Below are 111,988 nucleotides of genomic sequence, written 5' to 3'. Positions count from 1 at the left end.
GCAAGGCGAGATGCGCATCGAGGTCGAGATGATCATGGAAGCGGACGCCGCCATTGCCGTTGCGCCCGACGCCGCGGCGGTGCCGGTCGAAGACCTGCCTTCCGACGCGCTGCAGTACCTGCTGCAAAGCCGCTACTGCCCGTCCGACAAGATGGGCGAGCGGGCCCGGCGCATCGCCGGCGATACCAGGCCCGGCTATGCGCAGGTCGAGGCCATCCGGCAATGGATCCACACCAACCTTCAATACAGGTACGGCGTGAGCGACGGTTCGACCGACGCGCTGGACACGCTGAACGACGGCGCGGGCGTATGCCGGGACTTCTCGCACGTGGCCATCGGCATGTGCCGGGCGCTGCGCATTCCGGCGCGCCTGGTGGTGGGCTACCTCCACCAACTCGACCCGATGGACATGCACGCATGGTTCGAAGCCTTCGTGGGCGGGCGCTGGTACACCTTCGACGCCACGCAGGACCAACCGCGCGGCGGGCGCATCGTGCTGGCCTACGGGCGCGACGCGGCGGACGTGGCTTTTCTCTCCAACTACGGGCCGCTGGAAATGGGCGATATGGCCGTGACCGTGGAAGAGATTTCCGCGGATGCGACGGACGCCGCGCAGCGCTGCTGAGCAACAGGCCGGCGGGTCAGGACGGTGCCCGGCGCAGGTACGCGCTGGGCGGCACGCCCAGCGTGCGGCGGAACATCGCGGTGAAAGCGCTCGGGCTCTCGTAGCCGTGCGACAGCGCCACCTCGAGGATCGACGCGCCCGCCGCCAGTTTCGGCAGGCTCAGCAGCAGCCGCGCCTGCCGGCACCAGGCGCCGAAGTTCATGCCGGTCTCGCGCTGGAACAGGCGCGCGAGCGTGCGGCTGTTCATGTGCAGGCGCCGCGCCCACGCGTCGAGCGACGCGGGCCGCGACGGGTCGCGCACCAGTTCCTCGCACAACGCGGCCAGCCTCGCGTGGCGCGGCATGGGCACGTGCAGCGACAGGGCCGGCGCGGCCTCGATCTCGTCGAGCAGCAGTTCCATCACGCGCTCGTCGCGCCCGCCCGGCGCGCAATCGCGCGGCAGCGCCACGGCGGTGACGATCAGCGCGCGCAGCAGCTCGCCGACGTGGATCACGCGGCATTCGCCGCCCAGGTCGGCGCGCGTGCCGGGCTCCACGAAAACGGTGCGCATCTTCACCACGCCGGCCATGCGGATCTCGTGCGCCATGCCGGCCGGCACCCACACGCCGCGCCCCGGCGGCACCACCCAGCTGCCGGCCGCCGCGCCCACGAGCATCACGCCCGAAATGGCATGGATCAGCTGCCCGCGCCGGTGCACATGCGACGGAATGAAGGCGTCGCCCGCCGGGTCGGTCGCCAGCGCCGCGACGGCGCGCGGGGTCGACTCGCCCTCTTCGGGCCGCAGGTTGATGTCTTTGTCCATTTCTCGACGATGTTTGCCAATTCGTAGCGAGAAGATCTTCGCACGGCTTCCTACGATCGCTTTTTCACAAGAAAACGAAAGAAACGATAGCCATGAACAAGCGCCGCCTCGGGCTGCTCACCGGCACCCATGCCGTCAACGATCTCTACCAGGGCCTGGTGCCCGCGCTGCTGCCCTTCATGGTGCTGGAGCGCGGCTACAGCTACACGGCCGCGGCCGGCCTGATGCTGGCGGCCACCGGGCTGTCGAGCGTGGTGCAGCCGCTGTTCGGCCTGTACGCCGACCGCCATCCGCGCAGCTGGCTGGTGCCCACGGGCTTCCTGGTGGCCGCGCTGGGCGTGGTGCTGGCGGGGCTGAGCCAGAGCTACCTGCTGACCTGGATCGCCATTGCGCTGTGCGGCCTGGGCATCGCGGCCTACCACCCGCCGGCCACGGTGGCGGCGCGCGCGGCGGGCGGTGCGTCGCAGAAGGCGATGAGCGTGTTCTCGGTGGGCGGCACCATCGGCGCGTCATTCGCGCCGGTGCTGGCGGCCACGGCGGTGGGCGGCGGCAGCCTGTCGCGCAGCTACCTGCTGGGCGTGCCGGCGGTGGTGATGGGGGTGGTCTGGCTGCTGGCCAGCACGGGGCGCGCGGGCAGCGCCGCGGCGGCCGCTTCGGCCGCCGCGCGCAAGGCCGGCGCCGCAGTGGCGAAGCCGCCCAACGACTGGCGCGCCTTCGGCTGGCTGGTGGCGACCATCGTGGGCTGGTCGATCCCGTACGTCACGGTGCTGTCGATGCTCTCGTTGCGCATCACGCGCGACCTGCACGGCACGGCTTTCCAGGGCGCCGCGGCGCTCACGGCCTTCACCGCCGCGGGCGCGGTGGGCACGCTGCTCGGCGGCTGGCTGGGCGACCGCATCGGGCGCATGGGCACCATTCGCGCGGGCTACCTGCTCGCCTTGCCGGCGCTGGCCGGCCTGGTGCTCGCGCCCTCGGCCGGCTGGGCGCTGGCCTGCACCGCGCTGCTCGGCATGAGCATGTTCCTGCCCTTCGCCGCGCAGGTGACGCTGGCGCAGGACTACCTGCCGCGCAACCCGGCCACGGCCAGCGGCATCACGCTCGGGCTGGCGCTGTCGGTGGGCGGGCTGGTGTCGCCGCTGTTCGGCATGCTGTCGGACGCGCGCGGCCTGGGCGTCACGCTGACCGCCGTGTTGTGCGTGCTGTGCGTGGCCACGGTGCTCGCGCTGCGGCTGCGCAACCGGTCGATGCAGCCGATGGGCGCGGGCGTGGAGGGTGCCGCGGCCTGAACGGGTTGAACGGGTTGAACGGGTTGAACGGGTTGAACGGGTTGAACGGGTTGAATGGGTTGAATGGGTTGAACGCGCGCGCAACCATTGGCTCATCCGCAAGGAAAGCGCAGGCGGCTGAGCTTGTGGCCCTGTAAGTCGAATGGTTCATGAAGGTGTCACCACTTGCAACGATGCTGCAGTCCTCGATTCCCCAAGGCTGTGGCTGCATGCTTCCCACCAAGACCGACAAGGCGCGCGACGAACTGCAGGGCGGCCAGCGCACGCTCACCCAGCGTGAGCGCGCGCTGCTGCTGATGGCCGACGGCCGGCGCTCGCTGACCGACTTCAGTCCGCTGTTCACCACCCGGGACGAGGCCGAGCAGGCGCTGCTGGCGCTGGTGCAGCGCGGCTACCTGCAGGACCCCCAGGCGGCCGCCGCCGCGGCAGCAGCCGCCGCGCAGGCGGCGCAGGCCCAGGCCCAGGCTGCGGCTGCGGCCGCCCCGGTCGCGGAACCGATCCAGGTCAGCACCTCGGCCGACAGCTTCGACGGCAAGCGCTCGCTGGCCACCACGCGCATGTTCCTGTTCGACATGTGCGAGCGCATGTTCGTGCGCCGCGACCCCAGGTTCGCGCTGCAGATGCGCGACGCCCTGCGCGAGGCGCGCGACCGCGACGCGATGCTGACCATCGCCGCGCTGATGCTCAGCGAGGTCGAGAAGACCGCCGGTCCGGAGCGCGCCGAATCGCTGCGCGAGCGCATCGACCGGCTGCTGCCGCCGGCCGAGATCGTTCACTGAAACAAAAACCTGGGCCCCGCGCGATCCACTACACTCGCCCGGGTCAGGAGAGAGCCCCGCACGACGGGGCCGCCGAAGGCGCAGGGGATTCCCGAACGCTCAGGCAAAAGGACTGACAAGGCGCCGGTGAACACCGGCGTTTCCTTGCTGGAGAGAGGCCGCGGCACCCGAAACGGTGCACCGGCCCACCGAAGGAGCAAACCCCGATCGTGGGGTGAATCTCTCAGGTAAAGCGGACAGCAGGGGTGGCCCATGGCTTGCGTCATGGATTTCGTCTGCCCCTTTTGCCCTCTGGAGAGCCCCGTGGCTGCTTCTTCCGCCTCCGACACCCTTCTCAAGACGCCGCTGTACGACCTCCACGTGGCGCTCGGCGCCCGCATGGTGCCCTTCGCGGGCTACTCGATGCCGGTGCAGTACCCCGCCGGCCTGATGGCCGAGCACAAGCACACGCGCGACGCGGCCGGCCTGTTCGACATTTCCCACATGGGCCAGCTGCGCCTGGTGGGCCCCGACGCCGCCGCCGCCTTCGAAACCCTGATGCCCGTCGACGTGGTCGACCTGCCCGCCGGCAAGCAGCGCTACGGCCTGCTGCTGAACGACGAAGGCGGCATCCTCGACGACCTGATGTTCTTCAACGAAGGCAACGGCTCGCTCTTCGTGATCGTCAACGGCGCCTGCAAGGTGGCCGACATCGCCCACATCCAGCAGAAGATCGGCGGCCGCTGCGACGTGCAGCCCCTACCCGACCACGCCCTGCTGGCGCTGCAGGGCCCGCAGGCCGCGGCCACGCTGGCGCGGCTGTCGCCCGGCATCGAGCGCTTCGTGTTCATGACCGGCGGCGCGGTGCAGATCGGCGATGACAAAGTCAAGGTCGACGCCTTCGTCACCCGCAGCGGCTACACCGGCGAAGACGGCTTCGAGATCTCGGTGGCCGCCAAGGACGCCGACGCGCTGGCCCGCCTGCTGCTGGCCCAGCCCGAGGTGAAGCCCGTGGGCCTCGGCGCGCGCAATTCGCTGCGCCTGGAAGCCGGCCTGTGCCTGTACGGCAACGACATCGACACCACCACCACGCCGGTCGAGGCCTCGCTCAACTGGGCGATGCAGAAGGTGCGCCGCGCGGGCGGCGCGCGCGAAGGCGGCTTCCCCGGCGCCGCGAAGATCCTGGCGCAGCTGGCCGCGGCCACCGCGGGCGCGGCCGGCCACACCGACCACGACACGCTCAAGCGCAAACGCGTGGGACTGGTGGCGCTGGAGCGCATTCCGGTGCGCGACGGGACCGTGCTGCAGTCCTTCGAAGGCCATGACATCGGCATCGTCACCAGCGGCCTGCTCGGCCCGACGGCCGACCGCTGCGTGGCCATGGGCTACGTGGCCACCGCGTTCTCGCAGCCCGGCACGCGCGTGCAGGCCATCGTGCGCGGCAAGCCGGTGCCGATGGAAGTGTCCACCATGCCTTTCGTGCCCACCCGCTACTACCGTGGTTGACGCGGCTGACGCGGTTGATGCACACCGAGCCCCGTTAGGCTCTGCACCCCGAAACATTTTTTCCACGAGGAGTTTTCCATGAGCATCAAGTACACCAAGGACCACGAATGGGTGTCGGCCGAAGGCGACGCGGCCACCGTCGGCATCACCGTGCATGCGCAGGATGCGCTGGGCGACGTGGTGTTCGTCGACCTGCCTGAAGTCGGCAAGAGCTTCGCGCAAGGCGAAGTCGCCGGCGTCGTCGAATCGGTCAAGGCCGCCGCCGATGTGTTCATGCCCGTGTCGGGCGAAGTCACCGAAGTGAACGAAGCGCTGCGCGCCGACCCCTCGCTCGCCAACAGCGACCCGCTGGCCAGCGGCTGGTTCTTCAAGGTCAAGCTGAGCGAACCCGCGCAGCTCGACGCCCTGCTCGACGCCGCGTCGTACGACAAGTTCGCCGCCGAATCCTGAAATGATGTTTGCCCCTCGGCTTGCCACTTCGTGTGCTTCTCCATCCCCCATGGGGAAGGCGCGGTCCGCCTTGGGGCGGCCCGGCGGCGACCGCTGAGTTCTTTTATTAACGCCGATAGACAGTCACCGCCATGCCGACGCCCGCCCTTCCCTCTTTGCAAGAACTAGAGAACGCCGAAGAATTCCTTGCCCGCCACATCGGCATCGATGCGGCGGACGAGGCGCGCATGCTGCCGGTGATCGGCTCGACGACGCGCGCGGAGCTCATCGACGGCATCGTGCCCGCGGCCATCCGCAGGAGCAAGCCGATGCGCCTGCCCGCGCCGGTGACCGAAGCCGACGCGCTGGCCGAGCTGAAGGCGATGGCGTCGAAGAACAAGGTGTTCAGGAACTTCATCGGCCAGGGCTACTACGGCACGCACACGCCGGGCGTGATCCTGCGCAACATCCTGGAGAACCCCGCCTGGTACACGGCCTACACGCCCTACCAGGCCGAGATCTCGCAGGGCCGCATGGAAGCCCTGCTGAACTTCCAGACGATGGTGTGCGACCTCACGGGCATGGCCATCGCCAACGCGTCGATGCTCGACGAAGCCACCGCCGCGGCCGAGGCCATGACGCTGGCCAAGCGCAGCGTGAAGAGCAAGAGCAACGTGTTCCTGGTCTCGGGCGACTGCCATCCGCAGACCATCGAAGTCATCAAGACGCGCGCCGCGCCGCTGGGCATCGAGGTGAAGGTCAGCACCGTGTCGGAAACGCTGCCGCTGCTGATGGTGAGCGGCGAGTTCTTCGGCGTGCTCGCGCAGTACCCCGCCACCACCGGCCATGTGCACGACCTGCGCCCGCTCGCGGGCCACGCGCACCAGTGCGACGCCGCCTTCATCGTCGCGGCCGACCTGCTGGCGCTCACGCTGCTGGTGGCGCCAGGCGAGTTCGATGCCGACATCGTCTGCGGCACCACGCAGCGCTTCGGCATGCCGCTGTGCAACGGCGGCCCGCACGCCGCCTACCTGGCCTGCCGCGATTCGTTCAAGCGCTCGCTGCCGGGCCGCCTGGTGGGCGTGAGCGTGGACACGCACGGCCAGCCCGCCTACCGCCTCGCGCTGCAGACGCGCGAGCAGCACATCCGCCGCGAGAAGGCCACGTCGAACATCTGCACCGCGCAGGTGCTGCCGGCCGTGGTGGCCAGCATGTACGCCGTGTACCACGGTCCCGACGGCCTCACGCGCATCGCGCAGCGCGTGGCCGTGCTCACCGCCATCCTGTCGAAGGGCCTGTCGCAGATGGGCCGCGAGCCGGTCAACACCACCGCCTTCGACTCGCTGACCATTCGCACCGGCGACGACACCGCCGCCATCATCGAACGCGCGCAGGCCGGCGGCGTCAACCTGCGCCAGCGCCTGCAGCAGCACCTGGGCATCTCGCTGGACGAGACCACCACGCGCGCCGACATCGAAACACTGTGGGCCCTGTTCGTGCCGGCCGGCACCGCGATGCCGCGCTTCGACGACCTGGCCGCGAACACCACGCCGCTGATTCCCGACGACCTGCGCCGCGCCAGCGGCTTTCTCTCGCACCCGGTGTTCAACACCCACAAGAGCGAAACCGCGATGCTGCGCTACATCCGCAGCCTGTCGGACAAGGACCTGGCGCTCGACCGCAGCATGATCCCGCTGGGCAGCTGCACCATGAAGCTCAACGCGACCAGCGAGATGATCCCCATCACCTGGCCGGAGTTCGCCAACATCCACCCCTTCGCACCCGCCGACCAGCAGCAGGGCTATGCCCAGCTCGACGCGCAACTGCGCGCCTGGCTGTGCGAGGCCACCGGCTACGCCGGCATCAGCCTGCAGCCCAACGCCGGTTCGCAGGGCGAGTACGCGGGCCTGCTGGCCATCAAGTCCTTCCATGAAGCCAAGGGCCAGGGCCACCGCAACATCTGCCTGATTCCGTCTTCCGCGCACGGCACCAACCCGGCCAGCGCGCAGATGGTCGGCATGCAGGTGGTGGTGACGGCCTGCGACACGCAGGGCAACGTCGACATGGACGACCTGAAGCGCGCCTGCGAGAAGCACAGCGACAAGCTGGCCGCGGTGATGATCACCTACCCCAGCACGCACGGCGTGTTCGAAACCCGCGTGAAGGAACTCTGCGAGCTGGTGCACGCACACGGCGGGCGCGTGTACGTGGACGGCGCCAACATGAACGCGCTGGTCGGCGTGGCCGCGCCGGGCGAGTTCGGCGGCGACGTGAGCCACCTGAACCTGCACAAGACCTTCTGCATTCCGCACGGCGGCGGCGGCCCCGGCGTGGGCCCGGTCTGCGTGGTCGAAGACCTCGTGCCGTACCTGCCGGGCCATGTGACCGCCGGCGTGCCGTCGCACGGCGTCGGTGCCGTGTCCGCGGCGCCGCTGGGCAATGCGGCCGTGCTGCCGATCAGCTGGATGTACTGCCGCATGATGGGCGCCAAGGGCCTGCAGGCCGCGACCGAAACGGCCATCCTGAGCGCCAACTACATCAGCGCGCGCCTGAAGGACCACTACCCCACGCTGTACGCGAGCCCCAACGGACATGTGGCGCACGAGTGCATCCTGGACCTGCGCCCGCTGAAGGACACCAGCGGCGTCACCGCCGAGGACGTGGCCAAGCGCCTGATCGACTACGGCTTCCACGCGCCCACGCTGAGCTTCCCCGTGCCGGGCACGCTGATGGTCGAGCCGACCGAGAGCGAGCCGCTGGCCGAGCTCGACCGCTTCATCGACGCGATGATCGCCATCCGCGGTGAGATCCGCCGCATCGAGGAAGGCGTCTGGCCGAAGGAAGACAACCCGCTCAAGCACGCGCCGCACACCGCGGCCAGCCTGCTGGGCAGCGAGTGGGAGCACCCGTATTCGCGCGAACTCGGCGCCTACCCGCTGGCCGCGCTGAAGAACGCGAAGTACTGGCCGCCCATCGGCCGCGTCGACAACGTGTACGGCGACCGCAACCTGTTCTGCAGCTGCGTGCCCGTGGGCGACTACAAGGAAGCCGAAGAGGCCTGAGCAGGCGGGCGCGAGGCGGCCGGCGGTTCGGCCGCGCGCGCAGTTGCAGTTGCCGCTGCGGCAGCGGCAGCAGCGCCCGCTGTCGACCCGCTACGCGGCTACGCGGCTACGACTTCTTCTTCGCCACGTCCCCCGTGGCGATCTGCTGGCGCAGCCCGCGCAGGCTGGCCTTCATCTTGCGCTCGTTCTCCGGGCCCATGCGCACCATGATCTTCTGGCCGGACGACAACGCCTGCAGCTGCGGGTCGACGTACTCGTAGCGCACCCAGGGGCGCTGCGAAGGCACCTCGCCCTTCACCTCGACCAGCCGCACCTGCACCGGCCCGCCGGGCTCGGGTGCCTGCAACAGATGGTCGATCACGGCGATCAGCCGGTCGTTGAAATAGCGCCCCGGATAGCCCAGCTCCTCATAGGCCTGCTGGAACAGCGGGTAGAGCCTGGCGTACACCGCCGCGGCCTTCGCCGGATCGATCGACCCGGCCAGCAGCACGGCGGCGTTGTAGCGCGCCGCGTTGTTCGGCGAGATGGTCTGCGCCTCGCCCTGCCCTTCGGTGATGAAGCGCTGGCCCGTGGGCTGCACCGGCCATGTGTTGGCCGGCGCCTGTTCGCGCGCGAGGTTGTCGACCGTGGCCACGAAGCGATGCACGATGCCGTCGGAGCGCAGGAACGCGTCGGCGTTCTTCGCGCCGAGCAGCTCGGCCAGCGCCTTCATCACGCGCGAATCGGATTCGGCCAGCTTGGGCAGCGCAGCGTCCGGCGGCGCGAGCGCGTCGACCGGGTTCTGCGGGCCCGTGGGCTGCGCCGCGACGGGCGGCGGCGGTGCGGGTGCGTCGTTGGGCGCCGCGGCCACGGGCGTGGGCTCGGCGGGCTTTTGCTGTTGCTGCTGGTACCAGCGCCAGCCGAAGAACGCAGCCGCCAGCAGCACCAGCACGGCGATCACGATGGCGCCGGTGGGCGTTTCGCGGCGGGGCCGGAAATCGGCGGTGTCTCGGGTGTCGGGGGCGTGGCTGGTGTCGCGGGTGTCGCTGTCGGACATGAGGTCGGGTTCCTTGTGAGAGGAATGTCGGAAGGATCTCAGGGAGGCGAGCGGCTATGGTGCACCAATTCGGACCACACCCGAGCCAGATCCTCGTAACGCCCTGTGACGCCTGTGATGCCCTCTGACGCGCCCGTCGCGCGGAAGTTCACTCGGCCCGGCTCTTCGCCGGGCCGGTCACGGCCGTCCGGCGGGTTCGATCGCCAGCCTGCGGTCAGTCGACCAGCACGCCGCCGAGCACCGTGCCCACGATGCTTTCGAGCGCCTGGTCGTAGTGCGCCGCGGTGAGTTTCTTCACCTGCAGCACCGCGTTCACGATGGGCTCGTAGTCGGCATAGAACTGGGTGGCGGCCCAGAGCATGAAGAGAAAGTGCCGGGGGTCGATCTTGCGGATCTTCTTGGCGGCCATCCAGGCCTCGAACACCTCGATGCTGGCGGCCGTGCTGTTCGCGATGTGCGCCCGGTCGGCGGCCGACAGGAAGGTGCCGCCGCGCACCACCTCGTTGGCGAACAGGCGCGCCTCCAGCGGGTTCTTGCGCCCCAGCTTGAGCTTGGCTTCCACATAGGCGCGCAGCGCCACGGCGGGCTCGGTCTCGGCCTTGAGGATGCGCAGCGCGCTGTCCCACTCTTCCAGCAGCGGCGCGAAGGTGGCGCTGTACAGCTCTTCCTTGGTCGCGTAGTAGTAGTAGACGTTGGCCTTGGGCAGCTCCGCGACGGTGGCGATCTCCGCGATGCGCGCGCCGTCGAAGCCCTTGGCCGCGAACACCTCGCTCGCGGCCTTCAGGATCTTGCGTTTGTTGGCCGCCCGGATCTCTCGGTCCGCAGGGGTTTCCGGTTTGGGGGATCGGGGAGTGGAGGTGTCGCGCATGGGCATGGTGTCACTGGTGACCGGGCTCAAATTCTAGAGGCGCCCCGAAACGGAGCACGGGTAAGCACCAAAAAAATTCTGACCAACTCGTCAATTTATTCCTTAGAATTTCCTGACGAACTGGTCAGCTTTTTTGAAGTTTGAATGTAACCCATGCCCCAAGCCCTGCGCACCGCACTGCAAGAAACACTGGCGAACTGGCCCGACGACCTGCCCGATGCTTGGCGGGCCGCGCTGGGCGATGTGAAGCTCGACTTCGAGGGCGTCGATGCGGCGCTCGAACTGCAGGCATGGGAGCCGATCTTTCCGGCGCGCAAGGGCCGTCGACTGGCCGGCATGCCGCACGGCGCGCACATGCTCAAGGCCTTCGACAGCGTGATGCCCGCGCGGGTGCGCTGCGTGGTGCTGGGGCAAGACCCCTACCCGTCCATCGACATCGCCACCGGCCGCGCCTTCGAGGTAGGCAACGTGGCGCAGTGGCGCGAGCTCGACAAGATGTTCACCAAGAGCATCCGTGCGTGGGTGCAGATGCTGGCTGAAGCACGCACGGGTGATGCAACCTATGGCGGCAGCTTTGCCAACTGGCCGCGCACGCTGCAGGCCATCGAATCCGGCGCGCTGCCCTTCGAGACACCCGCCGCGCTGAGCGACCGCTGGGTCGACGACGGCGTGCTGCTGCTCAACACCTCCTTCACGCTCAGCCGCTTCCAGGTGGCGATCGACCCGCACCAGTCGCAGGGCCACCTCGTGCTGTGGAAGCCGCTGATCCAGGCGGTGCTGTCGCACCTGCTCAAGCGCGGCGAGCCGGTGGTGTTCATGAGCTTCGGCGCCTCCGCGGCCGAGGCCTTCGAGGCGGCCGGCATCGCGCAAGGCTTGCACGGCAAGGTCGCCTGCATCCTGCGCGAGCACCCCGCCCATGCCGATGCGGTGCTGGGCCTGCCCAACCCCTTCGCGCTGTGCAACGCCCATCTCGCCGAGATGGCCCGCGACCCCATTTCCTGGTGAGACCCGGCGACCCCATGAACCACAACAACCCCAACAACGACCAGAACGCCTACGACTACATCGTCGTGGGCGCCGGCTCCGCGGGCTGCGCGCTCGCCGCCCGGCTCAGCGCCCGCCCCGCCACGCGCGTGCTCCTGCTGGAGGCCGGCGGCAAGGACTCGAACCCGCTGTTCCGCCTGCCGATGCTCATGGGCAAGCTGTTCCAGTCGGGCATCTACAACTGGCACTTTCACTCCGAGCCCGAGCCCAACCTCAACGGCCGCAAGATCTACTGGCCGCGCGGCAAGGTGCTCGGCGGCACCTCGACCATCAACGGGATGATCTACGTGCGCGGCGGCAAGCAGGACTACGACGGCTGGGCCGCCATGGGCAACCTCGGCTGGTCGTACAAGGACGTGCTGCCCGCCTTCAAGCGCTCCGAAGGCCACATCCAGCGCGACGGCGTGTTCCACAACGCCAAGGGCGAACTCACCGTGTGCCGCGCGCGCGGCTGGAACGCACTGCTCGACGTGTTCTGCCTCGCGGGGCAGCAGGCCGGCTACCCGCTGAACGACGACTTCAACGGTGCCAGCCAGCTCGGCTTCGGCCGCTACGACTTCACCATCAAGAAGGGCAAGCGCTGGTCTGCCTCCTTCGCGTTCCTGCGCCCGGCAATGAAGCGCAGCAACCTCCAGGTGGTCACGCGCGCGCTCACGCACAAGGTGCTGATCGAAAAGGGCCGCGCCGTGGGCGTGGCCTACGAGGTGCTCGGCCGCATGAACACCGTGCGCGCCCGCAAGGAAGTGATTCTTTGCGCCGGCGTGGTGGGTTCCCCGCACCTGCTGATGCTCTCGGGCGTCGGCCCGCAGGAAGAACTGGCGAAGCACGACATTCCCGTGCTCAAGGCCTTGCCCGGCGTGGGCGGCAACCTGCAGGACCATGTGGACTGCGTGATGTCGTACGAGTGCAAGCAGCCCGTCACGCTCTACAAGGACCTGCGCGCCGACAAGATCGCGTTCTCGGTGGTGCGCGGCATGCTGTTCGGCGAAGGCATCACCACCACCTTTCCGTACGAGGCCGGCGCGTTCATCAAGACCCGGCCCGAGCTCGAACACCCCGACGTGCAGCTGCACTTCATGCCCGCGCTCGAGAAGACGGCCAACCTGTACTTTCCCAACCCGTTCAAGAAATCCACCGTCGAGGCCAAGCACGGCTTCACGCTGCGCGTGGGCCCGGTCAACCCGAGCAGCCTGGGCCGCATCCGCCTGCGCTCCGGCCGCCCCGGCGACGCGCCGCTGATCCAGCCCAACTACCTGGACACCGAGTTCGACCGCAAGACCATGGTCGATGCCATTCGCGCCACGCGCGAGGTCATCGCGCAACCCGCCTTCGACGCCTACCGCGGCAAGGAACTTGCACCCGGCCCCGAGAAGCAGAGCGACGAAGACCTGGTGGCCTGGCTGCGCGCCACCGCCATGACCACCTTCCACCCCGTGGGCACCTGCAAGATGGGCCACGACGACATGGCCGTGGTCGACCACCGCCTGAAGGTGCACGGCATCGCCAACCTGCGCGTGGCCGACGCTTCCATCATGCCGGTCATCTCGAGCGGCAACACCAATGCCCCGGCCATCATGATCGGCGAGAAGTGCGCCGAATTCATCCTGGCCGGCCAGTGAACCCCAGCCCCATCCGCAGCATGACAAGGAGCACTTCATGATCGTCGAACACCGCCTCTACACCTTCCGCCCCGGCACCATCGACCAGTGGCGCGAGAAGTACGAACGCGAAGGCCTGCCCGTGCAGCAGCGCCACCTGAACAGGTTCGTGGGCCTGTACATCTCAGAGATCGGCCGGCTGCACACCTCGGTGCTGATGTGGGCCTACGACAGCCTGGCCGACCGCGAGGCGCGCCGCGCCGCGATGTACGCCGACCCCGAGTGGCAGTCGTTCATCAAGAGCGTGTGGGCGCTGGACGCGATCCAGAGCCAGGACGTGATGATCATGAATCCCGCGCCCAGCTCGCCCACGCCCTGAACTCTTCCTCGAGTTCCTTCCGAGTTCTTTCCGAGTCCTTCAGCCGTCCGTTCCTCCTTCCTCAACCCCAGAGATATCCGCATGACACACCACGCATCCTCCAGCGCCAAGACGCCCCGCCGGCAGTTCCTCAAGGCCACGGCCGGCCTGGGCGGCGTCGCCATGGCGAGCGCCCTGTACCCGCTGATCGCCAATGCCAAGGGCGGCCTCATCGCGCTGGTGCACACGCAGGCCGCGGGCGACGCCAGCGCGGTCGACGCGATGATTGCGCGCCTGAAGCTGCTGGGCAAGGAAACGGGCATGCAGACGCGCGCCATCTACGCGAAGGACCCGTCGACCTACGAGACCATCTTCCGCACGCTGGCCGACGCCGGCGCGGCCGTGATCGTGTCGACCTTCAACGAGGTGAGCGAGCCCTTCAAGGCGCTGGCGCCCAAGTACCCGAAGACGCAGTGGCTGCAGCTGTTCGGCGACGAGATGAAACCGGCCATGCCCAACGTGACCACCGTGTCCTACGACTACTACCTGGGCACCTACCTGGCCGGCATCTTCGCGGGGCGCATGTCGACCACGGGCAAGATCGGCTTCATCGGCGGCATGTCGATTCCGCCGCTCAACGCCGACTACAACGCGTTCAAGGCGGGCGTGCTGTCGGTGCGCAAGAACGCCACCGTCACCGTCGCCTTCGCGGGCTCGTTCCAGGACCCGGTGAAGGGCCGCGAAATTGCCACGCAGATGTTCAACGGCGGCATCGACTTCATCCAGACCGACGCCGCCGCCACCGACGCGGGCATCATCGCCGCGGCCAACGACAAGCCCGGCCGGCTGGTGAGCTGCCTCGACCCGGCGCAGTACCCGCAGGGCCCGAAGTCGCTCATTTCCATCGTCAGCCTGCACTTCGGCAAGTCGCTGTACGACGAGGCGTCGAAGATCCTCAAGACCGGCAAGGGCGGCGCGCACCTGAACACCGGGCTGGGCACCGGCGTGGTGGGCCTGGAGCTGTCGCCCGTGTTCCAGAAGGAAGGCGACAAGGCGGTGGCCGCCAAGGCCGAGCAGACCATGGCCGAGATCCGCACCACGCAGGCCGCCATCCTGAACGGCTCCGTCAAGGTGGCGTTCAACACCGTTCTCTGACCTTGCCGATTCCTCCGACGTTTCGACTCTCCTTGCAGCCATGAACCCCAGCCCCCCGAACAGCGAGACCTCACCGGCGCGCCCCGCGCTGGTGCTGGACGGTGTCACCGTGCAATACGACAGCGTGAAAGCGCTGTCCGACGTGTCCATCGCTTTCGCGCAGGGGCAGATTCATGCGGTCGTCGGCCAGAACGGCGCGGGCAAGACCACCTTTGCCCGCGTGTGCTCCGGCCTGGTGAAGCCCACGCACGGGCGCGTGCACATCGGCGCGCACGAGATCCGCACCGGCCACGTGAACGCCGCGCGCGCGGCCGGCGTGGAGCTGGTGCACCAGAGCTTCGCGCTGCCGGCCTCGTTCACCGTGGCGCAGGCCATGGAGTTCGGCTCCGACCGGCACCGCGGCATCTTCACCTCGCGCCAGCTCGAGAAGCGCTGGCAGGCCCACCTCGACGGGCTGGGCCTGTCGGTGAGCCCGCGCGAGGTCATTCGCAACCTGCCGATCGAGACGCAGCAGGGCATCGAGATTGCGCGCGCGCTGGTCACCGACGCCAAGGTGCTCATCCTCGACGAGCCCACCGCGGTGCTGGCGCCGGCCGGCGTGGAGACCCTGTTCGAACGCATCCGCATCCTGAAGAAGCGCGGCGTGACCGTCGTTCTCATCCTGCACAAGATCCGCGAAATGATGGCCATCGCCGACACCGTGAGCGTGCTGCGCCGCGGCGCGCACGTGACCGGCCCCGTGCAGTGCAGCAGCATCGGCGCGGCCGAGCTCAGCCAGTGGATCATGGGCGATGCCAAGGCGCCCGCGCCCAGCAGCGCGCCTGCCACATCTGGCGCATCTGCAGCATCTGCCGCATCTGCCGCATCACCGCGCCGCGACCTCACCGCACCCACCGTGCTCCAGCTGAAGAACCTGTCGACCAAACCCGACGCCGAAGGCGCCGCACTGGCCGACGTGAGCCTGAACATCCGCGCCGGCGAAATCATCGGCATCGCCGGTGTCGAAGGCAACGGCCAGCGCACGCTGGTGCGCGCCATTGCCGCGCTGGCGCAGACCGCCAGCGGCAGCATCGAACTGGCCGGGCGCGACGTGACGCACAGCGACCTGGCCACGCGGCGCGCGGCGGGCCTGCGCATCATCCCGTTCGAGCGCAACGTGGAAGGCCTGTCGCTCAACAGCAGCCTGTGGGAGAACTGGTCGATGGGCCGGCTGCTGCAAGGCGGCCTGCTCGCCTTCGTGCGGCCCGCCAGGCTGCAGGCCGCGTGCGACACCGCGCTCACGCAATGGGACGTGCGCTATGCCCACAGCGGCCAGCCGGCCGGTTCGCTCTCGGGCGGCAACGCGCAGAAGGTCATCTTCGCGCGCGAAGTGGACGCCAGCGCGCGCCTCATCATCGCGGCGCAACCCACGCGGGGCCTGGACATCGGCGCCACCGCCTATGTGTGGAAGGCGCTGCGCGAGGCGCGCGGCCGGGGCGCCGCGATCATCCTGATTTCGTCGGACCTCGACGAACTCTTCGACATCAGCGACCGCGTGCTGGTCATGCTGCGCGGCCAGGTGGTGGGCGACTACGGCGCGCCGTACGACCTGCGCGAAGTCGGCCAGGCGATGGTGGGGGCTCACGCATGATGGCCACTGTCTTCTCCCCCGCGCGCATGCTGCCGGTGCTGCGCGTCGTGCTCTTCGTGTGCCTGGCGCTGCTGCTGTGCGCGCTGGCGTTCTACAGCGCCGGGCTGGCCGTGGGCGAGCTGTTCACCGGCATCCTCGACGGTGCCTTCCTGCGCGAGGGCGCGGTGCACCAGGGCCTGCGCTGGGCCATGCCGCTGTTCATCACGGCGACGGGCGTGGCCATCGCGTTTCGCGCCGGCTTCTTCAACATCGGCGCGCAGGGGCAGTTCTATGTCGGCTCCATCCTCGCCGCCTTCACCGCCGAATGGCTGGGCGGCGCACCCGCGTGGGTCGTGGTGCCGGGCTGCCTGCTGGCCGGCATGGCGGGCGGCGCGCTGTGGGCCATGTGGCCGGGGCTGCTGCGGCTGCGCTCGGGCACCGACGAGGTCATCACCACGCTCATGGGCAACTTCCTCGCGGGCCTGCTGCTGGTGTACGTCACCTCCGGCCCGCTGAAGGACCCCTCGGGCTCGGGCCAGCAGGCGTCGAGCCGGCCCATCGCGGACGCCTACCGCATCTCCGATTCGCTGGGCGTGTCGCCGCTCATCTGCGCGCTCACGCTGGCGGTGTTCGTGCTGTCGTGGCTGCTGGCCAACCGCACGGCGCTGGGCATCGTGGCCAACCTGGCGGGGCGCAACCCGACCATGGTGGCGTGGCAAGGCGCGCGGGTCGGGCGCATCGGCCTGTTCAGCTTCCTGGTGAGCGGCGCGCTGGCGGGGCTGGCCGGCAGCATCGAGCTGCTCGGCCCCAACGGCCGGCTGGCCAGCGGCTTCCTGCCGGCCCATGGCTTCACGGCCATCCTGATTGCACTGGTGGCGCAGCTGTCCATCGTGGGCACGGCCGTGTCCGCCCTCTTCTTCGGCGCGCTGGCCTCCGCCGCGCTGTACCTGCCGGTGATGGTCGGCATGCCGGCGGCGGCCATCGAGGTCATCAACGCGACCATTGCCCTGTTCATCACGTCGCGCGCCAAGTGGCTCGACAAGCTCCTCACCCGAAAGCCCGCATGACCGACACGCTGGTATCCATCCTGATCTCGGGCACGCCGCTCGTCTACGTCACGCTGGCGGGCGTGCTGGCGCAGCGCGCGGGCATCTGGAACCTGGGCCTCGAAGGGCTGATGATCATCGGCAGCTGCGCGCTGATCGTGGGCATCGTGCAGATCGGCTCCTTCGTGCAGGCCATGCTGATCGCGGCCGCGCTGTGCGTGGGCGCCTCGGCGCTCTTGTGGTACGTGGTGGAAAAGCTCAAGGCCAACCCCATCATCGCGGGCCTGGGGCTCACCGGACTGGGCCTGGGTGGCACGTCGCTCGCCATTCAAGCGCTGTACGACAGCGAAGCCACGGTCACGGCGCCCTTCGGCATTCCCAAGCTCAACAGCCTGTTCGACGCGGACCTGGGCGCCCTGGGTGGCCTGTCGGTGTTCGTGCTGTTCATGCCCGTGGCCGTGTGGCTCGTGTGGCTGCTGCTGGAGCGCACGCGGCTGGGCCTGCGCCTGTCGGCTTCCGGCGAGCACCCGTTCGCCGCGCGCAGCGTGGGCGTGAACCCCAGCCGCATGCGGCTGCTGGCACTGGCGCTCGGCGGCGTGCTGTGCGCCATCGGCGGCGCCGAGCTGGCCGGCGGCAGCCTGCAGATCTTTTCGCAGAACATGACGGCGGGCCGCGGCTTCATGGCCTTTGCCGCGGTGATCTTCGGCGCCGGCAGCGCACTGGGCGCCACGGCCGCCGCGCTGTTCTTCGCGGTGGTGTCGGCGCTGGGCATCCGCGCGCAGCTGGTGTACGGCGGCGCCATTTCCAACGACCTGCTGCAGGCCCTGCCCTACCTGGCCACCGTGTTCGGCGTGTGGCTCAGCACCAAGCTGCGCGGCGGGCTGGGCTCGATCCGCGGCACGGCGGAAATGCGCGACTGAGCATGAACACCCGCATGCCCACCGCCATCCTGATCCAGGGCGCCGAAGTGCTGGCCGTGGGCGGCCCGCAAGGCGACCGCCCGGTGCGCGCCGACGTGCTGCTGGAGGACGGCAAGATCGCCGCCATCGGCCACGACCTTGACCTTCCGCTGCCACGCCCCGCCGCGTGCGACGTGATCGACGCGCGCGGCAAGCTCCTGATGCCCGGCCTCGTCAACGCGCACACCCATTCGAGCGAGACCTTCTTCAAGGGCCGCTACGAACAGATGCCGCTGGAAATCTGGCTGCTGTATGCGTACACCTACCTGTCGGGCAGCCCCATCTCCGACCGCCTGCTGTACCTGCGCACGCAACTGCTCGCCCTGCAGTCGCTGAAGAACGGCGTGACCACGCTGTGCGACGACTTCTTCGACCCCATGGCCCACAGCATCGACCGGCTGGGCATCGTGTTCCAGGCGTACCGCGACGCGGGCATTCGCGTGAACGTGTCCAGCGCCGTGCTCGACACCCCCGTGCTCGACTCCACGCCCTTCGGCCACGAGGTGTTTCCCCCGCACCTCAGCGCTCAGCTGAAGTTCGGCGCGCCCACCACGGTGGCCGACTACACCGCCTACTGCGAAGAAGCCTTCCGCCGGTTCCATGGCCAGGCCGAAGGCCGCTTGCGCTTTGCCATCACGCCGTCGGCACCGCAGCGCTGCACCACCGGCATGCTGCAGGCCTGCCACGCGCTGGCCGTGCGGCACGGCGTGCCGCTGCACACCCACCTGCTCGAAACCAAGGTGCAGGCCGTGGCCGGCCAGATGTTCCACGGCAAGACGCTGCTCGCGCACATGCACGACACCGGCACGCTCGACCGCCACACCACGCTGGCGCACGCCATCTGGATCACCGACGCCGACATCGCCCGCATGGGCGAAGCCGCCTGCTCCGTGGTGCACAACCCGCTGAGCAACCTCAAGCTGGGCTCCGGGCTGGCGCCGGTGCGCAAGCTGCTGGACGCGGGCGTGGCCATCGGCCTGGGCACCGACGGCCTGTCTTCGAACGACAGCGCGCGCGTGTTCGACCTGATGCGCTTCGCCGCGCTGATGCACAACGTGAACGGCACCGAGCCTTCGCAATGGCTCACGGCTTTCGAGGTGCTGAAGATGGCCACGCTGGCCGGCGCGCGCACTGCCATGCTCGACGACGTGACCGGCTCCATCGAAGTCGGCAAGGCCGCCGACCTGGTGCTGCTCGACCTGGACAACGACAACTTCCGCCCGCGCAACGACATCGTGAAGCAGCTGGCCTACTGCGAGAACGGCAGCGCCATCGAGCTGGTGGTGGTCGGCGGACACATCGTGGTGTGCGACGGCCAGCTCACCACGGCACGCGAAAACGACGTGTGGGCCGAGCTGAACGAGTTGCTGCCCGCGTACCTGGAAGAACACGGCCGGTGGGAAACGAAGAACCGCGTGTTCGAGCCGTACTTTGCCGAGGTCATTCGCCGGTGCAAGGAAGTCGACGTGGGCGTGCAGCGCCACGCCTGAAGCCGGGGCCAGGGCCGAGGGAGCTCAACCCCAGGTCAGCGGGTCAAGCCCCAGGTAGAAGCCCAGCCGCCCATCGTCCGGCTCGGCGATGCCCAGCATCTCGAACAAGCCGGTGCGCGCCGCCACCGCTTGCGCGGGTGCGGTCCAGTGGTCGCGCGCGTTCGCGAGGAACAGCGCCAGGTCGACATGCGGGTCCGCCACGCCGAGCCTGCCCAGGTCGATCAACCCCGTGCAGCGCAGCGTGTCGGGGTCGACCATGAAGTTCGGCATGCACGCATCGCCGTGGCACACGACCCGCTCGCGTGCCTCTTGCGCGAGCCGCGCGGGCAGTTGCGCACGCAATGCGTCGAGCAGCACCTGCGGCGGCGTGTGCCGGTCTTCGGGGCCGAGAAACTCCGGGTCGACCGCGCCGCGCGCCACCACATCGGCCGCGCGATCGAACATGGCCGAGAGGCTGCGCACGAAGGGGCAGTTCGTGGCCGGCACCGAATGCAAGGCCTTGAGCCGCTGCGCCATCGAAGGCCACGCGGCCAGCAGGTCTGCCGCCGGCAACTCGCTGGCCGGCACACCCGGCACCGTGCGGGTGACAAGGCAGGCGCCAGCTTCCGACGTGCGCCAGTCGAGCACCTTCGCGGAGCCGAGGTCGAACGACGCGAGCCATTCCGTACGGCGGTGCTCTTCTTCGAGCGAGGCAGCGTTGGCGCCCATCGACACCTTCGCGAATGCCGCACCATCGCTGCGCCTGTACACGCTGTCGCCGGACTCGCCGCGCTGCACGGGCAGCCACGTGACGCCCGCGGGCAAAGCGGGAAGCAAAGGCTTGTCGTTCAAGGGTTCATCGGGGGGAATCTGCATGGGGCTGGGTAGAGTGATGCGCCTCCCCGGAATCTACCCAAGCTCCCTCACCGCACACGCCAAAGACCATGAAGTTCGGCTACACCATTGCCTACGTTCCGCACGTCGCCCAGTCCCTGCAATTCTTCGAGCAGGCCTTCGGTTTCACGACCAAGTTCCTTCATGAATCCGGCACCTACGGTGAACTGGCAACCGGTGAAACCACCCTGGCCTTTGCCGCGCACGAGCTCGCCGAATCGAACTTCGCGCAGGGCCATGTGGCTGCGTCCGACTCGGCCAAGCCGCTGGGCATGGAACTGGGCTTTGTCACCGCCGACGTGCCGGCGGCCCATGCGCGCGCCGTTGCGGCGGGCGCCTCGGAACTCTCGCCGCCCACCACCAAGCCGTGGGGCCAGGTGGTGTCTTATGTGCGCTGCCCCGACGGCACGCTGGTGGAGCTGTGCTCGCCTATCGGCGGTTGACCGCGGGCTACGAGGCGACGGTCACGGCGACCTTCATGCTCACGTCGCGACAGGTCGACGAAACGCAAGCGACGCCAATGGCGCGGCTGCTGCCTAAGCGCTCGCCGGCGCGCTGAGCGACTGCAGCCAGGCCACCGTGGCCTGCAGCTCTGCCGGGCGAAGCTCGTGCGCGCCCGGAAAGTCCGCGCCCGACAGTGCCAGCGGCAGCGTGCGCGCCAAGTCGCGCGTGACCTGTGCGGCGCTCGGCGGAATCACGTTGTCGGCGCTGCCGTGGCTCACCCACAGCGCCTTGCCCTCGAAGGCCTCGGGCGGGGCCACGTGCGGCACCACCTGCGACAGCAGGCGGCTGTGCCACACCATCGCCGCGCGCACGGTCTCGGGCTTGGTCAGCAGCAGCGACAGGGCCATGATGCCGCCCTGGCTGAAGCCGCCGACGATCACGCGCTCCGGCGGCACGCCGAGCTGCTGCGCGGCAGAAGCGACCATCTCGCCGATGAGGAAGCGGCTTTCGCGCTCCTGCTCTTCGTTGATGTGGCGCTCGCCGTTGGCCAGCACCTGGAACTCGAACCACGCATACGCGTCGGGCGAGAGCACATACGGCGCGCGCAGGCTCAGCACGTGGAACTGCGGCGGCAGCATGCGCGCCAGGCCGAACAGGTCCTGCTCGTTGCTGCCGACGCCGTGCATCAGCACCAGCAGCCAGGGTTCGCGCACCGAAGGTTGCGCGGCATGCTCGAGGAACTTGAGGGGCAGGTGAAGTTGGTTCATGGTTCAGGCCGGCTGGATAGACTGGAACGAAACGAGGCGAAGGCAATTTTTCATGCGACATCCGCAACGTCCGCGATATGCGCGAGTGACGAGCTTACTTCCTGCCCTGTTCCTGCTGTGCGCGCCGGTGTTTGGCGCTCAGGCCGCTCAGGCCGCTCACGGCGCTCACGGCGCACAGGCCGCCGAATTCCGCAAGGCGCCGGCGTGCAGCTTCGACGCCAAGGCGGTGCAGCTGCGCAAGGACCTCTGCGTCGGCTTCGATGCGGGCGCCTACGCGTCACGGCACAGCTACGAGGAAGCCGGCCAACTGCGCTGCACCGACGAGGCCGACGAGGCCGACGTGCCCTGCCCCACGCTGCGCGTGCTGACCCGCGCGAACGGCAAGACGGTGGTGCGCGCCTTTGCACCGCCGCCGAAGTCGTCGCTGGGCGACCCGAGCGACGCCTGCGTCATCGACACCATCGCCGTGAACAGGAGCGGCAGCCGCTTCGCCCTGCAAGGCCAGGGCCGCGACTGCTTCGGCGGCACCGCGCGCTTTTCGGTCGAGGACGTCTACGAACTGAAAAGCGGCGCGCCGGTGCTGGTCAAGAAAAACGGTGCCTACCTGCGCTGACGCCGCTCAGCGAAAGCCCTTCGCCAATGCCTGCGTGACCTCGGCCGAAGACACCTCGCGGCAGCCGGTGGCGTTCTGCCCGGACCACAGCGGTGAGAAGTCGCCGCTGCCCTGCGCCTCGGCCTTGGCGCGCAGCGGCGCGATGCCCGAGGTGGCCAGCGGAAACTCCGGTGCCGCGGCGCCGATGGGGCCCAGCTCGCGCATCACGCGGTTCACGATGCCGCGAGCGGGCCGGCCGGTGAAGAGGTTGGTCAATGCCGTGTGCCGCGCCGCCTCGCTCTTGAGCGCCGCGCGATGGATGGCCGTGGTCGTCGCCTCGGGCGTCAGCATGTAGGCCGTGCCCACCTGCACGCCCGCCGCGCCCAGCGCCATGGCCGCGGCCACGCCGTCGGCATCGGCGATGCCGCCGGCAGCGATCACCGGCACCTTCAGGGCGCGCACCAGTTGCGGCAGCAGCGCGAAGGTGCCGAGCTGCCTGGTCAGGTCGTGCGACAGGAAATGGCCACGGTGCCCGCCGGCCTCGAGGCCCTGCGCAATGACCGCGTCGGCGCCGCGCGCCTGGAGCCACAGCGCCTCCGCGACGGTGGTGGCCGAGGCCAGCACCTTCGCGCCCCAGCCGTGCACCTGCGCCAGCAGCGCCTCCGACGGCAGCCCGAAATGAAAGCTCACCACCGGCGGGCGGAACTCGCCCAGCAGCGCGGCCACGTCGGCGCTGAAGGGGTTGCGGCCCGGGCCGGTGGGAATGCTCGCCGCGTCGATGCCGAACTCCGCGTAGTACGGCGCGAGCGCGGCGCGCCACGTGGCCTCGCGCTCGGCGCTGGGCTCGGGCGGCGTGTGGCAGAAGAAGTTGACGTTGTAGGGCTTGTCGGTGCCGGCGCGAATGGCGGCGAGTTCGCCGCGCATGGCGTCGGCGCCGAGCATGGCGCAAGGCAGCGAACCGAGTCCGCCCGCGTTGCTCACCGCCACCGCCATCGCGCTGCCCTGCACGCCGGCCATCGGCGCCTGCACGAGCGGGAGTTCGGTGCCTAGAAGTTGCTGCAGCGTGGTCATGGGAAGCGCTCCTTGTCTGGTGTGTCGTCTCGGATGCCGCGCATTCTCACGCCAACGCGGAGGTCGCCGCGGCGACAGGGTCATCGCCGCGCGGCTTCGGCAAAATGGCGGCCATGTTCAGACCCCACCCGACACCGCTGTCGACACCACCCTCGCCATCGCACGTTTTCTCGAAGCCGCTGTACCGCGGCACCGCCGTGGCCCTGGCCGCCGCCGGCCTGCTCGCGCTGGCCGGTTGCCCGCAGAAGGAAGCGCAAGCGCCCTCCGCTTCGACCGCTGCGCCAACTGCCGCTGCGGCGCCCGCCGCGACCGCCGTGACCGCCGTGGCCGCAGCACCTGCCCCCGCCGCCGCGGCACCGGCCACGCCCGCCACCGCATCGGCCAGCCTCAAGCGCGCCGAACTCATGGCACTCGTGTTCCCCGACTCGCAAGGCCCCGCCGCCAAGCCCGGCCAGCCCGACACCGTGTCGCTGCCCGAGATCGGCAACGACGGCAAGGCCGTGCCCGGCAGCGCCGCCGAGCAGAACGCCCGCGTGTCCCCGCGCGAAGTGGTGAAGCTGGACGACACCCACGCCGTGCTGCTGACCGAGACCGTGCCCGTCGACGACCAGGGCCAGCCGATGGACGGCCACGTCAACGGCGCATGGCTCGGCGCCTACTTCTTCGAACAGGGCCCCGAAGGCTGGAAGCTCGCCAGCCGCGAAGACGGCGTCGACTACCTCGGGTTCATGGGCAACCTCGGCACCACCAAGGTCGAGCGCACCGCGCCGCAGCGCTTTGCGCTCACCATCACCAACGGCAGCTGCTGGCAGGGCTACTGCGGCCAGTGGCTGTCGGTGTACGCGCTGGAGGCGGGCAAGGTGCGCGCGGTGGCCTCGGCCATTCCGCTGTCGGCCAGCAACGAAGGCGCCGACGAGGCTTGCGAGAAGGTGCTGAAGTCGGAAAAGCCCGAAGAGGCACCGCGCGGTGCCTGCTACGACATCAACGGCACGCCCGCCTTCGCGGCCGGCTCCGACGACGGCACGCCGGGCGAGATGCGCATCGCCTTCAAGGGCGAGCGCACCGCCGGCCCCAAGGGCCGCCGTGTCGAGACCGTCGACAGCACGCTGGTGTACGCCTGGCGCAAGGACGCCTACGTGCTGACCGAGGGCCGCAACCCCGTGCCGTCGTTCTGACCGTTCTGAAGCAGGGGCGGCTTCGCCCTCTTCAGCCGCTGCTTATTCCTCGCTCGTCCACTCCACCTGCACGCCCAGGCTGCGCAGGTTTTCCACGAAGCGCGGGTGCGCGCGGCGAATGGGCGCGGCGTTGCGGATCTCCGACTTGCCTTCGATGCTCGCCGCCACCATGAACAGCGCGATCGCCACGCGAATGATGTAGGGGCTCTCGACCACCGCGGGCGTCAGCGGGTTGCCGCCGAAGGTGATGAGGCGGTGCGGGTCCGACGAGAACACGTGCGCGCCGAACTTCGAGAGCTCGCCGGTCCAGCCCAGCGCGCCGTCGTACACCTTGTTCCAGAACATCGCGTTGCCTTCGGCGCGCACGCCCAGCGCAATGAAGATGGGCAGCAGGTCCACCGGAAAGTAGGGCCACGGCGCGGCCTCGACCTTGGTGAGCACGTTGCTCGTGAACGGCGTCTGCACCTTCAGCGGGCCGGTGCGGATGGCGCGCGACCAGCCGCCTTCATGCACGATCTGCACGCCGAACTTGGCGAACGTGCGGTCGAGCAGCGGAAAGTTCTCGGGCGCGCTGTTGCGCACGATCACGTCGCCGCCGGTGATGGCGCCCAGCGCCAGGAAGGTGGTGATCTCGTGGAAGTCTTCGTCGAAGCGGAACTCGCCGCCCTTCAGCGTGCTGCCGCCATGCACCGTGAGCCGCGAGGTGCCCATGCCTTCGATGCGCACGCCGATCATGGCCATGAAGCGGCAGAACTCCTGCACGTGCGGCTCCGAGGCCGCGTTGGTCAGCGTCGACGTGCCGCTGGCGGTGGCCGCACACAGCACGAAGTTCTCGGTGGTGGTGACGGAGGCGTAGTCCAGCCAGTGGTCGGTGGGCGTGAGCCGGCCCTTGCTGTGCACCAGCAGCGAGCCTTCGGTGCGCTCGACCTCGCCGCCGAAGCGCTGGAACACCTCCACGTGCGGATCGATCTCGCGCACGCCCAGCGTGCAGCCCTTGACGTTGTCCTCCAGCCGCGCCACGCCGAAGCGCGCCAGCAGCGGCGGCACCAGCATGATCGACGAGCGCATTTCCTCGGGCAGCCGGTGGCGCGCCGCGTCGAAGCTGGTCTCGCGGTGGTGCAGCTCGAGCGTGCCGGTCTCGTGGTCCATGTGCACTTCGCTGCCCAGGGTGCGGAAGATGTCCAGGATCTTGCGCACGTCGGTGATGTCGGGCACGCCATGCAGCCGCAAGGGCTCCCAGGTCAGCAGGGTGGCGCAGAGCACCGGCAGCACGGCGTTCTTGTTGGCGGAAGGGGTGATGCGGCCACGCAGCGGCGTACCGCCATGCACGATGAGGTTGGACATGAAGGAGCGGAAAACAGGGAGGCGGTGGGGGAATGGGGAAAGGCTCGAAGACAATTCGAAACCGCAGGCGAGCATTTTGCCGTCTGAAAGCAGCATGAACGGCGCTGAAGTTGTAAGAACTTCAAAGTGAAAGACGCCGAATTAACAATTCTTTCGCATTACTTCCGATTGCTTTCAGACTCCTTCGGATCGCTTCGAAGCCTTTTTCACCCAACCAACTTCTTATGCGCACGCTTGACCAACTGATCGACACCGAAGACCCCGCATTGCCGCTCGTCAGCGAATGGGCCGAAGGCGCCGCCCATTCCTTCGAGATTCTTCCGCCCTCACCCGAGCGCGAACGCGTGCTGCTGGGCCTGCAGGTCACTACCCGCTCGACCATGGGCGCCGTGGCGTACGACACCGGCGGCCTGCTGATCGACCACGGCTGGCTGCGCGTGCTGGGCTCGGGCCATGCGAGGCTGCGCCGCAACATCGCCGACTGGAACAAGGCGCGCTCCGACGGCTTCCTGCTCGTGGCGGACGACGTGGTGGGCGGCTTCTTCGCCGTCAACGGCGGCGGCCTTGGCGAAGACGCGGGCGCCATGTACTACTGGGCGCCCGACACCCTCACCTGGGAGTCGCTGGACATCGGCTACAGCGACTTCCTCGAATGGGCGTCGACCGACCGGCTGCAGGTGTTCTACGCAGACTCGCGCTGGAGCGGCTGGGAGGCCGACATGAAGGACATCGGCGCGGACCAGTGCTTCAACTTCTTCCCGTTTCTCTGGAGCAAGGAAGGCTCGGTGCACCAGAGCTCGCGCAAGGCGGTGCCGGTCGAGGAGCAGTACGCGTTCAACGCCGAGATGGCGGGGAAGATGGAGGGATAGCCTTCCCGAGCCAGACGCCTCTATTCGCTGGGTTCCGTCGGCTCCGTCGGTTCGGTCAGCGCCTCGCACTGCGCTTCGATACGCTCGTGCAGCAGGCCCAGCGACGCCGCCAGAAAGCGCTGCAGCGCGCTGCGCTGGCAGGCATCGAAGAGCGGCGCGGGGTCCGCGGCACACAAGGCGGCATCGCGCCGGTCTTCGTCCCAGGCAAGCAACCGGGCCAGCGTGTGCGCGCCTTGCACCACGTCGCGCGCATCGTTGAGGAACGCGGCGTTGCCTTGCAGGGAAGCATCGAGCCGTTCGCTCTGGACCCATTCGAAGGGTTTGAACTGGGCGGTGGGCCGGTACGGCGCGCAAGGGCCAGGGCAGCCGGTGTCTGAAGCATGGGCCATCGGGCCTCCAGGGATGTCGATTTGCAACAACCGACGCACCCGCTGCTAAACGAGGGCGGCAGCTCGAACGGGTTAGCAGACCGGGACATCCTTGCGGAAACCGGCAGGGCGTGAGCCCTCCCGCTCGAGCCGCCTGAAAAAGCTCGAACGAAAAAGCCGCAGTCCCTGTGCGGTAGCTGCACTGCGGCTTTCGTCGCAGGATGTCGGCGGGCTGCTAAACCCGGCCCCGCTCATCACGAGGCGAAGGCAATGTAAGCGGTCTCGGCGGCGCGGGTCAAGCCAGGCGATGGGGAACTGCCATGGCATTGCGGGCAAATGCCCGAAAGCGGCTCACCGGGTTCGAGCCGGCCGCGCAGTGAGGACAGGGCTTTCACGCTCGGCGGCTGCCTCGGCCTGCTCCCGTCCCCTCGACTTCGCCAGGCAGACAGACCGTTCTACAATGCCCCGCCCACCGCCTGCCGCAGCTGTTGCCCCGCAGGGCCGGGGCGTTCAAATCATGAAGCTGGTCATCGTCGTGTTGGAAGGTGTGCAGGCATTGGACGTCGCGGCGCCCATGGATGTGTTCACCGAGGCCAACAGCTTCCTTCCCGCCGACCAGCACTACGAGATCACCCTGGTCGGCCTGCGCGCCGGCAGCGTGCGTTGCGCCAACGGCATGGAGCTGCATGTCGGCACCGGCTACCTCGACTACACCGGCCAGCCCGACCTGCTGCTGGTGGCCGGCGGCCCCAAGCTGCCGGAGCTCAACACCTACGCGCCCGAGTTTCTCCAATGGCTGAGCGCCAAGGCGCAAGGCTCGCGGCGCTTCGGCTCCGTGTGCAACGGCGCCTTCCCGCTGGGCCATGCGGGCCTGCTCAACGGCAAGGAGGTCACCGCCCATTGGCATGACGTCGACCGGCTCATCGCGCAGTTCCCCAGGGCCCGCGTGCGGCCCGACAAGATCTTCGTTCGCGACGGCGCCCTCTTCACTTCGGCCGGTGTCGCGGCCGGCGTCGACCTGTGCCTGGCGCTGGTCACGGAAGACTGGGGCCACGAGCTGGCGCTGCGCATCGCCAAGCGGCTCATCGTGTACATCCGCCGCGAGGGCGGCCAGTCGCAGTACAGCCCGTTCCTGGCGGCCGGCCCGAAGGAAGAGACCGTCGTGGCGAAGGTGCTGCGCCATGTGACGGACCACATCGGCGAGCAGCTGTCCATCGAGGAGCTCGCCGACTCGGTGGGTGTGAGCCGGCGCACCTTCTCGCGCGTGTTCGCGAAGGACGCCAACATGACGCCGTCGGCCTTCGTGGAGCAGGTGCGGGTCGACTTCTCGCGCAAGCTGCTGGAGGAGACCGACCTGCCGCTGAAGACGGTGGCGTTTCGCTGCGGCTTTCACAGCGCCAACCACATGCGCGTCATCTTCGCGAAGCGGCTGGACACCACGCCGCGCGAATACCGCCGGCGGTTCAGGGACGAAGAGCCGACGCGGGCGCGCGACGAGGCGGCCAATTCGCCGACAGCGGGCGCGGCAACGGGCGCCATCGCTTCCTAGCGAGCCGCGCGGCGCCTGCCGCTTTCTTCCCACGGCGGCGCAATGCCGCCGCATCCGCCACAGTGGCCCGAAAGCAGCCATCAATGGCGCAAACCTCACCACACCCAAGGCCTGCACCGCAGACCCGGCCCATAGACTTTTCACATCGCTTCCGCAAAGCGATTTCCGGGCTGTGGTGACGGTGTTGTCGAGCTGACGCGCCTGCTGCAACGGGGTCGTGCGGAAGCCCAACCTCCACGGTTCGAGCACCCTCGCATGCTTCTCCGTGCCCCTTCAGGAGCAAGCATCAACACCACGCAAGCGCTGAGCCCAGCGGAAATTCCGCGGCAGGCATCCATCCGGTACCTCCCCGTCAACCTGTTCGCCTCGGTCATGGGTCTGTCGGGCCTGGCCCTCGCCTGGCGCCAGGCCGGCCACCAGTTCGGCACCAGCGCGCTGATCGACGCCGCCATCGGAAGCCTCGCGGTCGTGGTCTTCGCCGTGCTCTGCATCGCATACGCGGCCAAGGCCGTGCTGCATCCGTGCGCCGTGCACAACGAGTTCCGGCACCCGATTGCCGGCAACTTCTTCGGCACGATAACCATCGCGGTGCTGCTGATCTCGTCGGTGGTGGCGCCCCTCAGCGCGCGCGCATCGGAAATCATCTGGGGCATCGGCGCCGCCAGCACCGTCGCGCTGTCCTTCACCATCGTGAGCCGCATGCTGCGCGGCAAGGTCGACGCGGGCCACTCGGTTCCGGCGTGGCTCATTCCGGGCGTAGCCACGCTGGACATCACGGTGGCTGGCGGCACCCTCCCGATGGCATGGGCCAGGGAGGTCAACCTGTTCGCGATGGCCGTGGGCACCACCATGGCGCTGGTCTTCTTCACGATGATCATGTCCAGGCTCATCCACCACCATGAAAAGCTCGCGAGCGACATGGTGCCGTCGATGATGATCCTGATCGCCCCGTTCGAGGTCGGCTTTCTCGCGTACACGAGCTTCTTCCAGCGCATCGACACCTTCGCCGCGATGCTCTTCTACTTCGGCCTGTTCGTCTTCTTCTCGCTGGTCTTCAAGATCTTCAAGCGAAGCATTCCCTTCGCGGCCGGATGGTGGGCGCTGAGCTTCCCGCTCGCCGCGCTCAGCAATGCGGCCTTGCGCTATGCGGAACACGCCCGCTACCTGCCGGTGACGGTGCTGGCGGTGGCGCTGCTGGTGTTCCTGAGCGTGCTGATCGCCGTGCTGCTGGTTCGAACGATTCACCTCGTCGCAAGCGGCAAGTTGCTCGCGCCGAAGTGAGCGACCCACACGCGCTCACCGATTCCCAAGCGGCTCGGCCGCGACTCTCTTCAACTCAACGGTCCATCACCATGTCGAACCCCGCACGCCTCCGCCCCGCCCAACCCACGACCACGACCACGACCACCACCACCACCGATGCCGCCGGCATCGACGCAGACGCCGCGCGCAAGCAGGCCGCAGACGCGGCCGCCCTCGCCGCCCAGTGGGAACAGGTCGGCAACTGCAGCGGCCTGGACCAGGTCCAGGCCGCGGTGCGCGGTCAACCCCAGAGCTGAAAGTCGAGCGGTGTGCGCAACAAGCGCACGCTGCCGCTCTCGGTGACATGCACCATGTCGCCGAGCGCCGCACCGCCGAGCCCCTTGGCGAAGAAGTTCGGATGCAACTCGAACATGGCGCCGGTGCTCGCCTCCAGCGGCGCCGACCTCCCCGTGTCGAAGGGGTCCGCATACTGCGGAAAGGCCGCCACCGACTGTGGCTCTTCGTAGCTCAAGCCCAGCCCGTGCCCGCTGCGAAAGCGGAAGATGTCGCCGGGCGGCACATGCGGCAGCCCGCGCGACAGGATGCCCTGCACGGCCTTCTCGGCGCCCGCGAGGTCCGCGCCCGCGCCGAACAGCGCCAGGGCCTCGTCGAACATCTCGTGCACGAGGCCGTGCAAGCGCAGGTGCACCGGCAAGGCTTCCACGTACGCACCCATGCGTATCGCGTGGCCCCAGTAGCCGTCGAGCTTCAGCATGACGCCCAGCAGCACCTGGTCGCCGGGCACGGGCTTGCGCCGGTTCTCGTGCGGCAGGTACTGCGGCCTCTGCGCGGCCGGGCTGATGGTGAGCCAGGTCTTGCAGTACTCGGCACCGCTGACGAGCGCGAAGTGCTCGACGTCGCGCTGGGTCTTCCATGCCTCGCGGTCGTGCCGCAGGAACACCGGGAAGCGTGAGAACACCTCGTCGCACAAGGCCGCCGTGGCGCCGAGCGCCTCGACTTCAGGCGCCGCCTTGGCGATGCGCCAACGATCCAGCTCGGGCGCGATGTCTTCCCATTGCGCCCGCGGCAGCGCGCGGTGCATCGACTCGATCGTCTGCCATTGCGCTTCGGGCCAGCCTGCCTGCCCGATGCGCAAGGCATCGCCGCTGGAGATCGCCAGCAGGCCTTGCACCGCCTCGCCGAGCTTCGACGGCGCGGAAAAGACCACCGCATCGATGCCGGCGATGCCCTGCGCCGCATGCAGCTGGAACGGGTTCGACAGGATCAGCGTGCGGCGGCCGCGCTCGACCAGCAAGGTCGTAGACGCTTCGAACCCGTCCCAGTCCGCGAACAGCCGCAGGTACGCATTCGAGCGCGTGGCCGCGCCCAGCGCGCCGCCCTGCGCATGGATCAGCACCGCGCGCAGGTCCTGCCGAAGCACGAGCTCCTCGAGCTGGCCGAGCCGCTGCGTTCGCAGCCGCTCCAGCGATTGCCCCGTCACTTGAGCGCAACCTTCTTGCCCGCGTCGAAGCGGTAGAGCGTCATGGCCGGGTTCTTCAGCTCGCCGCTCGGCTCGAACGCAATGCGCGCCGTGATGCCGTCCAGGTGGGTGTTGAACAGCTCGCGCGCATACACCGCCGGGTCGGCCGAGCCCGCCTTCACCATCGCCGCGGCCAGCACCATGGTGGCGTCGTAGGCGTAGGGCGAATAGATCTGGAACTCCCCCGGGTACTTCTCTTCGTAGCGCTTCTTCCATTCGGCGACCTTGGGCGACAGGTCCGCCGCCGTGCCGCTCTCCGCGCAGACCACGTTGGCCAGCGTGGGCGCGCCGCCCGACAGCTCGGCCAGCTTCGAGGTGCAGATGCCGTCGCCGCCAAAGAGCTTCACCTTGTCCATGCCGAGCTGCGCCAGCTGGCGCACCATCGGGCCGGCCTGCGAGTCGGTGCCGCCGTAGAAGATCGCGTCGGGCGACTTGCCGCGAATGGTGGTGAGGATGGCCGAGAAGTCGGTGGCCTTGTCGGTCGTGTACTCCTGCGCCACGATCTGGATGCCCTTGGCCAGCGCCGTCTTGCGGAACACCTCGGCCACGCCCTGGCCGTAGGCGGTGCGGTCGTCGATCACCGCCACGCGCGTGAACTTGAGCTTGTCCGCGGCCAGCGCGGCCAGGCCCGCGCCCAGCTCGTTGTCGTTGGCCATCATGCGAAAGCTGGTCTTGTAGCCGCTTTGCGTGAGCTTCGGGTTGGTGGCCGACGGCGTGAGGTTCGGCAAGTCGCAGTCGCTGTAGATCCGGGCCGCCGGAATGGCGGTGCCGGAGTTCATGTGGCCGACCACGCCGTTGACCTTGGCGTCGCAGAACTTCTGGGCCACCGCCGTGCCCTGGCGCGGGTCGGCGCCGTCGTCTTCGGCCGCGATGACGAAGTGCGCCTTCCTGCCGCCGATCGTTACGCCCTTCGCATTGAGTTCGTCCACGGCCAGGCGTACGCCGTTGGCGGTGTCGCGCCCAAGGTGGGCCTGCGCGCCCGACAGCGGAGAGGCGCTGCCGATGGTGACGGTGAGCGCGTCGGCGGCCGAAGCCGGCAACGGGGCGAAGGTTGCGAATGCAGCGAACGCGAACGCCGCGGCGGGCGGAAAGGGAGCGGGGGTGTGCATCGAGGGAATCTCCGGAAGGGGTTGAACTCCGGACAAAGTGTTCCCGCCGCGGCACCTTGCGGCAAACCAGAAATTCTTGGGAGAGGCCCCAACTTTTTGCGAGGGCTGCGCCCTGCGCCCTGTGCCCTGGCTTGCCGCGGCCCGCTCAGCGCGCCAGCACGTCGCAGCGGCTGTTCGCGATGAAGTCCTCGCACGACGCGCGCGCCATGTCCACCAGCGCCTCGGCCAGCGGCGACGCGGGCTCCATGCGAAAGCTCGCGACCAGCGGCAGCGCGGCCGGTGGCGGTGCCACGTCGAGCGGCACCAGCCGGCCGTCGAGCAGGTCCTGCTGGATCACGGCCACCGGCAGCAGCGTGCTGCCGAAGCCCGAGCGCGCCATGTCGATCATGGCGCCGATCGACGAGAAGAAGCTGATGCGCAGGTCCACCGACGCACCCGCGCTCTGGGCGATGTTGCGGTAGACGCCGGAGTCGCGGTAGAACGAAATGATCGGGTGCTTCGCCAGGTCGTCGAAGCCCAGCGGCGCGCCCGCGGGCAACTGCTGCGCCAGCGAGGGGCTGGCCACCCAGCGCATGGCGAGGTTGGCGATGCGCCGGTTGTCGATGAAGCCCGGCGTGATTTCCTCCGAGAGGATCGCGAAGTCGAGCGTGCCGCGCAGCAGGTCGTCGCGCAGCCGCGGCGTGAGGTCGGAGCCGATTTCCAGCGTGGCCCTCGGGTACTTCTTGGCGAAGCGCGAGAGCAGGTCGGGCAGCCAGGTGTGGGCCACCGTCTCGATCACGCCGATGCGCAACATGCCCGAGAACGCATCGGCATGGCCGACCGCATTGAACATGCGCGTCTGCAGCTCGATCATCTTCTCGGCATAGGGCACCAGCTCGGTGCCGCTGCGCGTGAGCAGCACGCCGCGGTGATCGCGCTCGAACAGCCGCACGCCGAACTGCTCCTCGAGCGTGGCGATGCGCCCCGCCACCGCGGCGGCCGTGGTGTGCAGCATGTCGGCGGCCGCCTTGAAGCTGCCCAGCTTGGCGACGCAGACGAAGGACTCGAGAAATCGGACGTTCATGACGCCCAGATTCTCACCTCGCGGGCGGCGGATGCGAAACGCACCTGCGCGTCTGCGCGGCGTCGAGGCGTCGAGGCGTCGAGGCGTCGAGGCATCGCGGCATCGCGGCATCGCGACATCGCGCACCGGCCGGCCCTTCACCCGGCTCGGCTGCCGCTGCCCTCCGGCAGCTTGGCGATCACCTTGATCTCGAACTGGAAGCCGTACAGCCACGTCACGCCGATGCCGGTGAGCGTCGGGTGCGGTGCTTCGCCCCAGTATTCGGGCACGATCTTCCAGACCTTCTCGAAGTTGGTCTCGGGGTCGACGATGAACACCGTGACATCGACCACGTCGTCGAAGCTGCAGCCCGCGGCCGCGAGAACGGCGTTGAGGTTCTCGAAGGCGCGGCGCACCTGCGCCTCGATTTCGGGCTCGGGCGAGCCGTCTTCGCGGCTGCCGACCTGGCCCGAGACGAACAGGAAGCCGTTGGAGCGAACGGCCGGTGAGTAGCGGTTCTTCTCGTAGAGCGCCTGGCGCCCGGGGGGAAACACGACGTCGCGCTGGTTCATGGAATGCAATGCCTTCTTCTTGATGACGATGCAGGGACTTTAGGCAGCGCAGGCGTCGCGATAAACAGGCAAGGCCAACAATCACTGTTTGCAAAACCCAAACAATCACGGAATCGGCAGGAGCAGAGATGGACCGTTTCGATGCGATGCAGGCCTTCGCCCGCGTGGTGGAAGCCGGCAGCTTCACCAAGGCCGCCGCCACGCTGCACATGAGCAAGACCAGCGTGACGCAACTGGTGCAGCAGCTCGAGGCGCGGTTGCGCGTGAAGCTGCTCAACCGCACCACGCGCAAGGTGAACGTCACGGCCGACGGCGCGGCCTACTACGAGCGCGTGCTGCGGCTGCTGGCCGACATGGACGATGCCGAGACCAGCCTGTCGAGCGCGGCGGCCTTGCCCCGGGGCCGGCTGCGGGTGGACGTGCCCAGCCCGCTGGCCCGCACGATCCTGGTGCCGGCGCTGCCGGCCTTCCACGCGCGCTACCCCGACATCCAGCTCGACATGGGCGTGAGCGACCGCATGGTGGACCTGATCGGCGAGAACGTGGACTGCGTGCTGCGCGGCGGCGAGCTCACCGACCAGTCGCTGATGGCGCGCCGCGTGGGCGACCTGCAGCTGGGCGTGTATGCGGCGCCCAGTTACCTCGAACGCGCCGGCACGCCCGCGCACCCGAAGGAACTGGAAGACACGCACCACCGCATCGTCGGCTTCCTGTGGTCGCGCAACGGCAAGACCTTTCCGTATGCGATGCGCCGCGACGGCGAGCACGTCGCGGTGCAGGGCCGCTACGTGCTCTCGGTCGACGACGGCAATGCGTACGTTGCGGCGGGCCTGGCCGGCCTGGGCGTGCTCTGGCTGCCCGACTACATGGCCAGCGCGCACGCGGCGAGCGGCGAGCTGGTGCGCCTGTTCGAGGACTGGCAGCTGGACTCGATGCCGCTGTACCTGGCGTTTCCGCCGAACCGGCATGTCAGCGCCAAGCTGCGCGTGTTCATCGAGTGGGTTGCCGAGCTGATGGCGCGGCATGCGCCCGTGAACCCCGTGCAGCCCGTGAAGAGATGAAGAGCCCGGCGTGATTCAGGCCGGCTGCGGCGCTGACACCTCGCGCAGCCGCCGGTGTTCCTCGCCGTCCCACACGATGGGTTGCTGGTTCTTCGCGCGCAGGTAGTGGTGCGTGAACACCGCCAGGTAGGCCTCCAGCGTGCGCTCCGCGAGGTGTTCGCCCGCCAGGTCCATGCACATGGCGGCCACCTCGCTGGTGCAGAAGTGGTCTTCCCGGCCGGAGTTGCGCAGCTTGTACTGCGTGATCTGCTCGGGCTGCAGGCTCAGCACCGGGAAGCGGTCGAGGTAGGGGCTGCGGCGGAACATCTTGCGCGCCTCGCCCCAGGTCGCGTCGAAGAGGATGAAGAGCGGGCGCTTCCGGGCAGCGGTGCTGGCCGTGTCGGCTGACGCCACGGTGAGCACCACGCGCTCGGGCTGCGCGTACTGCCCCGGGAACACCACATAGGGCTGCCATTGCGGGTCGTCGAGCAGGGCGAGCAAGGCCGGGTCGGTTTCGGTGCGGGCCCAGCCGAAGGCGAAGGTGTCGGCCACCACGTCGGCCACCAGCCAGCCGGTGTTGGTGGGCTTGAGCGGCTCGATGTCGGCCATGAGCAGGCACACGCCCGCGCGCGTCGGCACCACCGGGCGCAGGGCGCACATGCAGTGGCTGGGCAGCAGGCGGCAACCGGCACAGCGCTCGCGCTTGAAGCCGCCGCGGGCAAGAAAGGGCTTGGCGCTTCGCGCCAGGCGGGCGGCGCGAAGAAGGGAAACGGCGTGAGGCATGCGGGGATTGTCAGTGCATCGCGCCGCGCCCTGCCCGCCGCACGGCGATGCCGGGTCGCCACCGCGCAGCGCTCGCGTTGGCGAGCTCCTATCACTTCAAGCCTATGGATCTCGCTCGGGCGCAGGCGTAGATTGCGCACGCTGAACGCGCCCGATCCAACCATCCAATAACGAGGAGCCTCCATGCCAGATGGCCAAGCCACGACATCGCCTGCATTTCCGGGTCGCACGATTCGTGCGAACGAAGCCGACAGCCAACTGGTCTCGCAGGTGCAGGGCGCCCTTCTCCAGCGAGGCTACGGCCCGTTCAAGGACGGCGTGTTCGACGCATCGATGACCGCCATCGTCAAGCTGTTCCAGGCCCAGCACAGCGACGTCGACGGCGCCCCGCTGGTGGTCGACGGCGAGGTCGGGCGCATCAGCTGGAGCGTGCTGTTCCCCCAGCCGACGGTGTTCCCCGCGACCGCGCCGTCGACGCTGATGCTGCACGCGCTTGCGGTGGCAGGAACGCAGGTGGGCCAGATGGAAGTGCCCCCGGGCTCCAACCGCGGACCGATGGTCGACGAGTACCTCGACGCCGTCGGCATCCCGCCCGCGCAGGGAACGGCCGCCGACCGCTTCTGGTGCATGGCCTTCGTCTACTGGACCTTCAAGACCGCCGCCGCCTCGCTCGGTGTTCCGAATCCCTTGCCGAAGACGGCGAGTTGCGCGGGGCACTGGAAGCGCGCGCAGAACATTCCCGGCGCCGTCAGGATCACGCGCCAGGCCGCGTTCGCGAATGCGAGCCTCATCAAGCCGGGCCTGATCGCCATCCTCGACTTCGGCGGCGGCGCGGGCCACACCTTCATCGTCGAGCGCATGCTGGACAGCGGACGCATCGCCACCATCGAAGGCAACACGAACAACGACGGCTCGAACAACGGCGTGGGCGTCTTCAGGCTCGATCGGCGCAAGCTGTCTGACAAGAGCATCGTCGGCTTTGTCGACTACTCGAAAGCTTAGGCGCGAGTTTTTTGCGCGCGTGCGCCGACGCCTCGCGCCACGGTCACGCGCCGAACAAGCGCTTCAGCCAACCCTGCTTGGCCTGCACGCCCGCGCGGCCCTGCTGCAGTTCCCTGCCGACCTGCGCCTTGACGATTCTTTCCGCCGACGAGTCCGTGGCGTGCAGGTGCGCCTTGACGGTTGCCACGTAGGCACCGTCCTCGTGGCGGATGTGATTGAACAACCACCGGTAGAGCATGTCGTGAAGCTCGCCCAGCACGGACTCGCCACGCTCGAAGCGCGTGCGGAATTCGACGACGCGCCGCACGAAGATCTCATGCACCTTCTTGTGCGGGGTCGAGAAAGGGTAGCCGGCATCCTCGAGCATCGCTTCCTCGAAAGCGAAGTGGGAAGCCGTGTAGTCGATCGTCTCTTCGATGATCCTGCCGACGGCCCTCTGGTCGTTCGTTTGCCGGGCATCGTCCAGTGCGTTGATGTACTGGGCGATGCGTTGATGCTGGGCATCGATTTCATGGATTCCGGTGTTGAGTTCGGTCTTCCATACAAGATGCGCCATGATTTCTGAGTCTCGATTGCAGCGTAAAAACCCAGTATCGATGTGCGCCGCCGGCCGCCGGTTGATCTGAATCAAGCGAGCGCGTGACAACGCGACAGCCGGCACGCCCGATCTCGGCGACTCCGGCTGCCGCGCCTTCAACCCGGATTCATGGCGGCAAAGGTGGCCTCGTAGCGGCCGTCTCGCTCGGCCCAGCGCCGGGCCTTGTCGCGTTCGACCAATACCTCGCCCCGCTCATGCGCGCCTTGCGCGAGCAATGCCATGACCTCGGCGACATACACGGCCACAGGCATCGCGCGCGGGTCGCCCGCCTGCTGCTCGCCGGTGAGTTCGGTCTGGACGTACGGCGGTGCCAGCTCGAGCACTTCGACGGGCACCTTGCGCAGCTGATGACGCAGCGACTGCAGCCAGGAGTGCAAGAACGCCTTGCTCGCGCAATAGGTCGGGAAGTCGGCACGGGGCACGAACGCAAGGTTGGAGCTGGTCGCCATGACCGTGGCGTGCGCCTGGCGCTTCAGCATCGGCAGGAACGCCGCCACGACCTGCAGCACGCCCATGATGTTGGTCTGCACCAGCGCTTGTGCGGCCGATGCGGCCGATGCGTCCCAACCGTCCGCCGCCATGTCTTCCGCGCGCGAGATGCCGGCGTTGGCGACCAGCATGTTGAGTTGCGGGTAGCGCGCGCGAACCTCGGTGGCGAGGTCTTGCAAGGAAGCAGGCGCGTCGAGGTCGAGCGGCAGGCCGACCAGGCCGGGCCGGGCCGCCGCGATCTCGTCGAGCAGCGCTTGCCGCCGCCCGGTGACGATGACGCGGTTGCCCAGGTCGTGAAAGGCTTCGGCGAGCGCGCGGCCGATGCCGCTGCTGCCGCCGGTGATGAGGATGGTGTTGCCGGTCATGTTCATGGTTCATTGCCCTTTGAGTTGCGTCTTTCCCGCAGGCGGTCGAACACCGCCTGCATGTGCAAGGTCTTGATCTGCCTTGCGGCATCGAAATGGAGAGTGGGTTGCGCACGCAAAGGGGGCGCGCGGCTGGGCGGGCAATGCGTGTGCGCGTCGTTCAGGTCATCGCGTGGTGCGAGCGACGGCGCGCCGGGCAGGGCGCCGGGTAGAGCGCCGGGTAGAGCGCCGGGTAGAGCGCCGGGTAGAGCGCCAGCCAGAGCGCCAGGCGCGATGAACCGGAAGGGAGCGGTGCCGATGAGTGCGGCGTAAAGATGCGTCGTCATGCCAAAAGCGTTCTTGCATCGAGAAATTCCCTGCTGGGATCCTCTCGACAAAGGACGCGTTGGATGACGGTAACGCCTACGGTAGCGGCGAAGAAGCTGCTACGGGGCCGGATGTTAACCGGCGCGGCCCTTCAACGCCAGTGCATTTGCGTCAGCTCCTTCAACGCGAGAAAACCGTCCTCCAGCGCAAGGTCGAACTCGGGGAAACTCTTCGGCGAGTGTGCGACCTGCACATCGATGATGTCCGTCTCCTTGCGCTCCAGGAGCGTCCAGGAAAACGCGTGAGGTTCGAGCTCGTCGACGATGACGCGAAGCTGGCTTGCCGGGACCATGGCGCCTCCGGAGTGCGGCCGCGGCGCGGCTTCAGTGGGCGGCCAGGACGTGTGCCTGGTAGGACACGTCCAGCAGCTTGCCCTTGCGCGCGTAGTAACGATCGAGCCGCCACTCCTTCAACACCTCGATCGCCAGGCCGAAGGTGCCGAGGCTCAGCGTGTAGAGGCTGGAAAGAGGAAATTCGTCCCCGGATTCCAAGGCCAGAACGAGTCGCGCGAGGACCAGCGATTCGTTGCCGTCCGGATCGGACGTGATGATCCGGCGTGCTTCCTTGATTGCGTTCATGCGAGCCCCTCGTTGAGGTCCATCGCGTGCGGTCACAGTGGCGAGATGCAGCCTTGGCCAACCGGGTTGTTGGGGCGCTGTACGTCGTCTGCCTTTGCTTTGGACGCGAAACACCGCGTTGTGCGGGTGTGAAATCCAGTCTAGCACCGAGGGCCCGGCAAGGGAACTTGCTTCGGCAAGGCGCCACATCACAGACCGCACAGACCGGCGAGGCTACAAACTGCGACAGCATTTTTCCGGCAGACGCGTATAAGCCCGAAGCTCGGTGACCCCTCCTCTTTTGGCCGAAGGAATTCCTCATGTCCAGACATCTGTTTCAGCTGCAACATCTCTTCGTGAAGCTGCGAGACCGCTACGGCGACAGCGACCACGCCGTCTGCGAACTCGGTGCCCAACTCCAGGCACTGGAAGTCATCGAAGCGAAGGAGAAGGAAACGCGCGTCGACACTCGCCAGCTGCTGGCTGCCGGACAGTTCAGGGCGAATCGCAGCGCCTCTTCGGGCGCGCCCCGGCTGTTGTGAGGCGCGAGCGTCGCGGCGCACTTCACCTCACCTCACCTCACCTCACCTCGGCGACTTCAGGTCGGCCTTCGTGCCGCGACAGAACTGCTGTGAGCCCGGTTCTTCGATGACTGCCATCGGCTCACCGTTGCAGCGATTGTTGAGCGGCCGGCCATGGCCGCATGCTCACGCATCACGCATCACGCATCACGCGTAGGCAACCCAGCCCCTGAACGTGAAGCCCACGTAGAAGAGGCGCACGTCGCTGAAGCCGGCCTCGCGCAGGATGGCTTCGTCTTGCGCGGGCGACAGGATCGTCAGGTCCTTCTCGACCTTCTCGCGGGTGGCGGCCGCCTGCCGCGGATCGGAACCCGATGCGGTGAGGAAGGCGGCGTAGCGGTTCATCCAGACTTCGCGTTCGCCCTCGCCATCTTCCACGCTGAGATGCGCGACGACGAACGGCGCGCCCGGCTTCAGGCGGCGATGGATTTCCCCGGCCGTCGACAGCCGCTGCTCGAGCGGCACGAAGTGGAAGGTCAGAAGGCACGTGGCGCCGTCGAAAGGCCCGGCCGGCGCATCGTGCACATAGCCTTCGTGCAAGGCCACGCGCGACATCAGTGGGCCGAGCCTGTGGGTTGCGAGTTCGAGCATCGGCGCGCTGGGGTCGACGCCGTCGACCTGCCATTGCGGGTTGGCCAGCGCAAGGTCTTCCAGCTCCAGCCCGCCACCGGCGCCGACCACCAGCACGCGGCCATCCCGGGGCACGCGCTCGGCCAGCAGGATGCGCGTCATCGGCAACAGGCCGCTGTACCCAGGCACGTTGCGCTTCGGGCCCTCCGCATATCTGGCGACCGCGTCGGAGGTACTGAAGGCGCTGTGAGAGGTGTTGGTCATCCAACGATGATGGCATGGGGCCTTGGCACTGGAATGTCCGAGGGGCTTCGAGAAATCATCGGCGGCATCGATCAGATGTCGATGACCACATCGCCCTGCGGCCGGGCGCAGCAGAGCAGCACGTTGCCTTGCGCCGGCGGGTCGAGCGGCTCGGGTTGATAGTCGACGCCGCCCGAGACCAATCCGCTCTCGCAGTTGTGGCACACGCCCGTGCGGCACGACCAGCGCACGGGCACGTCGCACGCCTCCGCCAGCTCGAGCAGGCTCTGGTCCTGTGAAGGTCGCCAGCGAACGCTGATGCCGCTGCGTGCAAACGAAACCAGCGGGCCCGTGCCGGGCGCGCCCTCGGGCCGATGCGGCGCGCGCACTTCTGACGCGATCACGCCGGGCATCATCGAAGGGCCGCCGGCAAACACCTCGGAATGGATGCGCTGCGCACGCACGCCCCAGGCCGCAAGGCCCTTCACGGCGTCGCCGAGAAAGCCCGATGGCCCGCAGAGGTAGAAGTCGCTGCTGCGCGGCACGTGCAGCGCGTCGAGCGCTTCCACCGCGAAGCGGCCTGCCGTGTCGTAGGCATGCACCTTGTCATGTGCGTCGCCATGTGCGTCGTCATGTGCGTCGTCATGCGCCGCCAGGTCGTCCGCATCGGGCCTGCTGTACCAGACGTGGCTGCGCCCGTGCGCCAGTCCGGCGACCAGTTGCCGCGCCTCCTCGCCGAACGAATGCGTCTTGCCGTCGCGTGCGCCGTGCAGCCACCAGACCTCCCGCGCCGAAGCGCTTTCCGCCATGGCGTGCAGCATGGCCAGCACCGGCGTGGCACCGATGCCGGCGCTCAGCAAAACCACCGGCCCCTGCCCCTGCGCCGGCTGCAGCACGAAGGCGCCCCTGGGTTCGCTGACGTCGATGACGTCGCCCACGGCAATGCGGCCGTGCAGGTAGCGCCCCGCGGCACCGTCCGGCTCGATCTTCACGCTGATGCGATAGCGCCCGCCAGAGAACGACCCCGACAGCGAGTAGCTGCGAAACAGCAGCGGCCCGTCGGGCTTCGGCCGCAAGCGGAGCACGACGAACTGGCCCGCGAGCGGCTTCGTGAGCGCCGCCCCGTCCTTGGGTTCCAGCGTGAAGGAGATCACGTCCGCGCACTCGCGGTCGATCCGCGCAACCCGCAGCGGCCTGAAGCCCGGCGCTGCCGTGCGCGCACCCGCACCCGCGACCAGCCCCGCGTTGCCCGTGGCGCCTGGATGCTCGAGCTGGCTTCGAACCAGCTCCTCGAAGGACCATCGCCAGCCGGGCGACAGCGCGGTGATCCGCAGCGCCTTCTCGAGCCGCTCGCGCGGATGGTGGGGCGAGTACAGCAAGGCATTGACCTCGGCGACGGTCATGCGCTCGGGCCCGCGCGCCACCGTGACGATCTCGTCGTCGGCACCGACTTCGCCCTCCTCCAGAACGCGCAGGTAGAAGCCGGGCCGCCCGCTCGACGTCAGCAGCGCCGCCATGCGCGGCTCGTTGGTGCGAATGCCGACGCGGTAGCAGGTGACCCGCGGCTGGGTCACTTCGAACAGCGCGCTTCCTATGCGGTAGCGGTCGCCGATGCAGACCTCGTCGTCGGGCAGGCCCTCGATGGTGAAGTTCTCGCCGAACTGCCCGTGCGTGAAATCGCTGCGGCCCAGCTGTTGCTCCCAGTGCCGGTACGACCCGGCCTGGTAGACGAAGACCGCGCGCTGCTCGCCCCCGTGGCCGCCAAGATCGCCCTGGCCGTCGCCTTCGACGTTGAGGCGGTTGACCCGCCGGCGGCCCTGCACGGGCGCTTTCCAGATGCCGGTGTGCACGGTCTTGCCGCGCCACTCGATGTCGCGTGGAAGACCGACGTTGACGGAAATCAATCGGGCCATTGAAATGCCTCCGGGTTTCAGCGCCTCGTTGCGTCGCAAGGCACATGGCGCAGGGCGGCGTGGCGACGTGGCGGCGCCGGCATCTGTCCAAAGACAGACGAAGCCGTAAGGATGCCGGAGGTGCCGGGGTGTGGCAAATGGGCCAGCCCACGGCGGACACCCGAACATCCGCGCACCCGCGCACCTATCATCCGGCGATGGCAACGCCCGGTGCGCTCATCCACGCAGAGATCGACTTCGCAGCGCCGTCGCTCGACGTGGCCAGGCGCCTGATCGGCGTCACCTTGCTGGTCGACGGCGTCGGCGGGCGCATCGTCGAGACCGAGGCCTACGACCCCGACGAGCCGGCCTCGCACGCCTTCAACGGCCGCACCGAACGCAATGCGACCTTGTTCGGGCCGCCGGGCTGCGCCTACGTCTACCGCTCGTACGGCATCCACTGGTGCCTGAACTTCGTCTGCCGCGAGACCGGGCATGCGTCCGGCGTGCTCATTCGCGCGCTCGAGCCCACCCACGCCCTGGACCGCATGCGCGAGCGGCGCGGGCTGGCCGACGCGCGCCTGCTGTGCGCGGGCCCCGGCCGCGTGGGACAGGCGCTGGCCATCGACCGGAGCTTCGATGGCATGCGCCTCGATGTGGCGCCTTTCGCGTTGCTCGCGGCGCCTCATGACCCGCCGCGCCCGGACGTGGTCGAGGGACCGCGCATCGGCATCTCGAAGGCCGTGGACATGCCGTGGCGTTTCGGGGAGCGGAACTCGCGGTTCCTGAGCAAGCCTTTCGCGTGAGCTCGCTGTTCAATACCGCGGGTTTCGCCCTGCCCCGCCGTGCATCGGCCTGCCGGCGCATCACTCCCACCGGAATCCGTAGAAATGACGGATTCCCTCCGATCAAGGGTTTACTAAACCGCGCGCTGGAGGAGAATCTTTCGCATACCAAGGCAATACAACCACAACGCCATGACACTCGACGACCTCTTTGCCAATGACGAGTCGCTGCCCACCGTTCCGAAGGTGGTGTCCGACCTGATCGAGATGATGCGCGACGAGGAGGTGTCCTTCGCGGACATCGCGCATCGCATCGAGCTCGACCAGGTGCTCGCGGCCAAGGTGCTGCAGATGGTCAACTCGCCCTTCTTCGGGGTTCCGCGCAAGATCTCGTCGATCCAGGGCGCGATCCTGATGCTCGGCCTGTCCGCCATCCGGTCGTTCGTCGTGAGTTCGGGTTTGTCCGGAACCTTCCGCAAAGTGGAAGGCGTGGACCTCCCGGACTTCTGGGCCCACAGCCTGCGCGTGGCGTCGGTCGCACGGTACCTGGCTTCCAAGACCCGGCGCGTCGACCCCAACCTGGCGTTCACCGCGGGCAGCATGCACGCCATCGGCCACCTGCTCATGGCGCAGGCCATGCCCCGGCGCATGGCCGCGCTGAATGCCATTCACCCCTTCGAGGCGCTGGGGCGCGCGCAACTCGAGCTTGTCGAGTTCGGTTATCACTACGGCGACGTGAGCGCCTCGCTCGCGCAGCGCTGGGACTTCGCTTCGAACCTGGCCGGTGCAATGGCAAGCTTCGTGAATCCCGCGAAGGCTGAACGTGTGGACGCCCTGGGCGGCGTGCTTCACCTGGCCGTGTGGCGCGTGGCCCTGGAGCGCCAGGGCATGGACCTGAGCAACATCGCCGGCTTCTGGCCCAGCCAGCCCGCGATGGCCGTCGGCATCACCGAGAACATCGTGCAGCAGATGCCGGCGCCGCGCGTGCTTGCGGCGGAGGTCGAGTCGATGATTGCCTGATGTGGTGCGGCCCCTCGAGGGGCCGCGGCCGAAGCCGCATCACTTCGATTCAAGCTTCTGCTGCGTCAACTGGAAGTAGTGCCAGACGTTGTCTTCCGGGCCGTTCCTCAGACGCTTCTCCACCTTGATCTGCGGCCAGATGTCCATGCGATTGGCGCCTACGTGGAAAGTTGGAATTTCTTTCCCCGGATAGAGCGCGCTCTGGGTGGACCACGTACCACCGTACTTGCGCTTCAAGACCTCGGCGATGTAAGACCCGAAGGTATACGACATCAAGCGAATTTCCTGGTCCGACGGCGACGCGAGCTTTCGCGTCGGGTCGTTCGCGCTCGCCTGCACGACCTCGTGCAGCTTGCCCAGTTGCTGCTCCACGATTTCAACGCTGCCTAGTGAGTAGTCTAGGCTGATCCCCGATCCGGCAGCCAACTGGACAGCGCGGGCTGCCCCGGCCGTCATGGCCTCGTCCATTGACTTGAATTCAACCGCGCTCGGTTGCGGATCGCTTGCACGTTGCGCAGTGGCCGCGACCGGCAGCAGTGCCGTTGCGGCACACAAGATCAGATATTTCATCAAAGTCCTCCCTCCGTAGCATTTCTATTGGTGGCGTCCAAGGCCTCTTGCGCGGCCCGGCTTCTTCATGTCGCTCCTTATTTTGCCAAGGCGCGGCAGATCCGATGCAGCACGCATGCGGCGGATACTCCGTTCACGTCGAACGGGCCACCACCTCCCTCACCACCCCCAGAAACGCCCTGAGCCCCGCCGGCACATGCCGGTGCCCCGGGTAGTAGATGCACTGCCCCGCAAAGGCCGGCGACCAGTCTTTCAGCACCTCGACCAGGCGGCCGTCGGCGATGTACGGCGCGGCCTCGTACGCGCTGGTCCACGCGATGCCCGCGCCCTCCAGTGCGGCCGCGATCATCAGGTGGTGGTTGTCCAGCGTGAGCGGCCCTTCGGCGTCGATCGACACGCGCTTGCCCTTCTTCGCGAAGTCCCACTTGTAGAGGCCGCCGCTGGCGAAGCGCGTGCGGATGCAGTCGTGCGCCGCCAGGTCGGCGGGCGTGCGCGGCTTCTTGCGGCCTGCGAAGTAGGCCGGCGACGCGACCGTGGCGAAGCGCAGCGGCGGCGTGCAGGGCACGGCGATCATGTCTTCGGGCACGCCGTCGGCCGCGCGAATGCCCGCGTCGAAGCCCTGCGCCACGATGTCGACGAAGCGGCCCTCGGTGACGATGTCGACGCGCATGTCGGGGTAGCGGCGCATGAACTCGAGCACCATCGGCGCCAGCACCATGTGCGCCGCCGCCTCGGAGGCATTGAGCCGCAGCGTGCCGGTGGGCGTGTCGCGGAATTCGTTGGTCGCCTCCATGGCCGCGGAGATTTCACGCAGCGCGGGCTGCACGCGCGCCAGGAACTGCTCGCCCGCCTCCGACAGCGCCACGCTGCGCGTGGTGCGGTTGAACAGGCGCACGCCCATGCGCTGCTCCAGCGCCGCAATGGCATGGCTCAGCGCCGAAGGCGACAGGCCCAGCTCGGCGGCCGCGCGCCGGAAGCTGCGGTGCGTGGACACGGCCACCACCGCGTTCAGTTCGAACAGGCCGGCCTTGCCGGCCGTCTTGTGGGTCTTGGGCATTGTTCTGATTCCTGCATCTCTTCATGCGAGATTGGGTGGATTGTTTCATCAGTCGGGCCGCCTTAACTTCGTTGCTCGACAACGAAAAGGCTTCCTTCACCATGACTTCCCCCTCTTCCTCTTCCTCTTCCTCTTCCTCCTCCTCGTCCTCTCCCTCCGCCAAGACCGTGCTCATCACCGGCGCCTCCACCGGCTTCGGCCAATCGACCGCGCAGCTGTTCGCACAGCGCGGCTGGAACGTGATCGCCACCATGCGCGAGCCGGCCGCGGGCGCCGCGCTGGCCGCACTGAACAACGTGCTCGTCACCCGCCTCGACGTGCAGGACCTGCCCAGCATCGACGCGGCCATTGCGCAAGGCATCGCGCGCTTCGGCCGCATCGACGCGCTGGTCAACAACGCGGGCTTCGGCCTTTTCGGCGTGTTCGAGGGCTTCTCGCGTGACAAGGTGCGCCAGCAGTTCGACGTGAACGTGTTCGGCGTGATGGACGTCACGCGCGCCTTGCTGCCGCACCTGCGCGCCAACGGCGCGGGCACCGTCGTCAACGTGAGTTCGGGCGCGGGCGTGTTCGGCCTGCCGATGATCTCGCTGTACACCGCGAGCAAGTTCGCGCTCGAAGGGTTCTCGGAATCGCTGGCGTACGAGCTGCGCTCGCAAGGCATCGCGGTGAAGATCGTCGAGCCGGGCGGCGTGGTCGAGACCGGCTTCGGCAACCGCTCGGCGTCGGAGGCCTCGCAGGCCTCCGCGCCCGCCGGCTACGAGGGCTTCGTGAACGGCGCGCTGAAGGTGTTCGACGGCCTGCGCTCGGCGCGCCTGGCCACCTCGCACGACGTGGCGCAGGTGATCTTCGATGCGGCGAGCGACGGCACCGACCGGCTGCGCTACGTGGCGACGAAGGACATCGAGCCGCTGGTGAAGGCGCGGCGCGAGACCTCGGAGGACGCGTACATCGCGCTGATGCGCTCGACCTTCTCGATCGGCTGAGCGCAGGCGGGGCTCAGGGTGCGCGAACCGGCTCGACCTTGCGGATCACGCTGTTCTGGGTGTCGGCCACGTACAGCGCGCCGCCCGCATCCACCGCGATCCCCAGGGGCTGCCCGAACCTGGCGGCCTTGCCGATGCCGTCTTGCGCGCCCGTCTGAAACGCCACGCCGGCGAGCGTGGAAACCTCGCCTGCCAGCGTGATCCTGCGCAGCACGCTGCTGCCTGGCTCGGCCACGTAGACATTGCCGTCGACGTCCAGCGCCAGCGCGGCCGGGAAGGCGAAAGTCGCCGAGTTGCGAGGGCCGTCGGCCGAGCCGATCAGGCCCGTTCCGGCAAACGTGGAGACCACGCGGTCGGGTGTGATCTTGCGGATGCGGCTGTTGGCGGCGTCGGCAACGTAGAGGTTGCCGGCCACGTCCAGCGCAAGGCCGAAGGGCTGGTTGAATCTTGCGTTGTCTCCCGTGCCCTCGGCAAAGCCGGACATCCCCGCCTTTCCGGCGAAGGTGCTCACATCGCCGTCGGGCGTGATCTTGCGAATGACAGCCGCGACCACCTCAGCCACGTAGACGTTTCCGGCGGCGTCCACAGCCACCGATACGGGCGCATTGAATGTCGCGGCTGTGCGGTAGCCATCGAGCGAACTGGCGGTGCCGTTGCCGGCGAAGGTGGTCACCTCGCCCGCGGGGCTGATCTTTCGGATGCGGTTGCCCGAGGAATCCGCAACATAGGAATTTCCCGCGGCATCCATCGCGACACCGATCGGGCCGTCGAACGTGGCGGCACTGCCGTTGCCGTCCTGCGAGGTGGGGGCGCCACCACCGCCGGCAAAGAATGCGACATCCCGGGCGGAAGAGATCTTTCGCAGGAGACCGCTGATGCCATCCGTGACGAGCAGGCCGCCGCTCTTGGCGAGGGCGACGCCGGCCGGGGCGCTGAACGATGCGGCGGCGCCGTTGCCGTCGGCAGCGCCGACAGTGCCAGCCGTCCCGGCGAAGGTGGACACCTGCGCCACCGCCGCCGAGCAGGCCACCGCCACGTCGGCAACATCGGCCGCGGCATTGCCGTTGCCCTTGGTCACGGTGCAGAACTGCCACAACGGCTGGGCGCGCACGCTGACCTCATAGGCCGTGCCTTCGACAAGCGCGGTGGCAAAGCTGAACTTGCCGTCGGCCGAGAGCTTCAGGTCGTCGCCCGCGTTGTTCTGCAGCACGAGGCTGCCGGTCAGGCCGGTGACGCTGCCGCCGACCGTGTGCGTCACGACAGGCGCAGGGGCCGGGGCAGCGGGCGGCACGACGATCGGCAGGAAGCCCGAGCCACCGCCGCCGCCACCTCCGCCGCAGGAAGCCAGCACCAGGATCGCACCGGCCACGGCGCCGCAGCGCACCTGAAAACTCATTCGACTGGAAAACATCAATGCCCTCTTGTTTTGCTGATGGGTGAAGAAACCCGCACCTCACTGCACCTTGTGCAAAGCATGGAGATAAGTTTCATATTGTTGATTTTTGTTATCTATTTGTTTTTTTGCCATCGCTGAAATTGGGTATATGACCGCGTGCGCGCTGGCGGCCGGAGCGCGCCCGACCCTGGCCACAAAGCGGCATGGACCTACACCGGCTGCGCTGGGTGCGCATAGCTTCATTTCACGCAACGTCGTGCGCGAACCATGGAGCAGCAGCAATGGAAACCAGACCCAAAGCGGGTGACGCCGTCGATTGGAAGACGTCGCAAGGCGAGACCACGGGCAAGGTGGTTCGCAAGGTGACGAAGACCGCCCACGTCAAAGGCCACACGGCCAAAGCCTCGAACGCCGAGCCCCAGTACGAGGTGAAGAGCGACAAGAGCGGCAAACGCGCGATTCACAAGGCCTCCGCGCTCCAGCGGCATGCCGGCGGCAAGGGGTGACCCGCATGTCGGCACAGGCACAGGACACCCATGAGGCGGTGCGCGACTTCAAGGCGGCGGTGAACATGACACCCGCGCAACTCGAACACTGGCTCGCCGAAGAACACTCGCGCGAGGTCGGCTTCAAGGGCCGCGGCGGCCGGGAGTCCGTCGGACACAGGTCAGGCCGCAGGATCGTGCGCCTGCTCAAGAAGCCGCAAGGCGACCTGACGCCTGGCGACGTCGCGCACATGCGCAAGGTCGTCGGCTACGTGCATCGGCACCTGGCGCAGCGGCCCGAAGGCGACGTGCGTGAAACCCCCTGGCGCTATTCGTTGATGAACTGGGGGCACGACCCGGTGCGCAAGTCCTGACCTGCCGTTCGGGCCAGTGGGGCAGTGCTAGTCCCGCTGGTCCGTCAGCGCCTCGCACTGGCTCTCGATGCGGGCATGAAGCAGGGCCAGCGACACCGCGAGAAAGCGCTGCAGCGCGCTGCGCTGGCATGCGTCGAAAAGCGGCGCGGGGTCTGCATCGGACAGCGCCGCGTCGCGCCGGTCTTCATCCCACGCGAGCAACTGGGCCAGCGTGTGCGCGCCCTGCACGGCATCGCGTGCGTCGTTGAGGAATGCGGCGCGGCTTTGCCGTGAAGGATCGAGCCGCTCGCCCGGGACCCATTCGAAGGGCTTGAACTGGGCGGTGGGGCGATAAGGCGCGTCTGTAGAAGCGTGGGCCATGGGCCTCCGAGGATGTCGATTTGCAAAAACCGACGCCCTCGACGCCAATCGGGGGCGGCAGCTCGAACAGGTTGGCGTACCGGGACATCCTTGCGGAAACCGGCAGGGCGTGAGCCCTCCCGTTCGAGCCGCCTAAAAAGGAGCACGAACGAAAAAGCCGCAGACCTGTGCGGTGACTGCGGCTTTCGTCGCAGGATGTCAGCGGGACGCCAATCCCGGCCCCGCTCATCACGAGGCAGGGGCAATGTACGCGTTCTGTGGAGAGGCAGTCAAGTCGAGGCCGGGGCAAAGCAGATCGGCGCCGCGTCGGTCGGCCAGCGCATCGCTTCTCGCGGGTCAGTCGGCCACTTCGCCCGCAATTCTCTCCAGCACCTCGCGCGGCCGGTCCGTGATCACATCGCCATGGCTCACGACGATGCGCACCAGGCCCGGCTCGGCCGCCCACGCGCGCATGGCTGCCGCGGTCGCCGCATGGTCCTTCACGAACATCTTCTCGCCCACCCATGGCATCTGCGGCTCCTTCACACCGAAGCCCATGAGGCGCGCCATCACCTTCGCGCCCAAGCCGTCGGGGTGGTGCACGTTGGCGATGATGTCGTTGACGACCAGCGAGGTGCCGTCGGAGCGCCGGACGATGAGCGCCGCTTCTTTTTCTTCGACGCCCGGCACGGTGAGGAATGCCACGCTCGGGTCGCCGAGCACGTCGGTGGTCGCATCCACGGGCACGGCCTCGGACACCGCCTCTCGCGCGCCCGGCGGGCAGACGACCTGCGCGGCCGGATAGCGCCGCTTCCAGGCCTTGACGTCGAGGCGGTGCGCAATGCCGGGCACGATCAGGAACGCCACCGGGCCCATCGCTTCGAGTTGCTCCATCTCCCGCTCACGAAGCGGAATGGCGCTCCACACGGCGAGCCGGCGGTCCTGCAAGGTGAGCACGGTCATCCGGCGCGGGAAATGGCCGAGCGGCATGTCGATTTCACCGGCCACGGTGTGCAAGCCCTCGCCCAGCATTTCGAGCGGGCCGTGCTTGCCGACCTTCCATTCGTCGTTGAGTCTGGACATGTGGGTACCTCCGGCATGCAGGGCGGTTGAATGATGCGGTGCGCTGACACGATGCAACGTGAACCTGCGGCTCGCACCCGAGCGCCGGTCGCCTGCGCAAGATCGTGTAGGAGACCTGATGCCCTTCAACGCGCATGACGCGCTCACGGCGAGCCGCCGGCCGGTCCGTGCCAAACTCCGGCTCACGCCCCGCCGTTCACCTTGAACCAGGCATTCGTGGCCGCACATTCACGCCAGAGAGCCAACCCGTAGAACCCACATGAAGACCATCGACGAGATGCTGAATCTCGACTTGCTTACCGCCGAGCAGCACCATGAGATCGGCGCGTGGATCGCGCGCGCCAATTCGCCCGAGGAAATCCTGAAGATGCCGGCGTCGCTCTGGCAGGCCGTGGAGCGCGCCAGCGAGGTCATGGGCATCGACGAAGACCTGACGCGCCCGCCTTCACTCGACGCCGGCGGCGCCGACCTCGGCTAGCGCGGCGGGCCTGCGCGTCACGCGGGCTGTCACACCAGCCGCAGGTCCTTCGGCGCCACCCCGTCGAACACCCGCGCCAGCTGCCCCGCCGACAGCCCGTACATGCGCTGGAACAACCCGCCGAACACCGCGCGGTATTCGTTGAGCACCGGATAGTCGCGGTTCTGGAACAGCGTGGCCTGCGTGAGCGCCTGCTGCTCGCCCACCACGCGCCCGCCGACCTGCGCGGAGAGCCCGCCACCGAGCACCCAGTACACCGTGCCGTGCCCGTGGTCCGTGCCGCGGTTGCCGTTCTCGCGGAAGGTGCGGCCGAACTCGCTGATGACGACCACCACGGTCTGGCGCCATGCGTCGTCGCCCATCTCCTGCGCGAAGCCGGCCACGCCGCGGCCCAGTTCTTCAAAACGGTTGGCAAGGTAGCCGCTTGCGGCGCCCTGCCCCACGTGCGTGTCCCAGCCGCCGACATCGACAAAGCCGAGGTCGAAGCGGTCGCGCATCAGCAGCGCCATGCGGCGCGCCACGAGTTCGAAGCCTTTCGCCGTCATGGCGTTGCGGCTGGCCGCGTCCATCTCGGCCTGCACGGCGCGCATGACCTCGTCGCGCACCTGGAAGCCTTCGGCCACCGGCTGCGCCAGTGCCGTGTTGCGGTACATGGCCGCGATGACCTGGCTCTGCCGCGCATCGATGCCCGAGCGCGCATTGCCAGCCAGCGCCATGTTGGCCGCCTTGGCGTCGCCGCGCATCGAGATCGGCAACTGGTCGGTGAAGGCGATGGGCGACACGTCGGTGATGGGCCCCGCGCCGAGCACGCCGGCCAGCCGGTTGAGAAAACCCGAGCGGTAGTCGCGGCGCTTGTCGAGCGCCTGGCCGAGCTCGATGGAGTCCTGCGTCTCGAAGTGGCTGCGCGTGAGGTCGTCGGTGCCGGCAAAGGCGATGAACGCGGCCTGCTTCTGCTGGAAGAGCGGCATCACGCTCTGCGCCAGGGCCGGGTGCAGGCCCCAGTTGCCGTCGAGCGGCAGCGCGCCGTTGGGCGTGCCGGGGCGTGCGATGGCGATGTTGGGACGCGAGGCGTAGTAGAAGTCGCTGGAGGTCGGCACGAGCAGGCTGGTGCTGTCGTACGCGCCGCGCAGGAACACGACCAGCAGCTTGGCACCTTCGGCCGCGGGCGCGGCCATCAGCTGGCCCGCGGCGCCTGCGAAGGGGGCTGCGGCCATGAGTTTCAAGAGGTCTCTGCGTTGCATCACGATGTCCTTTCTTCTGACTTGCGCCTTCCGCCTTTTGGGGGAAGGTTGAGATGGGGGCAAGCGGTGCTTGTTTTGAAGCAGTGCTTCATCGAGCGCCGCTTGCCCCCACCCCTGCCCTCCCCCGGAAGGGGAGGGAGAAAAACCAAGAACCACGCCCCATGGCGCTCCCTGCCTTGCTCCTTCCCCTCCCGGGGGAAGGCTGGGATGGGGGCAAGCGGTGCTTGCTTTTGCAGCAGCGCTTCATCGAGCGCCGCTTGCCCCCACCCCTGCCCTCCCCCGGAAGGGGTGGGAGAAAAACCAAGAACCACGCCCCATGGCGCTCCCTGTCTTGCTCCTTCCCCTTCCGGGGGAAGGCTGGGATGGGGGCAAGCGGCGCTTGCTTCACAACAGCGCTTCATCGACCGCCGCTTGCCCCCGCCCCTGCCCTCCCCCCAGCAGGGGAGGGAAAAAAACCAGAACCTCAGCGGCGCATCAGCTCCGGCGACGCCAGCAGGAAGGTATTCCACTCCTGCGGATTCTTCGCCTGCGCCAGCGCCTCGCGCGTGTCCGCGCTCAGGCCGCCCTGCATCGCTCGCACCGCGTGCGACTCGGCCAGTTGCGGAAACGCGGGCTTCTCCAAAGGCGCCTTGTCGTCCGCGCGGAACAGCACCGCGCCGTTCGCGCCGATGGCGCGCGCGATCTCGAAGCGCGTGTTCATCTGCCCCGCGCTCGCCCATGCGGCTTCGTTGAGCGGGTAGCCGTCGGGCGTCTCGTGGCCGTACAGCGGCTCGCCCATGCGGTTGATCCAGTTGAGCATCGGGTTCACGTTGAGCACCACGCGCTCGTCGTACGCGAGCCGCACGCCGGCCATCACGTAGTGCACCGGATCGCGAAACTTGTGGCCCAGCGACGCGGCGAACTCGGGCGACTCGAACAGCGCCTTCAGCGTGACGGCAATGTCGCCGTCGCTGCGCGTGAAGGCCGCGGCCATGCGCTCGACCAGTGCCTGCGGCGGCTCGTCGGAGACGAAGTACACGGCGAGCTTGCGCGAGACGAAGCGCGCGGTGGCCGGCGCGCGTGCCAGGCGGTCGAGCGCTTCGTCGGCCTCGGCCAGGCCGCGGCTTCGAATGGGCTCGCCCATCAGCGTCTTCGGCCCGTAGTCGTGCCGGTTCGGGTTGAACTCGAAGAGGCCCTTGCGCACGTAGTCGGCACGCAGCGCGGGGCGCACGTTGGGCGGCGGTGCATCCAGCGGCTGCATGCTCACGCCCACGCCGGTGAGCACGCGCGCCAGCTCCTGCACGTCGGCCTGCGAATAGCCGCTGCCCACGCCCATGGTGTGCAGCTCCATCAGCTCGCGCGCGTAGTTTTCGTTGATGCGGTTGCCGGCGTTCTGTGCGTTGTCGAGGTAGCGCAGCATCGCGGGGTGGTGCAGCGTGGCGCCGAGCAGGTCGCGGAACTTGCCGAGCGCATGCGGCCGAATCGCGTTCTCTTCGTAGTCGCCCACCATCGCGCGGATGTTGTCCTTGCGCAGGTTGACGTTGAAGTGGTTCATCCAGAACCAGGTCATCTGCTCCTGCAGCTGGTTGGGCGAGTACAGCGCGCGCAGCACGAAGCGCGTCTGCGCCTCGCGTGCAAGGTTGTTGAGTTGCTGCTGGTAGGCCTGGCGCGCGGCCTTCTTCTGGTCTTCGTCGGGCAGCGCATCGGCGGCCTTGCGTTGCGCGTCGAGCGCGGTCACGAGTTGGTCGAGCGGCGTGCGCGAGATGGCCATGGCGTCGATCTGCGCTTGCGCCGCGGGGGGCAGCGGCACAGCACGCGGGTTGAGCTGGTCGCGCATCCACAGCGACAGGCCGCGCCGCGACAGTTGCGCGTCGCTGCTGGCGTTGGCACCCCAGCTCACGCGGTCGAGCCAGCGCAGGCGCGTGGCCTCGTTCAATGGCGTGGAGGGCAGCGACACCGACACCAGCGGTCGTCGCTCGCCTGGCGCGCCAGACATGCCGGCGCAGGCCGCAAGCAACGCCAGCGCGCAGGCACCGAGCGCCATCGACGCGCGGCGCACCGGGAAGACCGGGGCAGTGGCCGGCACCGTGCTCACTCCCTGCGCATGTCGTGGTGGCGCACGTCGCCGATGGCGTGTTGCGCGGTGTTCAGCGCCACGTCCACGTGCGCCAGGCCGCGCTGCTGGAACGGGCGCGAGCGCGGGTCGTCTTCTTCGCGCGCCACGTCGGAGCGCACCTTGCGCAGCAGGTCGACCGCCACGTGCAGGCGGCCTTCTCGCGGCAGCCATGCGTCGGTGGGCTCGCGCCATTCGACGGGCTTGCCGTCCAGCCATGCCGCATGCTGCAGGTCGCCGATGGCGGCGTGGATCTCGTCGACCACCACCTGCTCGTCGCGCGAGACGCGGCCGTCTTCGGGCCGGCGGTGCGTCACCTGCCACTCGGCGGTGCGCAGGTCGGACAAGGCATGCAGATAGAACGGATGCTTGCCGTATTCGTCGGCCAGCGCGGGCAGCGAAGCCGCGGCCAGGATGGCAAGCGCGGCAATGAGGCTTTTCTTCTTCATCTTCGGGGCTCCTGAGGGTGACAGCAATTCGAGGATGCCACCTCAACCGCTGAAACCCCTTGCCCGTTGACGCCCTTTACTTTCGTAACGCTGCGCAAAGACGGCGCCCGTGCGCCACCCAGGTCAGGCTACCGACAGGCTCGACGGTGCAGCGCCGGCAATCTGGCGCAGCGCGCGCTCGAACACTTCGACGGGCTGGCCGCCGGAGATCAGGTGCTGGTCGTTGATGATGATCGCGGGCACCGAGTGGATGCCGGCGTCGGTGTACATGCGCTCGCGGTCGCGCGTGTCCTGCGCGAACTCGTCGCTGTTCAGGATCTCGCGGGCGCGGGCCGCGTCGAGCCCCGCTTCGGTGGCCGCGCGCACCAGCACCTCGGGGTCCGAGGGGTTCTGGCTGTCGGTGAAGTAGGCCTTCAGCAGCAGCTTCTTCAGCGCGGCCTGCTTGGCGGGGCTTTCGAGCTCGGCCCAATGCAGCAGGCGGTGGGCGTTGAAGGTGTTGTAGACGCGGGGACGGCCTGCGGGGCTGAACTCGAAGCCGACGGCGGCGCCGCGCTGGCGGATCATTTCGCGCGACTGGGCCTGTTGCTCGAGGGTGGAACCGTACTTCTGGTTCAGGTGCTCGAAGGTGTCCTGGCCTTCGGCGGGCATCTGCGGGTTCAGCTCGAAGGGCTGGAAGTGCAGCTCCGCGGTGACGTCGGGCGCCACCTTCTTCAGTGCCGCCTCGAGCGCGCCCAAGCCCACGGCGCACCAGGGGCAGGACACATCGGAGACGAAGTCGATCTTGAGGTGCGAGGGAGAAGCAGAAGAGGTCATGGCGCCATTCTTCACGGCGCCACAACCCTTGGTGCGCGAAAGGTCTTCAGCCTTTCGCGCTTCTTCCGCTTTCTTCAGCTTTCTTCGGTTCTCTTCAGTTCACCGCCGCCTCAGGCCACGGCCTTGCTCATGCGCGCGGTGGCCAGCGTCTGCTCGCGCAGGCGGTCGTATTCCTGCTTGTCGACCGGCACGGCGTCGGGCTTGCCCAGGTCCTTCATGTGCACGCGGTAGGTTTCGCGTGCGGTCATGGCCGCCAGGGCCGCCAGGATGGTCACGGCGAAGGTGATGGCGCCCACGGTGAGCCACACGTTGGTCGAGCCGGGAGGCGCCACGGCGGCGAACAGGGCCGGCAGCAGCGCGGTGATGGTGGTGCCCACGTTCTGCGAGATGGCCATGGCCGACACGCGGTTGCGGGTGCGGAACAGCTCGGGGTAGAAGCTCGGGAAGGTGGCGTTGTAGCCCTGGTACACGATGCCCCACATCAGCAGCGACATGCACACGGCCAGCGGCACGTTCTTGATGCTGATGGCGTACAGGTAGGCAAACGACAGCAGGCCCGATGCCAGCGCACCCACGATGATCGGCGGGCGGCGGCCGATGCGGTCCGACAGGTTGCCCACGTACGGGATCACGATCACGGCCAGGATGTTGCCCAGCACGGGGATCCACAGGTACACGTCTTTCTGGAAGCCGATGCCGTAGGCGGCCTGCACGGCATAGGCCGCGCCGAACACGGTGGCCACCACCGGAATCACGTTCATCAGCGCCATGCAGACCACGCGCAGCATGTCGCCCCAGCTGTCGGTGAAGGCCTGCACGATCGGCGCCTTGGCGGTTTCGCCCTTCTGGTCGACTTCGGCGAAGGCCGGGGTCTCGTCGACTTCGCGGCGGATGATGTAGCCGGCCACGATGACCAGGAAGCTCAGCAGGAACGGAATGCGCCAGCCCCACGAGTTGAACGCGTCCTCGGGCATGTAGTGCGCCAGCGGCAGGAACACGGCGGCCGCCAGGATCTGGCCGGCCTGCACGCCCTGCAGCGTGAAGCTCGCGAAGAAGCCGCGGCGACCGAACGGGGCGTGCTCGAGAATCATCGAGCTCGCGCCCGAGATTTCACCGGCCACCGCAAAGCCCTGGATCAGGCGCAGCAGCACCAGCAGCGCGGGGGCCAGCAGGCCGACCTGGTCGTAGGTCGGCAGCAGGCCGACGGCCACGGTGGAGAAACCCATCAGGAACATGCACAGCACCAGCACCTGCTTGCGGCCGTGGGTGTCCCCCCAGTGGCCGAGCACGAAGGCGCCGATGGGGCGCGCGACGTAGCCCACGCCGTAGGTCGCGAGCGACGCGATGATGGCGGTCTTGGGGTCGCCCTTGGGGAAGAAGATCTGCGGAAAGATCAGCGCCGCCGCGGTGGCGTAGATGAAGAAGTCGTAGTACTCCAGCGCCGAGCCGATCCAGCCGCTTGCCGCGGCCTTCTTCGACTGGTGCCTGCCTTGCGGCTCATGGGCTGTGTTGTTGGCCATGTGTTGTCTCCAGTGTTGACGGGTAAGTAATCAGAAAACCCAACGGATCAATCCTGCGCCTGGGAAGCCATGCGCGCCGGTGCATTGAGGGCACCGTACGCGTCGTAGTTGCCTACGCGTTGTGCGACCTCGAAGAACAGTCCACCCTCGAAACTCTCGGTATAGATGTGCAGGTAGTCGCCGGCCGGCGAGCGGTCGAACAGCACGCCCGCTTCGCGCATGCGCGCCAGCAGTTCGGGCGCGAGGTCGATGCGCGTGGCCAGGTCGTCGTAGTAGTTGTCCGAAATGGGCACGAAGCGCGTGCCGTTGGCGCGCAGCCTGGCGGCCGTGTCGAAGATGTCGGTGCAGCTCAGCGCGATGTGGTGCACCGCGCCGCCACCGGTCACGCTCAGCGTGCGCGCGGTGCGGGTGCGCTGGCTCAGCGACACGTTCAGCACCAGGCGCAGGCTGCGCTCGGCGTTGGCCACGCCGCGGCTGCGAATGAGGCCGAAGGGGTCGGCCAGCTCCAGGCTCTCGCCGGGCTCCAGCCCGAGCACGGCGCGCGTGAACAGCACCCAGGTGTCGAGCTGGTCGAGCGCCAGGCCCAGGGCCACGTGGTCGATGCGCTGCAGGCCCGCGTCGCCGGCCTCGGCGCCGCGGTCGTCGAGCACGAAGTCGGCCTCGTACAGGCCGTTGGCGCCCAGTGCCTCGGGCACGAAGTGAATCAGGTTGCCGCCCGGCGCCACGATGGCGGGCACGCGCAGCTCGTTCGGCCCCACCGGGCTGTCGTGCCGCTGCGAGCGCATGGCGGTGGCGCGGCCGACTGCCGCGAGCGGGTCGTCGCAGCGCACGCCCAGCGCGCACACCGAGGTGCCGTGCGCCTCGAAGCGCTGGCGCGCGAAGGAGTCGGGCTGCGCGTTCACGATCAGGTTGATGTCGCCCTGGCGGTACAGCGTCACGGCCTTGGAGCGGTGCTTGCCGATGCGGCGAAAGCCCAGCTGCTCGACCAGCGTGGCCAGCGTGGCGGCCGAGGCCTCGTCGGCCGCGAACTCGATGAACGACAGGCCCGAGAGCGCCGGTGCCGGCGGAGGGTTGAACAGCTCCACACGAAGGGGCTGCAGGGGCTGCACGGGATGCGGCGGTTGGGAAGACGTCGAAGGCTTTGCCGTGGCCATGCGCTCGCGCGCCTCGCTCTCCAGGTACAGCAGCGAGCGCATCGCGTCCACCGCGGTGCGGCGGTTCGGCGTCTCGCGGAAGATGTCGTTGAAGATTTCGAGCGACAGCGGCCCGGTGTAGCCCGCGCGCAGCACCTGCTCGAAGAAGCCGACGACGTCGAAGTCGCCCTGCCCCGGAAACGAGCGGTGGTGGCGCGCCCACTGCAGCACGTCCATCGCCAGCAGCGGCGCGTCGGCCATCTGCAGGAAGAAGATCTTGTCGCCCGGAATGCCGGCGATGCCGGCCGGGTCGTCCTTCAGCGAGAGGGTGTGGAAGCTGTCGAGGATCAGCCCCAGGTGCGCGTGGCCGGCCTGCTTCACGATGTCCCAGGCCTGGCCGTACAGCGAGGTGTGGCGGCCCCAGGCCAGCGCCTCGAAGCCCACGCGCAGGTTGCGGCGCGCGGCGCGCTCGGCCAGTTCGTGCAGCTGCGCGGCGGCCAGCGCGGGGTCGTTCACCGCGAGCGGCGAGGTGTTGGAGCAGCACAGCACCAGCGGCGCGCCCATGGCTTCCATCAGGTCGAACTTGCGTTCGGCGCGGTCCAGGCTGCGGCGGAACTGCGGCTCGGGCATGCCCTCGAAGTCGCGAAACGGCTGGTACAGGTCGATCGACAGGCCCAGGTCGCCCGTGATTCGGCGCAGTTCGGCGGCGGTGCCCTTGAAGTTGATGAAGTCGGCTTCGAACAGCTCGATGCCGTCGAAACCGGCGGCGGCGACGGCTTCGAGCTTCTGGCGAAGGGTGCCGCTGAGCGACACGGTGGCGATGGAGCGGTGCATGGGTGGACTTTAGAAACACCCGGCCCGTGCCACAATCTATTCAGGGGTCATTTGATCGATCATCGATCACGCGCGTTCATCATTCGTACGAAATACGGGATACACCTAGGGCCGCCGGCCGGCCCAGGCCCCTCAAAGACTGCGCCAGAAGTCGATCAGCAGCTGCGAGAACTCCACCGGCCGCTCCACGGCGCTCAGGTGCGCCGCGTCGATGGTGGCCAGCCGCGCGCCCGGAATGGCGGTGGCCATGGCCTCGGACATGGCCAGCGGCGTGGCCTCGTCCTGCAGCCCGCCGACCACCAGCGTGGGCACGGCGAAGCGGCGGTTGCTCTCGCGGAAGTCGATGGCGGCCACGGCGTTGCAGCTCTCGATGTAGCCCTGCGCGTCGGTGCGCACCAGCGTGTCGTGCAGCGCCTTGGCGGCGGCCGCGCCCTCGGGCGTGCCCACGTAGGCCGGCGTGAGCCAGCGCGCCACCGCGCCGGGCGCGACGGCGGCCACGCCCTTGGCGGCCACCGTCTCGGCGCGCGCGCGCCAGGGGGCCTGGTCGGGGTAGTGGGCGGCCGAATTGGCGATGACCACCGTCTTCAGCAGTTCGGGGTGGCGCACGGCCAGCGCCTGCGCGGTCATGCCGCCCATCGACAGGCCGACGAAGTGCACCGGCTCGCCGCCCGTCTCGCGCCGGATGAGCTCGGCCGCGTCCTGCGCCAGCGTCTCGATGCGCAGCGCGCCGGGCACCACCTCGGAGGCGCCGTGGTTGCGGTGGTCGTAGCGCAGCACGGTGTGGGCGCGCGCCAGCTGCGCGGCCACGCCGTCCCACATGTGCAGGTCGCACCCCAGCGCATGGCTGAGCACGACGAAGGGGCCTGAGCCCTCGCGAACGACGTTCAAACGGGTCATGGTGCGGGTTCCTTTGATGGAGGTGAAGGATGTGAAGGAGGTTGAGGGTGCTGCAGGCGCGGCAGCCAGAAGAACGCGATGGCCATCAGCACGCAGCCGGCCAGCAGCATCGGCAGGACCATGGGCCAGGCGCCGTTCGAATACTCGGTGTCGACGAAGCGCGCGGCCAGCTGGCCCACGCAGAACGCGACCATCATCATGCCGAAGCCCGACCACGACACGGCCCGCCCCGCCAGGTGCGGCAGGTCGCCCACGGCGCCGGCCTGCCCGCAGGGCTGGTGGATGCCGTGGCCCAGGCAGTACACCGCGTGGCCCACCAGCAGCGGCACCGCGCTCAGCGGCAGCAGCAGGCAGCCCAGCGCCTGGATCACCGGGCCCGCCAGGCTCAGCGAGGCGCCCAGGCGCACGGTGCGCACCGGCCCGTAGCGCCGCAGCAGCGTGCGGCACATGGTGGTGCTGAAGATGTAGACCAGCGAGCCGCCCGCCGGGATCCAGCCGTACCACGCGGGCGACCAGCCCAGGTAGCCGATGTAGACCATCGGCGACAGCAGCAGGAAGCAGAAAAGCCCGCCGTAGGTGGTGGCCGCCACCGAGGCCCAGGCGCGGAACGAGCGGCTGGCGAACACGGCGCGCGTGCTGCCGCGCGGCGCGGACGATTCACCCGTCAGCGGTTGCCGCGTTTCGCCGAACGCATGCCAGCACAGCGCGAACAGCACCGAGGCGTAGAGCGCCATCGCCACCATCACCCAGCGCCAGCCCGCGCCCTGCACCAGCCATGCGCCCAGCAGCGGCGCCGCCAGGCCGACCACGCCCAGCCCGGTGAGGCCGCGCGCCATCACGTGCGGGCCTTCGTGCGCGGGGTACAGGTCGCGCACGGCCGCGCGCGAGCACACGAGGATGGCCGCCATCGAGAAGCCCTGCAGCGTGCGCCAGCCCGCCAGCAGCGCCACGCTGCCCGCGAACGCGCCGCCCAGCGCCGCGACGGCGTAGCAGCCCAGCCCCGCCAGCAGCACCGGCCGGCGCCCGAAGCGGTCGGCCAGCGGGCCGCACAGCAGCTGCGCAAAGCCGAAGGCCAGCACGAACAGCGTCAGGCTGGTGCTGGCCGAGCCGAGCTCCTTCGCAATGGCGGGGAGCGCGGGAAGATAGCTGTCGGTGGCCACCGGCTGCGCCGCCAGCAGAAGCGGCAGCATCAGGGTGAAGCTGACGTCGAACCGGCCCTTCTTGCGGGCGTCCGGCGCGCTCACCTGGAGGCGGGCTGGGGTGATTGGGGTGCGGCCGCCGCCAGCAGGCCCTTCTCGCGCAGGATGCCGGTGGCAATGCCGAAGGCGTGGTTGGCCACCGGCACGCCGCAGTAGATGGCGGCCATCATGATCACTTCCTTGATGTCCTCGGGCGTCAGGCGCGACTCGGGCGGGCCGTCGAGCGCGGCGCGCACGTGCATAGCGAACTCCTCGTAGGCGTGGATGCCCAGCATCATCGACAGCACCATGTAGCGGCGCGTCTTGTCGCCCAGCGCGGGGCGGCCCCAGATGTCGTTCCACGCGTGGCACGTGATGAGTTCCTGGAACTCGGCGTTGAACTCGTTGCGGTTGGCGAGCGACTTGTCGACCCAGGCGTCGCCCAGCACGCGGCGGCGGTTCAGGAGGCCGGATTCGTAGCCGTCGGCCGGCACGTCGGGTGTTGCGGGAAATTCGGGGGCGGTCATTTCGAGGGTTCCTTGTGTTCTCTGTGTTCTTCGTGTTCGGTCAGCCGGGCCTGCAGCGCCTTCACTTCGGCGAGCGCGGTCTGCCCGGCGTTGTGCGCGAGCGCGGGGTCGAACCATTCGTCGGCCGCGTCGCGCGGGAGTTCGGCGCGCAGCCGGTCGATGTTGGCGCGCATGCGCGCGGCGTCCACCTGCAGGCCGGGCAACGCGCCCGCCATGGCGCGCACGCTGCCGTGCGCCGACATCAGCAGCTGGGGCCACTCGCCCAGCTCGGCCTGCCAGGCGCCGAGCGCGCGCTCGTGCTGTTGCGGCATGGCGCCGAGCAAGGCGGCCACGCGCTGCGGCGCGCGGTGCGCGGCGGCAATGGCCACCATCGAGGCCACCGGGTTGCGCTTGTGCGGCATGGCCGACGAGCCGCCACGCCCGGGCTCGCTGGGCTCGGCGACCTCGGCCACTTCGTACTGGCCGAGCAGCGCGATGTCGACCGCGATCTTGCCGAGGCTGCCCGTCATCAGGCCGAGCTCGCAGCCCAGCGCCACCCATTCGTCGCGCTGCGTGTGCCAGGTGGCGCCGGGGTCGCCCAGGCCCAGTTCCTTGGCCATGCGCTTGCGCACCGCCGCGCCCTGCCCCTTCATCTGCGCCAGCGTGCCGACGGCACCGCCCAGCTGCAGCTGCAGCGCGTGCCTTGCGGCCTCGCGCAGGCGGATGCGGCTGCGCACCAGCGGTGCGGCCCAGCCGGCGCACTTGAAGCCGAAGCTGGTCACGGAGGCCGGCTGCATCAGCGTGCGCGCGAGCATCGGCGTTTCGGCATGCGTGACGGCCAGGCGCAGCAGCGCGTCGGCGGCCTTGGCCAGGTCGGTCTCGACCAGCGCCACGGCCTCGCGCGTGACCAGCGCCATGGCGCTGTCGATCACGTCCTGGCTGGTGCTGCCGAAGTGCACGAACGGCGCGGCCTCCGCATTGAACAGGCCCACGGCTTCGCGCAGCGCCTTCACCAGCGGAATGGCAACGCTGCCGGCACGGCCGCTTTCGCGCACGATCTTGGCCACGTCGAACAGCTCGACCTTGCAGCTGCTCACGATCGAGTGGGCGGCGCTTTCGGGAATCAGCCCTTCGGCGGCCTGCGCGCGCGCCAGCGCGGCTTCGAAGCGCAGCATGGCGTCGACGAACGCGCGGTCGCTGAAGGCGCCCAGCGTTTCGGAGGTGGAGAGGAAGCCTTCGAAGATGCTCATGTCAGGTCTTTTTTCTTTCTCCCTCTCCCTTGGGGAGAGGGTTGGGGTGAGGGGCCGCAGCCTTCGCGAGGCCACGACCGGTGATGAGGCCGCCGGCCTTCACCCCCCGGGGAGAGGGGCAAGGCAAGGCAGGGCTGGCCTGGGCTTCATCCATATTTCAATCAGTATTTCAGCTGGGCCACGGCGCGCAGCTCGTCGGGCGACGCGGTGCCGAAGCCGAAGAACTCCAGGTACGCCGGAATCATCTCGAACAGCATGTCGGTGCCCACCTGCACCGCGCAGCCCTTGGCCTTGGCGGCCTGCAGCAGCGGCGTGAACTCGGTCTTCATCACGACCTCGCCAACGAAGGTGGCGGGGTCGATGCGGTCGATGTCGAAGGGCAGCGGGTCGCCCTCCTTCATGCCCAGCGGCGTGGCGTTGACCACCACGTCGTAGCCGGCCGGGTCTTTGGAGCCCGTGTTCACCTTCATCTGCGAATAGTTCTCGCGCAGCCGCGCGGCCAGTGCATTGGCGGAAGCCTCGCTCATGTCGAACAGCATCAGCTCGGCCGCGCCGGCGGCGGCGATCGACGCGGCAATGGCCGAGCCCACGCCGCCCGTGCCCGACACCAGCACGCGCGCACCCTTGAACAGGCGCCCCTTGCGCTCCACGCCGCGCACGAAACCCGCGCCGTCGAACTGGTCGCCCAGCAGCGTGCCGTCGGGCCGCTTCAGGATGGCGTTGCAGGCGCCCGCCACGCGCGCGGTGGGCGTCACCTCGTCGACCAGCGACATGGTCGTGACCTTGTGCGGCATGGTCACGAGCGCGCCGCGCAGGTTGCTGAATCTGAAGATCTGCGGCAGCGACGCCGCGTAGTCCTCGGGCTTCACGCCCATGGGCACGACCACCGCGTCGATGCCCTTCTGGTCGAACCAGGGGTTGTAGATCATCGGGGCCTTGAAGGCCTCGGTGGGGAAACCCAGGTGGGCGATGAGGGTGGTCTTGCCGGAGATCATGTCGGTCGTTTCTTTGGTGAAGGGGCTCAGGCCACGCTGGGCGAGTGGTAGCGCAGGGGCTGCGCAATCTCGGCCTGCATGGCCGGCGGGTAGATGATTTCGCGCAGGAAATCGGCGTCGGCCTGCATCGCCTCGGCCGCGTCCAGGTGGCCAAAGTAGCGGAAGTAATGCGGCATCTGCTGAATGAGCATCTCGAAGCCCGCCTGCGCGTTGAGCCCGCGCGCGCGGGCCGCGCGCACCAGCGGCGTGGGCTGGTTGCGCAGAAGAATGTCGAACAGCGCCGCATGGCCGTCCATGCGCGTCACGTCGACCGGCAGCGCGTCGCCCTCGACCAGCCCGAGCGGCGTGGCGTTGATGACGAGGTCGTAGCCCTCGGGCGCGTTGCTTTCCACCGCGACCACCGTCGCGTCGAAGAAGGCATTCAGCTTGGCCGCCACGCCGGCCGCCTTGCCGGCGGCCGTGTCGTGAAAGGCGATGTGCTCCGCGCCGTTCACGGTACCGCCCTCGGCCAGCGCCACGCCGATGGCCGCGGCGCTCACGCCCGCGCCGAGGATCAGCACGCGCTTGCCGCGGAACGGGACGTTGCAGTGGTCGAGCGCGCCGATCAGGCCTTCGCCGTCGAACAGGTCGCCCTCGAGCTGGTCGCCCTCGGTGCGGCGCACCACGTTGACCGAACCGGCCACGCGCCCGAACAGGCCGCAGCCGTCGAGCAGGTCGACCACCAGCGGCTTGTGCGGCGGCGCGATCACCATGCCGCGCACGTTGCGCGCGAGAAAGGCCGACTTGAAGAACACCGCGAAGTCGCGCACCGGCACCTGCATGGGCAGCAGCACCGCGTCGATCTCGTAGCGCTCGAAGGCGGCGTTGAACATGCGCGGCAGCCGCACATTGCGAACCGGGTCGCCCGGAATCAGGTATGCCTGGGTGCTGCCGCGGATGGAATGGCTCATGTGCTTGCTTCCGTTCGTCAATCGCTCGTTTCGAGGCCGGATGCCGAGCTTTATAGTCTCTTCGCTTGATCCTTGCAGCCTGCGGGGCGCTTGAACGTGCGATTATCGAACTGCAAAAATCGTCAATCGTTCAAATCTAGGGTTTTCCGGGATGCCGGAGGCGTTCACCGCAGACCCGCCCGAAGGCACACTTCCCGCCCATGACCGTCACTGCCACTGCCACTGTCGCCGCCCTCCCCGCCGCCAAGGACACCCTGGACGACTCCGCCCCGCCCGCGGGCCTGGACAAGCGCGACTGGATCGCGGGGCTGGAGCGCGGCGTGAGCATCATCGAAGCCTTCGACGACGCCAACCCGCGCCTGACCGCCAGCCAGGCCGGCCAGCGCACGAACATGACCCGCACCGCCGCGCGGCGCTACCTGCTCACGCTGCAGCACATGGGCTACGTGGCCAGCGACGGCAAGCTGTTCTGGCTCACGCCGCGCGTGCTGCGCCTGGGGCAGTCGTACCTGGAATCGGCCCGGCTGCCGCGCGTGGTGCAACCCTTCCTGCAGCGGGTGGCGGCCGGCACCAACGAGATCGCGTACCTCAGCGTGATGGACGGCGACGAGGTCGTCTACATCGCGCGCAACGGCCCCAACCGCAGCATGAGCACCGGCTACGTGCTGGGCGCGCGCGTGCCGGCGCAGGTCACGGCCTCGGGCATGCTGATGCTCGCGCTGCGCAGCGACGCCGAGCTCAACGCCTGGCTCACCGCGCGACAGCTGACCGTGTTCACCTCGCACACCATCGCCAGCATGGAGCGCATGAAGCTCGAGCTGGCGCGCATCCGCGCGCAGGGCTGGGCGCTGTCGGAACAGCAGCTCGACCTGAACTCGCGCGGCATCGCGGTGCCGCTGCGCGACCGGCACGGCACGCTGGTGGGCGCGCTGAACATCACGATGCCGATGGGGCACGAGAGCTCGGAAGACGCGGTGGCCCGCGTGCTGCCGGTGCTGCGCGAGACGGCGCAGGCGATGCGCAACCTGATCTGACGCGCGGCATGGCCCATCCGCCAGGGGTGTCCACGATGCCCGACGTGCCCGACCCCCCCGACTGGGCCGCGCAAGCCGAGCCGGTGGACGACGTGCGCATCGACGTCGCCTTCATCGTCGAACCCTCGTTCTACTACGGCCCGTCGTCGCAGATCTCGCCCGAACAGTGGGAGACCCTGCGCGAGCCGCTGTACATGCCGGAGATTCCGGGCGCGGCACAAGGCTTCGTGCTGTCGGCCGACTGCACGGGCCGCGAAGACGCGCTGTGCCGCCACTACCGCGACCTGCTGGCCAAGGCCGCGCGGCACGGCAAGGACCCGGCCGACGGCATGCATTTCTGGAGCCGGCCGGTGGTCCATGCCCCCGGACGCTTGCTGGTGGAGTTTCCGTGGCACGACCGCTTCAGCGATGCCCGGGCCTTCCTCGAGTCGCTGGCACCCGGCACGCCCGGCGAGGTGTTTTCCGACTACGAGCAGGGCTGGTACCTCGACCTGCGGCTGCACGACGGCACGCTGTACCTGCGCAACGACGACCCCGACGAGGGCACGATCTTCCACAACCTGCGCTTCGCCTACGCGCCGGTGCGCGCGCAGGTCGACGGTGTGCTGGCGCGGGCGGAGGCGCTCATCGCCCGGCTCACGGACGCGCTGGGCCGGGACCACTGGACGCACGGCCAGCCCGACTGACAGCATTCCGACAGCATCGCCCGGGCACGATGCGCCCTTTCAAACCAAAAGCGCTGGAGACACACCATGTCCGACCTCTTTCCCCACGATGTCCCGAACGACGCCGCCCACAACCGCCGCCACTGGCTGCAGGCCGGCGGCGCCCTCGCCCTTGGCGGGCTGCTGCCCTCGCTGGCCTCGGCGCAAGACACCTGGCCCAGCAAGTCGATTCGCTTCGTCGTGCCCTTCGCGCCCGGCGGCAGCTCGGAAATCGTCGCGCGCTCGACCGCCGCCGAACTCTCGCGCACCCTCGGCCAGAGCGTGTTCGTCGACAACAAGCCCGGCGCGGCCGGCAACATCGCCATGAGCGAAGTGGCGCGCAGCACCGACCAGCACACGGTCATCCTGGGCCACATCGGCACGCTGGCGGTCAACCCGTACATCTTTGCCAAGCTGCCCTACGACCCCAACAAGGACTTCAAGCCCGTGAGCCTGCTGGCCAAGGTGCCCAGCCTCTACGTGGTGCACCCCGACGTGCCGGCGAAGAACCTGAAGGAGTTCATCGCCTACGCCAAGTCCAAGCCCGGCAAGCTCAGCTACGGGTCCGCGGGCAACGGCAGCGCAGGCCACCTGGCCTTCGAGTACCTGAAGATGACGGCCGACGTGTTCATGCTGCACGTGCCCTACCGCGGCACCGGCCCGATGGTGACCGACCTGCTCTCGGGACGGCTCGACGCCTCGGCCATCGGCGCGGCGGCGATCATTCCGTTCATCAAGGCCGGCAAGGTGCGCTGCATCGCGACCGGCTCGGCCCATCGCCTGGCACAGCTGCCCGACGTGCCGACCGTGGCCGAACAAGGCTTCCCGGGCTTCGAAATGACGCAGTGGTACGGCATGCTCGCGCCGGCCAACTTCACGCCCGCGCAGATGAGCAAGCTCTCGGCCGAGACGATGAAGGCGGTCAAGTCGCCCGACTCGATGCAGCGCCTGACGGCCGATGCGGCCGAAGCCGTGGGCGGCACGCCGGAGCAGTTCGCGCAGTTCATCGCGGCCGAGCAGAAGCGCTGGCAGAAGGTGATCGCAAGGGCAAACATCAAGCCGGATTGATGGGCGCAGGCCCTAGCATCGCGCCATGCGCATCCTGCTGGCCGAAGACGAACACACCCTGGGCACCTGGCTCTGCAAGGCGCTCGAGCACGCGGGCATCCAGGTCGAATGGGTGGACGACGGGCGCCTGGCCGACCGGGCGCTGCAGCAGCGCGACCACGACGCGCTGGTGCTCGACCTGGGCCTGCCGGGCATGGACGGCCACACGGTGCTGCAGCGGCTGCGCGAACGCGACCAGCGGCTGCCCGCGCTGATCCTCACCGCGCGCGATTCGCTGAACGAACGCGTGGCCTCGCTCAATGCGGGTGCGGACGACTTTCTTGCCAAGCCCTTCGCGCTGGCCGAACTCGAAGCGCGGCTGCATGCGCTGGTGCGCCGCGCGCGCGGCGTGGAGCATCCGCGCCTGGCCTGCGGCGCGCTGGTGTACGACGGCGCGCGCCGGCATTTCACGCTGAACGGCGAGGCGCTGGCGCTCTCCCCGCGCGAGCTGGCCGTGCTGCGCGTGCTGGTGCAGCGCAGCGGCGAGCCGCTGTCGAAGCAACAGATACTGGAGCGCGTTTTTTCCGACGACGAAGAGGTGCACCCCGAGGCGGTCGAGGTCTTCGTCTACCGGCTGCGCAAGCGGCTGGACGGCAGCGGCGTGCGCATCGTGACGCTGCGCGGGCTGGGCTATGTGCTGGAAGCCGACTGAGTGAGCGTGCGCCCGCCGACCTTGCGATGCCGTGAGCGGCTCCAGCGCGCGAGCCTGTGGCAGCGCCTTGCGCTGCTGCTGTTCCCTGCACTGCTGATCGTGACCGGCCTGGAGCTGTGGATGACGCGCCACGACGCGCTCGCCGCCGCCAACGCGGCCTACGACCGCTCGCTGCTGGGCGCGCTCAAGTCCATCGACGCCAACATCTCGACCGCCTCGGGCGGCCTGTCGGTGGAGCTGCCGTACACCATGTTCGAGTTCTTCGAGCTCACGGCCAGCGGGCAGGTGTTCTTTCGCGTCTCGACCTCCGACGGACTGGTGGAGCTGGGCAGCGCCGACCTGCCCGCGCCGCCCGCCGAACTGGCGATGGGCGTGCCGGCCTTCTACGACGCCACCTACTTCGGCGAGGCCGTGCGCCTGGCCGCCTACCGGCGCGACCTGGACCGCGCGCCGGCCGGCAGCACCGGGCGCAGCGTGCTGATCCAGGTCGGCGAGAGCACGCGCTCGCGCCAGGAGTTCAGCGCGCGCTTCGTGCGCAGCGCGGCGCTGCGCGACGCCCTGGTGCTGGCCATGCTGCTGTGCGGCACCGCGGTGGCGCTGGCGACTGCGCTGCGGCCGTTGTCGCGCCTTGCGCGCGAGGTGCAGGCGCGCACGCCCGACGACCTCACGCGCATCGCCGAGACCGACCTGCCCGCCGAGGTGCGCCCGCTGGTGGCCGCCGTCAACCAGCAGATGTCGCGCACGCAGGACCTGGTGACGCAGCAGCGCCAGTTCCTGGACGACGCCTCGCACCAGCTGCGCACGCACCTCACCACGCTGCAGATGCAGGCCGGCTACGCGCGTCGCGAGCAGGACCCGGCGCAGGTACAGGTGGCGCTCGACGCGCTCGGCACCGAGATCGGCCGCGCCACGCGCAGCGCGCAGCAGCTGCTGGCGCTGGGCCGCAGCGACACGGTGCTGGTGGAGCCCGCCGCGTTCGACATGGCCGCGCTGCTGCGCGAAGTGGCGGTCGACCTGCTGCCGCTGGCGCGCGCCAAGCGGATCGACCTGGGCATTCATTCACCGACGCCGGAGTTCCTCGCCGTGGCCGACCGCGGGCTGATGCGCGAAGCGCTGAGCAACCTGGTGACCAACGCCATCACCTACACGCCGGCCGAGGGCACCATCACGCTCTTTGCGGCCGGCGACGCGGCGGGCTGGAGCCTCAACGTCGAGGACGACGGGCCGGGCCTGAGCGACGAAGAACGCGCCGCGCTGGGCCAGCGCTTTCGCCGCGGCGCGCGCGCGGGCAAGGGCGGCTTCGGGCTCGGCTTGGCCATTGCGCGCTCCATCGCGCAGCGGCACCAGGGCGAGCTGCGGCTCGAGGCGCGCGAGGCCGGCCCGGGGCTGCATGCGATCATCTGGTGGCCGCGCCCGGCTGTCGCCTGACAGGCCCGCCCCATGCAAATTCCATTCACCCGCCGCCACGCACTTCGCGCGCTGTCCGCGCTGCTGACGCCGCTGGCCGGCACGCGCGCGACGGCCGCGGGCGACCCTTCCGAAGACGCCGCCGACTGCGTGATTCCCGCCAAGCCCGGCGGCGGCTTCGCGCTGACCTGCGCCCTGGCGCGCGACGCACTGCAGGCCGTGCGGCCCGCGCGCCCACCGCTGGCCCAGCGCTACCTGCCGGGCGGCATCGGCGCGGTCGCGTTCGACCGCATCGCCACCGGAAAGCTCGGCGGGCCGGGCACGCTGGTGGCTTTTTCGAGCGGCTCGCTGCTCAACCTGGCGCAGGGCCGCTTCGGGCCGCACCCGCCGTCCGCCGTGCGATGGATCGCCACGCTGGGCACCGACTACGGCGTGATTGCCGTGCACCGCGACTCGCCCTGCAAGCGCCTGCAGGACCTGGTCGCCGCGCTGCGCCAGGACACCTCGCGCATCGCCTTCGGCGCGGGCGGCACCGTCGGCAGCCAGGACTGGGTGAAGGCCGCGCTGCTGGTGCGCGCCGCGGGGCGCGACCACAAGGCAATGCGCTTCGTGTCCTTCGAAGGCGGCGGCGATGCGCTGGGCGCGCTGCAGGGCAAGCACGTCGATGCCTTCCCCGGCGACGCGGCCGAGGCGCTGCAGGCCATGGCGGGCGGCGCGGCGGTGCGGCTGCTCGCGGTGCTGTCGGAGAACCGCCTGGGCGGCGCGCTCACCGGCGTGCCGACCGCGCGCGAGCAAGGCGTCGACCTGGTATGGCCGACCGTGCGCGGCCTGTACCTGAGCGCCGACGTGCCCGAGGCGGCCGCGCGCGCGTGGGTCGCGGCCTTTCGCGAAGCGAGCGCCGCGCCCGGCTATGCGGCGCTGCGCGAGCAGCACGGCCTGTACCCCTTCGCGCTCACCGGTGCCGCGCTCGATGACTACGTGCAGGCGCAGATCCAGCGCTACCGCCAACTCGCCGAAGAACTCGGGCTGCGCCGCTGGAAGCCCTGAGGCGGGGCCCTGAGTCGCCGGGTCACTGGATCGCTACGGCGTGCTCGCAGGCAGGCCGGCGCGCTCGCGCACCTGCGCCGTCAGCGCGCGTGTCTGCGGCCCGTTCGCCTCCACCTTGTCGAGGAACGGCAGCAGCTCCGCCGAGTTGGCGCGCAGGGCTTCGGGCTGCGCCTCGCGCAGCACCACCAATGCGTTGACCACGCCGCTCGGGTTGCCCGCCTTGCCGCCGGCCGCGGCGATGGTCTCGGGCACCACCTTCGGGTCGCTCGACCATTGGCGCACCAGCTCGGTGGTGGCCTGGATGCGCGTCTGCTTGTTGTCGTCGAAGGCGCGCTCCAGCAGTTGCTTGCGCTTGACGTCGAGCGACGACAGCGCCTCGGTGGCGCGCGCCTTCTCCTGGTCGGTGCCCTTGGCCTGCAGCGTCTCGAGCACGCTCGTGGCCTTGAGCTTCTCGGCCAGCTGGGTCACGAACTCCTGGTCGGTGAAGGCGGCCATGGTCAGCAGCGCGGCGTCGCGCGTCTCCGGCTTCTGCAGGTGCGGAATGAACTTCTCCACCGTCTGCGCGGTGCTCAGGCGGCTCTGCATGAAGGCCACGGCCACCTGCAGCAGCGAGACCACCAGTGCCACCATCGAGATCGCGATGGTCACGCGCTGCATCTTCTTCTGCTCGAATTCCAGCTTCTCGCGCTCGAGCCGTTCGCGGTCGAGCCCCAGTTGCTTCTGCGTGGCGAGCATTTCGGCTTCGGTCATGGGCGGCAGTGTGAGCTTTCGCAGGCCGTTGCTCCATCTGCCATTGGCGGTATGCAGGCATCATGCGCATCTGGCTGTTCGACAGAGCCACGGGGCGACAGAGCGACAGCGCTTTTTTTGCAGCACATGACCGAAGACGACATCACCCAACACCTCATCGACATGCTCGGCGGCGGCCATTTCGTGGTTGCCGGCGACAACAGCTTTTTCTTTCACGGGACGGACAACAAGCTGCCGTTCGCGACCCTCGTCACGAAGGACAGCGACGCCGACAGCGCCTCGAACCTGAACCGCCCCGGCGTGTTCCGGCTCGACATCCGCACAGGCGAGCAAACCTTTCATGCACTCTTCGGCGAGCAGGAACAGGCGGGCATCGACTACACCGCGCTCGACCGGCTCATGCCGCATCCGACGGAGACCAACACGCACTGGGTGAGCGTGATCAACCCGAGCGCGAAAACCTTCGAAGCGGTGAAGCCGCTGCTCGTGGAAGCACGCAACCTGCTGGCCTCGCAGGGCAAGGGCACATAGCGGATGGGGTTCGCTCGGTTCGAGCACGGAGCTCGAGCCCTCGCGGACTTTCTGTTCTTGTGCCGGCCTTGGTGTGTCCGTTGCATTGCTGCTGGCGGGAAGCCTGATGTGCCTGTTCGGGATTCCGAAGGATCGAAATGAGCCGGCATGAGCGCGTCGCCGGACGAACGCTCGCGGACCCCGTCGCTTCCCGGCCGGTGCAGCCACGCTCAGCGACCGGGAAAGACCCCTTGCTTGCTGCCCGTCGCGATTCGTGGGAAAAGCGGACCCCTGACGCAACCCCGACAAGGTAGACCCGACATGTGTGATCTGAACGACCAGGAAGAGCTCAAGAAGTACACCCGCCGCGATTTCGGCACGTGGGCCGCATCCGCCGGCCTGCTGACGGCGTTGCCCGGCGTGGCCAACGCGGTGGGCGTGGCCGAACGCGAGGTGACCATCGCCACGGCGGACGGCAGCTGCGACGCCTACTTTGTCGCACCCACGGCGGGCGCGGCACCCGGCGTGCTGATCTGGCCCGACGTGTTCGGCCTGCGCCCGGCCTTCAGGCAAATGGGGCGGCGCCTGGCCGAATCGGGCTACAGCGTGCTGGTGGTGAACCCCTTCTACCGGCAGAAGAAAGCACCCACCGCGGCGCAGGGCGGCCAGACGCCCATCGCCGAGGTGATGCCGCTGATGCAGGCCCTGACCCCGGCCATGCACCTGAGCGACGCCAAAGCCTTCGTGGCCTGGCTCGATGCCCAAAAGGAGGTGGACAAGGCGCGCAAGCTCGGCACCACCGGCTACTGCATGGGCGGGCCGATTGCGGTGCGTACCGCGACCGTGGCCCCCGACCGCGTGGGCGCCGTCGGCACCTTCCACGGTGCCGCCATGGTGAACGCGTCGCCCGACAGCCCCCATCGCCTGCTGGCCCAGACGAAGGCACGCTACCTGATTGCAGTGGCCGAGAACGACGACGCCAAGGAGCCCGAAACCAAGACCACGCTGCGCACCGCGTTCGAGAGCGCGAAGCTGTCCGCCGAGGTGGAGGTGTACCCCGCAGCCCACGGCTGGTGCCCGCCCGACTCACGGGTCTACGACGCAGCCCAGGCCGAGCGCGCATGGACGCGCCTGCTGGCGACATTCAACCAGGCACTGGCCTGATCGCGGCAACGGGCTGACGAGCGAAGCATGCAACTGCCGAAGTCGGGTCTCATCCCTTGCGTGCTTGTGGCGGCAACGCCCGTGCTTGCGCAGATCAACGCCGGAGCGCTTCCCGCCAGCCCAACGCCTCCCTTCAAGCTCACGAAGGTTGCGCAGTTCGACTTGCCATGGCGCATCGCCTTCCTGCCCGACGCACGCATGCTGATCACCGAGAAGAGCGGCAAGCTCTTTCTGGCGACGCCAGCGGGGCAGAAGCTCGAGGTCACGGGCGTGCCGCCGGTGCTTTACCAAGGCCAGAACGGCCTGCTCGGCGTGTACCTGGCCCCGTCCTATTCGAGCGACGGGGCCATCTACCTCACCTATTCGGAGCCCGGACAGCAGCCGAACACATCGAGCCTGGCGCTGGCCCGTGCGACGCTGAAGCTCGGCACCGGCACCGCGTCGCTGGAAAACCTGAAGGTCGTCTGGCGCGACCCGATCAAGGGCAAAGGGGGCCAGGTCGGCGCCGCCGTGGCCTTTTCGCCGGACCAGAAATTTCTGTTCCTTGCCGCTGGCGACAGGCAGCGCTTCACCCCCGCCCAGGACCCGAACCAACCGGCCGGCAAGATCCTGCGACTGACCCTGGATGGCAAGCCCGCGCCCGGCAACCCCATGGAGGGCAAGACCGGCGCACGGTCCGTTCCGGTGATCGATCCGCCAAGAGATACCGAGGCCGCCAAGACCGCCCCCGTCGTGCGCACCCATGTTTTCGACGGCCCCAACCTGACGCCGTCGGAGACCTGGACATCAGGGCATCGCACGCCCTACGGCCTTGCGTTCGCGCCAGACGGCCGCCTCTGGGAGCTGGAGCACGGCCCGCGCGGCGGCGACGAGCTGAACCTGATCGAGCCGGGCAAGAACTACGGCTGGCCGCTCGTTTCCTATGCGGTGAACTACGACGGTGTGCCCATTGCCAGCCCCGACACCCGCCCCGACCTCGCCAAGCCCGCGATCTACTGGACCCCTGTGCTGGCGCCCGGCAACCTGATGTTCTACAGCGGCGCGATGTTTGCGCAGTGGAAGGGCTCGGCGTTCGCGCCTGGCCTGGTCAGCCGTGCCCTGCACCGGATCGATGTGCAAGGCGCCGTCGCGACACCGGCCGAGCACTGGACGGTCGGCTTTCGCGTGCGCGCCGTCGAGCAGGCGCCGGACGGCGCGCTGTGGTTGATCGAGGACGAGCACGAGGGCGGCTTGTATCGGCTCACGCCGAATTGACCAGCGCAGTCCGCGCAGCGCCCGCGAGCGCTTGAGGACAGCGCCCGCCGAGGTGGTCTTGCGAAGCAGGTTGCTGCCGGTGTCCGCCACACGGCCACGGCAAACGACCCGCCCGCGTTCGGTACCGCCTCGCCACCGCACCACCACACCACCGCACCACCGCACCACGTGGGGGATGCCCAGCCTCTGCTGCGCCGACACAACCGAAACGCGCCTACAGACGGAGCCACCCGCCGCGTACGCTCGCCGGCGCGCAGACGGCTAGCCTGAGTGTCCCCAAGCTTCAAAGACAAGGACCTCCGATGAAGACTTCGTTCGCTTTACTCGCGGCGGCTACCGCCGCCGCATTCCTCGCCATGCCCGTCGCCGCAGACGCAAAAGGCTGCATCAAGGGTGCCGTCGTGGGCGGTGTGGGCGGGCATGTCGCAGGGCACCACGGCCTGATCGGCGCCGCGGGCGGTTGCGTGGTCGGGCGGCACATGGCCAACAAGAAGGACAAGGAAGCGGAAGCGGCTGCCGCCGCCCAGCGGGCCCCGGCGGACTCATCCGGCAACACGCACGTCAAGCAGTAAGGCGGAGGCGGGCACCGAAGGCATTGCGGACTGCGCGATCAAGACCTGGCGAGCCATGGCGCAGGCGCGGGGAAAGGCGAACGACGCGGCGGTGCCGGTGCCGTTGGCCGCGCCCGGTGCTCCAGAGCCCGCCAGCGCCTTAAAAAATGCCGGTTGGCGATGCCATCGCAAAGCACCCGAGGCGCTCGCACTGCAGCAGCGCCCCTTGGTGCGCAGGGCACCGGGTGCTCCCGGCGGCGAAAAAAAGGAGGAGCGGCGAAGCCCCGGGGGACATTCGCGCGGGGAGCACCCGGTGGCCCGCGCACGCGCCCCGAACAGCGATGTAAAGAACTCAGCCCGCAGAGCGCCCCAACGTGGCCAGTTTCTTCTTCGCGCTCTGCAGCAGCCCCACCTTCTCGACAGCCAGCTGCGCCTTCGTATCCCCCGGCGCGATGACCTCGATGGCCGACCCGGACGCGAGCTTCGCCATCACCGCATCGCGCGGCGTCAGTCCATTGAAACTGATGTTCGAGATCACCTGCATCTTCAGATGCCGATGGATGTTTTTGGACAGCTTCTGGCACGCCAGCGTCATCGCAACTTCGTCAGGCATCAGCTGCCCGTGCACGACCAGCAGCTCCAGCGTGCCATCCGCGTCCTCTCCCAGGATGAAAGCGCGCACCACCGAGTCCTTGAACTTGCCGCGCAGCATCGCGCGAACCGGCTCTGCCGCGGCGAACGACTTGAACGCGATGCTGCGCAGCTCGCCATGGAAGACAAACGTAGGGTCGATAGACACGGCCTCGGCTTCGTCCGCTTTCGGCTTGTGCAGCTTCAGAATGCCGCTGCCCACCAGATGCGCCACCGTGCGCGCCACATCCTCGGAAGGCAGCTTGCAACGCTGCGCCAGCTCACTGGAAGAAAACTGCTGACCGGGCGCCGCGTAGACGACCGTCAATATCTTTTGCACCTCAGGGGCAAGAAGGAAATCTGCGGCGCTCATGGGTTCCTGGTTCCGAATGACAGGGCTGCATTATCGGGACCGCCCCGGCCCACGCCCTGAACATGCGCCCCGCCCCCACAGGTCTTCAGGCTGCCTTCAAGAACACGTCGTGGTCCGGCGCGAAGTTGGCATGCAGCGGCAGCATCGCGCCGCCCAGCGCGCAGGCCTGCGCCCCCGCCCTGCCGCCGTGCAGCTGCGGCTGCCACAGCCCTTCCCAGTTGCACCGGTCCAGCGCGGCGCGCGTGCGTTCGAGCAGCGCCTGCAGCAGCACGCGCGACATCGAGCCGTCGACCACCACGTCGGCCAGGTCGAGCATGGCCGTGCCGCTCACGATGGCATGCGCCAGCGCCTGCGAGGCGCTGTCCAGCCACGCCAGCGTGATGGCCGCGTGCGGCGGCTGCAACGCGCGCTCGTCATAAGCGGCCATTGCGTCGAGGCCTTCGGCGCTCAGGCGCTGCTCCAGCTCCCAGAGCGAGGCCTGCGCGATGAGTTGCATCGGCAACGTTCCGCCGTTGCCCGGCGGCTGCATCGGCAGCGACGCCAGCGCGCCTGCGTTGCCGTGCACGCCCGTGTGCAGGTGCGAGTTGATGACCAGCCCGCCGCCCACGAAGGTGTCGACGAAGATGTACAGAAAGCTCTTCAGGTCGTGCCCGCGTCCGCCCACCAGTTCGGCCACGCAGGCGGCCACGGTGTCGCGCGCGAAGCTCACCGGCACGTCGGTGCGCGCGCGCACCTCGCCCGCCAGGTCCATCTGGTTCCACAGGTCGGCCTGCGCCTTCGACAGGCCCAGCGTGCGGTGCCAGCCGCCGAGCTGGAACGGCGCAGCCAGGCCCGCGCCCACGTTGCGCACGGCCAGCGGGCCAAGGCCGTCGCGCAGCCGGTGGATGTGTTGCGCAATGGCGGGCAGCAGTTCGTCCACGTCGGGAAAATCGTAGCTGATGGCATGGCGCTCGCGCACCTGCGCGGTGAAGTCGATCAACAGCCATTCGGCGCCGCGCCGCCCCACCTTGATGCCGATGGAGAACGCGCCGTCGGGGTTCAGCGCCAGCGGCACCGACGGCTGGCCGATGCGTCCGCGCACGCGGCTCTGCTTGACGATGAGGCCGTCTTCCTCCAGCCGGGCGGTGATGAGACCGATGGTCTGCGCACTGAGCCCGGTCAGCCGCGCGAGGTCGGCCTTGGGCAGGCTGGTGTGAACGCGCAGGGCCTGCAGCACCGTGCGTTCGTTGAACTGGCGCATGCCGACCTGGTTGGACCCGCGGGGCCGCAACAGGTCGGGCATGCGCACAGGGGTGTCCGCATCAGGCATGCGCCTCCGCGGGCAACTGGTCGGCCGTCATGGCGCCGGTCATCACGGCGACGGTGTCGCTCATGCTGATCTTCTTCGGGTCGAGCACGGCCGCGCGCTTGCCCAGCCGCGCCACGTGGATGCGGTCGGCCACCTCGAACACGTGCGGCATGTTGTGGCTGATGAGCACCACGGGCAGGCCGCGGTCGCGCACGCGGCGGATCAGCTCCAGCACCATGTTGCCCTCCTTCACGCCGAGCGCGGCGGTCGGCTCGTCCATGATGACCACGTGCCGCGCGAAGGCCGCGCTGCGCGCCACGGCCACGCACTGGCGCTGGCCGCCCGAGAGCGTTTCGACGGCCTGCGTCATCGACTGGATGCCGACCTTCAGGTCGGCCATGCGCGCGGCGCTTTCCTGCAGCATCTTCTTCTTGTCGAGCATGCGCAGCACGTTGCCCAGGAAGCCCGGGCGGCGCAGCTCGCGGCCGAGGAACAGGTTCTCGTAGATGGTCATGGCCGGCGCCACGGCCAGGTCCTGATACACGGTCTCGATGCCCGCGCGGCGCGCGTCCAGCGGGTTGCGAAACTGCACCGGCTTGCCGTCGAGCAGGATCTGCCCTTCGTCGGGCACCACCGCGCCCGACAGCGCCTTGATGAGCGACGACTTGCCCGCGCCGTTGTCGCCGATCACCGCGAGGATCTCGCCCTCGCGCAGCTCGAAGTCGACGCCGTCGAGCGCCGTGACCTGGCCGTAGCGCTTCACCAGGCCCTTGGCCTGCATCACGATCTTGGCGGACCGCGGGTTTGCAGCGGTGTTCATCAGCGTGCCCCCCTGCGCGAAAGCTGGTCGGCGGCCACCGCAAGAATCACCAGCACGCCCGTGACCAGCACCTGGTAGATCGACGACACGCCCATCAGCGTGAGCCCGTTGCGGAACACGCCCACGATGAGCACGCCGATCAGCGAGCCCAGCACCACGCCGCGTCCGCCGAAGAGGCTGGTGCCGCCGAGCACCACCGCCGTGATGGCGTCGAGGTTCTCGGTCTGGCCCGCGTTCGGGTCGCCCACGCCGGTGCGCGCCACCGACAGCAGCGAGGCAATGCCGTACAGCACGCCCGCGGCCACGTACACGCCCAGCAGCACGCGCTGCGTGGGAATGCCCACCAGCCGCGTGGCCTCCGCGTTGTTGCCCACCGCATAGATGTGGCGGCCCGCGCCCGTCTCGCGCAGCACGAACCACACGAGCGCGTAGAGCGCCACCATCAGCACCGAACCCCACGCCACCTCGGCGCTGCCGATGGTGAAGGTGGTGCCCAGCCCCGTGAGGCCCGCGGGCAGGTCGGTGATGGTCTGCGACGACGAGTACAGCTGCGTGATCGCGAAGGCGATGTTCAGCGTGCCCAGCGTCACGATGAAAGGCGGCAGCTTGATGCGCGTGACCAAGAGGCCGTTGAGCAGGCCGAACAGCGTGGTCACGCCGATGCCGCACAGGATGGCCACCGGCACGGGCAGGCCGAGCTCGGTGGCGAACTTGCTCATGATGATCCCGCCCAGCGCCATCACCATGCCGCACGACAGGTCGATGCCCGCCGTGAGGATGATCAGCGTCTGGCCGATGGCGATCACGCCCACCACCATCACCTGCTGAAGAATCAGCGAGAGGTTGCCGCCCGTGAGGAAGCGGTCGGACTGGGTTGCAAAGAAGATGCACGCGCCGAGCAGGGCCAGCCACGGCCCGAGGGCGCCCCACGGGATGTGGTGCTTGGAAGACTTGGCCATGGCGGGTCCTGGGTACTTGAATGCGGGGGCTTTGGTTCTAGATGCCGGTGCCGGTGCGCCGGATCACTTCTTGCCCCAGCACAGCTCGGCACCGGTCTTGGTGTCCTTGCTGTCGACGCCCGCCACGCTCTTGCCGGCGATCAGCGTCACGCCGGTGTCGACGTAGCCCGAGGCCTTCTTGCCCGTCTTCGCGAACTCCACGCCCGCGGCCACGCCCATGGCGGCCATCTTCAGCGGGTACTGCTGCGAGGTCGCGGCGATGATGCCGGCGTTGGTGTCCTTGATGCCCTGGCAGCCGCCGTCCACCGAGACGATCAGCACGCCCTTCTCCTTGCCGGCGCGCTTCAGCGCGTTGTACGCACCGGCCGCGGCGGGCTCGTTGATGGTGTAGACCAGGTTCACCTCGGGCGCCTTCTGCAGGCAGTTTTCCATCACCGTCTGCGCCTTGGCCTGGTCGCCGTAGCTGTCGGCCATGCAGACGATCTCGGGCGACTTCGACAGCTCGTTCGACTTCGCCTCGTTGGCCGGCAGGCCGAAGCCCTTCATGAAGCCGTTGTGGCGCTGCGCGCCCACCGGGTGGCCCGGCAGCAGGTCGAGCGCGACGATCTTGGGCGTCTTGCCGGCCATGGCCGCCTTGGCGTATTCGCCGATCAGCACGCCGGCCGTGTAGTTGTTGGTGGCGAAGAGCGCGTCGGTCGCGTCCGGCGGATCGGCCGGGCTGTCGAGCGCGATCACCATCACGCCCTTGTCGCGCGCCTTCTTGATGGCCGGCACGATCGCCTTGGCGTCGCTGGGCGTGATGAGGATGGTCTTGGCGCCCGCGGCAATCATGTTTTCCATCGCGGTGATCTGCCCCGCGTTGTCGCCGTCGGCCTTGCCCGCGCCCGACAGCAGCTTGGCGCCGAGCTTCTTGGCCTCTTCCTGCGCGCCCTCTTTCATCTTCACGAAGAAGGGGTTGGTCTCGGTCTTGGTGACCAGGCCGATGACGGGCTGGTCGGCAGCGGACGCAGCCACTGCGACGAGGGACATGGCCGCCATGGCCAGAATGGAACGGGTGCCGAACATGGTTTGTCTCCTTGAGCGGGCGGCGAGGCGCCTGCGGTCTTTTGGAACCGGATCGCTCGGGCTTTGCTGAAACTGAAAGCCTCGACGTCCGGGCGCAGGGCGACTATCGGCCAGGAAAGCGACTAAATCAAGATGATTTAGTTATCGAAAACCCGGAGGTCGGAAGTAGCAGGCTCCGCGGGCAAAGTGCTGCCCGAGGGTGGCGCCGGAGGCCTTGCCGACGGTGAGGACCGGCGCGGGCCAGCCCTCGATGACGCGCGACGGCGCGCGATGGCGCGCTCGCGGGCCGCCGCGATGGCCGCGCCAGTTGCGCCTGCTGCGCCTGCTGCGCTCAATCCATGTCCTGGTAGCCGCTCCACCCCGACACATCGACCCCGGCTTCGTCCTCGAAGTTTTCCGAGATCACCTCGATGAAGTTGCCCGACGGGTCCAGGAACCTCGCGAAATAGAAGCCGGGCGTGCGCGCCAGCATGTCGAACGCGACACCCTTGTCTTTCAGGCGCGCGCAGAAGCTGGGGAAGTTCTTCTCCAGAGAAAACTCGTACAGCGCCCCGCTTCTTTTCTCGCCCCGGTCGGCGTACTTGAAGCAGACCGCCAGGTTCGCGTGCCCCGGCACCCTCAAAACGCCGAGCTCCGCGTCGCGCTCGTAGCCCAGAACATCTTCGTAGAAGGTGTTCATCTGCTCGGGCATGTCCTTCTTGCGGAGCATCGGAATGTGAATGGTCAATGGCTTCATCTTCCGTACCGTCCTTTTGCCTTGGGCCGCGAGCTTTCCTTGGCGCCGTCGCGCGCCGCCACGGTGGCGCACTGGTTCGACCTGTAGACCTTCGCGCCGACCCGGCCCAGGGCCTTCTTCTCGGCCGCATAGAACGGGCTGCGGTTGGCCGCGCCATCGATCCCGATGTCGATGAAGTCGTAGCCTTCGGCCGCACGCTGCCGCACCCACAGCGCGTTGGCGGCCACGGCCTTCTGCTCCCAGGCCTTGCTGCCGAACTTCTCCTGTGTCGCGCCGGAGGCAGTGGTGATGGGGATCCAGTCTTTCTTGATGGTCCGGAATTCGTCGCAGGGGAACTTGAGCCGCATGGCCGCAGCATAAGCTTCGACCGAGGTCTGCCCTTCGCCCAGGATCACGTACTTCTTCAGGCCCAGCGGGTCGATGAACGCGGTCGGATTCGGCGCATAGGCCATGGCATTCAGCCCGCCGGCCAGCCCGATCGGGTCTTGCGACACGAAGCGCCCGCTCTCCGGGTCGTAGTAGCGGTAGCGGCTGTAGTGCAGCCCCGTCTCCTCGTCGAAGTACTGCCCCTGGAACCGTATCGGGTTGCGCACGCCGGCCCGCCGGCCGGCCTCGGTGATGGCCTCGCGCGCCTCGCCCCAGGCCTTGTACTGCGCAGACCACGCCACCTGCCCCTCGTGGTCGGTCAGCTCCTGCGGCGTGCCCAGGTGGTCGCACTGGTAGAACGAAATCTCGCGCCGGTCGAAGGGCGCGGGCACCCGTCGCTGCGCCCCGTTCCACAACGGGTCCTGCTCGATGTCGTACACGCCGCCGTTGGCGTCCATCAACGCCTTCGTGTCCGTGGTTTCGCCCAGCAGCACGGCATGCGCCTGGCGGACCTGCAGCAGCGGCACGAACGCATCGCGCTCGTGGATGTAGTGCACGCCGAAGCCCTGGCCGCGCCCTTCGTCCTGCGCGGCGCGGCTTTGCGTGCTCTCGAACGCGAGCAGGTCGCCGTCCCAGCCGAACAGCGTCGTGGCATCGCCCGACTGCTTGGCGATGCGGCGGCCCATGGGGTCGTAGCTGAAGGTGGTGGTGACGCCGCCCTGGTCGGTGGCTGCGGTCATGCGGTTGAAGCCGTCCCACGCGAACACGGTGCGCCAGCCGTTGCGCACGCGCTCGGTCATGTTGCCGCGTTCGTCGTAGCGGTAGCTGGTGCCGGCGTAGTTCTTCAGCAGGTTGTCCAGCAGCTTGCCGGCCGGGTGCCCGAGCGCGTCGCCGGCCGCTGGCGGCTCGGCGATGTTGCCCGCCGGATCGAAGGCGAACACCTCGCGCCCGACACGGCTGTTGGCTTCGAGCAGGCGCCCCACCGGGTCGTAGCGGTAGCCGAGCGCGCCGCGCCGGCTGTCGCCGATGCCGACGAGCTGGCCGGCCTTGTCGTAGCTGTAGCTGCGCTGGATGCCGGTGAGTTCGATGCCTCCGGGCCGGGTGCGCGAGATCTGCTGCTCGAGCAGCCGGCCCGCGGGGTCGTACTTCAGCCGCTGGCTCAGGCCGTTGCCCTGCTCGCGCGCCACCTCGCGGTGCAGGTCGTCGCGCTCGAAGCCCAGGATGTCCTGCCCGTCGAGCATCAGGCCGTGCACATGGCCTGAGCCGTAGGTCAGCCATTGCGTCACGTGGCCGTCGGGCCGCACGGTGGCGACGCGCTGGTTGAGCTCGTCGTAGCGGTGCTGCCACACGGCCGTGCGCTTGCGCGCCAGGTAGTGGTGGTGCTCGCGCGTCAGGTTGCCGGCCGCGTCATGGAACCACTGCAGGCGCGCGTCGGCATTGACCGCCTCGGTCAGGCGGCCGTCGCGGTCGTAGGCGAATCGCTCCGACTGCCCGCCGGCGCGGCGCTCGGCCAAGCGGCCCATCGAATCGAATTCGAGCTCTGTGCGCACGCCCGCCTCGACCACCCCGGCCAGCACACCGGTGGCCTCGTCGCGCAGGTACTGCGTGGTCTTGCGGTCGAAGCCGGTCTCCTCGAGCAGGCGGTCCACCGGGTCGTAGCGGAAGTTGTAGCGGCTGCCGTTCTCGTTGTGCAGTTCCGCGAGGCGGCCCAGCAGGTCCCAGTGGTAGCGCAGCGCGCGGCCTGCGGCGTCGGTGCGCCCGGCGATGAGGCCGGCGCGCGTGTAGCTGTAGCGCGTGGCACGGCCTAGCGCATCGGTGTGCGTCAGCAGGCGGCCTTCGGCGTCGTGCACGAAGTGCTCGCTGGTCTCGTCGGGCAGCACGAGTTCCTCGAGATGGCCGGCGGCGTAGCGGTAGCTGGTGGCGCCGCCCGCCGCGTCGGTGGCCTTGGCGAGGCGGCCGCGCTCGTCGTACTCCCAGTGGCTGGTCTTCGCGGAGCAGTCGGTGTAGCTGAGCAGTTGGCCGGAAGGCGAATAGGCCAGCGCCTTCACGCCGCCCTTCGCATCGGTGATGCGCACCGGCCGGCCGGCCTTGTCGTAGGCGTACGCGGTCTTGTGGCCCAGCGGATCGGTTTCTTCCGTGAGGCGGCCCTGCGCGTCGTGGTCGCGCTTCCACGCGCCGCCCTCGCCGTCGAGGATGCCCGTGAGCCGGTGCGCAGCGTCGTACTCGAAGTGCACCCGGCTGCCGTCGGCGCGCGTGTGCATCTGCAGGTTGCCGTCGGCGTCGTAGCTGTAGTCGTCGGTGCTGCCGTCGGTGTGCACATGGCGCGTGACGTTCTTCGCGTCGTCGCGGAAGAACCACTCCTGCAGCCGGTCGGGATGAATGATGCGGTAGGTGTAGCCCTGGATGTCGTAGTAATGCCAGGTCTCTCCGCCCAGCGCATCGGTCACGTAGGTCAGGCGGATGTTGCGGTCCCACTCCAGCGTGAGCGCGAAGCTGCCGTCGTCCGACCACTCGCGCACGGCCTTCGCATTGGCGCCGGTGCCGTCGTAAAACAGGTTCATGCCGCGACCGGTGCGGTCGGTGTAGCGCGTGACGAGGTGGTGCGCGTAGGTGTAGCTCCAGCTCGCGCCGTCTTCGTCCTGCGCGGCCACGAGGTCGCGCTCGGCATCGTGCGTGTAGGCCGCAAGCTGGCGCACCACCTGGCCGTCCTTCAGCTCATGCAGCGACTGGATCAGGCCGGTCTGCATGTCGGGCCGCGTGCCCACGTGCGCCATGATCGATTCGCCCTGCTTGCTCACGATGTCGCTCAGCACGCGCTCGCCCGTCGAGGCAATCAGGTGGTCGTAGCGCAGGCCGATCGACTTGCCGTCCTTCGCCTGCTGCGCGACGAGCCGGAAGTGTGGCTGCCGGCTGTCGACGCGTTCGTAGATCTCGCGCCACTCGGCCTGCTCGCCAGCGGGCAGCGGCTTGCCGAAGTCCAGCGCCAGCAGGTTCGCGCTGAGCAGCGAGATGCCGACCTCCTCGATGGGATCGAAATACGTCTGGCCGACCTCGAGCAGCGGGTAGGCATGGCTTCGTCCGTCGGCCGCGTGGTACACGAGGCTGGCCTGCCCCTGGCGTGCGCCGCGCACCGGCGTGGCCACGTCCACCCGGATGCCGTAGGGCGTGATCCACCGCGCGCCCATGCTGCCGCGGTCGAAGGCGTCGAGGTCGCTCGCATAGGTACGCACCCACTCGATCGGCAGCGGCGCCGCCAGCACGAAGTCGGTGTGCATGAAGCTCTCGTTGCCGGTCGCGAGGCTGATCGACGCGCCCTTGCGCGCCGGCGCGGGGCAGTTCTTGCAGCCGCCGGTTCCCTGCGCTGCCGCCTGCTTGGAAATGCGTTCGAGCTGCCCGGGCGGCTTGACCTCTTCAGCCTTGGCGCCGGCCTTCGGCGGCACGGTCACCGTGTGCTTGCCCTTCTTGCGCAGCAGCGCGTCCCTGAGCTTGTGCAGCAGCCACATGATGCTGGCCTGGGACTCCTTGTTGGCCAGCGCCGACAGCTGGCTGCGCAGCAGGCGCTTGAAGTCCAGCATCTGTGTGACGACGCCTTCGACGCGGCCGGCAAGCCCCGCGGGCAGCTGGTTGGCCGCCGCCTTGGCCACGTAGTTCGCCGACTGCTTGGTGTAGCGCACCGCAGTGCCCCACATGCGACTCCAGGTGCTCTGCGTCTTCGGGTCGTAGGCCCGCGTTTCCGCCGCAACGGGCTTGGCAACGGTGAACAGGTCCTTCTGGCCCAGCACGCGCCGCAGGATGTCCACCAGGTTGTCGATGAGCTGGTCTGCCAGGTCGGCGCAGCTCTTGAGGATGCCGTCGAGCTTGGCGATCGCGCCGTCGATGAACTTGTCGAGCTCGCCCATGATGGTGGCGTTCAGGTGCCCCACCAGGATGGTGACGATCGCCTCGCCGAGGTTGGACGCAGCGGCCTTCAGCTCCTGCTTCACCAGGTGCAGCGTGGGCCGCAGGCTCATGCGCGCCGCCGCCATGCTCGGCGGCAACGGGATCAGCCCGATCAGGTTGATGCCCAGGCTCACCCACAGCAGGAAGGTCTCGATGCCGTCCTTCGCCTTCTTCTCGACGATGTTGATGATGTCCAGGAACACATCCACCAGCGCCATGATGTTGCCGACGATGGGGATGCTGCCCAGCACCATCGTCAGCCGCTCCAGCGTGACGTAGCCGCCCGAGAAGGAGCGCAGCCAGTCGTCCACCGCCTTGCTCGCGGCGGCGACGTCTTCCTTCACGATGGTGTTCAGCGGCGCCACCGCCGTCTGCGGTTCGCGCTGCGCCGGCTGCTGGCCCTGGCCTTGGCCTTGCCCCTGCTGTTGCGCTCCTTCGTTGCCTGCCATCTCTTCTCCCTCGCTCCGTTGCGTTGCCCTGTCGTGGACGCGGTCGATCGTCAGGACCGGATCAAGGCCTGATCACGCAGTCCTTCATCGTCAAATACGCCGACCCCATCGCAAAGCCGACCTCGCAGCTCGCGGTGAACTTCGCACCGCTGCGCATCTCGCCCATCTTCCGGTTCTGCGCATCGTCCGCCGGGGTCAGCCGGGCCAGTTCCTCGTTGCCGCGCACGTCGGCGGCGCGGATCACCGCGCTGCCGCCGAAGGAGTCGGACGCCTCGACGACCACCGCCGCGAACTGCACGCGCTTGCCGTACTCGGGCATGCCGTGCGCACGCCGGCCCTGCTTCTCGTAGCTCTGGTGGAGCTTGGTGAGCGTGGTCTTCGTTTCCTGCTGCGCGGCGCAGAGCGAAGCGGCGGCCACGAGCGAAGCGGCGATGCAGGCGGTCGTGACGGCCCTGGCGGTCCTGGTGGTCCTGGTGGTCTTCATGTGCAGGAAATCTGTCGGTTGGTTTGTTGTTCGGATGAATGGCATCTCGACCGGCAAGGCCAGTCGGCAAAAAGGCCGTCACAGGCCGTCCCACGGTCTCGCTCGACCGATGCCGGCCTCGGCCGCTAGCGGCTTCCCTGTTCCCTGAGGATCTCGCCCGACGTCATGGAGGCGATGTACAGCACCGATCGCCCCAGCTTGCTGGCGTTGCCGATCCCCTTCTGGCCTGGCGGCAGCTTGGCCGAGAACGCGATGCCGATGGTGTTGACGCCGCTCTCGTCTTCGCCGTTTTCCTTCTTGCGCTCGGCGATGTGAACGTTGAAGTTGTTCAGGTCCTGGCCGGTCGCCGCGAACAGCCTGTACGCGTGGTTCAGGGCAACGACCACCGGCGTGTTCAGCAGCAGTTGGTCCGGCGACTCGACCTCGAAGATCGGCGCGGCAGAGGCATTGAGGTTCATACAGATTCCCAGCGCTATGGCAATGATCAGGCCCCTAGAGCCTGTAGGTTTGATTGGTCTGCGGGCTGTAGCCCTTGTAGCCGTCGCTCGGCGTGCCGAGATAGGCCCGGTAGTCGGGATCATCATGTTTCATTCCTGTCTTGGCGGCCGTCTTGTCTTCCGGAGAGAAGTCGTTGCTCGCGTAGTAGTCCTTGGCCCGCGTGGTGCGGTTTCCGTTCCGGTCGGAGTGGTCGCCGTGGGTGTGCCAATAGGCCACTTCCTGCGCGCACTTCGGAATGCTCGGGGACGACGGATCCCAGGGATTGACGGTGTCCTTCTCGCCCCGGGTCGCCTTGGTGTAGTCGTACTTGCCGTCGGGCGTCCTGTAGACCAGTCCCCCGTACTCCACGTTGTCGCGGATGGACTTGTCGTTGTAGCGCATCACCGCCGCCTTGGCCGCGCCGTCCGACGTGGCAAAGCGTCCGCTCTTGGGCTTCTTGCACGCCGGCGCGGCCTGCAGGCCCAGCGGGTCGACCCACGCCACGGGGTTGGGCACGTACGCGTGCGTGTTGATGCCCCCGCCCAGGCCCAGCGGGTCGCTGCTGACGAAGCGGCCGGCCTGCGGGTCGTAGTAGCGATGCCGGTTGTAGTGCAGCCCCGTCTCGTCGTCCAGGTACTGGCCCTGGAAGCGGATCGGGTTGGCAAAGCCGGCCCTTCTTCCGGCCTCGCTGATGACCTCCTTCGCCTCGCCCCACGCCTTGTACTGCGCCGACCAGGCCACCTGGCCGTTGTGGTCCGTCAGTTCCTGCGGCGTGCCGATGTGGTCGCACTGGTAGAAGGCAATCTCTTCCTTCGCGAAGCCGGCCGGCGCGGGCAGTTGCTCGCCGTTCCACAGCGGGTCTTGCGCGATGTCGTACCGCCCGCCGTTGGCTTCCATCAGCGCCTTCACGTCGGTGCTCGCGCTCAGCGCAATGGCTTTGGCCTGCCTGATCTGCACCAGCGGCACGAACGAATCGGGCTCGTGGATGTAGTGGACGCTCGAGCCGCGGCCTTGCCGCTCGCTGTCGCCCGCCATGCTCTGCGTGCTCTCGAACGCGAGCGTGTCGCCGTCCCAGCCGAACAGCGTCATGGCGTCGCGCGAGCGCTTGGCAATGCGCCGCCCCAGCGGGTCGTAGCTGAAGCGGGTGCTGCCCTCTTCGCTGGTGGCGGCGGCCATGCGGTTGAAGCCGTCCCACTCGAACGCGGTCTTCTTTCCGTTCCTCACGCGCTCGGTCATGTTCCCGCGCTGGTCGTAGCGGTAGGTGGTGCCCGCGTATTCCTTCAGCAGGTTGTCGAGCAGCCGGTTCACGGCATGTAGGCCCGAGCGGCTGTCGTTGCCGGTTGCGTCGGCGATGTTGCCCGCGGGATCGAAGGCGAAGGTCTCGCGGCCCAGGCGGCCGTTGGCTTCGAGCAGGCGGCCGACGGGGTCGTAGCGGTAGCTCAGGTTGCCGCGCCGGGTGTCGCCGATGGCGGTCAGCTGGCCGGCCTTGTCGTAGCCGTAGTTGCGGCGAAGGCTCAGCGCATCGGCCGTACCGGCTGTCCTGGCCGCCCCGGCAGTACCCGCCTTGGCGTGCGAGATGTGCTGCTCCAGCAGCCTGCCGACAGGGTCGTAGCGCAGGCGCTGGTCCAGCCCGTTGCCCTGCGCGCGGCCGACCTCGCGATGAAGATCGTCGCGCTCGAAGCCCAGGATGTCCTGTCCGTCGACGAGCAGTCCGTGCACGTGGCCCGAGCCGTAGGTGAGCCACTGGGTCACGTGGCCGTCGGGGCGCACGGTGGCAATGCGCCGGTTGAGCTCGTCGTAGCGGTGCTGCCACACGGCCGTTTGCGAACGGGCCAGGTGGTGCTGGTGCTCGCGCGTGAGGTTGCCCGCGGGGTCGTAGAACCACTGCAGCTTGGCGTCGCCGTTGGCGGCTGCTATCAACCGGCCGTTGCGATCGAAGGCGAAACGCTCGGCCTGCCCCTGGCCGGCATTGCGCTCGACGAGCCGCCCCATGGGGTCGAAGTGAAAGACCGTGGTGTGCCCGCCGGCCTCCACGACCTGCGCCAGCGCGCCGGAGGCCTCCTCGTAGAGGTATTGCCTGCTTTGCCTGTCGAAGCCGGTTTCTTCCAGCAGCCGGCCCGCCGGGTCGTAGCGGAAGTTGTAGCGGCTGCCGTTCTCGTTGCGCAGTTCGCTCAGTCGGCCCAGCAAGTCCCAGTGGTAGCCCAGCGTCCGGCCCGCGGCGTCGGTGCGGCCGGCCACCAGGCCGGCGCGGTTGTAGCTGTAGCGGGTGCGCCGGCCCAAAGCATCGGTGTGGGCGAGCAGGCGCCCTTCGGCGTCGTGCGCGAAGTGTTCACGGGTCTGGTCGGGCAGCGAGACCTCTTCGAGCCGGCCCGGGTGATTGGCTTCGTTGCCCGAGGCAGCCTCGCCCGTGGGGGTGTAGCGGTAGCGCGTGGCCTGCCCCGCGGCATCGATGGTCTTGGTCAGCCGGCCGCGGCTGTCGTACGCCCAGCGGCTGGTCTTGCCCGAGCAGTCGGTGTAGCTGGCGAGCTGGCCGGCGGGCGTGTAGCTGAGCAGCTTCGTGCCGCCCTTGGCATCGGTGATGCACACGGGCCGGCCGGCCTTGTCGTACGCATATTCGGTCTTGTGACCCAGCGGGTCGGTCTCTTCGGTGACGTGGCCCTGCGCGTCGTGGTCGCGCTTCCAGATGTTGCCTTCGGCGTCGCGCAGGCCCGTCATGCGGTTCAGCCTGTCGTACTCGAAATGCACGCGGCTGCCGTCGGCGCGCGTGTGCATCTGCAGGTTGCCGTCGGCGTCGTAGCTGTAGTCGTCGGTGCTGCCGTCCGCATGCACGTGGCGGGTGAGGTTCTTCGCGTCGTCGCGGAAGAACCATTCCTGCAGCTTGTCCGGGTGAATGACGCGGTAGGTGTAGCCCTGGATGTCGTAGTAGAACCAGGTCTCCCCGCCCAGCGCGTCGGTCACGTAGGTCAGGCGAATGTTGCGGTCCCACTCCAGCGTGAGCGCGAAGCTGCCGTCGTCCGACCACTCGCGCACGGCCTTCGCATTGGCGCCCGTGCCGTCGTACTGCAGGTTCATGCCGCGGCCGGTGCGGTCGGTGTAGCGCGTGACGAGGTGGTGCGCGTAGGTGTAGCTCCAGCTCGCGCCGTCTTCGTCCTGCGCGGCCACGAGGTCGCGCTCTGCGTCGTGCGTGTAGGCGGCGAGTTGGCGCACCACCTGCCCGTCCTTCAGCTCCCACAGCGACTTGATCAGGCCGGTCTGCGCATCGGGCAGCGTGCCCACGTGCGCGACGGTCAGCTCGCCCTGCTTGCTGATCACGTCGCTCAGCACCTGCTCGCCGGTCGAGGCGATCACGTGGTCGTAGCGCAGGCCGATGCTCATGCCGTCCCTGGCCTGCTGGGCCACGAGCCGGTAGTGCGGCCGGCCTTCGACCCGCTCGTAGACCTCGCGCCAGTCGGCCTGCTCGCCAGCGGGCAGCGGCTTGCCGAAGTCCAGCGCCAGCAGGGTCTCGCTCAGGCGGGTGAGCGTCACCGCCTCGATGGCGTCGCGCCAGACCTGGCCCACGGCCAGCACGGGGTACGCATGTTCGCGGCCGTCGCCCGCGCGGTAGACCAGGCTCGGCTGGCCCTGGCGTGCGCCCTTGGCCGGCGTGACGATGTCCACGCGCGCGCTGTAGGGCGTGATCCAGCGTGCACCGAGGCTGCCGCGGTCGTACGCGTCGAGCTGGCTGCTGTAGCTGCGCGCCCACTCGATGGGCAACGGCGCCGCCAGCACGAAGTCCAGGTGCATGAAGCTCTCGCAACCCGTTGCCAGGCTGATGGAGCCGCCCACACGCGCGGGCGCCGGGCAGTTCTTGCAGCCGGCCGTGTTCTGCGCCGGCGCCTGCTTGTTGATGTGCTCGAGCTGGGCGCCCGGCTTGTCCTTGTCGGCCACCGCGCCGGTGCTCGGCGGCACGATGGCGCCGCGCTGGCCCTTCTTGCGCAGCAGCGCCGCCTTCAGCTTGTTCAGCAGCCACCGGATGCTGGCCTGCTCTTCCTGGCTCGCGAGCCGCCCGAGCGTGGCGCGGAACGAGACCTTGAAGTTCAGCAGGCTCTCGATCACCTCGTTGACGCGGCCCGCCAGGCTCGGCGGCAGCCGGTTCGACGCGGCCTTGGCCACGTAGTTGGCCGACTCCTTGGTGTACTTCACGGCGCTGCCCCAGAGCCGGCTCCAGGTGCTCTGGGTCTTGGGGTCGTGCACGTTGGTCTCGGCGGCGGCGGGGGTGCCGGTGTCGAACATGTCCTTCTGGCCCAGCACGCGCCGCAGCACGTCGACCAGGTTGTCGACCACGTCGTCGGCCAGCTTGGCGCAGCTCTGCAGCATCTCGCCGAGCTTCGCGATGGCGCCGTCGATGAAGGTCTCGAGCTCGCCGGCAATGGTCGCGTTCAGGTGCCCCACCAGGATGGTGACGACGGCCTCGCCGAGGTTGGAGGCGGCGTTTCTCAGCTCCTGCTTCACCAGGTGCAGCGTGGGCCTCAGGCTCATGCGCGCCGCCGCCATGCTCGGCGGCAACGGGATCAGCCCGATCAGGTTGATGCCCAGGCTCACCCACAGCAGGAAGGTCTCGATGCCGTCCTTCGCCTTCTTCTCGACGATGTTGATGATGTCCAGGAACACATCCACCAGCGCCATGATGTTGCCGACGATGGGGATGCTGCCCAGCACCATCGTCAGCCGCTCCAGCGTGACATAGCCACCCGAGAAGGAGCGCAGCCAGTCGTCCACCGCCTTGCTCGCGGCGGCGACGTCTTCCTTCACGATGGTGTTCAACGGCGCCACCGCCGTCTGCGGTTCGCGCTCCTCCGCGGCCGGTGCCGGCTGTTGCGGCGGTCCTTGCGTCCCTGACATTCTTGTAGGTCTTTCTTGCGCTGCTGCGCGGTCTCTGCGAATTCAGCCCGCCGTTCGGCGGGTCTCGTCCAGTCGATTCAAACGATTCGGTCGGTTCAGTTGATCTGTGCGTTGCGGAACTCGAGCCGCTCGAAGGTGCTTCCGGTGAAATCCACGCAATGGCCCTGCAGCCCCTCCCCCGTGACCACCGTGCCGCTGCAGTCCAGCACCTCCACGCTCGACCACTGCCCGCGCGCGAAGCTCAAGCTGTCCCAGTGGCACTGGCGAAAACTCGTGTGGCTCAGCTGGCTGCGGTCGAAGTTCGATTGCGCGAAGCTGCAGTCGACGAAGGTGCAGCCGGTGATGGCCATGGCTTCGAAGTCGCACTGCGTGAAGCTGCAGCCCGTGAACCGGCACGCGCTCCAGCCGGCCTGCTTGAAATTGACGGCGGTGAAGCTGCTGCCGTTGAAGCTCGAGCCCGCGAACTGCGCCAGGCCGAGGTCCAGGCCGGCGTAGGCGAAGCTGTCGGCCTGCCCCGCCAGCCCGGCCGGCGCGCCGCCGGCGCCTTTGCGCCAGAGGTCGTGCGCGAGGATGATGACTTGCGAAGACATCGGCCGCTCAACCCATGAAGCCCGGCGTGCGCCCGGCCGGCAGCGCGTTGCCGGCCACCGTGGACACACCCGGCTTCAGGGCGCCTGCGGCGCCACCCACCGCGCCATTGACGGCGCCGTTCACTGCACCGTTCACCACGCCATTCATCCCGCCATTCACCGCACCGCTCATCACGCCGGTGATCGGCACCCCCATCGGCCCCAGCTTCGCGCCCGCGGCCTGTATCGCCATGCCGCTCGCCGCCTGGCTGGCCTGGCCGAGCAGCGCCTTGGCGCCGCCCTGCTGAACGGCCTGCGCGGCGCTCACCGCCTGCTGCGCCACGCCGGCGGCCTGCGTCACCTGGCCGATCGCGCCGGCGGCCTTGCTGCTCAGGCCGGCGACGCCGGCCAGCGCACCGGCCGCGCCGAGCGCGTTGCCGCCGCCCGCGAGCAGGCCCTGAGCGCCGTTCATGGCGCCCGTGCCGACGGCGCCCAGCGCGCTGCCCATGCCACCCTCGGCGCCGATGCCTGAGACGCCGCTGCCGCTCTCGCCACCCCCGCCCACGGTCGCACCCTTGGCCTTCCACTCGTCCGGCGTGCCGAAGTAGCTGCCTTCGTCCCACGGGTCGCGCGGGTCCTTGCCGAAGGTGACCTTGGCCGTGCCGATGGGCAGGCCCGCCACGCTGGCGAAGCCGTTGCGGTCGAGCGTGCCGGCGTGCGTGCCGCCTTCGGAGTCGACCACGGTGTAGTCGCCCTGCGCCACGCCCTGGCGCTTCTCGCCGGTCTGCTTGATGTACTGGTGGTACAGGTCGAGCTGGCCGCGCGGCAGCGGCGTGGGGTTGGGCAGCGACGGCTTGCCCTCGCTGGCCGGACCGACCAGGCTGTGCACCGACGCATGCTCGCGCCAGGTGCCCGAGGTGCCGTGCTCGATGCCGCCCGAATTCCAGCGGCTGTAGCTGGAGCCGCCGTTGATCACCACCTCTTCTTTCGCGCTGATGGTGATCTTGTTGGCCGTCTGCGTGATGTTGAGCTTGGCCAGCACGTTCACGCTGTCCTTCAGCGCCGAGATGTCGATGTCGGCGCTCGCCGCCACCAGCTTCATGCCGGCCTTGTGCGCGAACATCCGCACCGCGTTCTTCGCGCTCACCAGGAAGCTCTTGCCCGCGCTCACGCTGGTGTGGCCGCCGCTGGTGACCGCGTTGTGCTCGTTGCTCGCAATGTGCGTGGAGCCCTGCGCGGTGCTCTGGATGCCCGCCTTGCTCGCCAGCACCAGGTGCGGCTCCTGGAGCTCCGGGAACTCGCCCTGCGCGCTGTTGCCGCCGCCCTGGCCCTTGATGGCGTCGTTCTGCTCCTTCAGGCCTTGCGTGACTTCGTCCTGGTCGCCCGCTTCGTGCGCCTTGGCTTCCTGCGCCGCTTCGCTCAGGCCTTCGTGCAGGTCCCTGGCCTGCGTGAGCCGCGCCACCGTCTCGCCCATGTCGGTGGTGTGCGCCTGCGCGTTGGCGCGCGGCTCGGTGGTCACCAGCAGGCCCTTGGCGGCGCGCAGCGCGCCGTGGCCGTCGGTGCGCAGCTCGAAGCCCTGGCCGCGCGGCTCCTGGCGCCCCGCGGTGTCCTCGATGCGCCCGATGTGGCCCACGCTCAGCTGGCTGGCCTGGTGGTCGCTGCGCAGCTGCGCCTGGATCTTGCCTTGCGTGTCGTCCAGCACCAGGTGGTTGCTGCGCCCGCCGCCGAGCTCGCGGCTCCGGATGCCCGACAGGTGCTTCTGCCCCGGCAGCTCCCAGGCCGGCATGGTGTCGGCGTTGTGCACGCAGCCCGTGACGATCGGGTAGTCGGGGTCGCCGTTGAGAAAGTCGACGATCACCTCCATGCCGATGCGCGGCACCGACGTCATGCCGAAGGTCGAGCCCGCCCACGCGGTCGACACGCGCACCCAGCAGCTGGAGTTCTCGTTGTCCTGCCCCAGCCGGTCCCAGTGAAACTGCACCTTGATGCGGCCGTACTGGTCGGTCCAGATCTGCTCGCCCTGCGGCCCCACCACCATCGCCGTCTGCGGCCCGCGCGTGCGCGGCCTGGCCGTGGTGCGCGCGGGGCGCCAGGGGTAGCTGGTGGCCTGCGCGTCGAAGGCGAAGCGCTGCACCGAGCCCTCGGTGCCTTCCTTGCCTTCGCTGGCCTGCAGGGTCTCCTGCAGGTGGTAGCTCACGCCCACCAGCAGGTACTGCTGGTTCTGGTCGGCGCGCGGATGGCCGGTCAGGCGCAGCGTGTGGCCGGTGGCCAGCTCGCGCAGGTTCGAGCGGCCGGTGACGCGGCTGCGCTGGCTCAACTGCTCTTCGTTGCGGATGCGCGCATAGGTCTCGCCGTCGCCGTGCTGCGTGAAGCCGCCGGGCCATTCGTACTGCTCGTGGCTGTCGTGGTCGTGCCCCGGCGGCATCTGCCGCAGGTGCGAGAGTTCGGCCTTGGGCTTCTCGAAGTCGTAGTCGTCGTTGTAGTGATGGCCCGGGCGCACGTCCTCCGCGGTCTCCCACGCGTAGATGCGCTCGCGCTGGCCGGGGCCGCCGGCCATGCCCGACTTCTCCAGCGGGTGGTAGCGCACCTCTTCGCCGCCCGGCAGCGGGCTGTGCGAACCGGCGATGTCGTCGGCGAACACCAGCACGTGCTGCGCGGCCTCGTGCCGGAAGTAGAAGTAGATGCCCTCGAGCTCGCACAGCCGCGCGACGAAATCGAAGTCGCTCTCGTGGTACTGCACGCAGTAGTCCCAGCGGCGGTAGTCGGCGCGCGTGAGCTTCTTCTCCACGGGGTAGCCATAGGTGGCGAGCACCTCCGTGAGGATGTCGGGCACGCTCTTCGCCTGGAATATGCGGAAGTCGCTGCGCCGCGTGGCCAGCCACAGCCAGGGGCGCAAGCGCAGCCGGTAGAACGAGTGGCGCGCGTCTTCCTGCTGCAGCCCGAAGCGCGTGGCAATGCCGCCCAGGTGGCGCACGCCGCCTTCGGTTTCCACCGCCACGGTCGCGGCCTTGCCCAGCAGCGCCTTGGGGTCGAGCGCGTTGCTGTTGCCCAGCAGTTCGATGTCGAACGCGTAGAGCTGGCTGAGCGCTTCACGGCCCACCAGCTGGCGAAACTGCAACGCCTCGCCCAGCGGCGTCTGGATGGTGACGCGGCGGTTCATTGCGGAACCAGCGCCTGCCTATAAGACAAACCGCCTAATTGAAATTGATTCAATACGAATATCGTTTGCAAAATGAGCTTCATGCCCACCTCCCTTTGCATGTTTTCACAATTATTTTAAATGTTGATTTATCGTAAGAAACAATTCGAATAATTGGAAATCGAGCAGCTTAGAAAAAAGTTCTCTCTAATTAAGAAGAAATAAGCAACAACAACCGCGCAGCGGAGGAAATGGCCTGGTGATCTCAGCGATAGCCGAAGTCCTGGGGCGCCAGCCCGAAATTGCACTGTTCCTCGTGCTGGCGGTCGGCTATGCGGTGGGGCAGATCCGCTTCGGGCCGGTGCAGCTCGGCGGCATCTGCGGCACGCTGATTGCCGCGCTGTTCGTCGGCCAGCTCGGCATCCGCCTGGACGACAGCGTGAAGAACGTTTTCTTCATGCTTTTCATCTTCGCGCTCGGCTATGCCGGCGGCCCGCAATTCTTTGCCAACCTCGACGCCAAGGGATTGCGGCTCGGCCTGCTTTGCCTGGTGGAAGTGGTGGTGGTGCTGGCATTGGTGCTGGCCGCCACTGTTTTTCTTTCGCTCGACCAGGGCACGGCGGCGGGCCTGATGGCCGGCGCGGCCACCGAATCGGCGGTGGTGGGCACGGCGACCGACGCCATTTCCAAGCTCGCGCTGCCGCTGGCGGACATCCGGCAATTGCAGGCCAACGTGGTCACGGCCTACTCGATCACCTACGTGTTCGGGCTGATCGCGATCGTCATCGTCACCAGCCAGGTGTTTCCGCTGCTGTTGCGCGTCGACCTGCGCGCGGAGGCCGACCGGCTCTGGAAGACGATGGGCGGCGGCGGCGAATCGCTGGACGCGGCCAGCGCCACGCCCGAGATGGTCGGGCGCGTGTTCCTGGTCACGGTGGGCCGGGGCCGCACGGTGGGCGAACTCACCGCGATCTTCGGCGGCCACGCCAGCATCGAGCGGGTGATGCGGCGCGGGCAGAGCCTGGCCGTGGCACCCACGTTGCGGCTGCAGGCCTTCGACGAGGTGCTGGCCATCGGGCGGCGCAGCGTGCTGGTGAACGTGGCCGAGTTGCTGGGCCGCGAGTTCGCCAACACCAGCGCCTTCGATGCCGTGGTCGAGACCACCGAGGTGGTGGTCAACCGGCGCGAGTGGTTCAACCGCAAGCTGTACGAACTGCACGAGCTGCACGACCTTGGCACGCCGCTGCCCCCCGGCGTGCAGATCGTGGGCCTGGCGCGCGACGGCAACCCCATGCCGCTGCTGCACGACATGACGCTGCAGCGCGGCGACGTGCTCAAGCTCTACGGCCCGGTGCTCGACGTGGCCCGCGCGCTGCCGCTCATCGGCGACCGCGTGGTGGCCTCCACGCACAGCAACATCAGCTACGCGGCGGCGGGCATCCTGCTGGGCGTGTTCATCGGCAGCTTCAGCGTGAAGCTCGGCGGCATTCCATTCTCGCTGGGCACCGGCGGCGGCGCGCTGGTCACGGGGCTGCTCTTCGGCTGGTACCAGTCGAAGAACCCGCACCGCCTGAGCGTGCCGCCCGAGGCGCTCGCGCTCATGAAGGACCTGGGCCTGGCCACCTTCATTGCGTGCGTGGGGCTGGCCTCGGGCCCGCAGGCGCTGTCGCTCATCAAGAAATTCGGCATTGCCCTGCCGCTGGTGGGCGTGGCCATCGCGGTGGTGCCGGCGACCATTTCGCTGTTCGTGGGGCACCGGCTGCTCAAGCTGGAGGCTCCCGTGCTGCTGGGGGCCATCGCGGGCCAGCAATGCAGCACGCCCGCACTCAGCGCGGTGCAGAACGCCGCGGGCAACGCCACGCCGCTGCTGGGCTACACGATCACCTATGCCATCTCGAACGTGGTGCTGCCGCTGATGGGCCCGCTCATCGTGGCGCTGGCCGGGCTGGTGGCGCACGGCGCGAAATGAATCTGCAAGCAAGCTGAACCTGAAAGGACCTCGACCCATGGAATGGCTGCACGAACTCTTCAAGAAATCGCCGGAGATGGCGCTCTTTCTCTCGCTGGCGGTGGGCTACTGGATCGGCAAGATCAAGTTCGGCAAGTTCCAGCTCGGCGGCGTGGCCGGCTCGCTGCTGGTGGCGGTGCTGGTGAGCCAGGTGGGCGTGCAGGTGGACGCGGGCGTGAAGGCGGTGCTGTTCGCGCTGTTCATCTATGCGGTGGGCTTCGAGAGCGGACCGCAGTTCTTCAGCTCGCTGGGCAAGCAGTCGGTCAAGGAGATCGTCCTGGCCGCGGTGATGGCCATCACCGGCCTGGCAACCGTGGTGATCATGGCCAAGCTGTGCGGCCTGGACAAGGGCCTGGCCGCGGGCGTGGCGGCCGGCGGGCTCACGCAGTCGGCCATCATCGGCACGGCGGGCGACGCCATCGGCAAGCTCGGGCTCGAGGCGGCCGAGACCGCGCGGCTGCAGGCCAACGTGGCCATCGGCTACGCGGTGACCTATGTGTTCGGCTCATTCGGCGCGATCATCGTGTGCGTCAACATCCTGCCCAAGTTCATGGGCCGCACCATCCGCGACGACGCCATTGCGGCCGAGACGGCCATGCAGGCCGGCGTGAAGGTGTTGGGGCCCGACCAGGAAGAAGCGGCGCCCTCGCTGGTGGGCCGCATCTACGAACTCGTGGCCGACCCCAAGCGCGCGGTGGCCGGCATCGAAAACGCCAACCCGGCCACCACCATCACCATCGAGCGCGTGAAGCGCGACGGCAAGTTCATCGAGGTGAGCCCCGAGCTGCAGCTGCGCCAGGGCGACATCGTGCTGGCCGTCGGCCGGCGCGACGCGGTGGTGGCCAGCGCGCCGCTGCTGGGCAAGGAGGTCTACGCGGTCGAGGGCATGGAGCTGACCATGCAGAAGCGCGAGATCGTGCTGACCAACAAGCAGTTCGACCGCAAGACCGTCGACGAGATCCGCCAGGCCACGGCCGGCGGCGTGCGCCACGGCATCTTCGTGGTGCAGATCAGCCGCATGGGCCAGGTGCTGCCGATGCGCCCCGACACCGTGGTGCAGACGGGCGACCTGGTGTCGATCTTCGGCGCCGAGCAGGACGTGAAGCGCGTGGCCGCCATCGTCGGCGACGTGATCGTGCCGAGCGCGAAGACGGACTTCGTCTACCTCGGTGCGGGGCTGGTGGTGGGCCTGCTGGTCGGCCTCCTGAGCGTGAAGCTCGGCAACATCCCGCTCACGCTGGGCGCCGGCGGCGGCGCGCTGCTGTCCGGCCTGCTGTTCGGCTGGTACCGCGCCAGGCGCCAGACCTTCGGCGCGCTGCCGCCGAGCGCGGTGCAGCTGCTCAAAGACCTGGGCCTGGCGGGCTTCGTGGTGGTGGTGGGCCTGTCGTCGGGCCTGCAGGCGGTGCAGACCATCAAACAGCTGGGGCTGACCATCTTCGGCGTGGGCGTGGTCGTGACCATCGTGCCGATGCTGCTGACCATGCTGTTCGGGCGCTACGTGCTGCGCTACGGCAACACGGCCATCTTCGCGGGCGCGCTGAGCGGTTCGCGCAGCGCCAACCCGGCCTTCGGCGAAGTGCTCGACAAGGCCGAGAACGCCATTCCCACCGTGCCCTTCGCCATCACCTATGCGCTGGCCAACGTGTTCCTCACGCTGCTCGGCCCGCTGATCGTGGCGCTCGTCTGAATGCGGCGCGCGGTGCGTGCAACCCGCATCGCAGCGTGTTGACTGCTGTCCTTCCCTCTTCTTTTCGTTCTCGTTTTTGCTTTCTCTTTTTCAACCCAGGAGCATCCAATGGATTTCGGCGACGTGAAAAAACTCGGCGGCCTGAGCCCTTTCGAACTGAAGGACGCACTGATCCAGGTGGCCCGACAGAGCGACCGCCTGATGCTCAACGCGGGGCGCGGCAACCCGAACTTTCTGGCGACCACGCCGCGGCACGGCTTCTTCCAGTTCGGCCTGTTCGCCATGACGGAGAGCGAGCGCTCCTACATCTACATGGACGGGGTGGGCGGCTTCCCGCAGCGCGAGGGCATCGAGGCGCGCTTCGAGATCTTCACCAAGTCGCATGAGGGCGAGCCCGGCGTGCGCTTCATCGAAGCCGCCGTGTCGTACGTGCGCGACCAGCTCGGCCTGTCGGCGGGCGACTTCATCTACGAGATGTGCGAGGCCATCCTGGGCTGCAACTACCCGGTGCCCGACCGCATGCTGCGCCTGAGCGAGATCATCGTGGGCCAGTACATCCACAAGGAAATGATCGGCACGCACCCCTTCGTGGGCAAGTTCGACATGTATGCGGTGGAAGGCGGCACGGCCGCCATGACCTACCTGTTCAACAGCCTGCGCGAGAACCACCTGCTGCAGCCCGGCGACACCATTGCGCTGGGCATGCCGATCTTCACGCCGTACATCGAGATCCCGCACCTCAACGACTACCAATTGATCGAGGCGCTGATCGACGCGCCGCCCGAGAACAACTGGCAGTTCACGAAGAAGGAGCTGCAGAAGCTGCTCGACCCGAAGGTCAAGGCCTTCTTCTTGTGCAACCCGAGCAACCCGCCCTCGGTGAAGATCAGCGACGAGGTGCTGGGCTACATCGCCGACATCGTGAAGCAGCGGCCCGACCTCATCATCCTCACGGACGACGTGTACGGCACCTTCGCGGACAACTTCCTGTCGCTGTTCGCGGTGTGCCCGCGCAACACCATCCTGGTGTATTCGTTCTCCAAGTACTTCGGCGCCACGGGCTGGCGCATGGGCGTGGTGGCCACGCACGAGGACAACATCCTCGACCGCCAGATCGCGGCGCTGCCCGAGGCCAAGCTGCTGGAGCTCGACGCGCGCTACAGCTCCATCACCACCGAGCCGCGCAAGCTGAAGTTCATCGACCGCCTGGTGGCCGACAGCCGCACCGTCGCGCTGAACCACACGGCGGGCCTGTCGACGCCGGTGCAGGCGCAGATGGTGATGTTCTCGCTGTTCTGCCTGATGGACGAGCCCGAGGCGTACAAGAAGTCGATGAAGCGCATCGTCGCGCGCCGCAAGGAGGCGCTGTACCGCGAGCTCGGCCTGCCGCTGCAGGCCGACCCGAACTCGGTGAGCTACTACCACCTGCTCGACCTGCAGGAGATCGCCACGCAGATGCACGGCGAGCAGTTCGGCCGATGGATCGTGACCCAGCTCCAGCCGAACGAGGCGCTGTTCCGCATCGCCGAGGAGACCAGCATCGTGCTGCTGCCGGGGCGCGGCTTCGGCGGCAAGCATGCGTCGGGGCGCGTGTCGCTGGCCAACCTCAACGAGTACGACTACGCGAACATCGGGCGCTCGTTGCGCAAGCTGGCTTCGGAGTACTTTGCGGTGTTCGAGAAGCGCGACGGCGGCGGCAAGGAAGGCAAGACGGCCAAGGCCGGCAAGGCGGCCAAGGACGGCATCCGCAAGACCACTGTTGTCAAACCAGCGAAGCGCGATAAAAAGTAGCGTCGGCTCACCCCTTGCCCGATCCCGGAATGCATGCCTTTGACATAGGATCAAGGGCATAAAAGAGGGATCGCAAAGGGGCGAGAAATGATCGTAGGCATTGACCTGGGCACGACCAACAGCCTGGTGGCTGTGTGGCGGGACGGCAAGTCCGTTCTGGTGCCGAACGGGCTGGGGGAGTATCTGACGCCGTCGTGCGTCAGCATCGACGAAGACGACTCCGTGCTGGTGGGCAAGGCCGCGAGAGAGCGGCTGCAAACCCATCCGGAGCGCACCGCGGCCGTCTTCAAGCGCTACATGGGCAGCAACAAGACGATGCGGCTCGGCAAGCGCGAGTTCCGGCCCGAGGAGCTCTCGGCGCTGGTGCTGCGCTCGCTGAAGGCGGATGCCGAGGCCATGCTGGGCGAGCCCGTCGTCGAGGCCGTCATCACGGTGCCGGCGTATTTTTCCGATGCACAGCGCAAGGCCACGCGAGCGGCCGGCGAACTGGCCGGCCTGAAGGTCGAGCGGCTGCTGAACGAGCCGACCGCCGCCGCACTGGCCTACGGCCTGCACAACCTGGGCGCAGAAACGCGCTTCCTGGTGTTCGACCTGGGCGGCGGGACCTTCGACGTGTCGATCCTCGAGATGTTCGAGGGCGTGATGGAAGTGCGTGCGTCGGCGGGCGACAACTTCCTGGGCGGCGAGGACTTCGTCGAATCGCTGATCACGCTTTTCTTCGAGCGCAACAGCTTGCCCGCGAGCCTGCGCGCCGATGCCCACTTCATGCAGCGCCTGGCCGCACAGGCCGAAGCGGCCAAGCGCCTGGTCAGCACCCAGCCCAGCGCCGAAATCAGCGTTGCGCACGGGTCGGCGCAGCACCGCCTGCAGATCGACGAAGCCACGCTCGAACAGGCGTGCGCGCACTTGCTCAAGCGCCTGCGCACGCCGGTGGAACGCGCGCTGCGCGACGCCAACCTGCGTGCCGGCGAGCTCGATGCGGTGGTGCTCGCGGGGGGTGCCACGCGCATGCCCGCGATCCGGCGGCTGGTCACCACGATGTTCGGGCGCTTCCCGTCGATCGACTTCAACCCGGACGAAGTCGTTGCACTGGGCGCGGCGGTGCAGGCGGGGCTGAAGGCCCGGGACGCGGCGCTCAAGGAAGTGGTCATGACCGACGTCGCGCCCTATTCGCTCGGCGTGGCGGTGAGCCGCTGGCTCAGCGAGACCACCGCCACCCACGGGCATTTCGACCCCATCATCGAGCGCAACAGCACGGTGCCTGTGAGTCGCTCCAAGAGCTACGTTCCCAACTCCGCCAGCCAGACCTCGGTCGACCTGCACGTGTTCCAGGGAGAGTCGCGAATGGTGCGGGACAACGTGCACCTGGGCACGCTGCACGTGCCGCTGCCGCGCGGACCGGTGTCCGAGGCAGCGGTCGACGTGCGCTTCACCTATGACGTCAACGGCCTGCTGCAGATCGAGGCCACGGTCCAGAAGACCCAGGAGACTTTCAGCCTGCTGATCGAAGGCAATCCGGGGCTGTTGAGCGAGGCAGAGATCAAGGAGCGCCTGGCGGCCTTGAGCGAACTCAAGATCCATCCGCGCGACCGCATGGAGAACCGCACACTGCTGGCGCGCGCGGAGCGCGTCTACCAGCAGTTGCGCGGTGACGTGCGGGAATGGCTCGGCATGCGCATCTCGGAGTTCGAGAGCGCGCTTGCCACGCAGGACAAGCGTGTCATCGCCCCGGTGCACCGCCAGTTCCAGGAGCAGTTGGAGCAGATCGAACGCGACAGCCATCTGGCCGACTGAGCCGGGAGCGACGACACCATGACCGAAGTCCCCGGCTTCCTGCTCGAACTCGGGCTGCGCCCGGACGCCGACGAGCGCGCGGTGCGGCGCGCCTATGCGGTCGAACTGAAGAAGATCGACCAGGAAACGCAAGCGCAGCAGTTCCAGCGGCTGCGAGAGGCGTACGAAGCGGCGCTGTACTGGGCCCGGCATGCGCGCGAGACCGAAACAGCGCAGGAAGTCCAGACTGCTCCGGCGGCGGCGAGCGCGCAGCCGAGTGGCGATGTTGCGCAGCCCGAGCCCGAGCCCGAGCCCGTCCCCGCGCCCGCACCCGTTGCCATCCCCTCCCCCGCACCCGCAGCGCACGGCGAACACGCCCCTTCGCCGCCGCTGGCCGCCGTCGACGATCGCACCGTGGCGCGCCATGACAACGTGCGCGACCTCATGGTCGCGCTCGACACCCGGCTGCGGGAAGACCCGCTGCAGACGGTCCGCGAAGCCACCGCGCTGCTCGAAGCCACGCTCGAAGACCCTCGCCTGCTCGACATGGACACGCGCGTCCTCTTCGAGGCCAACATCGCCCACCTGCTCGCCTGCGGCTGGCGGCCGGGGCACGAGTACCTGTTCGAAGCGGCGCTCGGGGTCTTCGATTGGCGCACCGATTCGGCCAGGCTGCTGCGCCTGGGGCAGGCCGGCCAGGTGGTTGACCGCGCCATCGTCGAGCAGGACGCGCAGGCCCAGCAACCGCCGGCCGATCGCGATACGCAACGTCAATACCTCGAGCTGCTGCGCCGCACCGCCGACCCCGGGCTGCAAGCCCTGGCGCTGGGCCTGGGACGGGTGATGCACGCCGCCCACACCTACCCGACGTGGCTGCGGCTGACGATGGACACGGCCAACATCGAGCATTGGCGCGAACGCAATGCCGACCTCGCACGGTCGACGGCGCAGAACCAGCCGTCGATGGCGAGCGCGCACAGCGGCTCGATCACCCCTTCGCAGATGAAGGCGTGGTTCGTGGCCTTCTGCGGGGCGGTGGTGCTGATCTTTCTGCTGAAGACCGTGGTCACCGGGGAGGCAAACCAGGGCGCCACGACAGCAAGTACCGCAGCAGGCCGCGCGGGGGCGGCGGCGATGGCGCAAGCGATACGCAAGCTGCCGACTTCGCAGTCTTCGCCTGCATCGCGCTCCGAGTTGCCGGACACCGGCGCGAACGACGCAACCGGCCGCTTGCCAGCACTGCAGGCACCTCTCAACGGGAAAACCGGCGCCGCTGCCCCGAGCGCTCAACGCCCGGCGATCGAACCCGATCCGCCGGTGGCGCAATACACCAGGCAGCCTCATGTCGCCTACCCGGCCATGTCCAGGCGGCTCGGCGAACAAGGCCTCGTGGTGCTCAGGATCATGGTCCAGCCCACGGGCTCGGTCAGCGACGCCACCGTGTTGCAAAGCTCCGGATTCGAGCGGCTCGATGCCGCGGCCATCGACGCCGTGCGAGGCGCCCAGGTCGCTCCGATGAAGAGCATGAACGGGCGCGCCGTGGCGGCCTGGTACAAGGCCTCGATCAATTTCCTGCTGAGCGACGTCGCCTCGGGGCCGGCCACTTCGACGAAGCCGGGGAGCAAGCCGAGCTATGGCGACACCGTGACCGCCGCCGTGAGACCCAACATCCTGTTCAGCAAGGATGTTCCAGGCAATCCGCTGGTCGAGTACACGCTGGACCTTGCGGCCGACGGCAAGATCGTCGCCGCGAAGCTCTCCAGGGCCAGCGGCGTGCCCGAATGGGACGCCGCCGCGCTGCGCGCCATCCAGAAGACCGGCCACATGCCGCTGACCGAGCAGGGCACGGTGCCGCCGAAGATGGTGCTGGCGCTGCGGCCCAAGGTTCAATGACACGCATCGCGCCGGCCACATCGCCCGCAACCCACCGCACACCATGAACGCATTCGACATCGAGCCCCTCGTGGGCTACGCCATTGCCGGCGGGGCTGCCACCGGGTTCCTGCTGCTGCCGTGGGCGCGGCGAATACCGCTCGAACTGCATCGCGCCTGGGCCTTCGATCATCAGAACTACCGGCCGCTGCTCAACACGGCCGAAGACCTCGACATGCCCCGCAGCCAGCGCATCGCGTTGATCGTTGCGGGCGCATTGCTGTGCGTGGGCATGGCGCTGGCGCGCGGCGCCTTGCTCGAAACCACTTTCGTCTGCGTGCTGCTGCTGGGTTGGTTGCTGCTGACCGTCATCAACCTGCGGCACCGGGTGCTGCCCGACTGGATCGTCTACCGGTTGATGTGGATCGGCCTGCTCTACCACGCGTACACCGGATCGGCTTCGGCGCAGGTGATCGGCGCGGCGGCGGGCTACCTCGTGCCCTGGACCATCTCCACCGTCGTGCGCATGAAGTCGGGCCAGGAGACCATGGGCCACGGCGACTTCAAGGCTTTCGCCGTCGCCGGCGCATGGTTCGGCTGGTCGGCGCTGCCCACCGTCTACGGCGTGTTCCTGCTCACGACATTCGCGCTGGCCCTCGGCTTGCGTGTGCTGCGCAGGAAGCTGGCCGAACCGGGCTTGCCGACCGGCCCCGGCCATCTGTTCGCGGCAGCGGTGGTTGCGCTGGGCGTCCGCTTCATCTGACGACGGCTGCCGAACGCCATCGGACGGCATGCGCTTCCCGCGCCATGGGCGCGGGAAGCCGAAAGACTCAAGCCGGTTTGCGCGCCGTGAGCCACTGTGCCGGCGTCAGCGCCGCCGCCACCACACGCACCTCGCCGATGTTGCCGAAGAAGCCGTCGGCGCGGTCGCCATTCCACGAGCCGCCGCCCACCACCCATGGCGAGGCGGCCGAAAGCGTGGCCAGGCCCGGAACGGCCGCGGCGTTGCGCAGCACCGGCGCGCCTTCGACGTACATGGTGGTGTCGTGCGACACCGGGTCGTTCACCAGCGCGATGTGCACCCAGCGGTCGGCAAGCACCTCGCCCGACCAGTTGGTCTTGGCCGAGCGGTTGCCGGCCTGCTCCGGCACCACCTCCCACTGCACTTCACGCAGGCTCGAGATGGCGAACAGCATGGGCGGGGCTTCGGGGTCGCCGCCCGTGTAGCCGGCCAGGTCGCCACGGCGGCCGTCGCGCGTCATGATGTTCATCCACGCCTGGTTGCCGCTGGTCCAGCTCTTGTCGATCTTGACGAAGGCCTCGACGGTGTAGCCGCTGCCCAGCGTCTGCGCGTTGATCGGCGCGGCCGCATCGGTGAGGAAGTAGCTCAGGCGCGGCGTGTTCTTGTTGGTGTTCAGGAAGCGCACCGAGCCCGGCGCGGCCGACAGGTGATGGCGGTCGTCGCTCCACACGATGTCGCCGTCGGCGGCACCGGCCACGCCGCCCTGGTCGAGCGTGTCGCGGTGCAGCGGGTTGTTGCCGGTGACGTCGGCCACCGCCGCGCCCGGCAGCAAGGGCTGGTCGACCGCGCCGCCGAAGAAGCGCCAGTGCGCCAGCGTGTTCGCGACCTTCGGGTAGTCCTCGGAGTCCGCGGCGGCGCGCTGCTCGATGGTGGCCGGGTCCTTGTAGTTGGCGAGGATCATTGCGCGGGCCTGGTCGACCAGCGAGCTGTCGATGGTGGCGCTGCCGGTGCCGAAGCTCTTGTTGAAGCCGGCGAAGCGCTGCGCGAAATCCATGTCGATGACGAAGGCCTCGTTGGGCGTGGTGAGCACGGCCTGGTCGAAGCTGTTCAGGGTGTTGGCGGGCTTCTGCGGCACCCACGGCGAGAACGACAGCACCTTGATCTGCTTGTTCGTCAGGTCGAACTCGTACAGGCGCATGAGGCCGTTGCCGCCCTGGTAGGCCATCTGGTAGTCGACCACCATCTCCTCGACCTTGTGGCCGAAGTCGTTGGTCTTCGTGAGGTGCGCGGCGCCGTGGTGGTGGCCGTTGAGCGTCATGAAGATCTGGTCGTTGTCGCGGATCAGCTTCTCCCAGAGCATCTTGCCGTAGTCGGTTTCCAGCGGGCTGGTGCCGTCGGGGTCGATGTTCAGCAACTGGTGGTTGGACAGGATCACGGGCAGCGTCGGGTTCTGCGCGATGACCTGGCGCGCCCATGCGATGCCGGCGGTGGAGATGCGCCACGACAGCGACAGCACCATGAACTTCTGGCCCTGCGCCTCGAACACGTGGTATTCGTGAAAGCCGCTCGGGTCGCGCCCGCCGAAGGTGGCCTGCTTCTTCGCGCGCTCGGCTCCGAACCACTGGATGTACGGTTCGTTGGCGGAGATGCGGTCGGCATCGGTGCCGCCGACGGGGTCGGCGCCGTAGTCGACGTCGTTCAGCACGTCGTGGTTGCCGGCCAGCACGCTGTAGGGCAGCTTGGCATCCTCGAGCACTTTCATGGCGGCATCGGCCACCTTCCACTGGTCGGGCTTGCCGACCTGGTCGACCACGTCGCCGAGGTGGATGGTGAAGGGGATGTTCAGCGCGCGGGCGTTGGCGGCGATCCACTTCGTCTGCGCGGCGAAGGGCGCGCTGCCGAAGCGGTTGTCGTACTGGTCGCTCTCGGCCGCGGTGGCGTAGCGCGCGTAGAACTGGGTGTCGGGCATCACGGCCAGCGCGAAGCTGGAGATCTTGGCCGCAACGGCCGGCGCGGGTGCCGGCGCAGGCGCCGCCGGGACAGGCAGCGGGCCCAGCACGGGCGTGGTGCCGTTGCCACCGCCGCCGCAGGCGGCCAGCAAGGCGCTGCTGCCGCCGACGGTCAGCAACGATGCGCCGAGCTTGAGCATCTGCCGGCGTGCGGGTGCGTTCGATGCAACGGTCGACGCGGTGTTGGAATCGGTGGCCGGAGAAATCTGCGAAGAGGTGCGCGGCGTGCTTGTGCCGCGCGGGTCGTCGGAAACGGACATGAAGAAGGAGCGAAACGTTGCGAAGCGCGCAGCGTAGAAAGTCGCGGTGACGCGGGCGTGTAAAGCCCATGACACTTCGCTCGCGCAGCTTCGCCTGCGCTGCTTTGCCCTCGCTGCCTGGCCCTAGCTGCTTTGCAGCAGCCCCGCCATCAGGCGGCGGCCATGCGCTCGACGCGTTCCAGCTTCACCACGCGCCACGCGCACAGGCTGCCCGCCACCGCGAGCAACGCCGCCGCGGCGAACATCGTGCGGTAGCCGAAGGCCTGCGCCACCGCGCCGCCGAGCAGCACGCCGAGCACGCCGCCGAAGCCGTAGCCGATCACCGTGAACAGCGCCTGCCCGCGGCCGCGCATGTGCCCCGGGAAGCGGCGCGACACCACCGCGATGCAGGTGGTGTGGTGCGCCGCGAAGCTCAGCGCGTGCAGCCACTGCGCGACGATGAGCGCCGCGATCCAGCCGCCGAGCCCCGCCGTGAGCCCGAGCCGTGCCACGCCGGCGATGCCGCACACCAGCATCCAGCGCGGCATCGGCATCAGGCCGATGAGCCGGCCCTGCAGGAAGAACCACACGATCTCGGCCACCACCGACAACGCCCACAAGAGACCGATGGTGCTCTTGGTGTAGCCCATCGAGTCGAGGTACAGCGAGAAGAAGGCGTACACCGAGAAGTGCGACATCACCTGGAAGAACAGCGCCGCGAAGAACCAGCACACCACCGGGTTGCGCAGCACCGGGCCGATGGGCTCCTTCACCGTGCCGTGGGCGGCGGGCGGCTCGCGCACGTCGGGCAGCTTCATGGTGGCGACCAGCACGATGGCCAGCGTGCCCGCGGCCCAGGCCGGAAAGTGCTTCATGCCGAAGCGTTCGAACCACTCGCCCGCCACGAACACCGTGAGCAGGAAGCCGGCCGAGCCGCACAAGCGAATGCGCCCGTAGCGGCCCCAGTCGCCGGCCACCAGCTGCGCCATGGCCGCCTCGGTGAGCGACATCATCGAGCTGGTGTGGGTGAACATCACGAGCAGCACCAGCGCGAGCCACCACGCGCCGCCGTGCCACCACAGCCCGAAGGAGCTCGCCAGCGCCACCGCCGCGCTGAAGCGCAGCAGCTTCACGCGCTGGCCGGTGTGGTCGCTGAGCGCGCCCCAGGCATAGGGCGCGAACACCCGCGTGATCGATTGCACCGAGGCCAGCAGGCTGATCGTGAAGATCGGCAGCCCCAGGTCCTTGAGCCACAGCGGCAGGTAGGGGTTGAAGAACCCGATGTGCGCGAAATAGCTGGCCGACAGGCCAGCGAACGCCAGCAGGTGGCCGCGCCCGGCGGCCACTGGCGCCGGCGATGACACTACAGGAAGGACGCCTGGGGCGACGTGGCTTCGGTGCGCTCGGCGCCGCCGGCGGGCTGCGCGTCGCCGCACTGCGCGCGGTTGCGCATCACGTGTTCCATGACCACCAGCGCCAGCATCGCCTCGGCGATGGGCGTCGCGCGAATGCCCACGCAAGGGTCGTGGCGGCCCTTGGTGACCACCTCGACGGGGTTGTTGTGGATGTCGATGGACTGGCGCGGGCTGATGATCGAACTGGTCGGCTTGATCGCGATGCTTACCTCGAGGTCCTGGCCCGAGCTGATGCCGCCCAGGATGCCGCCGGCGTTGTTGGTGGCGAAGCCGGTGGGCGTGATCGAGTCGCCGTGCGTGGTGCCGCGCTGGGTGACGCTGTCGAAGCCCGCGCCGATTTCCACTGCCTTCACCGCGTTGATGCCCATCATGGCGTAGGCGATCTCGGCGTCGAGCTTGTCGAACAGCGGCTCGCCCAGGCCAATGGGCACCTGGGTGGCGGTGACGCGGATGCGCGCGCCGCACGAATCACCGGCCTTGCGCAGGCGGTCCATGTAGTCCTCCAGCGCGCTCACGTCGGCGATGGGGGCGAAGAAGGGGTTGTTCGCAACGTGGTCCCAGCTCTCGAACGGAATGGCGATTTCGCCGATCTGCGTCATGCAGCCGCGAAACACCATGCCGTACTTTTCGGCCAGCCATTTCTTGGCGACCGCGCCGGCCGCGACCATGGGCGCGGTCAGCCGCGCCGAGGAGCGCCCGCCGCCGCGCGGGTCGCGGATGCCGTACTTCTTCCAGTAGGTGAAGTCGGCGTGGCCGGGGCGGAACTGCTGGGCGATCTGCCCGTAGTCCTTGCTGCGCTGGTCGGTGTTCTGGATCAGCAGCGCGATGGGGGTGCCGGTGGTCTTGCCTTCGAAGACGCCGGAAAGGATCTGCACCGCGTCGGGCTCGTTGCGCTGGGTGACGTGGCGGCTGGTGCCGGGGCGGCGACGGTCCAGGTCGCCCTGGATGTCGGCCTCGCTCAGGGACATGCCCGGGGGGCAGCCGTCGATGACGCAGCCGATGGCCGGGCCATGCGACTCGCCGAAATTGGTGACCGCGAAGAGTGTTCCGAAGGTGTTGCCGCTCATGGCTGGGATTATCCCTACAAAGCGGCGGCCCCTCAGCCGGTCGTACTTTCGGACGTGTTTTCCAGGCGCTTGGTCAAGGCGCCCACCTGCAGCTCGATGGAGAACAGCCGCTCGTTCAGCACCGCCGTCTGCAACCGGATCGCCTCGATGATGGCCTTGGTCTGCGGGTCGGGTGCGTTCTCGCAGAGTTCGGCCAGGTCGTGCAGCTTCTTGCGCAGTTCGTTGCTCATGGGAGGCTCCGTTGAAACGCGTCGTGGAAGCCCCAGTATGGGGGCTCGTCAGCGCTCCGGCAATGCGGCGGCACCCGGGTTTGCAGCAGGTGCGGCCTGCGCCCCGGCACCGCGCAGGCGCACCGCCACCAGCGCGCCCACGAACAGCAGCACCGCCGCGCAGATGCCCGACGTGAGGCGCAGCCCGCTCAGCAAGGCCTCGCGCCCTGCTTCCACCAGTTCCGCGCCCGCGCTCCCCCCGACCTGGGCCGCCAACGCGACCGCACCGCCCAGCGTGCTGCGCGCCGCGTCCACCTCGGCCGCGCCCGCGAGGCCGGCCGGCACCGCGTCGGCCATGGCAGTGCGGTAGATGGCCGCGCCGATGCTCCCGAGGATCGCGATGCCCAGCGCGCCACCGAATTCCGAACTCGTCTCCGAGATGGCCGAGGCCACGCCGGCACGCTCCGGCGGGGCGCTGCCCACCACGAGGTCGGTGGCCAATGTGAACACCGGCGCCAGGCCGAGCGAGGAAACCACCGCGCTCATCACCATCCAGGCCAGGCCACCTTGCGCGTGCGGCCCGGGCAGCAGCACCAGCATGCCGAAACCCAGCGCCGCCACCGCCAGCCCGCCGCCCATCACGAAGGCCGGCCGCATGCGCCGCGCCAGCGCCGGCACCATCAGCGAGCCGGCGATGAAGCCCCCCGCGCTCGGCATGCTCCACAGGCCCGCATGCAGCGGCGACAGGCCCAGCACCAGCTGCAGGTACTGCGCGTTGTACAGAAAGATGCCGAACATCACGAAGCAGGCCAGCATGTACGCGCCGAGCGACACGGTGAAAGCCGGCAGGCCGAACAGGCCCAGGTCGATCATCGGGTTGGCGAGCCGCTTCTGCCGGCGCACGAACAACGCGCCGAGCACCAGCCCCAGCACCATCGACAGCAGCGGCACGGGATGCAGCCCGTGCTCGGCGATCTGCTTCACGCCGTAGATCACCGGCAGCACCGCGCCCAGCGACAGCGCCACGCTGGCCAGGTCGAGCCGGGCCGCATCGGGGTCGCGGTACTCGGGCAGCAGCATCGGCCCGAGCACCAGCAGCAGCACCATCACCGGCACGCCGATCAGGAACACCGAGCCCCAGGCAAAGTACTGCAGCAGCACGCCGCCCAGCACCGGGCCGATGACGGCGCCGGCCGAGTAGCTGGAGATCCACACGCCGATGGCCACGGTGCGCTGCGCCGGGTCGAGGAACATGTTGCGGATCAGCGAGAGCGTGGACGGCGCCAGCGTGGCGCCCGCCACCCCGAGCAGCGCGCGCGTGGCGATGAGCATGTTGGCGCTGGTGGAAAACGCCGCCAGCACCGACGCCACGCCGAACGCCGCCGCGCCGATGAGCAGCAGGCGGCGCCGGCCGATGCGGTCGCCCAGCGTGCCCATGGTGACCAGCAGGCCGGCCACGAAGAAACCGTAGATGTCCACGATCCACAGCAGCTGCGAGGCGGTGGGCTTCAGGTCTTCGCTGATCGCCGGGATCGCCAGGTTCAGCACCGTGAGGTCCATCGAATAGAGCATGCACGGCAGCGCGATGACGGCCAGGCCGGTCCATTCGCGCACCGTGGCCCGGGCGGGTGCTTGCGTGTTCCGTGTGCGGCCCATCGTCCTCATTCGTTCTTGCTGTTGCTGGCGCAGCTATTGTCGTTGTCGCGCCTGCCGTTGCAG

Annotated in this window: 101 protein-coding genes and 2 riboswitches (1 of these 103 running past the window's edge); of the genes, 46 read left to right on the top strand and 55 right to left on the bottom strand. The window is 68.6% G+C overall.

What is annotated here, in order from left to right; all coding sequences use genetic code 11:
• Positions 1 to 625: the 3' portion of a transglutaminase domain-containing protein gene (locus BM013_RS30195; protein WP_093131972.1), read on the top strand. Its footprint begins 188 nt before the window's first position; only the last 625 of its 813 coding nucleotides appear in the window; its start codon lies off the left edge, out of view; its stop codon occupies positions 623 to 625.
• Positions 626 to 641: 16 nt separating this feature from the next.
• Here the strand turns inward: BM013_RS30195 and BM013_RS30190 are convergent, their stop codons facing one another.
• Positions 642 to 1,427 (bottom strand): AraC family transcriptional regulator, encoded by a 786-nt coding sequence (locus BM013_RS30190; RefSeq protein WP_093131970.1) that lies wholly within the window; start codon positions 1,425 to 1,427, stop codon positions 642 to 644.
• Between the two features lie 92 nt (positions 1,428 to 1,519).
• Here BM013_RS30190 and BM013_RS30185 point away from each other — a divergent pair, with 92 nt between their 5' ends.
• From BM013_RS30185 to gcvP, 5 genes are all read left to right on the top strand, one after another.
• The gene (locus BM013_RS30185; RefSeq protein WP_093131968.1) at positions 1,520 to 2,713 is read left to right on the top strand and encodes an MFS transporter; all 1,194 of its coding nucleotides are present in this window, start codon (positions 1,520 to 1,522) and stop codon (positions 2,711 to 2,713) included.
• A 209-nt stretch (positions 2,714 to 2,922) separates the two neighbouring features.
• On the top strand, positions 2,923 to 3,492 hold the full coding sequence (locus BM013_RS30180) for a hypothetical protein (protein ID WP_177206644.1): 570 nt from the start codon (positions 2,923 to 2,925) through the stop codon (positions 3,490 to 3,492).
• Positions 3,493 to 3,526: 34 nt separating this feature from the next.
• A riboswitch (glycine riboswitch) is annotated at positions 3,527 to 3,617 on the top strand.
• 12 nt (positions 3,618 to 3,629) lie between these two features.
• A riboswitch (glycine riboswitch) is annotated at positions 3,630 to 3,742 on the top strand.
• A 53-nt stretch (positions 3,743 to 3,795) separates the two neighbouring features.
• A complete protein-coding gene (gcvT, locus tag BM013_RS30175) occupies positions 3,796 to 4,977 on the top strand; it encodes a glycine cleavage system aminomethyltransferase GcvT (RefSeq protein ID WP_093131964.1) in 1,182 nt (393 codons plus the stop codon).
• Positions 4,978 to 5,055: 78 nt separating this feature from the next.
• Complete coding sequence (gcvH, locus tag BM013_RS30170; RefSeq protein WP_093131962.1) at positions 5,056 to 5,427, top strand: glycine cleavage system protein GcvH; 372 nt, start codon at positions 5,056 to 5,058, stop codon at positions 5,425 to 5,427.
• Between the two features lie 131 nt (positions 5,428 to 5,558).
• The gene (gcvP, locus tag BM013_RS30165; protein ID WP_093131960.1) at positions 5,559 to 8,468 is read left to right on the top strand and encodes an aminomethyl-transferring glycine dehydrogenase; all 2,910 of its coding nucleotides are present in this window, start codon (positions 5,559 to 5,561) and stop codon (positions 8,466 to 8,468) included.
• Between the two features lie 106 nt (positions 8,469 to 8,574).
• Here the strand turns inward: gcvP and BM013_RS30160 are convergent, their stop codons facing one another.
• Both BM013_RS30160 and BM013_RS30155 read right to left on the bottom strand, forming a co-directional pair.
• Positions 8,575 to 9,504 (bottom strand): DUF3014 domain-containing protein, encoded by a 930-nt coding sequence (locus BM013_RS30160; RefSeq protein WP_093131958.1) that lies wholly within the window; start codon positions 9,502 to 9,504, stop codon positions 8,575 to 8,577.
• 214 nt (positions 9,505 to 9,718) lie between these two features.
• On the bottom strand, positions 9,719 to 10,372 hold the full coding sequence (locus BM013_RS30155; protein ID WP_093132002.1) for a TetR/AcrR family transcriptional regulator: 654 nt from the start codon (positions 10,370 to 10,372) through the stop codon (positions 9,719 to 9,721).
• A 153-nt stretch (positions 10,373 to 10,525) separates the two neighbouring features.
• On the opposite strand from BM013_RS30155, the gene BM013_RS30150 reads away from it, so the two are divergent.
• The 8 genes from BM013_RS30150 to BM013_RS30115 all read left to right on the top strand — a co-directional run bounded on the left by BM013_RS30150 (position 10,526) and on the right by BM013_RS30115 (position 19,631).
• The gene (locus BM013_RS30150) at positions 10,526 to 11,377 is read left to right on the top strand and encodes a uracil-DNA glycosylase family protein (RefSeq protein WP_218153701.1); all 852 of its coding nucleotides are present in this window, start codon (positions 10,526 to 10,528) and stop codon (positions 11,375 to 11,377) included.
• A 14-nt stretch (positions 11,378 to 11,391) separates the two neighbouring features.
• Positions 11,392 to 13,035, top strand: coding sequence for a GMC family oxidoreductase (locus BM013_RS30145; RefSeq protein WP_093131956.1), 1,644 nt, complete (start codon positions 11,392 to 11,394; stop codon positions 13,033 to 13,035).
• Positions 13,036 to 13,072: 37 nt separating this feature from the next.
• A complete protein-coding gene (locus tag BM013_RS30140) occupies positions 13,073 to 13,393 on the top strand; it encodes an NIPSNAP family protein (protein WP_093131953.1) in 321 nt (106 codons plus the stop codon).
• A gap of 81 nt (positions 13,394 to 13,474) precedes the next feature.
• The gene (locus BM013_RS30135) at positions 13,475 to 14,527 is read left to right on the top strand and encodes a BMP family ABC transporter substrate-binding protein (RefSeq protein WP_093131950.1); all 1,053 of its coding nucleotides are present in this window, start codon (positions 13,475 to 13,477) and stop codon (positions 14,525 to 14,527) included.
• A gap of 40 nt (positions 14,528 to 14,567) precedes the next feature.
• Complete coding sequence (locus tag BM013_RS30130; protein ID WP_093131948.1) at positions 14,568 to 16,157, top strand: ABC transporter ATP-binding protein; 1,590 nt, start codon at positions 14,568 to 14,570, stop codon at positions 16,155 to 16,157.
• Complete coding sequence (locus BM013_RS30125; RefSeq protein WP_218153700.1) at positions 16,154 to 17,203, top strand: ABC transporter permease; 1,050 nt, start codon at positions 16,154 to 16,156, stop codon at positions 17,201 to 17,203. The genes BM013_RS30130 and BM013_RS30125 overlap by 4 nt, the downstream gene beginning before the upstream one ends.
• Positions 17,200 to 18,102: an ABC transporter permease gene (locus BM013_RS30120; protein WP_093131944.1), complete on the top strand. Its 903-nt coding sequence runs from the start codon at positions 17,200 to 17,202 to the stop codon at positions 18,100 to 18,102. The genes BM013_RS30125 and BM013_RS30120 overlap by 4 nt, the downstream gene beginning before the upstream one ends.
• A 2-nt stretch (positions 18,103 to 18,104) precedes the next feature.
• A complete protein-coding gene (locus tag BM013_RS30115) occupies positions 18,105 to 19,631 on the top strand; it encodes an amidohydrolase family protein (protein ID WP_218153699.1) in 1,527 nt (508 codons plus the stop codon).
• Between the two features lie 24 nt (positions 19,632 to 19,655).
• Here the strand turns inward: BM013_RS30115 and BM013_RS30110 are convergent, their stop codons facing one another.
• On the bottom strand, positions 19,656 to 20,447 hold the full coding sequence (locus BM013_RS30110) for an APH(3'') family aminoglycoside O-phosphotransferase (protein ID WP_256221777.1): 792 nt from the start codon (positions 20,445 to 20,447) through the stop codon (positions 19,656 to 19,658).
• Between the two features lie 107 nt (positions 20,448 to 20,554).
• Here BM013_RS30110 and BM013_RS30105 point away from each other — a divergent pair, with 107 nt between their 5' ends.
• Positions 20,555 to 20,947, top strand: a complete 393-nt coding sequence (locus BM013_RS30105) for a VOC family protein (protein WP_093131940.1) — start codon at positions 20,555 to 20,557, stop codon at positions 20,945 to 20,947.
• 93 nt (positions 20,948 to 21,040) lie between these two features.
• Here the strand turns inward: BM013_RS30105 and BM013_RS30100 are convergent, their stop codons facing one another.
• Positions 21,041 to 21,715 carry an alpha/beta hydrolase gene (locus BM013_RS30100; RefSeq protein WP_093131938.1) on the bottom strand — a complete coding sequence of 225 codons (675 nt, stop codon included), beginning with the start codon at positions 21,713 to 21,715 and terminating at the stop codon, positions 21,041 to 21,043.
• Between the two features lie 85 nt (positions 21,716 to 21,800).
• Here BM013_RS30100 and BM013_RS30095 point away from each other — a divergent pair, with 85 nt between their 5' ends.
• Positions 21,801 to 22,328, top strand: coding sequence for a hypothetical protein (locus BM013_RS30095; protein WP_093131936.1), 528 nt, complete (start codon positions 21,801 to 21,803; stop codon positions 22,326 to 22,328).
• Positions 22,329 to 22,334: 6 nt separating this feature from the next.
• On the opposite strand, the gene BM013_RS30090 is transcribed toward BM013_RS30095, so the two are convergent.
• Positions 22,335 to 23,378 carry an NAD(P)H-dependent flavin oxidoreductase gene (locus BM013_RS30090; RefSeq protein WP_093131934.1) on the bottom strand — a complete coding sequence of 348 codons (1,044 nt, stop codon included), beginning with the start codon at positions 23,376 to 23,378 and terminating at the stop codon, positions 22,335 to 22,337.
• 113 nt (positions 23,379 to 23,491) lie between these two features.
• Here BM013_RS30090 and BM013_RS30085 point away from each other — a divergent pair, with 113 nt between their 5' ends.
• Entirely contained in the window at positions 23,492 to 24,553 is a 1,062-nt protein-coding gene (locus tag BM013_RS30085) for a hypothetical protein (RefSeq protein ID WP_177225617.1), read from the top strand.
• Between the two features lie 42 nt (positions 24,554 to 24,595).
• On the opposite strand, the gene BM013_RS30080 is transcribed toward BM013_RS30085, so the two are convergent.
• Positions 24,596 to 25,897 carry a UDP-N-acetylglucosamine 1-carboxyvinyltransferase gene (locus tag BM013_RS30080; RefSeq protein ID WP_093131930.1) on the bottom strand — a complete coding sequence of 434 codons (1,302 nt, stop codon included), beginning with the start codon at positions 25,895 to 25,897 and terminating at the stop codon, positions 24,596 to 24,598.
• 224 nt (positions 25,898 to 26,121) lie between these two features.
• On the opposite strand from BM013_RS30080, the gene BM013_RS30075 reads away from it, so the two are divergent.
• Complete coding sequence (locus BM013_RS30075; protein WP_093131928.1) at positions 26,122 to 26,766, top strand: DUF2625 domain-containing protein; 645 nt, start codon at positions 26,122 to 26,124, stop codon at positions 26,764 to 26,766.
• A 20-nt stretch (positions 26,767 to 26,786) separates the two neighbouring features.
• Here BM013_RS30075 and BM013_RS30070 read toward each other — a convergent pair whose 3' ends face one another.
• Positions 26,787 to 27,155 carry a hypothetical protein gene (locus BM013_RS30070; protein WP_093131926.1) on the bottom strand — a complete coding sequence of 123 codons (369 nt, stop codon included), beginning with the start codon at positions 27,153 to 27,155 and terminating at the stop codon, positions 26,787 to 26,789.
• A 496-nt stretch (positions 27,156 to 27,651) separates the two neighbouring features.
• Here BM013_RS30070 and BM013_RS30065 point away from each other — a divergent pair, with 496 nt between their 5' ends.
• The 3 genes from BM013_RS30065 (at position 27,652) to BM013_RS30055 (ending at position 30,242) form a co-directional block, all read left to right on the top strand.
• Positions 27,652 to 28,683: a GlxA family transcriptional regulator gene (locus BM013_RS30065; protein WP_093131924.1), complete on the top strand. Its 1,032-nt coding sequence runs from the start codon at positions 27,652 to 27,654 to the stop codon at positions 28,681 to 28,683.
• A gap of 255 nt (positions 28,684 to 28,938) precedes the next feature.
• Positions 28,939 to 29,964, top strand: a complete 1,026-nt coding sequence (locus BM013_RS30060) for an SLAC1 anion channel family protein (RefSeq protein WP_093131922.1) — start codon at positions 28,939 to 28,941, stop codon at positions 29,962 to 29,964.
• 71 nt (positions 29,965 to 30,035) lie between these two features.
• A complete protein-coding gene (locus BM013_RS30055) occupies positions 30,036 to 30,242 on the top strand; it encodes a hypothetical protein (RefSeq protein ID WP_093131920.1) in 207 nt (68 codons plus the stop codon).
• Here BM013_RS30055 and BM013_RS30050 read toward each other — a convergent pair.
• The 4 genes from BM013_RS30050 to BM013_RS30035 all read right to left on the bottom strand — a co-directional run bounded on the left by BM013_RS30050 (position 30,227) and on the right by BM013_RS30035 (position 34,188).
• Positions 30,227 to 31,426: a M24 family metallopeptidase gene (locus tag BM013_RS30050; protein WP_093131918.1), complete on the bottom strand. Its 1,200-nt coding sequence runs from the start codon at positions 31,424 to 31,426 to the stop codon at positions 30,227 to 30,229. The two genes, BM013_RS30055 and BM013_RS30050, sit on opposite strands and share 16 nt — an antisense overlap.
• Positions 31,423 to 32,574, bottom strand: a complete 1,152-nt coding sequence (locus BM013_RS30045; RefSeq protein ID WP_093131916.1) for a branched-chain amino acid ABC transporter substrate-binding protein — start codon at positions 32,572 to 32,574, stop codon at positions 31,423 to 31,425. Before BM013_RS30045 ends, BM013_RS30050 begins: the two co-directional genes overlap by 4 nt.
• A 145-nt stretch (positions 32,575 to 32,719) precedes the next feature.
• A complete protein-coding gene (locus tag BM013_RS30040; protein WP_093218902.1) occupies positions 32,720 to 33,637 on the bottom strand; it encodes a LysR family transcriptional regulator in 918 nt (305 codons plus the stop codon).
• A 137-nt stretch (positions 33,638 to 33,774) separates the two neighbouring features.
• Complete coding sequence (locus tag BM013_RS30035; protein ID WP_093131912.1) at positions 33,775 to 34,188, bottom strand: RidA family protein; 414 nt, start codon at positions 34,186 to 34,188, stop codon at positions 33,775 to 33,777.
• Between the two features lie 128 nt (positions 34,189 to 34,316).
• Here BM013_RS30035 and BM013_RS30030 point away from each other — a divergent pair, with 128 nt between their 5' ends.
• On the top strand, positions 34,317 to 35,249 hold the full coding sequence (locus BM013_RS30030; RefSeq protein ID WP_093131910.1) for a LysR family transcriptional regulator: 933 nt from the start codon (positions 34,317 to 34,319) through the stop codon (positions 35,247 to 35,249).
• Between the two features lie 15 nt (positions 35,250 to 35,264).
• Here the strand turns inward: BM013_RS30030 and BM013_RS30025 are convergent, their stop codons facing one another.
• Positions 35,265 to 36,011, bottom strand: a complete 747-nt coding sequence (locus BM013_RS30025) for a tRNA-uridine aminocarboxypropyltransferase (RefSeq protein ID WP_093131908.1) — start codon at positions 36,009 to 36,011, stop codon at positions 35,265 to 35,267.
• Between the two features lie 183 nt (positions 36,012 to 36,194).
• Here BM013_RS30025 and BM013_RS30020 point away from each other — a divergent pair, with 183 nt between their 5' ends.
• On the top strand, positions 36,195 to 37,013 hold the full coding sequence (locus BM013_RS30020) for a CHAP domain-containing protein (protein WP_093131906.1): 819 nt from the start codon (positions 36,195 to 36,197) through the stop codon (positions 37,011 to 37,013).
• 43 nt (positions 37,014 to 37,056) lie between these two features.
• Here the strand turns inward: BM013_RS30020 and BM013_RS30015 are convergent, their stop codons facing one another.
• The 5 genes from BM013_RS30015 to BM013_RS29995 all read right to left on the bottom strand — a co-directional run bounded on the left by BM013_RS30015 (position 37,057) and on the right by BM013_RS29995 (position 39,409).
• Positions 37,057 to 37,644 carry a bacteriohemerythrin gene (locus BM013_RS30015; RefSeq protein WP_256221775.1) on the bottom strand — a complete coding sequence of 196 codons (588 nt, stop codon included), beginning with the start codon at positions 37,642 to 37,644 and terminating at the stop codon, positions 37,057 to 37,059.
• 62 nt (positions 37,645 to 37,706) lie between these two features.
• Positions 37,707 to 38,465, bottom strand: coding sequence for an SDR family oxidoreductase (locus tag BM013_RS30010; RefSeq protein ID WP_256221774.1), 759 nt, complete (start codon positions 38,463 to 38,465; stop codon positions 37,707 to 37,709).
• A gap of 2 nt (positions 38,466 to 38,467) precedes the next feature.
• The gene (locus BM013_RS41415) at positions 38,468 to 38,791 is read right to left on the bottom strand and encodes a hypothetical protein (protein ID WP_177225616.1); all 324 of its coding nucleotides are present in this window, start codon (positions 38,789 to 38,791) and stop codon (positions 38,468 to 38,470) included.
• Between the two features lie 131 nt (positions 38,792 to 38,922).
• Positions 38,923 to 39,123 carry a hypothetical protein gene (locus BM013_RS30000; RefSeq protein ID WP_093131899.1) on the bottom strand — a complete coding sequence of 67 codons (201 nt, stop codon included), beginning with the start codon at positions 39,121 to 39,123 and terminating at the stop codon, positions 38,923 to 38,925.
• A 31-nt stretch (positions 39,124 to 39,154) separates the two neighbouring features.
• Positions 39,155 to 39,409 carry a hypothetical protein gene (locus BM013_RS29995; RefSeq protein WP_093131897.1) on the bottom strand — a complete coding sequence of 85 codons (255 nt, stop codon included), beginning with the start codon at positions 39,407 to 39,409 and terminating at the stop codon, positions 39,155 to 39,157.
• Between the two features lie 299 nt (positions 39,410 to 39,708).
• Here BM013_RS29995 and BM013_RS29990 point away from each other — a divergent pair, with 299 nt between their 5' ends.
• The gene (locus BM013_RS29990) at positions 39,709 to 39,930 is read left to right on the top strand and encodes a hypothetical protein (RefSeq protein WP_093131895.1); all 222 of its coding nucleotides are present in this window, start codon (positions 39,709 to 39,711) and stop codon (positions 39,928 to 39,930) included.
• 186 nt (positions 39,931 to 40,116) lie between these two features.
• Here the strand turns inward: BM013_RS29990 and BM013_RS29985 are convergent, their stop codons facing one another.
• Together BM013_RS29985 and BM013_RS29980 are read right to left on the bottom strand one after the other, a co-directional pair.
• Positions 40,117 to 40,803 carry a class I SAM-dependent methyltransferase gene (locus BM013_RS29985; protein ID WP_093131893.1) on the bottom strand — a complete coding sequence of 229 codons (687 nt, stop codon included), beginning with the start codon at positions 40,801 to 40,803 and terminating at the stop codon, positions 40,117 to 40,119.
• A 71-nt stretch (positions 40,804 to 40,874) separates the two neighbouring features.
• A complete protein-coding gene (locus tag BM013_RS29980; RefSeq protein WP_093131891.1) occupies positions 40,875 to 42,695 on the bottom strand; it encodes an MOSC and FAD-binding oxidoreductase domain-containing protein in 1,821 nt (606 codons plus the stop codon).
• Between the two features lie 197 nt (positions 42,696 to 42,892).
• Here BM013_RS29980 and BM013_RS29975 point away from each other — a divergent pair, with 197 nt between their 5' ends.
• The gene (locus BM013_RS29975; RefSeq protein WP_093131889.1) at positions 42,893 to 43,480 is read left to right on the top strand and encodes a DNA-3-methyladenine glycosylase; all 588 of its coding nucleotides are present in this window, start codon (positions 42,893 to 42,895) and stop codon (positions 43,478 to 43,480) included.
• Positions 43,481 to 43,651: 171 nt separating this feature from the next.
• Positions 43,652 to 44,479, top strand: coding sequence for an HDOD domain-containing protein (locus BM013_RS29970; RefSeq protein ID WP_093131887.1), 828 nt, complete (start codon positions 43,652 to 43,654; stop codon positions 44,477 to 44,479).
• A gap of 39 nt (positions 44,480 to 44,518) precedes the next feature.
• Here BM013_RS29970 and BM013_RS29965 read toward each other — a convergent pair whose 3' ends face one another.
• Positions 44,519 to 45,049 carry a hypothetical protein gene (locus BM013_RS29965; RefSeq protein WP_143098408.1) on the bottom strand — a complete coding sequence of 177 codons (531 nt, stop codon included), beginning with the start codon at positions 45,047 to 45,049 and terminating at the stop codon, positions 44,519 to 44,521.
• A gap of 133 nt (positions 45,050 to 45,182) precedes the next feature.
• Positions 45,183 to 46,106 (bottom strand): LysR family transcriptional regulator, encoded by a 924-nt coding sequence (locus BM013_RS29960; RefSeq protein WP_093131883.1) that lies wholly within the window; start codon positions 46,104 to 46,106, stop codon positions 45,183 to 45,185.
• Positions 46,107 to 46,207: 101 nt separating this feature from the next.
• On the opposite strand from BM013_RS29960, the gene BM013_RS29955 reads away from it, so the two are divergent.
• Complete coding sequence (locus BM013_RS29955) at positions 46,208 to 47,089, top strand: SDR family oxidoreductase (protein WP_093131996.1); 882 nt, start codon at positions 46,208 to 46,210, stop codon at positions 47,087 to 47,089.
• 13 nt (positions 47,090 to 47,102) lie between these two features.
• Here BM013_RS29955 and BM013_RS29950 read toward each other — a convergent pair whose 3' ends face one another.
• On the bottom strand, positions 47,103 to 48,458 hold the full coding sequence (locus BM013_RS29950) for an NHL repeat-containing protein (protein WP_177225615.1): 1,356 nt from the start codon (positions 48,456 to 48,458) through the stop codon (positions 47,103 to 47,105).
• A gap of 308 nt (positions 48,459 to 48,766) precedes the next feature.
• Between BM013_RS29950 and BM013_RS29945 the strand changes: the two genes are divergently transcribed.
• Together BM013_RS29945 and BM013_RS29940 are read left to right on the top strand one after the other, a co-directional pair.
• A complete protein-coding gene (locus BM013_RS29945) occupies positions 48,767 to 48,991 on the top strand; it encodes a hypervirulence associated TUDOR domain-containing protein (RefSeq protein WP_093131879.1) in 225 nt (74 codons plus the stop codon).
• Positions 48,992 to 48,996: 5 nt separating this feature from the next.
• Positions 48,997 to 49,344: a DUF3140 domain-containing protein gene (locus BM013_RS29940; RefSeq protein ID WP_093131877.1), complete on the top strand. Its 348-nt coding sequence runs from the start codon at positions 48,997 to 48,999 to the stop codon at positions 49,342 to 49,344.
• 27 nt (positions 49,345 to 49,371) lie between these two features.
• Here the strand turns inward: BM013_RS29940 and BM013_RS29935 are convergent, their stop codons facing one another.
• On the bottom strand, positions 49,372 to 49,704 hold the full coding sequence (locus tag BM013_RS29935; protein ID WP_093131875.1) for a hypothetical protein: 333 nt from the start codon (positions 49,702 to 49,704) through the stop codon (positions 49,372 to 49,374).
• Between the two features lie 336 nt (positions 49,705 to 50,040).
• Positions 50,041 to 50,766 (bottom strand): DUF4336 domain-containing protein, encoded by a 726-nt coding sequence (locus BM013_RS29930; protein WP_093131874.1) that lies wholly within the window; start codon positions 50,764 to 50,766, stop codon positions 50,041 to 50,043.
• Between the two features lie 259 nt (positions 50,767 to 51,025).
• On the opposite strand from BM013_RS29930, the gene BM013_RS29925 reads away from it, so the two are divergent.
• A complete protein-coding gene (locus BM013_RS29925; protein WP_093131872.1) occupies positions 51,026 to 51,244 on the top strand; it encodes a hypothetical protein in 219 nt (72 codons plus the stop codon).
• A 29-nt stretch (positions 51,245 to 51,273) separates the two neighbouring features.
• Here BM013_RS29925 and BM013_RS29920 read toward each other — a convergent pair whose 3' ends face one another.
• From BM013_RS29920 to BM013_RS29860, 12 genes are all read right to left on the bottom strand, one after another.
• Entirely contained in the window at positions 51,274 to 52,485 is a 1,212-nt protein-coding gene (locus BM013_RS29920) for a DUF1501 domain-containing protein (RefSeq protein WP_093131870.1), read from the bottom strand.
• A 463-nt stretch (positions 52,486 to 52,948) separates the two neighbouring features.
• Positions 52,949 to 54,508, bottom strand: coding sequence for a DUF1800 domain-containing protein (locus BM013_RS29910; protein ID WP_093131994.1), 1,560 nt, complete (start codon positions 54,506 to 54,508; stop codon positions 52,949 to 52,951).
• A 47-nt stretch (positions 54,509 to 54,555) separates the two neighbouring features.
• The gene (locus tag BM013_RS29905) at positions 54,556 to 55,026 is read right to left on the bottom strand and encodes a hypothetical protein (protein ID WP_093131866.1); all 471 of its coding nucleotides are present in this window, start codon (positions 55,024 to 55,026) and stop codon (positions 54,556 to 54,558) included.
• 123 nt (positions 55,027 to 55,149) lie between these two features.
• Complete coding sequence (locus BM013_RS29900) at positions 55,150 to 55,839, bottom strand: DsbA family oxidoreductase (RefSeq protein WP_093131864.1); 690 nt, start codon at positions 55,837 to 55,839, stop codon at positions 55,150 to 55,152.
• A 110-nt stretch (positions 55,840 to 55,949) separates the two neighbouring features.
• Positions 55,950 to 57,359 carry an MFS transporter gene (locus tag BM013_RS29895; RefSeq protein ID WP_093131862.1) on the bottom strand — a complete coding sequence of 470 codons (1,410 nt, stop codon included), beginning with the start codon at positions 57,357 to 57,359 and terminating at the stop codon, positions 55,950 to 55,952.
• Positions 57,360 to 57,406: 47 nt separating this feature from the next.
• The gene (locus BM013_RS29890) at positions 57,407 to 59,326 is read right to left on the bottom strand and encodes a bifunctional sugar phosphate isomerase/epimerase/4-hydroxyphenylpyruvate dioxygenase family protein (protein WP_093131860.1); all 1,920 of its coding nucleotides are present in this window, start codon (positions 59,324 to 59,326) and stop codon (positions 57,407 to 57,409) included.
• Positions 59,327 to 59,458: 132 nt separating this feature from the next.
• Positions 59,459 to 60,223, bottom strand: a complete 765-nt coding sequence (locus tag BM013_RS29885) for an alpha/beta fold hydrolase (protein ID WP_093131858.1) — start codon at positions 60,221 to 60,223, stop codon at positions 59,459 to 59,461.
• Complete coding sequence (locus tag BM013_RS29880; protein WP_371281205.1) at positions 60,220 to 61,413, bottom strand: MFS transporter; 1,194 nt, start codon at positions 61,411 to 61,413, stop codon at positions 60,220 to 60,222. The genes BM013_RS29885 and BM013_RS29880 overlap by 4 nt, the downstream gene beginning before the upstream one ends.
• Before the next feature lie 50 nt (positions 61,414 to 61,463).
• The gene (locus BM013_RS29875) at positions 61,464 to 61,928 is read right to left on the bottom strand and encodes a carboxymuconolactone decarboxylase family protein (protein ID WP_093131854.1); all 465 of its coding nucleotides are present in this window, start codon (positions 61,926 to 61,928) and stop codon (positions 61,464 to 61,466) included.
• Positions 61,925 to 63,157 (bottom strand): 3-carboxy-cis,cis-muconate cycloisomerase, encoded by a 1,233-nt coding sequence (gene pcaB, locus BM013_RS29870; protein WP_093131852.1) that lies wholly within the window; start codon positions 63,155 to 63,157, stop codon positions 61,925 to 61,927. The genes BM013_RS29875 and pcaB overlap by 4 nt, the downstream gene beginning before the upstream one ends.
• A gap of 161 nt (positions 63,158 to 63,318) precedes the next feature.
• A complete protein-coding gene (locus tag BM013_RS29865; RefSeq protein WP_093131850.1) occupies positions 63,319 to 64,152 on the bottom strand; it encodes a shikimate dehydrogenase family protein in 834 nt (277 codons plus the stop codon).
• A gap of 26 nt (positions 64,153 to 64,178) precedes the next feature.
• On the bottom strand, positions 64,179 to 65,102 hold the full coding sequence (locus tag BM013_RS29860; protein ID WP_093131848.1) for a shikimate dehydrogenase family protein: 924 nt from the start codon (positions 65,100 to 65,102) through the stop codon (positions 64,179 to 64,181).
• A gap of 200 nt (positions 65,103 to 65,302) precedes the next feature.
• Here BM013_RS29860 and BM013_RS29855 point away from each other — a divergent pair, with 200 nt between their 5' ends.
• From BM013_RS29855 to BM013_RS29830, 6 genes are all read left to right on the top strand, one after another.
• Positions 65,303 to 66,136 (top strand): IclR family transcriptional regulator domain-containing protein, encoded by an 834-nt coding sequence (locus BM013_RS29855; RefSeq protein ID WP_256221773.1) that lies wholly within the window; start codon positions 65,303 to 65,305, stop codon positions 66,134 to 66,136.
• Between the two features lie 8 nt (positions 66,137 to 66,144).
• The gene (locus tag BM013_RS29850) at positions 66,145 to 66,822 is read left to right on the top strand and encodes a BRO1 domain-containing protein (protein ID WP_143098406.1); all 678 of its coding nucleotides are present in this window, start codon (positions 66,145 to 66,147) and stop codon (positions 66,820 to 66,822) included.
• Positions 66,823 to 66,888: 66 nt separating this feature from the next.
• On the top strand, positions 66,889 to 67,908 hold the full coding sequence (locus BM013_RS29845) for a Bug family tripartite tricarboxylate transporter substrate binding protein (protein ID WP_093131844.1): 1,020 nt from the start codon (positions 66,889 to 66,891) through the stop codon (positions 67,906 to 67,908).
• Positions 67,909 to 67,933: 25 nt separating this feature from the next.
• Entirely contained in the window at positions 67,934 to 68,599 is a 666-nt protein-coding gene (locus BM013_RS29840; RefSeq protein WP_093131842.1) for a response regulator, read from the top strand.
• The gene (locus BM013_RS29835) at positions 68,600 to 70,027 is read left to right on the top strand and encodes a sensor histidine kinase (protein ID WP_256221772.1); all 1,428 of its coding nucleotides are present in this window, start codon (positions 68,600 to 68,602) and stop codon (positions 70,025 to 70,027) included.
• A 12-nt stretch (positions 70,028 to 70,039) separates the two neighbouring features.
• The gene (locus tag BM013_RS29830) at positions 70,040 to 71,053 is read left to right on the top strand and encodes a Bug family tripartite tricarboxylate transporter substrate binding protein (protein ID WP_093131840.1); all 1,014 of its coding nucleotides are present in this window, start codon (positions 70,040 to 70,042) and stop codon (positions 71,051 to 71,053) included.
• A gap of 33 nt (positions 71,054 to 71,086) precedes the next feature.
• Here BM013_RS29830 and BM013_RS29825 read toward each other — a convergent pair whose 3' ends face one another.
• Complete coding sequence (locus BM013_RS29825) at positions 71,087 to 71,803, bottom strand: hypothetical protein (RefSeq protein WP_093131838.1); 717 nt, start codon at positions 71,801 to 71,803, stop codon at positions 71,087 to 71,089.
• A 126-nt stretch (positions 71,804 to 71,929) separates the two neighbouring features.
• Here BM013_RS29825 and BM013_RS29820 point away from each other — a divergent pair, with 126 nt between their 5' ends.
• The 4 genes from BM013_RS29820 to BM013_RS29805 all read left to right on the top strand — a co-directional run bounded on the left by BM013_RS29820 (position 71,930) and on the right by BM013_RS29805 (position 75,303).
• Positions 71,930 to 72,334, top strand: coding sequence for a DUF6194 family protein (locus BM013_RS29820; protein ID WP_093131837.1), 405 nt, complete (start codon positions 71,930 to 71,932; stop codon positions 72,332 to 72,334).
• 300 nt (positions 72,335 to 72,634) lie between these two features.
• Entirely contained in the window at positions 72,635 to 73,477 is an 843-nt protein-coding gene (locus BM013_RS29815; protein WP_093131835.1) for a dienelactone hydrolase family protein, read from the top strand.
• Between the two features lie 27 nt (positions 73,478 to 73,504).
• A complete protein-coding gene (locus BM013_RS29810; RefSeq protein WP_093131833.1) occupies positions 73,505 to 74,731 on the top strand; it encodes a PQQ-dependent sugar dehydrogenase in 1,227 nt (408 codons plus the stop codon).
• A 302-nt stretch (positions 74,732 to 75,033) separates the two neighbouring features.
• Entirely contained in the window at positions 75,034 to 75,303 is a 270-nt protein-coding gene (locus tag BM013_RS29805; protein ID WP_371271041.1) for a hypothetical protein, read from the top strand.
• Positions 75,304 to 75,634: 331 nt separating this feature from the next.
• On the opposite strand, the gene BM013_RS29800 is transcribed toward BM013_RS29805, so the two are convergent.
• From BM013_RS29800 to BM013_RS29745, 12 genes are all read right to left on the bottom strand, one after another.
• Positions 75,635 to 76,285 carry a hypothetical protein gene (locus BM013_RS29800; RefSeq protein WP_093131831.1) on the bottom strand — a complete coding sequence of 217 codons (651 nt, stop codon included), beginning with the start codon at positions 76,283 to 76,285 and terminating at the stop codon, positions 75,635 to 75,637.
• 85 nt (positions 76,286 to 76,370) lie between these two features.
• Positions 76,371 to 77,594 (bottom strand): ROK family transcriptional regulator, encoded by a 1,224-nt coding sequence (locus BM013_RS29795; protein WP_093131829.1) that lies wholly within the window; start codon positions 77,592 to 77,594, stop codon positions 76,371 to 76,373.
• Positions 77,587 to 78,393: an ATP-binding cassette domain-containing protein gene (locus tag BM013_RS29790; RefSeq protein WP_093131827.1), complete on the bottom strand. Its 807-nt coding sequence runs from the start codon at positions 78,391 to 78,393 to the stop codon at positions 77,587 to 77,589. The genes BM013_RS29795 and BM013_RS29790 overlap by 8 nt, the downstream gene beginning before the upstream one ends.
• Positions 78,393 to 79,352 carry an ABC transporter permease gene (locus BM013_RS29785; protein ID WP_093131825.1) on the bottom strand — a complete coding sequence of 320 codons (960 nt, stop codon included), beginning with the start codon at positions 79,350 to 79,352 and terminating at the stop codon, positions 78,393 to 78,395. The genes BM013_RS29790 and BM013_RS29785 overlap by 1 nt, the downstream gene beginning before the upstream one ends.
• A gap of 63 nt (positions 79,353 to 79,415) precedes the next feature.
• Positions 79,416 to 80,417 (bottom strand): sugar ABC transporter substrate-binding protein, encoded by a 1,002-nt coding sequence (locus BM013_RS29780; RefSeq protein WP_093131822.1) that lies wholly within the window; start codon positions 80,415 to 80,417, stop codon positions 79,416 to 79,418.
• A 331-nt stretch (positions 80,418 to 80,748) separates the two neighbouring features.
• On the bottom strand, positions 80,749 to 81,153 hold the full coding sequence (locus BM013_RS29775; RefSeq protein WP_143072558.1) for a VOC family protein: 405 nt from the start codon (positions 81,151 to 81,153) through the stop codon (positions 80,749 to 80,751).
• Positions 81,150 to 85,907 (bottom strand): RHS repeat-associated core domain-containing protein, encoded by a 4,758-nt coding sequence (locus tag BM013_RS29770; RefSeq protein ID WP_093131817.1) that lies wholly within the window; start codon positions 85,905 to 85,907, stop codon positions 81,150 to 81,152. Before BM013_RS29770 ends, BM013_RS29775 begins: the two co-directional genes overlap by 4 nt.
• Before the next feature lie 61 nt (positions 85,908 to 85,968).
• Positions 85,969 to 86,391: a hypothetical protein gene (locus tag BM013_RS29765; RefSeq protein ID WP_093131815.1), complete on the bottom strand. Its 423-nt coding sequence runs from the start codon at positions 86,389 to 86,391 to the stop codon at positions 85,969 to 85,971.
• Positions 86,392 to 86,516: 125 nt separating this feature from the next.
• Positions 86,517 to 86,849 (bottom strand): hypothetical protein, encoded by a 333-nt coding sequence (locus BM013_RS29760; protein ID WP_093131813.1) that lies wholly within the window; start codon positions 86,847 to 86,849, stop codon positions 86,517 to 86,519.
• A gap of 34 nt (positions 86,850 to 86,883) precedes the next feature.
• Positions 86,884 to 91,749 carry an RHS repeat-associated core domain-containing protein gene (locus BM013_RS29755; protein WP_093131811.1) on the bottom strand — a complete coding sequence of 1,622 codons (4,866 nt, stop codon included), beginning with the start codon at positions 91,747 to 91,749 and terminating at the stop codon, positions 86,884 to 86,886.
• 95 nt (positions 91,750 to 91,844) lie between these two features.
• On the bottom strand, positions 91,845 to 92,339 hold the full coding sequence (locus BM013_RS29750; protein WP_093131809.1) for a pentapeptide repeat-containing protein: 495 nt from the start codon (positions 92,337 to 92,339) through the stop codon (positions 91,845 to 91,847).
• 7 nt (positions 92,340 to 92,346) lie between these two features.
• On the bottom strand, positions 92,347 to 95,478 hold the full coding sequence (locus BM013_RS29745) for a type VI secretion system Vgr family protein (RefSeq protein ID WP_093131808.1): 3,132 nt from the start codon (positions 95,476 to 95,478) through the stop codon (positions 92,347 to 92,349).
• Positions 95,479 to 95,716: 238 nt separating this feature from the next.
• On the opposite strand from BM013_RS29745, the gene aspT (BM013_RS29740) reads away from it, so the two are divergent.
• From aspT (BM013_RS29740) to BM013_RS29715, 6 genes are all read left to right on the top strand, one after another.
• Positions 95,717 to 97,426 (top strand): aspartate-alanine antiporter, encoded by a 1,710-nt coding sequence (gene aspT, locus BM013_RS29740; protein ID WP_093131806.1) that lies wholly within the window; start codon positions 95,717 to 95,719, stop codon positions 97,424 to 97,426.
• Between the two features lie 37 nt (positions 97,427 to 97,463).
• Complete coding sequence (aspT, locus tag BM013_RS29735) at positions 97,464 to 99,152, top strand: aspartate-alanine antiporter (protein ID WP_093131804.1); 1,689 nt, start codon at positions 97,464 to 97,466, stop codon at positions 99,150 to 99,152.
• A gap of 108 nt (positions 99,153 to 99,260) precedes the next feature.
• Positions 99,261 to 100,943, top strand: a complete 1,683-nt coding sequence (locus BM013_RS29730; protein ID WP_093131802.1) for a bifunctional aspartate transaminase/aspartate 4-decarboxylase — start codon at positions 99,261 to 99,263, stop codon at positions 100,941 to 100,943.
• Between the two features lie 87 nt (positions 100,944 to 101,030).
• Complete coding sequence (locus BM013_RS29725; RefSeq protein ID WP_093131800.1) at positions 101,031 to 102,737, top strand: Hsp70 family protein; 1,707 nt, start codon at positions 101,031 to 101,033, stop codon at positions 102,735 to 102,737.
• Positions 102,738 to 102,755: 18 nt separating this feature from the next.
• Positions 102,756 to 104,609, top strand: coding sequence for a TonB family protein (locus tag BM013_RS29720; RefSeq protein WP_093131798.1), 1,854 nt, complete (start codon positions 102,756 to 102,758; stop codon positions 104,607 to 104,609).
• Positions 104,610 to 104,652: 43 nt separating this feature from the next.
• On the top strand, positions 104,653 to 105,351 hold the full coding sequence (locus BM013_RS29715) for a prepilin peptidase (protein WP_093131796.1): 699 nt from the start codon (positions 104,653 to 104,655) through the stop codon (positions 105,349 to 105,351).
• A gap of 67 nt (positions 105,352 to 105,418) precedes the next feature.
• Here the strand turns inward: BM013_RS29715 and BM013_RS29710 are convergent, their stop codons facing one another.
• From BM013_RS29710 to BM013_RS29685, 5 genes are all read right to left on the bottom strand, one after another.
• Positions 105,419 to 107,599, bottom strand: a complete 2,181-nt coding sequence (locus BM013_RS29710; protein WP_256221771.1) for a LamG-like jellyroll fold domain-containing protein — start codon at positions 107,597 to 107,599, stop codon at positions 105,419 to 105,421.
• 149 nt (positions 107,600 to 107,748) lie between these two features.
• On the bottom strand, positions 107,749 to 108,942 hold the full coding sequence (locus BM013_RS29700) for an MFS transporter (RefSeq protein ID WP_093131792.1): 1,194 nt from the start codon (positions 108,940 to 108,942) through the stop codon (positions 107,749 to 107,751).
• Positions 108,942 to 110,060 carry a chorismate synthase gene (gene aroC, locus BM013_RS29695; protein WP_093131790.1) on the bottom strand — a complete coding sequence of 373 codons (1,119 nt, stop codon included), beginning with the start codon at positions 110,058 to 110,060 and terminating at the stop codon, positions 108,942 to 108,944. The genes BM013_RS29700 and aroC overlap by 1 nt, the downstream gene beginning before the upstream one ends.
• A gap of 32 nt (positions 110,061 to 110,092) precedes the next feature.
• On the bottom strand, positions 110,093 to 110,290 hold the full coding sequence (locus BM013_RS29690; RefSeq protein WP_093131788.1) for a hypothetical protein: 198 nt from the start codon (positions 110,288 to 110,290) through the stop codon (positions 110,093 to 110,095).
• Positions 110,291 to 110,338: 48 nt separating this feature from the next.
• On the bottom strand, positions 110,339 to 111,925 hold the full coding sequence (locus BM013_RS29685; protein ID WP_093131787.1) for an MFS transporter: 1,587 nt from the start codon (positions 111,923 to 111,925) through the stop codon (positions 110,339 to 110,341).
• Positions 111,926 to 111,988 lie beyond the last annotated feature (63 nt).

Origin of the sequence: Variovorax sp. OK605, from assembly GCF_900115445.1 — a bacterium.
In the GTDB taxonomy this organism is placed as follows: Bacteria; Pseudomonadota; Gammaproteobacteria; order Burkholderiales; family Burkholderiaceae_C; genus Variovorax.
Note: the sequence above shows the minus strand (reverse complement) of the source record. Positions and strands in the feature narration are given on the sequence as shown.

Excerpts from the sequence above, each read along its gene's own strand:
- BM013_RS30190 (WP_093131970.1), bottom strand. The coding sequence starts at position 1,427 with ATGGACAAAGACATCAACCTGCGGCCCGAAGAGGGCGAGTCGACCCCG.
- BM013_RS30185 (WP_093131968.1), top strand. The coding sequence starts at position 1,520 with ATGAACAAGCGCCGCCTCGGGCTGCTCACCGGCACCCATGCCGTCAAC.
- BM013_RS30180 (WP_177206644.1), top strand. The coding sequence starts at position 2,923 with ATGCTTCCCACCAAGACCGACAAGGCGCGCGACGAACTGCAGGGCGGC.
- gcvH (WP_093131962.1), top strand. The coding sequence starts at position 5,056 with ATGAGCATCAAGTACACCAAGGACCACGAATGGGTGTCGGCCGAAGGC.
- gcvP (WP_093131960.1), top strand. The coding sequence starts at position 5,559 with ATGCCGACGCCCGCCCTTCCCTCTTTGCAAGAACTAGAGAACGCCGAA.
- BM013_RS30160 (WP_093131958.1), bottom strand. The coding sequence starts at position 9,504 with ATGTCCGACAGCGACACCCGCGACACCAGCCACGCCCCCGACACCCGA.
- BM013_RS30155 (WP_093132002.1), bottom strand. The coding sequence starts at position 10,372 with ATGCGCGACACCTCCACTCCCCGATCCCCCAAACCGGAAACCCCTGCG.
- BM013_RS30150 (WP_218153701.1), top strand. The coding sequence starts at position 10,526 with ATGCCCCAAGCCCTGCGCACCGCACTGCAAGAAACACTGGCGAACTGG.
- BM013_RS30145 (WP_093131956.1), top strand. The coding sequence starts at position 11,392 with ATGAACCACAACAACCCCAACAACGACCAGAACGCCTACGACTACATC.
- BM013_RS30140 (WP_093131953.1), top strand. The coding sequence starts at position 13,073 with ATGATCGTCGAACACCGCCTCTACACCTTCCGCCCCGGCACCATCGAC.
- BM013_RS30135 (WP_093131950.1), top strand. The coding sequence starts at position 13,475 with ATGACACACCACGCATCCTCCAGCGCCAAGACGCCCCGCCGGCAGTTC.
- BM013_RS30130 (WP_093131948.1), top strand. The coding sequence starts at position 14,568 with ATGAACCCCAGCCCCCCGAACAGCGAGACCTCACCGGCGCGCCCCGCG.
- BM013_RS30125 (WP_218153700.1), top strand. The coding sequence starts at position 16,154 with ATGATGGCCACTGTCTTCTCCCCCGCGCGCATGCTGCCGGTGCTGCGC.
- BM013_RS30120 (WP_093131944.1), top strand. The coding sequence starts at position 17,200 with ATGACCGACACGCTGGTATCCATCCTGATCTCGGGCACGCCGCTCGTC.
- BM013_RS30115 (WP_218153699.1), top strand. The coding sequence starts at position 18,105 with ATGAACACCCGCATGCCCACCGCCATCCTGATCCAGGGCGCCGAAGTG.
- BM013_RS30105 (WP_093131940.1), top strand. The coding sequence starts at position 20,555 with ATGAAGTTCGGCTACACCATTGCCTACGTTCCGCACGTCGCCCAGTCC.
- BM013_RS30100 (WP_093131938.1), bottom strand. The coding sequence starts at position 21,715 with ATGAACCAACTTCACCTGCCCCTCAAGTTCCTCGAGCATGCCGCGCAA.
- BM013_RS30090 (WP_093131934.1), bottom strand. The coding sequence starts at position 23,378 with ATGACCACGCTGCAGCAACTTCTAGGCACCGAACTCCCGCTCGTGCAG.
- BM013_RS30085 (WP_177225617.1), top strand. The coding sequence starts at position 23,492 with ATGTTCAGACCCCACCCGACACCGCTGTCGACACCACCCTCGCCATCG.
- BM013_RS30080 (WP_093131930.1), bottom strand. The coding sequence starts at position 25,897 with ATGTCCAACCTCATCGTGCATGGCGGTACGCCGCTGCGTGGCCGCATC.
- BM013_RS30075 (WP_093131928.1), top strand. The coding sequence starts at position 26,122 with ATGCGCACGCTTGACCAACTGATCGACACCGAAGACCCCGCATTGCCG.
- BM013_RS30070 (WP_093131926.1), bottom strand. The coding sequence starts at position 27,155 with ATGGCCCATGCTTCAGACACCGGCTGCCCTGGCCCTTGCGCGCCGTAC.
- BM013_RS30065 (WP_093131924.1), top strand. The coding sequence starts at position 27,652 with ATGAAGCTGGTCATCGTCGTGTTGGAAGGTGTGCAGGCATTGGACGTC.
- BM013_RS30060 (WP_093131922.1), top strand. The coding sequence starts at position 28,939 with ATGCTTCTCCGTGCCCCTTCAGGAGCAAGCATCAACACCACGCAAGCG.
- BM013_RS30055 (WP_093131920.1), top strand. The coding sequence starts at position 30,036 with ATGTCGAACCCCGCACGCCTCCGCCCCGCCCAACCCACGACCACGACC.
- BM013_RS30045 (WP_093131916.1), bottom strand. The coding sequence starts at position 32,574 with ATGCACACCCCCGCTCCCTTTCCGCCCGCCGCGGCGTTCGCGTTCGCT.
- BM013_RS30040 (WP_093218902.1), bottom strand. The coding sequence starts at position 33,637 with ATGAACGTCCGATTTCTCGAGTCCTTCGTCTGCGTCGCCAAGCTGGGC.
- BM013_RS30035 (WP_093131912.1), bottom strand. The coding sequence starts at position 34,188 with ATGAACCAGCGCGACGTCGTGTTTCCCCCCGGGCGCCAGGCGCTCTAC.
- BM013_RS30030 (WP_093131910.1), top strand. The coding sequence starts at position 34,317 with ATGGACCGTTTCGATGCGATGCAGGCCTTCGCCCGCGTGGTGGAAGCC.
- BM013_RS30025 (WP_093131908.1), bottom strand. The coding sequence starts at position 36,011 with ATGCCTCACGCCGTTTCCCTTCTTCGCGCCGCCCGCCTGGCGCGAAGC.
- BM013_RS30020 (WP_093131906.1), top strand. The coding sequence starts at position 36,195 with ATGCCAGATGGCCAAGCCACGACATCGCCTGCATTTCCGGGTCGCACG.
- BM013_RS30010 (WP_256221774.1), bottom strand. The coding sequence starts at position 38,465 with ATGACCGGCAACACCATCCTCATCACCGGCGGCAGCAGCGGCATCGGC.
- BM013_RS41415 (WP_177225616.1), bottom strand. The coding sequence starts at position 38,791 with ATGACGACGCATCTTTACGCCGCACTCATCGGCACCGCTCCCTTCCGG.
- BM013_RS30000 (WP_093131899.1), bottom strand. The coding sequence starts at position 39,123 with ATGGTCCCGGCAAGCCAGCTTCGCGTCATCGTCGACGAGCTCGAACCT.
- BM013_RS29995 (WP_093131897.1), bottom strand. The coding sequence starts at position 39,409 with ATGAACGCAATCAAGGAAGCACGCCGGATCATCACGTCCGATCCGGAC.
- BM013_RS29990 (WP_093131895.1), top strand. The coding sequence starts at position 39,709 with ATGTCCAGACATCTGTTTCAGCTGCAACATCTCTTCGTGAAGCTGCGA.
- BM013_RS29985 (WP_093131893.1), bottom strand. The coding sequence starts at position 40,803 with ATGACCAACACCTCTCACAGCGCCTTCAGTACCTCCGACGCGGTCGCC.
- BM013_RS29980 (WP_093131891.1), bottom strand. The coding sequence starts at position 42,695 with ATGGCCCGATTGATTTCCGTCAACGTCGGTCTTCCACGCGACATCGAG.
- BM013_RS29975 (WP_093131889.1), top strand. The coding sequence starts at position 42,893 with ATGGCAACGCCCGGTGCGCTCATCCACGCAGAGATCGACTTCGCAGCG.
- BM013_RS29970 (WP_093131887.1), top strand. The coding sequence starts at position 43,652 with ATGACACTCGACGACCTCTTTGCCAATGACGAGTCGCTGCCCACCGTT.
- BM013_RS29965 (WP_143098408.1), bottom strand. The coding sequence starts at position 45,049 with ATGAAATATCTGATCTTGTGTGCCGCAACGGCACTGCTGCCGGTCGCG.
- BM013_RS29960 (WP_093131883.1), bottom strand. The coding sequence starts at position 46,106 with ATGCCCAAGACCCACAAGACGGCCGGCAAGGCCGGCCTGTTCGAACTG.
- BM013_RS29955 (WP_093131996.1), top strand. The coding sequence starts at position 46,208 with ATGACTTCCCCCTCTTCCTCTTCCTCTTCCTCTTCCTCCTCCTCGTCC.
- BM013_RS29945 (WP_093131879.1), top strand. The coding sequence starts at position 48,767 with ATGGAAACCAGACCCAAAGCGGGTGACGCCGTCGATTGGAAGACGTCG.
- BM013_RS29940 (WP_093131877.1), top strand. The coding sequence starts at position 48,997 with ATGTCGGCACAGGCACAGGACACCCATGAGGCGGTGCGCGACTTCAAG.
- BM013_RS29935 (WP_093131875.1), bottom strand. The coding sequence starts at position 49,704 with ATGGCCCACGCTTCTACAGACGCGCCTTATCGCCCCACCGCCCAGTTC.
- BM013_RS29930 (WP_093131874.1), bottom strand. The coding sequence starts at position 50,766 with ATGTCCAGACTCAACGACGAATGGAAGGTCGGCAAGCACGGCCCGCTC.
- BM013_RS29925 (WP_093131872.1), top strand. The coding sequence starts at position 51,026 with ATGAAGACCATCGACGAGATGCTGAATCTCGACTTGCTTACCGCCGAG.
- BM013_RS29920 (WP_093131870.1), bottom strand. The coding sequence starts at position 52,485 with ATGCAACGCAGAGACCTCTTGAAACTCATGGCCGCAGCCCCCTTCGCA.
- BM013_RS29910 (WP_093131994.1), bottom strand. The coding sequence starts at position 54,508 with ATGGCGCTCGGTGCCTGCGCGCTGGCGTTGCTTGCGGCCTGCGCCGGC.
- BM013_RS29905 (WP_093131866.1), bottom strand. The coding sequence starts at position 55,026 with ATGAAGAAGAAAAGCCTCATTGCCGCGCTTGCCATCCTGGCCGCGGCT.
- BM013_RS29900 (WP_093131864.1), bottom strand. The coding sequence starts at position 55,839 with ATGACCTCTTCTGCTTCTCCCTCGCACCTCAAGATCGACTTCGTCTCC.
- BM013_RS29895 (WP_093131862.1), bottom strand. The coding sequence starts at position 57,359 with ATGGCCAACAACACAGCCCATGAGCCGCAAGGCAGGCACCAGTCGAAG.
- BM013_RS29890 (WP_093131860.1), bottom strand. The coding sequence starts at position 59,326 with ATGCACCGCTCCATCGCCACCGTGTCGCTCAGCGGCACCCTTCGCCAG.
- BM013_RS29885 (WP_093131858.1), bottom strand. The coding sequence starts at position 60,223 with ATGACCCGTTTGAACGTCGTTCGCGAGGGCTCAGGCCCCTTCGTCGTG.
- BM013_RS29880 (WP_371281205.1), bottom strand. The coding sequence starts at position 61,413 with ATGCTGCCGCTTCTGCTGGCGGCGCAGCCGGTGGCCACCGACAGCTAT.
- BM013_RS29875 (WP_093131854.1), bottom strand. The coding sequence starts at position 61,928 with ATGACCGCCCCCGAATTTCCCGCAACACCCGACGTGCCGGCCGACGGC.
- pcaB (WP_093131852.1), bottom strand. The coding sequence starts at position 63,157 with ATGAGCATCTTCGAAGGCTTCCTCTCCACCTCCGAAACGCTGGGCGCC.
- BM013_RS29865 (WP_093131850.1), bottom strand. The coding sequence starts at position 64,152 with ATGATCTCCGGCAAGACCACCCTCATCGCCCACCTGGGTTTCCCCACC.
- BM013_RS29860 (WP_093131848.1), bottom strand. The coding sequence starts at position 65,102 with ATGAGCCATTCCATCCGCGGCAGCACCCAGGCATACCTGATTCCGGGC.
- BM013_RS29855 (WP_256221773.1), top strand. The coding sequence starts at position 65,303 with ATGACCGTCACTGCCACTGCCACTGTCGCCGCCCTCCCCGCCGCCAAG.
- BM013_RS29850 (WP_143098406.1), top strand. The coding sequence starts at position 66,145 with ATGGCCCATCCGCCAGGGGTGTCCACGATGCCCGACGTGCCCGACCCC.
- BM013_RS29845 (WP_093131844.1), top strand. The coding sequence starts at position 66,889 with ATGTCCGACCTCTTTCCCCACGATGTCCCGAACGACGCCGCCCACAAC.
- BM013_RS29840 (WP_093131842.1), top strand. The coding sequence starts at position 67,934 with ATGCGCATCCTGCTGGCCGAAGACGAACACACCCTGGGCACCTGGCTC.
- BM013_RS29830 (WP_093131840.1), top strand. The coding sequence starts at position 70,040 with ATGCAAATTCCATTCACCCGCCGCCACGCACTTCGCGCGCTGTCCGCG.
- BM013_RS29825 (WP_093131838.1), bottom strand. The coding sequence starts at position 71,803 with ATGACCGAAGCCGAAATGCTCGCCACGCAGAAGCAACTGGGGCTCGAC.
- BM013_RS29820 (WP_093131837.1), top strand. The coding sequence starts at position 71,930 with ATGACCGAAGACGACATCACCCAACACCTCATCGACATGCTCGGCGGC.
- BM013_RS29815 (WP_093131835.1), top strand. The coding sequence starts at position 72,635 with ATGTGTGATCTGAACGACCAGGAAGAGCTCAAGAAGTACACCCGCCGC.
- BM013_RS29810 (WP_093131833.1), top strand. The coding sequence starts at position 73,505 with ATGCAACTGCCGAAGTCGGGTCTCATCCCTTGCGTGCTTGTGGCGGCA.
- BM013_RS29805 (WP_371271041.1), top strand. The coding sequence starts at position 75,034 with ATGAAGACTTCGTTCGCTTTACTCGCGGCGGCTACCGCCGCCGCATTC.
- BM013_RS29800 (WP_093131831.1), bottom strand. The coding sequence starts at position 76,285 with ATGAGCGCCGCAGATTTCCTTCTTGCCCCTGAGGTGCAAAAGATATTG.
- BM013_RS29795 (WP_093131829.1), bottom strand. The coding sequence starts at position 77,594 with ATGCCTGATGCGGACACCCCTGTGCGCATGCCCGACCTGTTGCGGCCC.
- BM013_RS29790 (WP_093131827.1), bottom strand. The coding sequence starts at position 78,393 with ATGAACACCGCTGCAAACCCGCGGTCCGCCAAGATCGTGATGCAGGCC.
- BM013_RS29785 (WP_093131825.1), bottom strand. The coding sequence starts at position 79,352 with ATGGCCAAGTCTTCCAAGCACCACATCCCGTGGGGCGCCCTCGGGCCG.
- BM013_RS29780 (WP_093131822.1), bottom strand. The coding sequence starts at position 80,417 with ATGTTCGGCACCCGTTCCATTCTGGCCATGGCGGCCATGTCCCTCGTC.
- BM013_RS29775 (WP_143072558.1), bottom strand. The coding sequence starts at position 81,153 with ATGAAGCCATTGACCATTCACATTCCGATGCTCCGCAAGAAGGACATG.
- BM013_RS29770 (WP_093131817.1), bottom strand. The coding sequence starts at position 85,907 with ATGGCAGGCAACGAAGGAGCGCAACAGCAGGGGCAAGGCCAAGGCCAG.
- BM013_RS29765 (WP_093131815.1), bottom strand. The coding sequence starts at position 86,391 with ATGAAGACCACCAGGACCACCAGGACCGCCAGGGCCGTCACGACCGCC.
- BM013_RS29760 (WP_093131813.1), bottom strand. The coding sequence starts at position 86,849 with ATGAACCTCAATGCCTCTGCCGCGCCGATCTTCGAGGTCGAGTCGCCG.
- BM013_RS29755 (WP_093131811.1), bottom strand. The coding sequence starts at position 91,749 with ATGTCAGGGACGCAAGGACCGCCGCAACAGCCGGCACCGGCCGCGGAG.
- BM013_RS29750 (WP_093131809.1), bottom strand. The coding sequence starts at position 92,339 with ATGTCTTCGCAAGTCATCATCCTCGCGCACGACCTCTGGCGCAAAGGC.
- BM013_RS29745 (WP_093131808.1), bottom strand. The coding sequence starts at position 95,478 with ATGAACCGCCGCGTCACCATCCAGACGCCGCTGGGCGAGGCGTTGCAG.
- aspT (WP_093131804.1), top strand. The coding sequence starts at position 97,464 with ATGGAATGGCTGCACGAACTCTTCAAGAAATCGCCGGAGATGGCGCTC.
- BM013_RS29730 (WP_093131802.1), top strand. The coding sequence starts at position 99,261 with ATGGATTTCGGCGACGTGAAAAAACTCGGCGGCCTGAGCCCTTTCGAA.
- BM013_RS29725 (WP_093131800.1), top strand. The coding sequence starts at position 101,031 with ATGATCGTAGGCATTGACCTGGGCACGACCAACAGCCTGGTGGCTGTG.
- BM013_RS29720 (WP_093131798.1), top strand. The coding sequence starts at position 102,756 with ATGACCGAAGTCCCCGGCTTCCTGCTCGAACTCGGGCTGCGCCCGGAC.
- BM013_RS29715 (WP_093131796.1), top strand. The coding sequence starts at position 104,653 with ATGAACGCATTCGACATCGAGCCCCTCGTGGGCTACGCCATTGCCGGC.
- BM013_RS29710 (WP_256221771.1), bottom strand. The coding sequence starts at position 107,599 with ATGTCCGTTTCCGACGACCCGCGCGGCACAAGCACGCCGCGCACCTCT.
- aroC (WP_093131790.1), bottom strand. The coding sequence starts at position 110,060 with ATGAGCGGCAACACCTTCGGAACACTCTTCGCGGTCACCAATTTCGGC.
- BM013_RS29690 (WP_093131788.1), bottom strand. The coding sequence starts at position 110,290 with ATGAGCAACGAACTGCGCAAGAAGCTGCACGACCTGGCCGAACTCTGC.
- BM013_RS29685 (WP_093131787.1), bottom strand. The coding sequence starts at position 111,925 with ATGGGCCGCACACGGAACACGCAAGCACCCGCCCGGGCCACGGTGCGC.